This is a genomic window from Roseixanthobacter finlandensis (assembly GCF_043195105.2).
Lineage (GTDB): Bacteria > Pseudomonadota > Alphaproteobacteria > Rhizobiales > Xanthobacteraceae > NCEH01.
On record NZ_CM195536.1, the window covers coordinates 4,472,843 to 4,585,490 of the forward strand.

Sequence of the window (112,648 nt, forward strand, 5' to 3'; positions counted from 1 at the left end):
GGCCGCCAAGGGGCTGATCGCCACCACCGCCTATTATTGGGACCGCAACGACGCCAGCCGCGCCTTCGGCGCGCGCTATATGAAGAAGACCGGCCGCATGCCGGACATGATCCAGGCCGGCGTCTATTCGTCCGTCCTGCATTATCTCAAGGCCATGCAGGCGGCCAATTCCGATGACGGCAAGGTGGTCGCCGAGAAGATGCGCGAGATGCCGGTGAACGATTTCTTCGTCACCAACGGCAAGGTCCGCGCCGACGGCCGCATGGAGCACGACATGTATCTGATCCAGGTGAAGGATCCGAGCGAGTCCAAATATCCCTGGGATTATTACAAGATCCTGCGCACCATTCCCGCCGCCGAGGCCACCATGCCGCTGTCGGAGAGCAAGTGCCCGCTGGTCAAGAAGTGAGCCGGAACGGCCATAGAGGGAGTTGAAATGCCAAACGTCACCTTCATCGGGCTCGGCAATATGGGCCGGCCCATGAGCGCCAACCTCATCAAGGCCGGCCATGCGGTCACCGGCTTCGATCTCTCGCAAGCCGCCCGCGACGCCCTGGTGGCGGCGGGCGGGCGGGCCGCCAGCAGCATCGCGGAAGCGGTCGCCGGCGCCGATGCGATCGTCACCATGGTGCCCACGGGCAAGCATGTGCGCACGGTCTACGAGGGGCCGGGCGGCATCCTCGCCACCGCCCCCAAGGGGGCGATCCTGATCGACAGCTCCACCATCGACGTGGACAGCGCGCGGGCGGTCGGCGCGGCGGCGGCCGCCGCAGGCTTCGAGATGGTGGACGCTCCGGTCTCCGGCGCGGTGCCGGCGGCGGAGGCCGGCCGGCTCACCTTCATGGTGGGCGGCACCAAGGCGGCCTATGCGCGCGCCCTGCCGATCCTGGAAGGCATGGGCGCCAATTTCTTCCATGTGGGCGATAGCGGCCTCGGCCAGGCGCTGAAGATCTGCAACAACATGATGGCCGGCATGAGCATGGTGGCCATCAGCGAGGTCTTCACGCTGGCGGAAAAGCTCGGGCTCGATAATCAGACCGTCTATGACGTGATGACCAAGTCCTCGGGCAATTGCTGGGCGCTGCAATCCTATTGCCCGGTGCCCGGCCCGGTCCCGACCTCGCCGGCCAATCGCGATTATGACCCCGGCTTCACGGTGGCCATGATGCTGAAGGACATGCGGCTGTCGCAGCAGGAAGCAGGCGCGGGGGGCGCCGCGACGCCTTTGGCGGGCGCCGCCGCCGCGCTCTATCAGACCCTGGTCGCCGCCGGCCATGGGGATCGCGACTTCTCTTATGTGTTCACCCTGCTTTCGGGCCGCATGACGGGGCCGCAGAAGAGCTGACCGGACCCGCCGCATCCCGTGCGGATGCGGCGTTTCCATTGCGAACCGGAGCAAGGCGAGATGAACAAGGCGATCCGCGTCCATGAGGCCGGCGGCCCCGACGTGCTGAGGCTGGAAGATGTGGAGATTGCCGCGCCCGGCGCCGGGGAGGTGCTGCTGAAACACACCGCCATCGGCGTCAATCTGGTGGACACCTACCACCGCTCCGTCACCTCCGGCCAATATGCCATTCCCCGGCCCGCCATCCTGGGCGTGGAGGCGGCGGGCATCGTCGAAGAGGTGGGGCCGGACGTCACCGCGCTGAAGGTCGGCGACCGCATCGCCTATTGGAACGTGCTCGGCGCCTATGCGGAGCGGCGCATCCTGCCCGCCTGGCGAGCCCTGAAGATCCCCGACGGGATCGACGACAAAACCGCCGCGGCGGCCCTGCTGAAGGGCGCGACCGCTTTCTATCTCATCCACCGCATCTATCCCGTGAAGGCCGGCGACACGATCCTGGTGCATGCGGCCGCCGGCGGGGTGGGGCGCATCCTGTGCCAATGGGCGGCCCATCTCGGCGCGAAGGTCATCGGCACCGTCGGGTCCGCCGCAAAGGCCGAGATCGCTCGCGCCTCCGGCTGCGCCCATGTGGTGGTGACCGGCGAACAGGATTTCGTCGCCGAAGCGCGCGCCTTCACCCATGGCGCGGGGGTGGATGCGGTATTCGATTCCATCGGCCGCGATACGTTCGACCGCTCGCTCGATACGCTGCGGCCGCTCGGCATGATGGTGAATTTCGGCCAGGCGAGCGGCCCCGTGCCGCCGCTCGATATCAGCGTGCTCGCGCAGAAGGGCTCGCTGTTTCTCGCCAAGCCGACGCTCGCCACCTTCGTGAAGGATCGCGAAAGCATCCTTGCCTTGGCGCAGGGCGTGTTCGGGGCCTTGCTGTCGGGTGCGATCAAGGTGGAGATCGGGTTGAGCGCGCCGCTGGCGGAGGCTGCGCACGTGCATCGCGAACTGGAGGCGCGACGCACCACCGGCTCCATCGTGCTCGTGCCGTGAGCGCCGGAATGTCCATGAATCTCCATGATTTCCTCTTTCCCCCCGCGCTCCCCGGCACGGCGACCGCGCTGACCATCCGCGCAGGCGATGTCTGGAGCCGCGCGCGCCTCGCGGATTTAGCCGGGCGCATTGCGGCGGTGCTGCGCGCGGCCGGCGTTTCCCCCGGCGACCGGGTGGCCGCGCAGGTGGAAAAAAGCGCGCCGGCGGTGGCGCTCTATCTCGCGTGCCTGAAGGCGGGGGCGATCTATCTGCCGCTTAACACCGCCTATACGCCGCACGAGATGGCGGCCTTCCTCGGCGATGCCGAACCGGCGGCGTTCGTTGGCCAGCCCCAGGCCATGGCGGCGCTCGCGCCCCACCTGCCGGTGGAATGTGCCCGCTTCACGCTCGATGCGGCAGGCGGCGGCAGCCTGAGCGACGCGGCGGAAGCGCAATTTCCCCTGGTGGAAAGCGTGCCGTGCGGACGCGAGGATCTCGCCGCCATCCTCTACACCTCCGGCACCACGGGCCGCGCCAAGGGCGCCATGATTACCCATGGCAATCTCATCCATGCCGCCGAAGCACTGAATGGCTTATGGGGCATCACGGGCGACGACGTGCTGCTGCATGCGCTGCCGGTGTTCCATGCCCACGGCCTGTTCATCGCCATCAATTGCGCGCTCTCCGCCGGCGCGCCCATGTGGTTCCTGCCGAAATTCGCGGTGGACCCGGTGATCGAGCTTTTGCCGCGTTCCACCCTCTTCATGGGCGTGCCGACGCTCTACACGCGCCTGCTGGGCGATCCTCGGCTGACACGCGATCTGTGCGGGCACATGCGCCTGTTCACCAGCGGCTCGGCCCCGCTCTCCGGCGCCACATTCGATGCGTTCCGCGACCGCACCGGCCATGCGATCCTGGAGCGCTACGGCACCACCGAGACCGCGATCATCGCCTCCAACCCGCTGGTCGGCGCGCGCATCCAGGGCACGGTCGGCTTTGCCGTTCCGGGCGTGGACGTGCGCATCTTCGGCGAATTAGGCCAAGAGATGCCGCGCGGCGACGTGGGCGAAGTGGTGCTGCGCGGACCCAATGTGTTCGCCGGCTATTGGCGCATGCCGGAACAAAGCGAGGAGGCCTTCACCCCGGACGGCTTCTTCCGCACCGGCGATCTCGCCCGCATGGACGAAGACGGCCGCATCACCATCGTCGGACGGGCGAAGGATCTCATCATCTCCGGCGGCTACAATGTCTATCCGCGCGAGGTGGAAGCCGCCCTCGCCCGGCTCGACGGGGTGGAGGATTGCGCGGTGATCGGCGTGCCTCATCCCGATTTCGGCGAGGGCGTGATCGCCATCGTGGAGCGCACGCCCGGCCGCCCGGCGCCCGACCCGGCGGTGCTGCTTTCGGGCCTGTCCGCCGAGCTTGCGCGCTATAAACTGCCCAAGCACGTGATCGTGCAGGACACCTTGCCCCGCAACGCCATGGGCAAGGTGCAGAAGACCGAGCTGCGCCGGATCCATGCCGATATCTTCCAAGGCGGCGGCGCCGCAGGCTGATCCTGCCCGTTCTGCGCCCGGCCTGACCGGTGCCTCACGCGTGCTTTTTCTTTCATGGCCGGGCTCGTCCCGGCCATCCACGCCGGGCCGACCGCGCGGACCTTGAAAAGCCGGAGCCAGCGGTGCCGCGTGGATGCACGGGACAAGCCCGTGCATGACGGCGCTGTGATGGAATCGCGCCGGACCAGGAATGGCGATGGCGCTCGCGCTTTCGCCCAGGCGCCGCAAGGCTCTACCCCTCGCTGGCGTAGCGGCGGATGAGGTGGGACTTGAAGACCGCGGCATCCAGCGGCCGGCCGGTGGCACGGGTCAGCAATTCGTCGGTCTCATAAAGCGAGCCCTGGCTGTGGATGTTGGCCCGCAGCCATGCCACCAGCGGCGCGAAATCGCCGGTGGCGATGCCGGGCAGGATGTCCCCATCGGCCTTGCAGGCGGCGTCGAACACCTGCGCCGCCGTCATGGCGCCCAGCGTATAGGTGGGGAAATAGCCCCAGCCGCCGCTCGGCCAATGGATATCCTGCAGGCAACCCAGGCGATCGTCCGGCGGGGTCACGCCAAGCAGCTCCTGCATGCCCGCATTCCAGGCGGCGGGCAGCTCGGACAAGGGCATGGTGTCGGCGATCAGCGCCTTTTCCAGGCGATAGCGCAGGATGACATGGGCGGGATAGGTCACCTCGTCCGCATCGACGCGGATGAAGCCGCGCTCCACGCGGGTATAGCGCCGCCACAGGGCATCCGCCTCCCAGGCCGGCCCGCTGCCGCCGAAGGCCGCGCGCAGGATGGGCGCGGCATAGCCGATGAACTCGCGCGAGCGGCAGGCCTGCATCTCCATCAGCAAAGACTGGCTCTCGTGCACGCTCATGCCGCGCGCCATGGACACCGGCTGGCTGAGATAGGCCTGCGGGCGGCCCTGCTCATAGAGCGCATGGCCGGTCTCGTGCATTACGCCCATGAGGGCGCTGGCGAAATCGGCCTCGTTGTAGCGGGTGGTGATGCGCACATCATTGTCGGCGCCGCCGCAAAAGGGATGGGTGGAGACATCAAGCCGCCCGCGTTCGAAATCAAACCCCACGACCGCCATCATCTTGAGGCCCAGCGCCCGCTGCGCCTCCACCGGGAACGGGCCTTCCAGCGCCCGGTCGGCGGGGCGGCGCGCCTGGATCGCCAGAACATCGTCGGTGAAGGCGGGCAGGAAATCGGCGAGATCGTCGAACAGCGCGTCGATGCGGCTGGAATGCCCACCGGGCTCGTAATCGTTCAAGAGCGCGTCATAGGCGGACAGGCCGAGCCTTTCGCCCTTGGCGCGGCCGACCTCGCGCTGGAGCTTCAGCACCTCTGCGAGGTAAGGCAGAAGCGCCTTGAAATCGGCATCGGCGCGGGCCTGGCGCCACGCCATCTCGCAGGCCGAGACCGCCTTGCTGGAAGCTTCCACTAGATCCGGCGGCAGCGCGGTTTCCACGGTCCAGATGCGGCGGATCTCGCGCAGATTGGCCCGCTCCCAGGCGCCGAGCGCGTTGTCGGCTTCGGCACCGTCCAGCCAGTCGCCGATGCGCGCGTCGGTCACCATGCCGTGGCGCAGCACCTGGAGCAGCGCCATGCTCTCGGACCTCGTGGCGGAGGCGCCCTTCGGCATCATGGCCGAGGTATCCCATTGCAGGATGCCGACGGCGTTGGACAAAGCGCTGATTCGGTCGAAATGGGCGGAGAGATCGGAATAAGCGGTCATCACACGGTCCTCAGCCGCGCAGTTCCATGCGCGTCGCATCCTGATAACCCACTTTCGCGCCAATCTCGACCGGCGCCGTACTCGCCGGGTCTCCTGCCAGAGCTCGGCGGGCGAGCGACGCATTGATTTTTTCATCGCCCTTGTGTTTTCCCGCCGAGGGTCTATATTCAGCTGGTCGATAGACAGCCAGATGACTTGGCTTTGCGCCGATTAAATTCCGCGCCGAACTAAAACTCTTCTTGCCTGAAAATGCGATTTCGACAGCACGCGACCTTTGGCGCGGGCCAGCAACACTATGTTTATGAAGAGGGATTCCCATGTCTACGGGAACCGTGAAGTGGTTTAACGCTCAAAAGGGCTTCGGATTCATCGCGCCCGACGATGGCGGCAGCGATGCCTTCGTGCATATCAGCGCCGTCGAGCGCTCGGGTCTCGGCGACCTTCAGGAAGGCCAGAAGGTCGGCTTCGAGCTCGTCCCCGACCGCAAGAGCGGCAAGATGTCCGCCGACAAGCTCACGATTCTGGACTGATTGCAGCGTGGCTCGGCGCGGTTCTGCCCGCCGACCGACGTTTCGCGGATGAGAAGACGCCGACCACGGATGTACTGGCGGCTCTTCGTTTCCTCCGCGACCGCATGATGCCTGAAAAGGCGCTCCGCGCCTTACGGCCCCGCACCTTATCCAAGGTCGCGGGGCTTTTTTCGCTCCGACACGCGTTTGAAAACGCAGGAGACCCCCATGGCCAAGTCCCAGAAACGCAGCAGCCGGGAAGTCCGCAAGCCCAAGGCCGTGAAAGTCGCCGCCCCGGCCGCGACCGGCAGCCTGATGACGAAGGGCCTGCTGACCCCCGTCACCATGCCGAAGAAGAAGGGCTGACGCCGCTCCGTCTTGACGCCCGCGCCGCGCGGGCGCTCTCACGCCGCCGGCGTCACTTCGAACAGGCAGAATGCGTGCCCCTCGGCGACGCATTGCACCTCGCGCGCTGCGAGCATGCGGGGCGCGCCCTGTTGCGCGCACACGAATTCCAGCGCCCCCGCCAGCCAGGGCGCGAACATGTAGCAGAGCTTGCGCCCCGCCCCGCGCGTCTCGTCCGTGACGAACGAGGAATGGTCGAGCCGGATGCTCGCCGTGCCCGCCGCGGGGTCGATGGCGAGGATGGAGAACCGTCCCCATCCGCGCTGCGACAGGCGCTTCATGTAATGGGCGAACACGTCCACCCCTTCCAGGCCATAGACCTCGCTCTGCTTTTTGCACCACACATAGGCCGAGGTGTGCCCGGCCGGCGCCAAGGCGGCGTCGAACGCCTCCTCCCCCAGCGCCGCCTCGATGGCGAAATGGTTGTTATTGTAGAAATGCTGGGGCACCAGGATCATGGGCATCTGGTCCACGAACCAGCGCCCGGTGTCCGGGTCCACCTCGATTTCGATGTCCGGCTTGGCCATATCTCGTCTCATTCGGTTCGCGGCGGGAGGGTGCGGCGCGGGGCTCATTTGCCCCACACATCCTTCAGCAATTGCAGCCAGTTGCGGCCCATCACCTTCTCGATGCGCGACGTGCTCCAGCCGCGCTGCTCCATGGCGGCGGTGAGGTTCGGAAAATCGCCGATCTCGCGGAAGCCTTCCGGATTGATCACGGCGCCGAAGTCGGTGAGCTTGCGGCCGAACCCCTTGTCGTGGGTGATCCAGTCGAAGAACGGCTTGCCATAGCCCTGGGTGAAATCGGTGCCCACGCCCACGATATCCTCGCCGGCGATGTTGATGATGTATTCCATCGCCTCCACATAATCGCCCACGCTCGCCTCCGGCCCCTTCTTCAGGAAGGGCGGGAACATGGTGACGCCGATGAAGCCGCCCTTGTCCGCAATGAAGCGCAATTGTGCGTCGCTCTTGTTGCGCTTGTGTTCCTTCAGGCCCGACGGCAGGCAATGGGAATAGGCAACGCGCTGCTTGGACGCGAGAATCACGTCTTCCGAGGTCTTTGGCCCCACATGGGAGAGATCGCACAGGATGCCGAGCCGGTTCATCTCGGCCACCACGTCATGGCCGAAATCGGAAAGGCCGCTGTCGGTGCCCTCATAGCAGCCGGAACCCACCCAGTTCTGGGTGTTGTACGTCATCTGGATGATGCGCACGCCGAGTTCCTGAAACAGCTCCAGATACTCGATATGGTCCTCGATGCCGGAGGTGTTCTGCCAGCCGAGGATGATGCCGGTCTTGTTCTCGGCCTTGGCGCGCAGGATATCGTCCGTGGTATAGACCTGGGTGATGATGTCGGCGTTCGCGCGGAAGCTTTGCTTCCATTTCGCGATATTGCGCATGGTCTCGGTGAAATTTTCCCACACGCAACAGGTGCAATTGGCGGCCGTCAGCCCGCCTTTGCGCATGTCCTCGAACACCGGCCGGTCGAAATCGGAGATGATGAGCCCGTCGATGACGACGAGCGAGTCGTGAAGCTGGGACACGATGGGCTTCCTTGTGGGCTTATGCGCTGAAACGAAACGGGAATGTTCGTGGGGTCTAAAGCGGCACCAGGACGCCCGCCTCGGGGCGCCAGGACATCTGCACCCGCTCCCCGGCTGCGAGCGGCGCGGGGCCGCCCACCGCGGGCGAGGGGCGGCGGGCGATCACAATGAGGCCGCTCGCGGTCTTCAGCCGGTAGTCGATGACAAGGCCGCGATAGGTGGCAAGGTCCACCTGCGCGAACAAGGCGTTGCGGGCGAGCGGATCGCCGGCGTTGAGGCTCACGCTTTCCGGCCGCACGGCGATGGCGAAATCGCCTGCGGCCGGGCTTGCGGCGGGCACCGCCACCACCTCGCCAGTGGCGAGGCGGAACCGGTCCGAACCTTCGCTCCGGCCCTGGAGCAGATTGGTCACGCCCATGAATTCGGCGACGAAATGGGAGCGCGGATGGGCGAACACCTCGTCCGGCGTGCCCTGCTGCTCGATGCGGCCGGCGCGCATCACCACCACCCGGTCGGCCACCGAGAGCGCCTCGTCCTGGTCGTGGGTGACGAAGATGGTGGTGATGCCAAGCGAATGCTGGATCTCGCGGATTTCCAGCTTCATATCGTTGCGCAATTGGGCGTCGAGATTGGAGAGCGGCTCGTCCAGCAGCAGAACGTCCGGCTCGATCACCAAAGCGCGCGCCAGCGCCACGCGCTGCTGCTGGCCACCGGACAATTGCTTGGGCAGGCGCTCGGAAAGATGGCCGAGGCGCACCCGCTCCAGCGCCACCTTCACCTTGCCGGCGATATCCGCCTTCGGCAGCTTGCGCATCTCCAGCCCGAAGGCGACGTTCTGCGCCACCGTCATGTGCGGGAACAGGGCGTAATTCTGGAACCCGAACCCCATGTTGCGCTTGGCCGGCGGCAGGCGGGTGAGATCGCGCCCGCCCACCGTGATGCGCCCTTCGCTCACCGGCACGAAGCCCGCGATCATGCGCAGGATCGTGGTCTTGCCGCAGCCGGAGGGGCCGAGCAGCGCCACCAGCTCACCCTGGCGAATGGTCAGCGAAACATTGTCCACGGCGAGCATGCTCTCGTAGCGCTTGACGATGGAGTGGAGGACGACGTCGGACATGGCTCACCCGTTTCGTTCGCGGCGCTCTTCAGAAGGCGCGGGCCAAGCGTGCGTAGCGGTCGCTGACCAGCAGCAGCGCGCCGATGATGAGGATTTGCACCGCGGCAACCGCGGCAACCGTGGAATCGAGATTCCATTCCAGATAGGAGACCAGCGCGATCTGAAGCGTCGTGCGGCCCGGCCCGACGAGAAAGATCGACTTCTCCAGATCGATGAAGGAAATCACGAAGGAGAACAGCGCCGCCGCCACCAGCGCCGGCTTGATCAGCGGCAGCGTCACGCGGAAGAACACGGTGAGCGGCCCCGCGCCGAGGGACGCCGCCGCCTCCTCGAACGAACGGTTCGTACCGGCGAGCGAGGCCGTGACCAGCCGCACCGTCCACGGCAAGGCGATCAGCCCGTGGGCCACCAGAAGCCCGGGCAAGGTGCCGGCAACTTCCACGTCGAACAGGACTTCCAGCTCGATGAAGGCCATGAACAGCGCCGCGCCGCCGACGATGCCCGGCACGATCATGGGCGCGAGCAAGAGCGTCTGGATCGCATCCCGCCCCGGAAAGCGGTAGCGCACCAAGGCGAGGCTCGCCGGCACGCCGAGGACGAGCGAGATCACGACGGCGCACAGCGCGGTCTGAACGCTGGTGATGAAGCCGTCGCGGAACGCATCCTGCGCCCAGGCGCGGGCATACCAGGAGAGCGTGTAGCCGGTGGGCGGAAAGGAGAGGATCTTGTTGGCGAAGAAGCTCACCCACACGATCGCCACCAGCGGCAGCACCACGAAGGCCAGCACCAGCGCGGAGAGCGCGGCATAGATGCGGTTGACGGCGATCGGTCCCATGTCGGTTTTCTCCGCTCACTCGCTCCAGCGGCGATAATGCCGCTGCACCAGCATGTTGGCGGCGGTGGTCAGCACCAGCGTCACGGCCATGAGCACGAATGCCAGCGCCGCGCCGAACGGCCAGTTCATGGCTTTGGCCACCTGCTGGTAGACGGTCGGCGCCATCATGTGAAAGCTCGGCCCGCCGATCAGCACCGGCGTCGCATAAGCGTTCATGGAGAGGATGAAGCACAGCATGGTGCCCGCCAGCAGCCCCGGCAAGGCGAGCGGCAGCACCACCCGCTTGAGGATCGTCAGATGCCCGGCGCCGAGACTCGCGGCGGCGGATTCCAGATTCTCGTCGATGCCTTCCAGCACGCTCTGCAAAGTCACGATCATGAACGGCAGCATCACCGAGACCAGGCCGATGATGACCGCCAGCGGCGTATACATCAGCTTCACCGGTGCAAGGCCGAGCGTGCCGATGGCGGCATTGAACATCCCCTTGTCGCCGAGGATCACCATCCACGCCGCCGTGCGCACCGCATTGCCCATGAGCAAGGGCAGGATGATGAGCAGCAAGAGCCGCCCCTTCCACTTCGCGCTGGCCTGCCGCACCAGGAAATAGGCGACGGGAAAGCCGGCCAGCAGGCACAGGATCGTGGAGACGGCGGAGACCCACAGCGTGGTGAAGAGCACGTCCTGATAGAAGCTGTCGGCGAAGAATTTCTGGTAGTTCGCCAGCGTCAGCGCCTCCACCATCATCTGCCCCGGCACGAAGCGGTTCAGGCTGTAGCGGAACATGAGGGCGAGCGGGCCGAGCAGCGCCAGCACGACGAACAGCGTCGCAGGCGCCGCCAGCCCGAAGGCAGGCGAGCGGCGCCTGACGTCCCGCGCAGGGGACGCGGGAAGGGGCATGGTCGCGGTGGAGGAAGTCATCGCGGCCTCGTTCAGCTCGCGATATTCTTGTTCCACCATTCCAGCCATTCCGCCGTATTCTTCGCCACGTGCTGATAATCGGGGAATTTCAATGCGGCAGCTTCCGCCGCGGTGAAATCCACCTTCGCCTTCAGCTCGGGCGAAAGCTCCGCCTTGCCGTTGGCGGGCGCATAGAAGCTGGCGCCGGCAAGACCCGCCATGGCTTTGCGATCCAGCATGGCGTTGAAATAGATGGCGGAAAGGTCCGGGCTCGGCGCGCGCGTGGGCAAGGAGGCGCCAAACATGACGGCGATCGCGCCTTCGGACGGATATTGGATCGCGAGCGGGGCGCCATCATTGGCCCATTGCAGGCCGCGTGCCTTGTAGTTCACCGCGATGTCGACTTCGCCATTCACGAGACCGGCGCCGAGTTGCTGGTGGGCGGCATAGATGCGCGGCTGGGTCAGCGCCTTCAACTCGATCAGCCGCTTCTTGCCGTCCTCCGTATTGGTGACGTTGCCACCTTTGATCAGGCCCGCCATCATGATGTAGTTGAAATAAAGCTGGTTGGTGAGGCCGAGCTTTCCGGCCCATTTCTTGTCCCACAGCTCTTCGTAGGATTTCGGCGGGTTCGGCACCTTGTCCTTATTGTAGATGATCGACACGCCACTATAGAGCCACGGCACGAAGAACGGCTTGGACTTCAACGCCGGGACCACGTCGGCATAATTCGGCACCTTGGTGAAATCGATGTTCGAGATCACCTCCTGGCCGAACAATTCGACGCTGTCGCCCTCATTGATGTGGATGACGTCGATGCTGCCGCGCTTCAGGCGCTTCTCGGCGATCAGTTTCGCCTTGCGCTCCGGCTCCATGCCGAGATCGCGGACGATCTTGATGCCCTGGCTTTCCACCAGCGGCGCCTCGACGAACTTGATGGTGCGCTCGTTCCAGTCGCCGCCCCAATTGGAGACCACCAGCGTCCCCTCCGCCGCGCGCGAGATGCGCGGGGCGGCAAGGGCGACTGCGCCGGCACCGAGCCCGGCGAGGACGGCGCGGCGCGAGGGCGAGCTGAGCAAGGTTTCGAAAGTTTTCGTCATGTCCGCCTCTGGATTTTTATTGGGGAGCGGGGTGCGAATACGGGTCAAGCCGCGGCGCGGGTGCCGACGTCGTCGAGATAGGCGATGCAGCGCGAGAGCGGCTCCACATCGGCGAACTTGGCGTCGATATCGAACAGGTTCCACGCCACCGCGCCGGGCACGCGGTCGCCGATGCATTCCTTCACCGCGATGGTGCGGAAGCCTTCGGCGAGGCCGTCGCACAGCGTGGTGCGCACGCAGGCCGAGGCGGTGACGCCGGTGACCAGGATGGTGTCCACATTGTTCGCCCGCAGGAAGCCCGCGAGATAGGTGCCGTGAAAGGCGGAGGCGCGCTTCTTGATCAGCACCTGTTCGCCCGCCACCGGCTCGATGCGGCTGTCGATGGCCCACAATTCGGGCTTGGCCTGGTCCACCACCTCGATGGGAATCTTCTTGTGCCACAAGCCCATGTCGGTGGCGTCGCTGTGGGTGTCGGTGACCTGGTAGCAGGTGGTGACATGCACCACCGGATGGCCGTTGCGCCGGCAGGCCGCGAGCAGGGCCTGGACGCCGGGGATGATCTCCTCGTCGATCTTCTCGCAGGTGAAGGGATTGCCTGGGCGGGTCCAGGCATTGGCGAGATCCACATTGATCAGCGCCGGGCGGCGCCCGAAGCCGACGCGGCGCTGGAAGCCGCGGCCCTGATAGAGGGAGGTCGCCTGAGTGAAGGCAGCCGCGAGGGCTGCCTCGAGATCGCTCTCGATGGCCATGCCGAAATTCCCTGTGCTGGTGCGCCCCTCTGCGGCGGCGGCTGAAGACAGGTTGCGCACGGGGATTGGAAATGAGAAATTCTTATTTTGCCCCGTTTAATACCGCATATGGTATGAATTCCCCATGCGTTTCGATCTCCGCCACCTGCGCTGCTTCCTGCTTCTGGCGGAGGAACTGCATTTCAGCCGCGCCGCGAAGCGGGCTCACATGACCCAGCCGGGCATGAGCCGCCTCATCGGCGAACTGGAGCAGGACGTGGGCGTCCCGCTGCTGCGGCGCACCACCCGCACGGTGGAATTGACCGAGGCCGGCAAGGCCTTCCTCGCCGAGGTGCGGCTTTCGCTGGAGCGGCTGGAGCGCGCGGTTTCGGTGGCCCGCCGCACCGCGAGCGGGGAAACCGGCGTGCTGCGCATCGGCTACATGGATTTCGCCATCAACGGCCGGTTGCCGGAATTCCTGCGCGCCTTCAGCCGGTTCCGGCCCGAGATCCGGCTCGAGCTCTCCTTCTACGCCACCATGAAGCAGCAGGAAGCCCTGCTCGCCGATCGCATCGACATCGGCTTCATGATCGGCCCGTTCGATCAGCCGCGCATGGCGAGCTACACCTTCGACGACAATCGCTATGTGGCGCTCCTGCCGATCACCCATCCGCTCTCCAACGTGCGCGCGCTGCGCCTGTCGGATCTGGCGCGCGAACCGTTCGTGCTCGGCTCGGGCGACAATTGGGGGGCCTATCGCGCCAGCCTGTTCTCGCTCTGCCACCGCGCCGGCTTCAGTCCGAACATCGTGCAGGAAGCCTCGTCCTCGGAAGGCATTTTCGGCCTCGTGGCGGCGGGCGCCGGGGTCAGCGTCTATGCCAGCTGCGTGCGCAACGTGCAGCGCCGCGGCATCGTCATCCGCGATCTCGACGACATACCGGAGAAGCTCTACACCTGCGCGGTCTGGGCCACCCCGGTGCAATCGCCCAGCATCGCCGTGTTTACAGAATTTCTCTCCACCATTTGGGGCGGCAACTGAACGACATCTTGTCCCGCGCAGGGGAGCACTGTGCCGGACAGCCTTGTCATCTTCCTTAAAATGGACGATGAACCCGGCCCTGACGGCCGAACGGGCCGGCCCCGCAGCAGGCGAGCACCCCATGCCCTTGACCCCTGACGACGTGCTGGACTTCCTCGCGCGCAACCGGATCGACGCGGTTACCTTCAGCCATCCGCCGGTGCACACGGTGGCGGAATCCCAGGCCCTGCGCGGCGATATTCCCGGCGCCCACACCAAGAACCTGTTCCTGCGCGACGGCAAGAAGAGCTATTTCCTGGTCTCCATTGAGGAGAACACGCCGGTCGACCTGAAGGGCTTGCGCGGCAAGATCGGCGCGCGCGGTGGGCTCTCCTTCGGCTCGGCGGAAGCGCTCTACGAACATCTCGGCGTGTTGCCCGGCGCGGTCTCGCTGCTGGCGGCGCTGAACGACACGCAGGGGCAGGTGACGGTGGCGCTCGACGCGGCGCTGCTCGCGGCGCCGTTCGTCAATTGCCATCCCCTCACCAATGAGAAGACCACGTCCCTGACCCCCGAGCGGCTGCTCGCGTTTCTGGCGCTGACCGGGCATGAGCCGCTGCGTATTTCCATGGGTGCGGAAACCGCCGAGGGCTAAATTTCACTCAAACACCCGGCGGTCGGCATTCTCACCCGTGCCGTGTGCAGGGGGGACCCCCGCCTTCGCTGCCTTGCGGAACGCCGCCGGCGTGGCGCCGAACCGCGCCTTGAACGCACGGCCGAAATGCGAGCCGTCGGCAAAGCCCAGCTCCGCCGCGATCTGGCCGGCGGAGAAGGGCGTGTTGGCCAGCATCCAGCGGCCGTGCTTGAGGCGGAGCGCCAGATAGCTTTCCTGCGGCGTCTCGCCCAGGCGCTCGGCGAACAGCCGTTCCAACTGGCGCACGCTCACATGCAGCGCCGCGGCCAGCGCCGAGACCGGCAGCGGCTCGGCAAGATTCTGCTCCATCAGCAGCAGCGCCCGCGAGACCCGCGCATCATCGCTCGCCCCTTCCGAAAGGCGCGGCGCCGGCTGGGCGCTTTCCGCCGAACGCGGACGGTCGATCAGCAGGATGTTCAGCGCCTTCTGCGCCGTCGCTGGGCCGAGGTGATCGGCCACCAGCTTCGCGGCGAGATCCGCCACCCCCGCCCCGCCGGAGCAGGTGATGCGGTCGCGGTCGATCACGAACAGCCGGTCCGCCACCGGCACAAGCGCCGGAAATTCCTCCAGGAAATCGCGGTAATGATACCAGCTCACGCAGCATTTGCGCTGGCTCATCAGGCCGAGCCGGCACAGCACGAACGAGCCGGTGCACACGCCGATCAGCGTCACCCCGGCCTTGGCGGCCGCCTGGAGATAGGTGGCGATCGCCGCCGGCAAGGGCGGCATGCCGTGCAGCAGGCCGCCGACCACGACGATATAATCGAAGCCCGCCGGATCCAGCAGGTCGGCCGTGGGCTGGATCTCGATCCCGCAGGACGAGCGCGCCGGCCGGCGGTTCGGGCTCATAAGGTGCCAGGAACAATCAATGGGCCGCGAGCGGTCGCCCTTGTCGCCGGCGAGGCGCAGCACGTCCACGAAGCTGGAAAAGGCCGTGAGGGTGAAATTGTGCATCAGCACGAACCCCACCCGCAGCTTCGCCGCCGGCGCCGCGGGACGACGGGCGGCGGGGGAAACGCCCGGCCGCGCGCGGGGCGCACTCGCCATCGACATCACCGGGCCCGCCCGGTTTCAGCACGCGCACAGGCCCCGCAGGTGGCACGGCGAAGGGGATGCGCGGGTTGGTCGCTTGCATGTCGCATTTGTTCCAGATGCTAGTCGTACCGGGCCGAGATGCAAGACGCGCGTTCGGGCAAGGTCGATCCTGCCGGCACGAGACCGGCCGAAACGCCACCGGGGAGGGCGGACAAGCAATGATCAGCGTATTCGACCTCTTCAAGATCGGCATCGGCCCGTCCTCGTCCCATACGGTCGGCCCCATGGTCGCGGCCCGGCGGTTTCGCGACACGCTGCCGGCGGATGCACGCCGCGTAAGCGCGGAAGTGTTCGGCTCGCTGGCCTGGACCGGCAAGGGCCATGCCTCCGACCAAGCCATCTGCCTCGGCCTCATGGGCGCCGTGCCCGCCGCCCTGGACCCGGACGACGTGCCGGCCCTGGTGGCGCGCCTCGCCATCGAGAAGGCGATCTCGACCAATGCCGGCCGGCGCGTGGCGTTCGATCCCGACGCCGACCTGATCTTCGATTTTGAAACGCTCTTGCCCTTACATTCCAACGCCATGCGCTTCCGCGCCTTCGATGCGGATGGCGCGGTGGTGAGTGAAAAGGTGTTTTATTCCATCGGCGGTGGCTTCGTCGTTGAGGAAGGCGAGAACCTCGCGGCGGACGAGCACGCCGTCCCCTACCCGTTCGACAGCGCGGCGGATCTGCTGACCGCCTGCGCCCGCAGCGGCCTTGCCATGGCCGAAGTGCAGATGGCGAACGAATGCGCGTCCCGCTCCCGCGCCGAGGTGGAAGCGGGGCTCGATGCCATCGCCGAAGCCATGTTCGCCTGCATCGACCGAGGCCTGAGCGTCGACGGCAGCTTGCCCGGGCGGCTGCGGGTGAAGCGCCGCGCCAAGGCGATCCGCGAGAAGCTGGAGGCCGACCATTTGCGCAACCAGCGTCCGCCGCACGAAATCATGGACTGGGTCTCGGTGTTCGCCATCGCGGTGAATGAGGAGAATGCCGCCGGCGGCCGCGTGGTGACGGCGCCGACAAATGGCGCGGCCGGCATCGTGCCGGCGGTGCTGCGCTATGCCCGCGATTTCTGCCCCGGCGTGACGCGCGAGCATCTGCGCGCCTTCCTGCTGACGGCGGCGGCGGTGGGCGCGCTGATCAAGCGCAACGCCTCCATCTCCGGCGCCGAAGTGGGCTGCCAGGGCGAAGTGGGCTCCGCCGCCTCCATGGCCGCGGCCGGGCTCGCCTGCGTGCTGGGCGCCACCCCGGAGCAGATCGAGAATGCCGCCGAGATCGCCATGGAACACCATCTCGGCATGACCTGCGACCCCATCGGCGGGCTGGTGCAGATCCCCTGCATCGAGCGCAACGCCTTCGGCGCCAACAAGGCCATCGCCGCCGCCTCGCTGGCGCTGCGGGGCGACGGCATTCACCACGTCTCGCTCGACCAGGTGATCGAAACCATGCGCCAGACCGGCGCCGACATGCAGTCCAAATACAAGGAGACCTCCCAGGGAGGCCTCGCGGTGAACGTACCCGAATGCTGAGGCGCCGCCCCGCCTGAGGGGCTTCGTCTGCGCTCAAGAACGGCCCGGCTCAGCCGCGCGCCGAACGATGTCCTATTGCCCGACGTCCAGAGGAAAACCAGATGAACATCCAGGTGAAAACCGCCGCCGCCCCGTTCGCCGACACCGCCGTGTTCGCCGCCATCGGCGCCGAACTCACCCGCCAGCAGGACCAGATCGAGCTGATCGCGTCCGAGAACATCGTCTCGCCGGCCGTGCTCGCGGCCCAGGGCTCGGTGCTGACCAACAAATACGCCGAGGGACTGCCCGGCAAGCGCTATTACGGCGGCTGCGAGCATGTGGACGTGGTGGAGGAAATCGCCATCGACCGGGCCAAGGCGCTGTTCGGCTGCGGGTTCGCGAACGTCCAGCCCCATTCGGGCGCCCAGGCCAATGCGGCCGTGATGATGGCCCTGCTGCAACCCGGCGACACCATCCTCGGCATGTCGCTCGCGGCCGGCGGCCACCTCACCCACGGCGCGCCGCCCACCCTCTCCGGCAAATGGTTCAAGGCCATCGGCTATGGCGTGAAGCCGGACACGGCGCTGATCGATTATGACGAGGTGGAGCGCCTGGCCCTGGAGCACAAGCCCAAGCTGATCATCGCCGGCGGCTCCTCCTATCCCCGCATCATCGATTTCGCGCGCTTCCGGGCCATTGCGGACATGGTGGGCGCGCATCTGCTGGTGGATGCGGCCCATTATGCCGGGCTGATTGTGGCGGGCGCCTATCCCTCGCCCTTCCCGCATGCCCATGTCGTCACCACCACCACCCATAAGACCCTGCGCGGCCCGCGCGGCGGCATGATCCTCACCAATGACGAGGCGCTGGCGAAGAAGCTGAATTCGGCGGTCTTCCCCGGCCTCCAGGGCGGCCCGCTGATGCATGTGATCGCTGCCAAGGCGGTCGCGTTCGGCGAGGCGCTGGAAGAGGATTTCCGCACCTATGCGCTGCAAGTGGTCTCCAATGCGCGGGCGCTGGCGGCGCGGCTTTCCGAGCGGGGCGCCGCCATCGTCTCGGGCGGCACCGACAGCCATATGGTGCTGGTGGATTTGCGGCCGTTCAACGTCACCGGCAAGGCGGCGGAAGCGGCGCTGGAGCGGGCCGGGCTGACCTGCAATAAGAACGGCATTCCGTTCGATCCGCAGAAGCCGGCCGTCACCTCCGGCATCCGCCTCGGCACCCCGGCGGGCACCACGCGCGGCTTCGGCATCGTGGAGTTCGAACAGGTGGGCGACCTGATCGCCGACGTGCTCCAGGGCCTCGCGCAGAGCGGGGACGAGGGCAACAGCCTCACCGAAAGCCGCGTGCGGGGGGAAGTCGCCGCCTTGTGCGCGCGCTTTCCGATCTATCCTGGGCTGTGAATAGAAAAGGGCGCCCGGAGCAATTCGGGCGCTCTTTCCTTCCCCTCCTGAAGCAAATTCAGGTCCCGCGCCGCAACAGGCCGCGATAAATCTCGTCATCGTCGCACAGGCCGGCGAGGCGGCCGAGCTGGTCCACCAGCAGAATCGGATGGTCGGTCTGGCATTTGAGCGCGATCGCCGCCTTCAGCTTCAGATCCACCGGCGCGACGATCACATCCGCATAAGGCGCGACCGCCCCGCTCTCCGGGTCCGCCGCCACAAGCCGGCCCTCGCGCCCATTCAAGGTGACGGAGACCGGCCGCCCTTCCCCGTCCATGGTCACGCGCACCTGCCCTTCCTTGCCGAGCAGGATCACCCCATCGTCGCGTTTGAGCGCGCTCGCCGGGGTCATCACCGCATTGCCGCGCAGAACATTCAGCGGGTTCATGTGCTTGACGAATTCGGCCACGTAATCGTTCGCCGGCCGCAGCAGAATGTCTTCCGCCGTGCCGGCCTGGACGATCCGCCCGCCTTCCATGATGGCGATGGTATTGCCGATCTTCAGCGCTTCATCAAGATCATGACTGACGAACACGATGGTCTTCTGGATGCGCTTTTGCAGATCCAGCAATTCGTCCTGCAATTTGTCGCGGATCAGCGGATCGAGCGCGGAAAAGGGCTCGTCCATGAGCAGGATATCGGCATCGGTGGCGAAGGCGCGGGCGAGACCCACGCGCTGCTGCATGCCGCCGGAGAGTTCATTGGCATATTTGTCCGCCCACATGGACAGCCCCACCATGGCGAGCTTCTCGTCCACTAGGCGATTGCGCTCGGCGAGCGGCGTGCCGCGCAATTCCAGGCCGAAGCCCACATTCTCGCGCACCGTGCGCCAGGGCAGAAGGCCGAACTGCTGAAACACCATGGAAACCGTGTGCATGCGGATCTCCCGCAGCATGTGCGCATCGCAGCGCGCGACATCCACGAGCGTGCCCTCGTGGCGCACGAACACTTCGCCGCGCGCCACCTTATTGAGGCGATTGACGGCGCGCAGGATGGTGCTCTTGCCCGAGCCCGAAAGGCCCATGAGCACGCAGATTTCCCCGCGCCCGATCTTGAGATTGACCCCGGCGGCGCCCAGCACACATCCCGTCGCCTCCAGGATGGTGTCGCGCGTCGCCCCCGCGTCGATCATGGCGAGCGCGCGCTGGCGCTGGCGGCCGAACACGATGTCCACATTGCGGAATTCCACCGAGACCGAGGCGGGCGCCACCTCGGGTTCCGGCGCGGAGAGGCTCACGGGAAGCGCGGTCATGGCTCAAGCCTTCCTGGAACGGCGCGCACGCTGCTCGGGGCGTTTGCACACCCGGTCGAGCACGATTGCGAGGATGACGATGGCCATGCCGGATTCAAACCCCATGGCGACATTCACGGTGTTGAGCGCCCGCACCACCGGCTTGCCGAGCCCGTCCGAGCCCACGAGGGCGGCGATCACCACCATGGAGAGGCTGAGCATGATGCATTGGGTGATACCGGCCATGATGGTGGGCAGGGCATAGGGCAATTCCACCTTGAACAGCAATTGCCGCTTGGTGGCGCCAAAGGCTTCCCCCGCCTCCACCAGCGCCGACGGCACGGAGGAAATGCCGAGATGGGTGAGGCGGATCGGCGCCGGCAGGGCGAAGATGACCGTGGAGATGAGCCCCGGCACCACGCCGAGGCCGAACAAGACCAGGGTCGGGATGAGATAGACGAAGGTGGGGATCGTCTGCATCAGGTCCAGGATCGGCCGGATGGCGGTGTAGAGCCAGGGCCGGTGCGCCGCCGCGATCCCCACCGGCACGCCGATGACGACGCACACGAAGGTGGCGCACAGCACCAGCGACAAGGTCTCGATGGTGGCGTCCCAATAGCCAAGATTCGCCACCAGCAGCAGCGCCGCCAGGATGAACACGGAAAGCCCAATGGAGCGATGCACCAGGTACGCGCCGACCGCGCAGAGCGCGATCAGCAGCAGCGGCGGCACGAACAGCAGCAGGTCGGTCAGCCCGCCGATCATCGCGCCGAGCACCAGCGAGATGAGATCGAACACCGCCTGGGCATGGGTGCTCAGGAAATCGACCACCGCCTTGAGCCACTGGCCGAGCGGGATCTTATGTTCGGTGAGCCAGTCGTACATGGGCCAATCCCCGCCTGCGCTGCGATGATGACGATGGTCGATTTCCACGGGCGCCCCGGCCCGCGGAGGACAGCCGCGGCCCGCAGGCCACGGCCCGTTCTCAGATCTTCAAGGAGGCCTTCACGGCTTCCAGGCCCGGCTTGCCGTCGAGGGTGGTGACACCCTTCAGCCAGGGCTCCCACACCTTGGGATTGGCCTTCAGCCACTTCTCGGCGGCCTTGTCGGCTTCCATGCTGTCGAACAGAATATAGCCCATCACGACGTTTTCCAGCGGCAGCGAGAACTTGAGATTCTTGATCAAGGTGCCGGCGTTCGGGCATTCGGCGAGCCAGCCGGCGCGCACATTGGTATAGATGGTGGCGCCGCCCAGATCCGGGCCGAACACGTCGTCGCCGCCTTCCAGATACTTGATGGAGAATTTTGTGTTCATCGGATGGGGTTCCCAGCCGAGGAAGACGATGGGCTCCTTGCGCTTGGTGGCGCGCTCCACCTGCGAGAGCATGCCCTGTTCGCTGGATTCGACGATCTCGAACTTTCCGAGGCCGAATTTGTCGTCCTTGATCATGCCGATGATCAGGCGGTTGCCGTCGTTGCCCGGCTCGATGCCGTAGATCTTGCCCTTCAGCTTGTCCTTGAACTTGGCGATGTCGGCGAAGGTCTTCAGGCCCGCATCATAGAGATAGGTGGGCACGGCAAGGGTGTATTTGGCGCCTTCCAGATTGGCGTTCAGAACCTCGACCGATTTGTCGTCCACATAGGGCTTGCGATCGGCTTCCATGGTCGGCATCCAATTGCCGAGGAAGACGTCGATGTCCTTGTTCTTCATGGAAGTATAGGTCACCGGAACGGCGAGTACCTGCACCTTCGGGGCATAGCCAAGACCCTTCAGGATGGTGGAGGTGATGGCGGTGGTCGCGGCGATGTCGGTCCAGCCCACATCGGCGAAGCGCACCGTTTTACAGGAGGGCGCATCGGCCGCCTGCGCAGGCGCGCCGCCGAAGGCAAACAGCGCCGCGCCCAGGGCGAGCGCTGCGGTCAATGTCTTGAACACGCGAAAGCCAGTCATGTCTTTTCCCCTGCGAAAAGGCCCGGGGCCGGCCATGCGCGCGGCCCCTCACTCCGAAAGAAGGTGGCGGCCGCTTTGCCGGGCCGTCTTGTTCCGAGGGTCCCTTTGGAAGGACTCCATTGAATGGCCATTCAACACATGAAACCGCGACTTGTCACGCCCATTATTTGCGCGTTCAACGCACCAAAGATAGGCAATACATGGTGCGGTGCAAGATAACTGATGAAACCGAGGATTGAGGGCGCTGCCTCACATTTGCGCTGGGCATATGATTGATTGAACGTATAATCAACGTACCAGTCACAGGTGGAGGCAAGCATGGCAGAGGCAGCGCACGCCCGGTTCGAAGCAGAGGATGCGCGGCGCCAGCAATTGATCGACGCCACCATCGCCTGCCTCGCGGATATCGGCTTCGTTGCCACCACTTTGGTGCAGATCGCCCGGCGCGCGAACGTCTCCCCTGGCCTTGTGGCGCATTATTTCGGCGACAAGAACGGCCTTCTGGAAGCCACCTTGCGCCATCTCGCGCGGCGCCTCGCCAGCGGCACCGCGAGCCGCCTCGCCGCCGCCCGCACCCCGCGCGAGCGGGTTCAGGCGGTCATTGAAGCCAACCTCGCCCCGGCGGAATTCGACCGCCGCACCTCCTCGGTCTGGCTCGCCTTCTGGGGCCAGGTGATCCACGAGAAGCGCTTCGCGCGGGTGCAGAACGTCTATCAGCGCCGCATGATCTCCGACCTCGTGCACGCCTTGAAAAAGCTGGTGCCGGCCAGCGATGCGCAGCGCATCGCGGTGTCCATCGCGGCCGTGATCGACGGCCTGTGGCTGCGCGCCACCCTCTCCAGCGACGGCGAGCCGGACAGCGCCGCCGCCCGCGCCATCGCCACCGCGTTTGCCGATTCCCAACTCGCCGCAGCGCTCGCCTTGAGCGCCGTTCCCCCCGAGACCAAAGCCATGACCGGCGCGCCTGCACCGATCCGCAACCAGATCGGCGGCGGCCCCGTGGGCACGCGCGACAAAACCACCTTCACCACCGAAAATCCCGCCACCGGCGAGATCCTCGCCGAGATCGAGATCGCCGGCGCCGCCGAGATCGAGCGCGCGGTCGCCGCCGCGACGGCGGGGCAGAAGACGTGGGGCGCCATGACCGGCACCGAGCGCGGCCGCATCCTGCGCCGCGTCGCCGACATCCTGCGCGCCCGCAACGGCGAACTCGCCCATCTGGAGACCCTGGACACCGGCAAGCCGATCCAGGAAACCAGCGTCGTCGATATTCTTTCCGGCGCCGATTGCCTGGAATATTTCGCGGGCGTCGCCCCGACCATTACTGGAGACCATCTCGACCTCGGCCCCGAAGCCTTTGGCTATACACGCCGTGAGCCCCTCGGCGTGGTGGCGGGGATCGGGGCCTGGAATTATCCGCTCCAGATCGCCTGCTGGAAGGCCGCGCCCGCGCTCGCCTGTGGCAACGCCATGATTTTCAAGCCCGCGGAGCTGACCCCGCTCACCGCTGTGAAGCTGGCGGAAATCATGGCCGAGGCCGGCGTCCCCGACGGCGTGTTCAACGTGGTGCAGGGCTTCGCCGACACCGGGCGCCTGCTGACCCGCCACCCCGGCATCGCCAAGGTCTCTCTCACCGGGGAAGCCGGCACCGGCAAGAAAGTGATGGCGGACGCCGCCGGCACGCTCAAGCAAGTGACGCTGGAACTCGGCGGGAAATCCCCGCTGATCATCTTCGAGGATGCCAATATCGAGGATGCGGTTTCCGCCGCCATGCTGGGGAATTTCTATTCGGGCGGAGAAATCTGCTCCAACGGCACACGCGTCTTCGTGCACACCTCCATTCGCAAGGCGTTTCTGGAACAGCTGGCGGCGCGCACGCAGAAGATGATCGTGGGCGATCCGCAAGATCCCAAGACCCATGTGGGTGCGCTCATCTCCCGCGCCCATATGGAAAAGGTGCTCGGCCATATCGAGGCGGCGAAAGCCGCTGGCGCCAAGCTGATCGCGGGCGGCCATCGCATCGAGACGGGCGCGTTGAAGAAGGGTTATTTCGTCGCCCCCACTATCTTCGATGGCTGCACCGACGACATGCCGAACGTGCGCGAGGAAATCTTCGGCCCGGTCGTGTCGGTGCTGGAATTCTCCAGCGAGGACGAGGTGATAGATCGCGCCAACGACACCGTCTTCGGCCTCGCCGCTGGTGTCTTCACCCGCGACCTCGCCCGCGCCCACCGGGTGATCGCGCAGATCGAGGCCGGCACCTGCTGGATCAACCAATATAACATCACGCCCGTGGAAATGCCGTTCGGCGGATACAAGCAATCCGGCATCGGCCGAGAGAACAGCCGGGCGGCGATCGAGCATTACACCCAGGTCAAGAGCGTCTACGTCAATCTCGGACGCGTGGCCTCGCCCTATTGATGGAGCACATCGTGCCGTCTTCGCAAGATTCCGCACAGGACTTCGACTATGTCATCGTCGGCTCGGGTTCGGCCGGCGCGGTGCTGGCGGACCGCCTGTCGGCCGACGGCAAAAATACGGTTCTGGTGCTGGAATATGGCGGTTCCGACCGCTCGGTGCTGATCCAGATGCCGGCGGCGCTGTCCATGCCCATGAACATGCCGAAATACAATTGGGGCTTCGAGACCGAGCCGGAGCCCGGCCTCGGCGGCCGGCGCCTGGTGTGCCCGCGCGGCAAGGTCATCGGCGGCTCGTCGTCCGTTAACGGCATGGTCTATGTGCGTGGCAATCCTCACGATTTCGACCGCTGGGAAGAAGAGGGCGCGCACGGCTGGGGCTATCGCGACGTGCTGCCCTATTTCCAGCGCGCGGAGGGGCGGCAGGAAGGCGGCGATGAATATCGCGGCGCCTCCGGCCAGCTCGCGACCAGTTACGGGCCAATTGAAAACCCACTGTATAAAGTCTTCGTGGATGCCGCCCAGCAAGCCGGCTATCCCGCGACCTCCGACATCAATGGCGCCCAGCAGGAAGGCTTCGGGCGCATGGACATGACGGTGAAAAACGGCGTGCGCTGGTCCACCGCCAACGCCTATCTCAAGCCCGCCCTGAAGCGCCCCAACCTCAGCCTTGTCACCCATGCCTTAGCCTCGCAAATCCTGTTCGAGGGCCGCCGCGCGGTGGGGGTTCGCTACGAGCGTGGGGGCACGGAGCAGGTGGCGCGGGCGCGGCGTGAGGTGATCGTCTCAAGTGGTCCGATCAATTCGCCGAAGCTGCTGAAGCTTTCCGGCATTGGAGCTGCGGGGGAACTGGCTGACCTTGGCATTGAGGTCGTGGCGGATCGGCCGGGGGTGGGGGAAAACCTCCAGGATCACCTGGAGTTTTACTTCCAGGTTGCGTGCACCCAGCCCATCACTTTGTATTCCAATACTGGTTTCATCCCGCGCACGCTGGTAGGGGCGCAATGGTTGCTGACGAAGAGCGGCCTCGGCGCCACCAATCATTTCGAAACCTGCGGCTTCATCCGCTCGCGGCCGGGCATTCGCTATCCCGACATCCAGTATCATTTCATCCCTTTGGCCGTGACCTATGACGGCAAAGGTCTTGCGAGCGAACATGGCTTCCAGGCCCATGTCGGGCCCATGCGCACCAAGAGTAGGGGCTGGGTGCGGCTGAATTCGCGTGATCCGAAAGACCATCCGCGCATAATGTTCAACTATCTCAGCCATGATGATGACATGGTGGAGATGCGTGCTTGCGTGCGATTGACCCGCGAGATCTTTGCCCAGAAGGCATTCGACCCCTATCGCGGACGCGAAATACAGCCCGGCGCCGACGTCACCAGCGATGCGGACATCGACGCCTTCGTGCGCGCCCATGTGGAGAGCGCCTATCACCCCTCCTGCAGTTGCAAGATGGGGCGCGCCGACGATCCCATGGCGGTGGTGACAGCGGACACAAAAGTGATTGGCGTCGAGGGGTTACGGGTGGTGGACAGTTCCATCATGCCGTCCGTGACGACGGGAAATCTCAATGCGCCGACCATCATGATCGGGGAAAAGGCGGCCGACATCATCCTCGGCAAGCCGGCGCTCGCGGCCTCCAACGCGCCTTATTACACCGCGGAAAACTGGCGCACCGCCCAGCGCTGAGAAAAATGTTTCATGTGAAACATCAGCTTGGCGGAGTCGAAGAGCGGTTTAGGGGCGGATGACGGTGGCTCTCCCGCGCTCCAAACCGTGCTTTCGGCCAAACGTTCAGCGCGCGGATTTCGGCACGCCGATCTGGCGCAGAAAGGCGAGGATTTCGCGCGCCGCCTCCTCCGGCGTCGGGCCGACCAGCACGCGCCCGCCCGCCGGTGATCCACCGGTCGCGGCGGCGAGGCGCTCCGCCGCCGTGCCGCCAGCCGGGCGCGCCGCGAGTTTCGGCCGCCTGCGATAGGGCCGCTCCTCGCCTTCGGGAAGAAAAGCGATCCCCTCGGCCGCACGCACGTCCACATCCGCCCGCCGGGCCTTGGCGAAGGCGAAGGGCAGAGGTGCGGGAGCGCCGGCATGCACCGTGACGAGCACCGGCAGGTGCACGGTGACGCGCCGCCGCGCGCCCCGGGGCAGCGCCTGTTCGACGACGACCGTGCCCGCCTCGGCTCCCGGCACGAGCGCCACCGCATCGGGGATCAGCGGCCAGCCGAGGCGATGGGCCAGCGCATAGGGCACCAGCCCGGTATCCTCGCCGCCCTGGCCGCGCGGACCGGCGAACACGACATCGGGCGCCGCCTCTCGGATCGCTTCGGCCAGGGCCGGCACCGGGTCGGCATCTCCCGCCATCCTCAGGTGCGTGAGGCCCGAAAGCCCGCGCCCGAGCGCATCGCGCAGGGCGCCGAGGGCCGGGCCGGCATGCAGGCCATGGGGCGCGGCATCGAGGGTGGCGGCGAGCCGCGCGGCCTGGGCCTCGTTGCGCAGCAGGCACGCCTTGCCCGAGACCGGATGGCGCCCCTCCGAGAGCAGGACCAGGGCCTTCATGCGCCCGCCTCCTCATGCAGGGCCTTCAGCAGCGCCGGCATGACCAATTGCGCATCCTGCACGATGGCGAGCCCGGCGCGCGCGACCATGGCCGCGTGCAAATCAATATTCACTGCAAGCACATGCTCGCATCCCGCGATGCCTTGCAGATGCTGCGGGGCGCCGGCGATGCCGAGGGCGAAATAGCAGCGCGCCGCCAGCACGGTGCCGGAGGCGCCCACCTGCGCGGCGCGGGGCATGAGGCCGGCATCGCACACCATACGGCTCGCCCCCGGCGTCGCCCGCAGCGCCACGGCAAGGGCGCGGAAGGCCTCGAAATCGCTCACCCCATGGCCGGCAGAGAGCACGAAATCCGCTTCGCCGAGCGCCACGGTCGTGGGGTCGGCCGGCACCTCCTCCACGGCGAGAATAAAGCTGTCGCGCGGGGCCGGGCGGGGAAGCTCCATCGGCCGCGCCTCGTGCGCCACCCGCCCGTGGGGCGCGGCCGCGCCATCCGCAAGCGTGATGAGGCGCGGCGGGGCGCTTCGCCGCTCCACCGTGCCGCCGCGCGCCGGGCGGGCGATGCTTTTCGCGCTAATCTGCTCGGCGCCGCAGAACAAGGGTTCGCCCAGCCGCACCGCCACGCGCCGGGCCAGATCGCCGCCGGTGGAGGTCTCCGCAAACAGCACATGGCGCGGGGCAAGGGCCAGGACGGCGGCCGCGAGCGCATCGGCGCGGCCGTCGGCATCGTCCCCACAGAGCCCGGCCACGCGATCAGCGCCGGCCGCGCCGGAATCTTCCGGCATAAGGGACGCCAGCAGCAGCACCGCGCCGCCGCCGGCATCGGCCAGCAGGCGTGCGGCGCCCAGCAATTGGCGATCCTGCGCGGAAAGATGCCCACCCGGCGCATCGGCCAGTGCCAAGACCAGGAAGGCGGGATCGTCGATGATCCGAACCTGCGGCGCCTGCGGCGCGAGTTCGGGCGCGGCCGCCTGAGCGTCGAGCGCGCGCGCCTGGATCAACAGACCCTGCCCCAGCAGGTTTTGCCCCAGCAGGCTGAGGTCGAACCTCGGGCGCGCACCGCCCCGCGTCATGGCGGCGGCCCAGTGCGCGCGGGGATCGCGCCGCACGGCGAAGGACTTGGCGTTTGACACAGCGTTCCGCACGGCGCCGGGCTGCGGCGCGCCGAACAGCTCGAAGCGCGGGCGCGCATGGTCCCCCGGCCCGGCACCTTGCACGCCAACCACCTGCCGCCCGGCCCACTCGGCGCGCGGATCGCGGCGCGGGCGGTTCATGGCTGAAGCTCCAGGGCGCGGCGGCGGGGCGCGGGCGCGCCCTGCCCGGCTTCGAAGGCGGCGAGCACCAATTCGGCCACGTCGCGCACCTCGGGCCGGGTGCCGCTCACGCCTTCCAGCATGGCGGTGCAAGTGGGGCAGGCCACCGCCACCAATGCGGCGCCGGTTTCCCGTGCCTGGTCCATGCGCAGGTCGGGAATACGGCGCTCGCCTTCGATATCGCTCAAGGGCGCGCCGCCCCCGCCGCCGCAGCACAGGGAGCGGGTGCCGTGCCGCGCCATTTCGCTGCGGGCGAGGCCGAGCGCATCCAGCAGCCGGCGCGGCGCTTCCACCTCGCCATTATAGCGGCCGAGATAGCAGGGGTCGTGATAGGTCACGGCAAGACCGGCGAGCGTGCCCAGCGGCAGGCGGCCCTGCACCACCAGCGCATCGAGAAAGGCCGTGTGGTGCCACACCTCATAATGGCCGCCGAAGGCCGGATAATCGTTGCGCAAGGCGTTCAGCGCATGGGGATCGGCAGTGAGGATGCGGGCAAAGCGCAGCGTGGTGAGGGTGGCGATATTCTCCCGCGCCAGCCGCGCGAAGGTCGCTTCATCGCCGAGGCGGCGGGCGAGGTCGCCGCAATCGCGCTCGGCGGCGCCGAGAATGGCGAAATCCACCTTTGCTTCCCGCAGCAGCCGCACCAGCGCCCGCAGCGTGCGTCCATAGCGCAGATCGTACGCCCCCTCGCCGAGCCACAGCAGCACGTCCACCGCCATGCCCGGCCGCGCGACCGGCAGGTCCAGCCCGGCGGCGAAATCGGTGCGGGCGGAAAGGGCGCGCCCACCCGCCTCGTCGGTGTCGCGCAGATCGTCGAGCGCGGCGGCGGCCTTTTCCGGCACCGCGCCCAGCATCAAGGTCTGGTGGTGGCGCAGGTCGATGATGGCATCCACATGCTCGATCATCATCGGGCATTCCTCCACGCACGCCCGGCAGGTGGTGCAGGACCAGAGCGTATCGGGGTGGATCCTGGCGCCGGCACCGAGAAGGGGTGCATCCGCGCCGCCGATGCCGGCGACCGGCCGGGCATGGGGATAAGGGCTGCCGGCGTAGTCGCTCGTGCCGCCCTCCATGGCGCCCACCAGATCCTGGATCAGCGCCTTGGGATTGAGCGGCTGGCCAGCGGCGAACGCCGGGCACGCCGCCTCGCAGCGCCCGCATTGCACGCAGGCATCAAAGCCCAAGAGGCGGTTCCAGGCGAAATCCGCCGGCGTCTCCACGCCGAGCCGCTCCGCCTCAAGATCCACGGGTGCCAGCGCCACGTCGCGGACGCCGGAAAAGCGCGCCGGCCGGGGATGCGCGGCAAGATGCAGCGCACCAGCCAGGGCATGGCGCATGGGACCGCGCGCGGTCTGCCAGGCGAGCGCAAGGCCGGCGGCGGCGGTGAAAGCGAGCGCCACGAGGCCGCCGGAAGCGCCAAGCGCCGCGAGTGCTGCAACCAGCAGGGCGCCGGTGGCATATCCCATCAGCAGCCAAGGCAAGATCTGGAACCGCCCGCCCGAGAGCCGGTGCGGGCGCTTCGGATAGCGGCGCAAGCCGACCACGCAGGCGCCGGTGAGCATGAGCGCGAAAGCGAGCGCGGTGAGCGCCCAATAGGCGCGCGATCCGCCCAAAGCCGGAACGATCCCGAGCGCCGCCAGCCCCGATCCCGCCAGCAGCCCGCCCGCCACCAGCATATGCATGCGCGCGGCGCATACATCGCGCTCGACGATGTGATGCACATCCACGAGATAACGCCTCGGCACGGCCAGGAGGCCCGCCACCCAATCCACCCGCGCCGCGCGGCCCCGCCGCCACAGCATGACGCGCGTGGCGATGCCGGCGAGCGCGACCAGGGCCATCAGCCACACGAGCAGGGACAGGCCAAAGGCGGCGGAAAAGCCGGCGTTCATGGCTCAGATATCCTTGCAGAGGCGCAAGGCGTCATAGATGGCGGCATGGATGTTCCGCCCCGCCAGCGCATCGCCCACCCGGTAGAGCGCGAAGCCCTTGGCGAGATCGAACGGCTGCGGCGTGCCGGCGACGATGGCGTCGAGGTCGATCTGGCCGGCATTCACCGAACCGGCCTTCAGCGCGCGATAGATTCCATCCACCGGCAAGGTGCCGTATTCGACCACGACGTGATCGACGATCCGCTCCTCCTCCGCATCGGTGAAGGTGTTGCGCAGCGCCGCCACCAGGCGGTTGCCCTCGGGATAGATCTCGATCAAATCGAGATTAGGCGAGAACACGACGCCGAGCTTGTAGAGTTCGCGATAATGGATCGGCTGGTTGGTGGTGCCCACCTCCTGCGCCAGGAGGCGATCGGACGTGACGAATTCCACCAGGCAGCCGCGCTGCGCCAGCATTTCGGCGGTGGAGGCCGCATTGTGCTGGCCCATCTCGTCGAACAGCAGCACCGAGCCGGACACTTCCACCTTGCCGGTGAGCACATCGCTGGTTGAAACCGCGCGCTCGGCGCCCTTGGCGTGGCCGAGGCTCGGCGCGCCGCCGGTGGCGAGGATCACCACGTCCGGCGCCTCGGCGAGGATGGCTTCTTCGCTCGCCTCGGTGCCGAGGCGCAGGTCCACGCCCAGCTTCACCACCTGCCCCAAAAGCCAGCGCGGAATGCCCGAGAGCGCCTCGCGCCAACCGGCTTTCGCGGCAATGTTGATCTGCCCGCCGGCGACCGCGTTCTTCTCGAACAGCACCACCTGATGGCCGCGCGCGGCGCACACCCGCGCCGCCTCCAGCCCGCCCGGCCCGGCGCCGACGATCACCACCTTGCGCCGCACATCGGCCTTAGGGATGACGTGGGGCATGGTGGCCTCGCGGCCGGTGGCGGCGTTCTGGATGCACAAGGCATCGCCGCCCACATAGATGCGGTCGATGCAATATCCGGCGCCGACGCACTGGCGAATATCGTCCTCGCGCCCCTCGCTGAGCTTCTTCACCAGATGCGGATCGGCGATATGGGCGCGGGTCATGGCGACCATGTCCACATGCCCTTCCGCCACCGCGCGGGCGGCGGTGGCAAGGTCGGTCACGCGCTGGGCATGGAACACGGGAACCTCCACCTCGCGCTTGATGGCGCTCGGCAAATGCAGGAATGGCGCGACGGGGAACGACATATTGGGCAGGGAAATGGCGTGGGCCATGTCGTCCCGCGCCTGGCCGCCGAGCACATTGATGAAATCCACCAGCCCGTCGCGGGCATAGGTGGCGGCAATCTCCACGCACTCCTCGTGCGACAGGCCGTCGGCGATCATCTCGTCGCCCGACATGCGGATGCCGATGACATAATCATCCCCTGCCGCGCGGCGCATGGCTTCCAGAACCTCGCGGCCGAAGCGCATGCGGTTTTCCAGGCTGCCGCCATAGCGGTCGGTGCGATGGTTCACGGCCGGCGACCAGAATTGATCGATGAGATGGCCGTGGGCGGCGGAGACCTCGCAGCCGTCGAGCCCGCCGTCCTTGCAGCGCCGCGCCGCCTGGGCGAAATCGCGGATGATGCGGGCGATCTCCTCCGCTTCCAGCTCCTTGGGAATGGTGCGGGAAGCCGGCTCGCGGCGGGGCGATGAGGAGACGGTTGGAAACCAATTCTCCGTATCCCATTTGGTGCGCCGGCCCATGTGGGTCAGCTGGATCATCAGCCGCGCGCCGTGCCGGTGGATGCGGTCGGAAAAGCTCTGGAAAAAGGGGATGACGCTGTCGTCCGCGACCGACACCTGGTTCCAGGGCGCGGCCGGGCTATCGAGCGCCACCGAGGAGGAGCCGCCGAACATGGTCAGCCCGATGCCGCCCTTGGCCTTTTCCTCGTGATAAAGCTGATAGCGCTCCTGCGGCTTGCCGTCCTTGCCATAGCCCGGCGCATGGGACGTGCTCATCACCCGGTTGCGGATGGTGAGGCCCTTGATGCTCAAGGGTTTGAGAAGCGCGTCGGCATTCGCGATCATAAGCGGGCTCCGGCCGCGCGGGCGCAGGCATAAGGGAAGATCATGCGGCGCGCTCCGCCTTCGGGGAATGGCCGTAGCGCCGCCCGTAGGCGACCGAGAAATGCGCCGCCGACTGGAAGCCGCAGGCGAAAGCCACATCGGTCACCGGCAAGGGTGAGAGGCGCAGCAATTCGCGCGCCCGGTTGAGCCGCAGCCCGAGGTAAAACACCGCCGGCGACTGGGAAAGATGATGCCGGAACAGCCGCTCCAGCTGGCGCTGGGAGAGCGCGACGGCGGCCGCGACATCGGCCACCGACATGGGCTTTTCCACGTGGCGGGCCATCAGCTCCACCGCCTTGGCAAGGGCCGGCTGGCGCGCAGCGACTTCGGGGGAGAGATGGGCCTTGCGTCCTTCCGGGGCGCCGGTGCGCCGCACGATGAACTGGTCCGCCACCGCGCCCGCCGTGCGCGGGCCGAGCGCGGCGGCGATCATCACCAGCATCATCTCCAGCGGGGCGACGCCGCCGGTGCAGGTGAGGCGGTCGCGATCGATGACGAAGGCATCCTCCTGGAAGGCAACGTCGGGAAATTCCTCGCGGATCGCGGCCAGATTCTCCCAATGGATGGCGCAGCGATAGCCGTTCAAAAGCCCGGCCTCGGCCAAGGCAAACGTGCCGGTGCAGAGCGCGCCGAGCGCTACCCCCTTGCGCGCCGCGCGGCGCAGCGCATCGCGGGTGCCGCGCGCCACCGCCTGGCGCACGTCGATGCCGCCGCACACGATCAGCAAATCCAGCGGACCTGCCTCCGCGAGGCGCACGGTGGGGCTGAGGCTGAGCCCGTTGCTGGCGGGGCACGCCGCGCCGTCCACGGTCAGCACCTGCCAGGAATAGGCCGCGCCGCCGCTGACATAATTGGCCATGCGGCAGGCTTCGAGCGCGTTGGAAAGCGCGATCATGGAATAATTGGGCAAGGTGAGAAAGCCGATGCGCCGCAGCCGGGCCATCGGCGCGTCCGGCGCATCCCGCGCGGCGGAGGGAGGAGCGGATTTCAGGGCGCCGTGCATGTCACCGCTCGATCACGAGGTCGCTGGTGGGCTTGGAACAGCAGATCAGCACCATGCCGGCGTCGATCTCCCGCTGGCGGATGCCGCCGCCGTGTTTCATCTCCACCGTGCCGTCCACCATCTTGCTCTTGCAGGTGCCGCACAGGCCCTTGGTGCAGGAGGAGGGCAGCCGCAGGCCGGCGCGGCGCGCGGCTTCCAAAACGTGCATGTCCGCCGGGCATTCAATCGTGCGGCCGCTCTTGCGGAATTCGACGCTGTAGGTCTTCACCACCGGCGCCGCGTCGATCCCCGCCTCGGCGGCGATCACTGCGTCCGCGACCTGCGGCTCGGCCTGCGCGAGGGCCGAAAAATCGAAGCTTTCCTCATGGTGGCGCGCCATGTCGAAGCCGGCGCCGCGCAGCAGCTCGCGCACCGCCGCCATGTAAGGCGCGGGGCCGCAGACGAAGATTTCCCGTTCGCGGAAATCGGGCGCGGCAATATCGAGGTGCGACGGGCGCAGCCGCCCCATGAAGCCGTGCCAGGGGTGAAATTCGCTCTCCGTTTCACAGATGGCGGCGAAGCGGAAGGACGGCTGGTTGCGCGCCATCAGCTCCAATTCGGCGCGGAAGATGATGTCGTCCGGCGTGCGGGCGCTGTGCACGAACACGATGTCCGCGCCGCTCGCGAGATCATGATGGGCGCGCGCCATGGACATGAGCGGGGTGATGCCGCTGCCGCCGGAGAGAAACAGATATTTCTCCGCCTTATGGCGCGCGCAGGTGAAATCCCCCATGGGCCCAACCGCGCGCAAGACGCTGCCTTCCCGCACATGGTCGTGCAAATAGTTGGACACCGGCCCGCCCGGCACGCGCTTTACAGTAATCGAGACCGTATCCGGCCGCGTTGGCGTGGAGGAGAGCGTATAGCAGCGGTTGACGCGCTCCCCCGCAATCTCGAGATCGAGCGTGATGAACTGGCCCGGCTCATAGGCGAAACGGGCCGGGGTCGCCGGGGCGAGGATGAAGGTTTTCACGTCCGCCGTCTCGGCGCGCACCTGCCGCACGATCAAGGCGTCGTCGCGCTCGCAATCCCAGAGCGGGCGTGCGCCCGCGAGGGTCGCCAGCAGCGGGTCGGGGCGCAGGGCTTGTGCGTCCATCGCTCAGCGCGCGCCATGGGCGCGCATGCGGCCCACGTACCAATTGCAGAATTTCTCCACCAGCATTTCGGTGTGGGGCGAATAGGGGCCGGGCTCATAGGCGGGGCTTTGCGCGCCCTGCTGGCAGAAGCCCACCAATTCGCTGTCCTGGGCGTTGGTCGCCTCCCACACGGCGGTGAGGTTGGCGATATCGTAGTCGACGCCTTCCACCGCATCCTTGTGCACCAGCCATTTGGTGCGCACGAGCGTGCGTTCGGCATCCAGCGGAATGGCCGAGAAGGTCACCACATGGTCGCTCATGAAATGGTGCCAACTGTTGGGCTGGGTCCAGAAATGCAGCGCCCCGTGCTTGGGATCATTGATGGCGCCGAGCAGTTTCTTGCACGCCGCCTTGGTATCGCCGGTGTGGCTCTCGCCCGCCCCGTCCAGCGGCAGGCGCTCGGTGCGATAGCCGGTCACCCGGTCGTCGAGATGCTCGATCATCTGCGAGGGGAAGCCGCAGCTTTCCCAGGCGCCGTGGCTTTGCGTGATGAGATCGGCATAGCGCTGCGCCTCGGCCCGTCCCATCTCGTCCAATTCTTCGGGCGCGAAGCCGAAGCCATAGGCGAACAAAGGCACCGTCAGCTCGGGATGATTGCCTGCGCAATGATAGCATTCGCGGTTGTTCTCCATGGTGAGCTTCCAATTGCCGGGCTCGATCAGCTCGCTCTCGAAAGCAACCTTGGCGTTGCGCAGGTCGTGCGGGGCGAGATACGGCGCCATGCGCTGCGCCATCTCCTCGAAATCCTCCGGCGGGTTGTCGGCGAGGCAGATGAACAGCAGCCCTTCCAGCGAACGCAGATGCACCGGCTTCAGGCCATGGCAGGCGGCGTCGAAGTCCTTGCCCATATGTTCGGCGAACAGCAGCTTGCCGTCGAGATCATAAGTCCAGGCATGGTAGCGGCAGACGAGATTGCCGACCGTGGTCTTGTAGTCGTGCAGCAGGCGCGCGCCGCGATGGCGGCAGACATTGTGGAACGCGCGGACCGCGCCATCGTCATTGCGCACGATGATGATCGAGGTTTTGCCGATATCCACCGCCATGGCGTCGCCCGCTTCCGGAACGTCCGGTTCGACGCCCACGTAGATCCAGTGGCGGCAGAAGATGATGTCCATGTCGGCGGCGAAGATGGCGGGGCTGGTATAGAACGGCGCTTCCAGGCTGTAGCCCGGCCGGCGGCGGCGCAGAAGCGCTTGCAGGTCGGTGTCGGTGGTATCCAGCATGTCGCTCTCCCCGCGCGGCCCAAGGCTCAAATGCCCGCGCGCCGATGTCTGGAAGTGTTCGACTTAAAATCGCCGCTCGCTTTTCTGATCGCGACATAAATTATCGCAAAAGCGTCGTCACGGCGAGTCCGCTGCCATTTGGAAAAATTGCCCCCGGAATGTCGGATTTGTTCCAGAACGGGGTCGCAAGCCGACGAGATAAGCGCAGCCCGCTGGTGCACCTTGGCGCCAGGAACCAGGGGACCGAGGCCCATGCGCCGTTTTTCCTTACCATCGCTGCTGTCGGAAGCGCTGAACGCCCACCAGGGCTGGCAGCGCCAATGGCGCGACCCCGCGCCCAAGGCGAGCTATGACGCCATCATCATCGGCGGCGGCGGCCACGGCCTCGGGGCGGCCTATTATCTCGCCAAGGAACACGGCCTCACCAATATCGCGGTGCTGGAAAAAGGCTGGATCGGCGGCGGCAATGCCGGGCGCAACACCACCATCATCCGCTCCAATTATCTTTATGACGAAAGCGCCGCGCTCTATGAGCATGCGGTGAAGCTGTGGGAAGGCCTCTCGCAGGAGCTGAACTACAATGTCATGTTCTCCCAGCGCGGCGTCTTGATGCTGGCGCACAATGTTCATGACGTCCAAAGCTTCAAGCGCCACGTCTATTCCAACCGCCTCAACGGCATCGACAATGAATGGATGACGCCGCAGGAGGCGAAGGACTTCTGCCCGCCGCTGAATATTTCCCCGGACATTCGCTATCCCGTCATGGGCGCGGCGCTCCAGCGGCGCGGCGGCACCGCGCGCCATGACGCGGTGGTGTGGGGTTATGCCCGCGCCGCCGACGCGCTGGGCGTCGACATCCTGCAGAATTGCGAGGTCACCGGCATCAATCGCGGCCCGGACGGGGCGGTGACCGGGGTGGAGACCACGCGCGGCACCATCAAGGCGAAGAAGATCGGCGTTTCCGCCGCCGGCCACACCAGCGTGGTGATGGGCATGGCGGGCGTGCGCATGCCGCTGGAGAGCTTTCCCCTTCAGGCTTTGGTCTCGGAGCCGGTGAAGCCGTGCTTTCCCTGCGTCCTCATGTCGAACGCCGTGCACGCCTATATCTCCCAGTCCGACAAGGGCGAACTCGTGATCGGCGCGGGCACGGACCAATATGTCTCCTACAGCCAGCAGGGCGGGCTGCACATCACCACCCATACGCTGGACGCCATCTGCGAATTGTTCCCCCAATTCACCCGCATGCGCATGCTGCGCTCCTGGGGCGGCATCGTGGACGTGACGCCGGACCGTTCCCCCATCATCGGCAAGACGCCGGTGAAGGGGCTCTATGTGAATTGCGGCTGGGGCACCGGCGGCTTCAAGGCGACGCCGGGCTCGGCGAACGTCTTCGCTCACACCATCGCCCGCGACGAACCCCATCCCATCAACGCCCCGTTCACCCTCGACCGCTTCCGCACCGGCCGCCTCATCGATGAAGCGGCGGCGGCGGCGGTCGCGCACTGAAGGCCCGCGTCATGCTCCTCATCCCCTGTCCCTATTGCGGCGCGCGGCCGGAAATCGAATTCCACTGCGGCGGCGAAGCCCATATCGCCCGGCCGGAAAATCCCGCCGCGCTCTCGGATGCCGAATGGGCGGAGTATCTCTTCATCCGCAAAAGCCCGAAGGGCGTGCATGCGGAACGCTGGCTGCATTCCCACGGCTGCGGCCGCTGGTTCAATGCGGTGCGCAACACCGTGAGCGACGCCATCCTTGCCACCTACAAGATGGGCGAGAAGCGGCCCGATATCGCGGCGGCGGAACCCGCGCTGGGAGGCAAGTGATGGTCCAGTCTCATCGCCTTCCCAAGGGCGGCCGGGTGGATCGCGCCCGCCCCCTCACCTTCACCTTCAACGGCCGCACGGTGCAGGGCTATGCCGGCGATACAATCGCCTCGGCGCTGCTTGCCAATGGCATCACGCTCGTGGGCCGCTCGTTCAAATATCACCGCCCGCGCGGCATCCTCACCCATGGCGCGGACGAGCCCAACGCTTTGCTCAGCGTCGATCGCGGCACCGGGCGCGTGGACCCGAACAATCGCGCCACCGTCGTGGAAGCCACCGCCGGCCTGAAGCTCGCCTCGCAGAACCATTGGCCCTCGCTGGAGCATGATATCGGCGCGGTGAACGACCTCGTCTCGCCGGTGCTGGTGGCGGGCTTCTATTATAAAACCTTCATGTGGCCGCGTTCGTTCTGGGACAAGGTCTATGAGCCGCGAATCCGCGCCGCCGCCGGCCTCGGCGTCGCGCCCGATCTGCCGGACGCGGACCGCTACGTCCACCGCAACGCCCATTGCGACGTGCTGGTGGTGGGCGCGGGACCCGCCGGCCTTGCCGCCGCGCTAGCCGCGAGCGAAAGCGGCGCGCGGGTGATCCTCGCCGACGAACAGGCCGAGATGGGCGGCAGCCTGCTGCACGAGACGACCGCCACCATCGACGGGATTTCCGCCGCCGAATGGGTGGCGCAGGCGCGCACCGCGCTGGCCGCCCGGCCCAATGTCACGCTGCTGCCGCGCACCACCACGTTCGGCTATTACAACCACAATCACATCGTGCTCACCGAGCGCGTCACCGACCATCTCGCGCAGCCCGATCCCAAGCTGCCGCGCGAGCGGCTCTGGCAGGTGCGCGCCAAGCAGGTGGTGATCGCCACCGGCGCCCACGAGCGCCCCCTCACCTTCGCCGATAATGACCGCCCCGGCATCATGCTGGCGGAGAGCGTGCGGGTGTTTATCAACCGCTACGGCGTCGCGCCGGGCCGGCGGATCGTATTCGCCACCAATGGCGCCAGCGCCTATCGCGCGGCGGCGGATGCCAAGGCGGCGGGGCTCGACGTGACGCTGGTGGATATCCGGCGCGAGGCGGAGATCGGCCCCGAGCGTGCGCTCGTCGCCGGCATTCCCCTGCTGTCGGGCCACACCATCGTCGGCGCCATGGGCGGGAAGGCGCTCACCGGGCTGATCGTCGCGCCGGTGGATGCGGCGGGCAAGGTCGGCGCACGCCGCACCTTGCCGTGCGACTGCGCAGGTGTCTCCGGTGGCTGGACGCCGAGCGTCCATCTGTTCTCCCAATCGCGCGGCAAGCTCGCCTTCCGCGACGAAATTGACGCCTTCGTTCCCGGCACATCGGTGCAGGCGGAACGCTCGGCCGGGGCCTGCAAAGGCACCTATGATCTGGCCGAAATCCTCGCCGAGGGTTGGGCGGCAGGCCGCGCCGCATCGGGCGCATCCGACACCCGCGTTTTCGCCGCGACGCCCGCCACCGCCACCGGCTTCAAGCCGGCCCGCGTGCTGCCGACAGACGCCGACCCGAAGAAGGTGCGCGCCTTCCTGGATTTCCAGAACGACGTCACCGCCAAGGACATCGGCCTTGCGGTGCGCGAGGGGTTCCAAAGCGTCGAGCATGTGAAGCGCTACACCACCAACGGCATGGCGACCGACCAGGGCAAGACCTCCAACATGGCGGCGCTCGGCATTCTCTCCGACCTGCTGGGCAAGCCGATCCCGCAAGTGGGCACCACCACCTTCCGCCCGCCTTATACCCCGGTCACCTTCGGCGCGATCATCGGCTCGGCGCGGGGCGAATTGTTCGACCCCATCCGCAAGGCGCCGCTGCATGATTGGGCGGCCGAGCACGGGGCGAAGTTCGAGAATGTCGCGCTGTGGCGCCGCGCCTGGTATTTCCCCAAGGCGGGGGAGGACATGCACGCGGCGGTGAACCGCGAATGCAAGGCGGTGCGCGAAAGCGTCGGCATTTTCGATGCCTCCACCCTCGGCAAGATCGAGGTGGTGGGGCCGGACGCGGCGGAATTCCTCAATCGCATCTATCCCAACGCCTGGCTGAAGCTGGAACCCGGCAAGTGCCGCTACGGCCTGATGCTGAAGGAAGACGGCTTCGTGTTCGACGACGGCGTGGTCGCCCGCCTCGCGCCGGATCGCTTCCATGTGACCACCACCACCGGCGGCGCGCCGCGCGTGCTGGCGCATATGGAAGATTATCTCCAGACCGAGTGGCCGGACCTGAAGGTGTTCGCCACCTCCACCACCGAGGAATGGGCGGTGATCGCGCTCCAGGGACCGAAGGCGCGCGATGTGCTGGCGCCCTTCGTCTCCGATATCGACCTCTCCCCTGAAGCATTCCCGCACATGGCGATCCGCACCGGCCATATCCTGGGCGTGCCGACCCGCCTGTTCCGCGTCTCCTTCACCGGCGAGATGGGCTATGAAATCAACGTGCCGGCGGATTATGCCCGCGCGGTGTGGGAGGCGCTGTACGACTATGGCCAGCGTTTCGGCATCACGCCCTATGGCACGGAAGCCATGCACGTGCTGCGTGCGGAACGCGGCTTCGTCATCGTCGGCCAGGAAACCGACGGCACCGTGACCCCGGACGATCTCGGCCTCGGCGGCATGGTCTCCAAGCTGAAGCCGGATTTCGTCGGCAAGCGCTCACTGGCGCGGCCCGACATGAGCGTGCCGGACCGCAAGCAATTGGTCGGCCTCGCCAGCCTCGACGGCACCAGCGTGCTCGACGAGGGCGCGCAGGTGGTGGCCGACATCGCCCAGCCGGTGCCCATGAAGATGCTCGGCCATGTCACCTCCTCCTATTGGAGCGGAGCGTGCGGGCATCCCATCGCCATGGCCTTGGTGGAAGGCGGACGCGCCCGCATGGGCGCAACCCTGCACGTCACCACGCCCGCCGGTTTCACGGCGGTGAAGGTCTCGGCGCCGGTGTTCTTCGATGCGGACGGCAAGCGCGTGAACGGCGCTGTGAATGGAGAGAGCACCCATGGCTGACACCCAGACCCTCGCCCGCCGCACCCCGGTGCTGACCCCCGCCGCCAGCGCTCGGGCGACGCAGGTGACGCCGCTTGCCCCCGCCGCCCGGTTCTCCCTGCGCATCTGGCAAGCTGAGTCTCAACCGGCAGGCGTCCTCGCCGGCTTCGATTTCTCCGGCGCGATCAACACCTGTTCAGGCACCGCCGCGCGCTTCGCCGCCCGTCTTGGACCGGACGAATGGCTGATCGTTGTGCCGGAGGGCGAGGGTGCGCAGATCCGCGCGGATCTGGAACAGGGCCTTATCGGCCGGTTCTTCTCGCTGGTGGACGTGGGCAGCCGCAATTGCGGCATTCGCGTCGCCGGCCCGCAGGCCCGCGACGTGCTCAATGCCGGGATCGCGCTCGACCTCGCCGACAGCGCCTTTTCGGCCGGGAGCGCCACGCGCACCCTGCTCGGCAAGGCGGACGTGGTGCTGGTGCGCGCCACGCAGGAGGAGAGCTTCCAGGTGGAATGCTGGCGCTCGTTCGCGCCTTATGTCTTCGCCTTCCTGAGCGAGGTGGCGCAGGAGTTCGACTGAACTCTCGCGCCACGCTCTCAGGTCTCAGAAGAACGCCTGGATGCCGGTGATCGCCCGGCCGAGGATGAGGGCGTGCACGTCGTGCGTGCCCTCATAAGTGTTCACGGTCTCCAAATTCTGCGCGTGGCGCATCACGTGGTAGTCCTGCTGGATGCCGTTGCCGCCGTGCATGTCGCGGGCGACACGGGCGATGTCCAACGCCTTGCCGCAATTGTTGCGCTTCATGATGGAAATCATGTCCGGCGCCATCTTGCCTTCGTCGAACAACCGGCCCACCCGCAGCGAGCCCTGAAGGCCGAGCGCGATCTCGGTCATCATGTCCGCCAGCTTCTTCTGCACCAATTGAGTGGCCGCCAGCGGCCGGCCGAACTGCTTGCGGTCGAGCGTATATTGCCGCGCCCGCGCCAGGCAGTCCTCCGCCGCCCCGAGCACGCCCCATGAAATGCCGTAGCGCGCCCGGTTGAGGCAGCCGAACGGTCCCTTCAGGCCGGACACGTTGGGCAGAAGCGCGTCCTCGCCCACCTCGACGCCGTCCATGACGATCTCGCCGGTGATGGAGGCGCGCAGCGAGAGCTTGCCGCCGATCTTCGGCGCGGAGAGCCCCTTCATGCCCTTCTCCAGAACGAAGCCGCGAATCTCATTGCCGTGCGCCTCGGATTTCGCCCACACCACGAACACGTCGGCGATGGGGGCGTTGGAAATCCAGGTCTTGGTGCCCGACAGGCGATAGCCGCCGTCGATCTTCACCGCCTTGGTCTTCATGCCGGCGGGGTCGGAGCCGGCGTCCGGCTCGGTCAGGCCGAAGCAGCCGACATAATCGCCCGAGGCGAGCTTCGGCAGGTATTTGCGCCGCTGCGCCTCGTCGCCATAGGCCTGGATCGGATACATGACGAGCGAGGATTGCACGCTCATCATGGAACGATAGCCGCTGTCCACCCGCTCCACTTCCCGCGCCACCAGGCCATAGGCCACATAGGACGCGCCCGCGCCGCCGTACTCCTCCGGCACCGTCACGCCCAGCAGGCCGAGTTCGCCCATCTCGTTGAAAATGGCGCGGTCGGTCTTCTCGGTGGCATAGGCCTCGATCACGCGAGGCGCCAGCTTGTCCTGGGCATAGGCATTGGCGGCATCGCGAATCAGCCGCTCATCCTCGGAAAGCTGATCGTCCAGCAGGAACGGGTCCGACCAATCGAAGGCCGGGGCCTTGGCATGGGCCACGGGGTTCACCTTCGACGCATGTGACATGACAACCTCCCAGATGCGGCCCTGCGGGCCAGCGGCTCGTTCCCTGGATCATCGCGCGGGTTTCAGGCCCGCGCCATGATGGCCATGGCCTGGCGCGCCACATCCAGCACGCGCAGACTCAATTCATCCTGCCGCGCGGCGATCTCGTCCAGATCGAACCAGCGCGTATCCAGTGCATCGTCGGCGGCCCGCGCCTCGCCGTTGCGCCAATGGCACAGCACCGCCACCAGCACGTAATGATGCAGCACCTCGCCTTGCGCGCCCCGGTCGAGCGCGTCGAGCGCGCAGAACGGCGCGCCGGCCAGCGCCTCGACGCCGGTTTCCTCGCGCAGCTCGCGCACCGCCGCCTCAGCGGCAGTCTCGCCCCATTCGATGCGCCCGCCGGGAAAGCCCCACAGGCCCTGGTCCGGTGGATTGGCCCGCTGCACCAGCAGCACCTGGCCCGCCCGCACCACCACCGCGAGCGCGCCGCAGCCGGGCCGGCGTGCCGCCCCGTCCATCACAGCCGCTCCGTGGCGAAGTCCGGCGCGGCCACCACGCGGTTGCGGCCCTGGCGCTTGGCCTCGTAGAGCGCGGCATCCACCGCCGCAAGCAGGCTGTCCGGGGAGCCAGGGAAGCGCGGCACGGTCGCCGCCGCGCCAAAGCTCGCCGTGAGCCGGTGCGAGGGCACGCCGGGATGCTCGATGCCCAGGGCGGCGACCAGCCGGCGCACGTCCTCGGCGAATTCCACCGCCCCGGCGAGATCCGTATCGGGCAGCAGCACCACGAATTCCTCCCCGCCATAACGGGCCGCCAGATAGGCCGTGCCAGCGGTCGCCGCCGAGAGCATGCGCGCCACGCTGCGCAGCGCATCGTCGCCCGCGAGATGGCCCCGACCGTCGTTGAACAGCTTGAAATGATCCACGTCGGCCATCACCAGCGCGAGCGGCCGCCGCAGGTCGCCGGCGCGCACCCAATCTTCCGACAATTGCACGTCGAACGTGCGGCGGTTGGCAAGCCCGGTCAGCCCGTCCATGCGCGCCAGCGCGGCGAGGCGGCCATTTTGGCTGCGCAATTCCTCGGTGCGCTCCGACAGGCGCTGGTTCATCTCGTCGAAGGCGGCAACAAGCGGCTGGAATTCCTCCACCCGCACCTGGCTGATGGTATCGGCCTCTTCCCGCCCGACCGCGCCAATATCAAACGCAAGCTGCTGCACCGGATCCACCACCAGCTTCTCGGCCGCATACCAGGCAAGAACGATCAGCAGCACCACGCCGCCGAGTAGGGCGAAGAAAATCGTGAGGATGCGCTGATCGATATCGGCGATCATCAGCGAGGAATCGCTCCCCACCAGGACCCGCAGCTCGGTTCCGGCGAGGCGGGCGAAGGCGAAATAACGCTCCTGGCCATCGAGTCCCACCGCCTTCAACTGTCCCTCGGTGCCGGCAAGGACCCGTTGGATCAGCGGATGATCGCGGAAATTGGCGCCCACGAGGCCCGACTCAACCGGATAGCGCACCAGGACCGTGCCGGTGCCATCGATGATGCAGACCGTAACTCCGTCCTCGACCCCCGATTGGGCGGCGATGCGCGACATCCATTGCAGATCCACGCCCACCGCCGCGAGCGCGATGGGATCGCCCTGCGGGTCCCGTTCCGCCTCGGCAATGGCGATCACGGTGCGGCCGGTGTTGCGGGCCGTGATCAGATGGCTGATGACCGCCTGCGGTGTCGCGAGGGCGTCCCGCACATATTCGCGGTCGGAGAGATCGAGGCCAATGAGCGCGCGCGTGCTGGCGCACACCACGCGGCCGTCGGCGCCCGCGATCAACGCCCCCTGGACCCCGACCGCCTCGTTGTTGAGGCGGCGCAGAAATTGTTCGCATCCCGCCGGATCCTGCATCAGCGCCGAGGCTTGGCGGCTCAGCGTCTGCACGACCGCCTGCGCGGCGCCGATCGTCTCGCGCTGGGCGAGCGCGGCGGATTCGGCGATATCGCGCAACTGCTCATAGGTGCGGCCGATCTGCTCATCGCGCGAGGCGAGCAGCGCATAGATCCGCTCGGCGGAGATCGGCAGGGCCACGAGCAGGATCAGATAGGCAAGCCGCCGCCTGATGCTGACATTCCGCCGCCGACGCCGGCCCCAAAGTCCCTGAGCTTGATCGGCCATGTATGTCCAGCGTCTCCCGCCCGCCTGCCATGCGGACACCCCCTATCTTTCTTCTACCGCGAACTTTCGACAAAAGGGAGCCACAATGCCACGCGCCCTGCGGGGCGCACGAAGGATCATCGCCCATGCCCGATCTGGATCACGAAGGACCCGCGGAGCGCCTCGCCCGGGTGCGCGCCGAACTGGAGCTCGCCTGCCGCGAAGCCGGCCGCCCCGCCGGCGCGGTGGAGCTGATCGCGGTATCCAAGACCTTCCCGGCGCCGGACATCCTGCCCGTCATCGCCGCCGGCCAGCGGGTGTTCGGCGAGAACCGGGTGCAGGAAGCGCGCGAGAAATGGCCCGCGCTCCAGGCCGCGACCCCCGGCCTGGTGCTGCATCTCATCGGGCCGCTGCAATCCAACAAGACCCGCGAGGCGGTCGAGACCTTCGACGTGATCCACACCGTCGACCGGCCGAAGATCGCCCGCGCCCTGGCCGAGGAAATGGCCCGCCAGGGCCGCCACTTGCCGGTGTTCGTGCAGGTGAACACCGGGGCGGAGCCGCAGAAGGCGGGCGTTCTGCCGCAGGAGGCGGACGCCTTCATCGCCGAATGCCGCGAGGCCTGCGGCCTCACCGTGGCGGGGTTGATGTGCATTCCCCCCGTGGACGACGTGCCGGCGCCGCACTTCGCGCTTCTGGCACAGATCGCCGCGCGCAACGGCTTGCCGGGCTTGTCCATGGGCATGAGCGCGGACTTCGGCGTGGCGATTCACCAGGGCGCGACCCATGTGCGCATCGGCAGCGCCATCTTCGGCCACCGCCCGCGCCCCCTGCCCTGACCGGCCTTGGGCCTTGGGCCTTGGGCCTTGGGCCTTGGGCCTTCAAAAACCTCACCGGCGCGATCGGTGGCGCAAGCCGCCGGCGCCTCGTGCGGGCCCGAGGCGGTGCCCGCCCCGGGCAGACTTGGCCTCTATTTCGGGAAGAACCCGGCATCTGCCCCAGGAAAACCTGCCGCCTGCTTTGGGGATGAGATCGAAAGCCCACAAGGAAGGGCTTGCTGACCGCTCGGTTCGCGGTTATACGGAGCCCCTTCCGCGCAGCTCCCATCGTCTAGCGGTCTAGGACGTCGCCCTCTCACGGCGAAAACAGGGGTTCGATTCCCCTTGGGAGCGCCAGCGTTTTCAAGCGCTTGGCCTGAGATTTGGCGCTCGAACGCGATCCGTACGGAAAAAAATACGGAAATGCCGTGGGCATTCATGAGCGTCCATAGGCGTTGAATCGATCTGCCGCGCGCTGGTAGGCGATCATGTCGATCGGGGTGAAGACCGGCTGCTCGACTCATGTGAACTACTCCCCAAAAATTGGGTCGTGATGGACGCCACGTTTTGACGTCATCTAATCTCCCGTTAGGAGGAGATCAGGACATGCGCAAACGCAGGAACCATGATGCGAGTTTCAAGGCTCGCGTGGGCCTTCCGCGCAGCAGCCTCCACGCCAAGATCGAGCAGTACCGGATGGGGTGAGACCGAAAGAGCTGCTGCCCCTCCGCAGGTCGGCGCAGCGCCCACGCGCCTCAACCGCCTGACCGGGTCGGTAAGCTTGATCCATACCGAAGCGTGCTCGCTGGATTTTTCCAACAGCGAACGGCCCGATCGACGCCGACGGCGGCGAGCCCCCCTGCCTCGGCATTTTCCATCTTCGCCACCACTACCGTCTAAATAAAATACTGGCGACTCCTCCCAGCATGAGGCTGCCCATGGCGACGGCGAGACCGTAAAGCAGCCCGTTGCGCTGTGAGAATTCCGCGATCGACTGCTCGACGCCGGTCTTCTGCACGTCGAAGGAGGTGGTTGCGGAGGCGACCGGCCGGCCGCCGCGCAGCAGCTGCACTTCCACCTGATAGCGCCCCAGCGGGGCGGTGCCGGGAATGGCCACCTCGGCGCGGAACACGTGGGGAGCGATGAAGGTCACCCCGCACGTGTTCTCCCGGTACAGACCCTGGGCCTGCTGGATGCGCAGGAAGGCGGCGCGGAACGGGTCGGCCGACACCACGTCCGCATGATCGTCGCCGATCCGCTGCTTCAAGAGGATGCGCCCCAAGCCAATCTGACCCAGCCGCAGAGAATCGGCCTCGGCCATCTCCTCCGGCGGGCGGCTGGTGAGGATGTCGAGGAAGGACGGCACATCGAGGAAGGTGCGGCTGTCCGCATTCATCCACAGCCCCAGCACCCGCGTCTTGCGCCATGTGGTGAAGGTCTGCCCCGGTCCGCGCACCGTCACCACCACGTCGGGGCTCCCGCCGGCGGCGTCCTGCGGATCCATGACCCCGAACACCACAAGGTCCGCCCCCGTGAAGCCCGAGGTGATGTGCACCTGCGCCTGTGACACCGACACCACCAGCCCATCGGCCCGCGCCATCCCGCAGCCACCCAGCAGGGCCAGAATGAGGACGGCTGCGCGCACCATCATCGCAGCTTCTCCATGGTGGTCACGACGAAGGTGTCTGCCGGACGGGTGACGAACTCCCCCGCCACCCGCACCGCCACCCCCAGCACCAGCAGGCCCAGCAGCAGGCGCAGGTGCTCGGCCCGCAGCGACTGGCCGGTGCGGGCCCCGAACTGGGCGCCCATGGTGCCGCCCACCATCAGTACCAGGGCCAGCACCACGTCCACGGTGCCATTGGCCTGGGCGTGGAGCACCGTCGCCGCCGCCATGGTGACGAAGGTGAGCACCAGCGAGGTGCCCACCGCGGTCTGGGTCGGCGCCTTGAGCAGATAGATGAGCGCCGGCACGAGGATAAACCCGCCGCCCACGCCCAGCACCGCGCCGACGAGGCCGATGGCGAAGCCGATAGCCACCACCGGCAGAGCCGACACGTAGATACGCGAGCGGCGGAAACGCATCTTCAGCGGCAGGCGCATGAACCAGGCTCTTGTGCCCGGCCGGCGCACCACCGCCGGTCGCCCCTTGGCGGTGCGGCGGATGGCGCGCACGCTTTCCACCAGCATGAGGGTGCCAAGGGTGCCGAGCAGCGCCGTGTAGGAGATGCGGATGAACAGGTCGACTTGGCCGATCACCCGCAGGAACAGGAACAGCATCACCCCGGCGAGCGTGCCCAGCAGGCCTCCAGAGAGCAGTGCGCCAGCCAAATGCATGTCCACCATGCCCTTGCGCCAGTAGGACAAGGCGCCGGAGAAGGAGGAAGCGGCCATGTAGGGCGACACGCTGGCCACCGCCACCGCAGGCGGCACACCGGTGAAGATCAACAGCGGCGTCATCAGGAAGCCGCCGCCCACACCGAACATACCCGAGATGAACCCCACCGCGAGGCCCATCGCGAAGATGGTGAAGATGGCGACGGGCAGTTCGGCGATGGGAAGGTAGATGGTCACGCGGGGGCTTTCCGGGACGGTTTGGTGAGGCCTCGATGAGTCAGGATGCGAACAGGTTGACCGCGAGGCCGCTTTGCCCGGTTTCCCTGTATTTGGACTGCATGCCGGCACTCTTTTGCCGCATGGTCTCGATCACCTGGTCCAGGGAGACATGATGGGTGACGTCGCCGCGCCGGGCGAGGGAACCGAAAAGCTCCCCCCGAACCCGTCTGATCCGCACGGGCTTGGTCTTCAGGAAACGCCTTGCGGCGACCACGGGACCCACCGTGGGGGGCGAGGACGGCCCGATACCGATCCTGAACAGCTCGAACACGCTGATCACGCCGCCCCCCATTCCTGCGCCGCATTCAGCAGGAAAGCCTGGACATAAGGGGCAAGGGACCGCGCGCACTCGACACGAAACCCCTCGCTGCCCCGCACCAGCACGATCTCGGCCTTGGCGAGCACGGTGCGGGTGGCGCTCCCCGGCGGAAATGCGCTCCCGTGGAGGTCGAGGGGGACCCCCGCATTCAAGATCATCGGCGCGGCGGCGCCGCCGACGGTGATCGCCGCCTGGCGGTGGCCGATGTCCACCAGGGAATGAAAATGCCCGGCAAGATCCGCCGCGATGGCGCTCGCCGCTCCATCCCCATCCGGCGCCACCAGCAGCCATTCGTCGGGGCCGAGGCGCGCGGCGAAGCGATCCGCCGTGCCCCGCGCGGAATTGACGGGGCCGGACAGATCGAACATCCCCGCCTGTCCCACCGCCGCCGCGGCTCCGGGCGGGAGGCGCAGCACGTGGCGGCTTGCCGGGCCGAGGGGGACGATGGCCGCCGCTGGCGTGATGGAGGCCGGCGCGGTGAACGGCGAGCGATATGTGGCACGCTCAGACATGGACGTTGCTTCCATGGACGCGTTCTCCCGTGGGATCGAAGAAGACCGGGGGCACCACGCGCACGGCGGTGAAGCCGGTACGGGTCGTCGCATGGAGGACCTCCTCCATCCGCCCCCGCCCGCCCGAGACGAGGGCCAAAGCGATGGATCGCCCGCAGGTGTCGCTCCAATAGCTCGACGTGACATGCCCGAGCATGGGCACCGGCACCGCGGCCATCCGATCGGCCACGATCTGCGCGCCCTCATCCACCACGAGGCCTTCCGCTTCGGTCAGGAGGCCGACCAGTTGCCGGCGGTCCGCCTTCAGCATGTCCGGCCGGTATAGCGAGCGCTTGCCGACGAAATCCGGCTTGGTGCCGGACACCGCCCAGGACAGGCCGGCATCGTCCGGCGTCACGGTGCCATCGGTGTCATGGCCGGCGAGCAGGAAGCCCCGCTCGGCACGCAGCACATGGGTGGCCTCGGTGCCGTAGGCGGCCATGCCGAAGCCTTGCCCGCGCTCCCACAGGACGTCCCACACATCCCGCGCGAAGCCGGAGGGCACGTTGATCTCGTAGCCCAACTCGCCGGTGAAGGAGAGCCGGAACAGCCGGAGAGGGACCCCGCATAGGGTTCCGCTACGCACCGCCATGGGCGGGAAAGCCAGGGGCGAGAGATCGATGCCCTCGACCAGCGGCGCGATCACCTCGGTTGCCCTGGGCCCCTGCACGGCGATAACGCCCCATTGCTCCGTCGTGGAGGTGAGATGCACCTTCAGCTGGCTCCATTCGGTTTGGAGATAGTCCTCCATGTGGGCGAACACGCGCGCCGCGCCGCCGCTGGAGGTGGTGACGTGGAAAAGGTCCGGCCCCAGGCGGGCGACGATGCCGTCATCGAAGATGAAGCCGCTCTCGCCCAGCATCAGGGCGTAGCCGCACATGCCGGGTTCAAGTGCGCTCAGGTCGCCCGCATAAATGCGATCGAGAAACTCCAGGGCGTCTGGTCCCGTCACCTCGATCTTGCCCAGCGTCGAGGCATCGAACAGGCCCACCGCCTGGCGCACCGTTCGGCATTCCCGCGCCACGGCGGCGCGCATGTCCTCTCCGGCCCGGGGGAAATAGCGGGCGCGCTGCCACAGGCCGACCGGCTCGAAGACCGCGCCGCGCGCGCGCGCCCAGCCGTCGATGGGCGTGGTGCGGATAGGGTCGAACAGGGTATCGCGCGCCGCGCCCACAAGGGCGCCGAACGAGACCGGCGAGTAGGGCGCGCGGAAGGTGGTGGTGCCCACCTGCGGAATGGGCCGCTCCACCGCTTCGGCGATGAGGCCGAGAGCGGCCATGTTGGAGGTCTTGCCCTGGTCGGTGGCCATGCCGTTGGTGGTGTAGCGCTTAACGTGCTCGACGCTCTCGAACCCCTCGCGCACCGCCAGCCGGATGTCCTTGGCTGTGACGTCGTTCTGGAAATCCACGAACGCGCGCGCGCGGCCTGGATCGGCGTCCGTCGGCAGCACCCGAGCCGGGGTGAAGCCGGTGGCGGAGGGAGGGACAACGGCGAAGGTCCGCGCGCTCCCGCCCCTCGCTGCCTGACCGCCCGCCTGCCAGCCTTCCGCGAGAATGGCGGACAGCTCGTAGGTGCCGTTGCAGGCGCCCGCCGAGCGCGCCCGCTGCGCCGCCGCGCCGGGAACGAAGGCGTCGATATCTTCCCGGAAGGCCAGCTTGCCGCGCGACTGGGAGTGAAGATGCACGGCGGGCGTCCATCCGCCGGAGAGGCCGACGGCATCGCACGCAAGAACGCGGCGCGGCCCGACGCTCCCGGACGGGCCGACCGGCGCGACGACGAGCCCCCTCACCCGGCTGCGACCGAGGGAGCCGACCAACGTGTGTCCCGTCAGCACCTCGATGCCGGCATCGCGGATCCCGGCCAGTTCCGGCCCGCAGGCCTCCTGCGGGCGCGTGTCCACCACCGTCACGGCAAGGCCTGCGGCCCGCGCCTCCGCAGCGGCCTGGTAGGCAGATGCTCCGTTGGTCGCGAAAACGAGGGACCGCCCGACGGCGACCGCATAGCGCTGCAGGTAGACGCGGATGCTCTCCGCCAGCAGGATGCCCGGCCGGTCATTTCCAGCAAAGGCCAGGGGACGCTCGTGGGCACCGGTGGCGAGGACCACCTCGCGGGCCCGTATCTGCCACAGCCGCTCCCGCGGCTGACCCGCAGGGGCGACCGCGAGATGGTCGGTGCAGCGCTCCACCAACGCGACATGATTGTGGTTGTAATAGCCGAAGGCGGTGGTCCGCGTCAGGACGGTGACGTTGTCCCGCCGCTGAAGCTCGGCCAACGCCTTGTCGCGCCAGGCAACAGCCTGCTCGCCCTCGATGGTCGAGACTGCGTCGTGGAGCAGGCTGCCGCCGGGCTCCGGCTGCTCATCGGCGAGGATCACCCGCTGTCCGTGTTCCGCGGCGGCGAGCGCGGCGGCAAGGCCGGCAGGCCCCGCCCCCACCACCAGCACGTCGCAATAGGCGTGGCGATGCCCATAGCGCTCGGCGTCCGGCGCGCGCGGAGCCACGCCGAGCCCGGCCGCGGCGCGGATCACCGGCTCATAGACCTTGTGCCAGAAACTTCGGGGCCATTTGAATGTTTTGTAGTAAAATCCGGCGACGAAGATCGGCGCGAGAAGATCATTCACCTCACCGATATCGTATTCCAGCGACGGCCAATGGTTCTGGGTGCGCGTGACGAGGCCGTCGCAGGCTTCCACGATGGTGGCGCGGTTGTTCGGGTCGCGCCGGCCGGCGCCGCGATCGATGTCCAGCAGCGCATTGGGCTCGTCCGCGCCGTGGCTGAGGATGCCGCGCGGACGGTGATACTTGAACGAGCGCCCCACAAGGTGGATGCCGTTCGCCAGCAGGGTCGAAGCCACCGTGTCGCCGGCGAGGCCGGTAAGTCCACGTCCGTTGAAGGTGAGGCGGAGGGGCTGGGTGCGGTCGACGCGCCCGCCGGCGGGCAGGCGGAAGGGTTGGGGATGGGCCATCATGCGCCTCCTTCTGGCCGTGGCGTCCCCATGGGATAGCTCGCCACGAACGCATCGCTGGCGGTGTCGCGCAGCGCATTGAACCAGCGCCCGCAGCCGTGCGCATGAAGCCAGCGCTCCGCGTGGCCGCCCTTCGGATTGGAGCGGAAGTAGAGGAAGCCCGCCCAGGCCGTGTCGTCGTACGCTTCGGGATGCTCCGGACGGGAGATGTGGGCTTCGCCGCCGCACCGGAACTCGATCTCGGGCCGGGCGCCGCAATGGGGACAATGGAGGAGGAGCATAATGGAACTCAGTGTGCGACCGCCGCCGCGGCCGCCTCGTCGATGAGGCGGCCAGTGCGGAAACGGTCGAGGGTGAAAGGCGCGCTGATGGGGTGCGGGGCACCGGTGGCAAGCATGTGGGCAAACAGGTCGGCCGCGCCCGGTGTCGCCTTGAAGCCACCCGTGCCCCAGCCGCAATTGACGTAAAGCCCTTCCACCGACGTCCGGTCGATGATCGGCGAACGGTCCGGCGTGACATCCACGATGCCACCCCAGGAGCGCATCATCTTCATGCGCCGAAACTGCGGGAACAGCTCGCAAATGGCCTCCAGCGTATGGGAGGTGACGTGCAGCCCGCCCTGCTGGGAATAGGAGATGTACTGGTCGGTGCCGGCGCCGATCACCAGTTCGCCCTTGTCCGACTGGGACAGGTAGGCATGGACAGCGTTCGACATGACGACGCAGGGCACCACCGGCTTCACCGGCTCGGAGACCAGCGCCTGCAGCGGGAAGCTTTCCAGCGGCATGCGCAGCCCGGCTCGCGCCATCACGACGCTGGTGTGCCCGGCTGCCGCGACGCCCACCCTGCGGGCGCGGATCGGCCCGCGGGTGGTCTCCACGCCGGCGATCGCGCCGCCGGACTGGCGGATGAATCCGGTTACCTCGCAATTCTCGATGATGTCGACGCCGAGGGCATCGGCGGCCCGCGCATAGCCCCACACCACCGCATCATGGCGGGCCGTGCCGCCGCGCCGCTGGAGCGCGGCGCCCAGGACCGGGTAGCGAGCGCCGGGGGAAATATCGAGCCCCGGGCAGAAGGCGCGCGCCTCCTCCGCGGTCAGCCATTCATTGTCGATGCCGTTCAGGCGGTTGGCATAGATATGCCGCATGAAGATCTGCATGTCATGCTGGGTGTGGGCCAACATCATGACCCCGCGCGGCGAATACATGACATTGTACTGCAATTCTTGTGCGAGGCCGCCCCACATCTTCAACGCACGCTCGTAGATGGCCGCACTTTCATCGTAGAGATAATTGGAGCGGATGATGGTGGTATTTCGACCGGAATTGCCGCCGCCGATCCAGCCCTTCTCGATCACGGCGACATTGGTGATGCCGTGCTTGCGCGCGAGATAATAAGCGGTACCCAGCCCATGCCCGCCGCCGCCGACAACAACAACGTCGTAGGCGCGCTTGGGCTCGGGCTTACGCCATTGCAGCCCCCAACCCTTGTGCGCATTGAAGGCTTCGAACAGAAGCGATGAGAGCGAAAAGTGCGGCATCCAAATCACCTGCAGCGGCAGCGTGGTCCTGCCAATTTGTGCAGCGATTGTGCCCGAGGATAATGCTTGAATCTTGCAGAAAGACGACTACACAATAGTAGGAATGAGACATTCGCGCACGGTACGACCGAAGCTGAAAGTCGGCTTTTTGCTGCTGCACAATTTCACCCTTACTGCATTTTCCACTTTCGTGGATGTGCTGCGCCTCGCCGGCGACGAAGGGGATCGCTCGCGGCCCATCGCCTGTGACTGGCAGGTGATGAGCCCGAGCCGGCGGCCGGTGCGCTCCTCCTGCGGGATCGAGGTGCAACCCACCGCAGGCCTTATGGACCCGGCGGGCTTCGATTATGTGGTGGTGGTGGGCGGATTGCTGCACGACGTACCGCCGCTGCCTTCCGAGACCGCAGCCTATCTTCACAAGGCGGCTGAGGCCGGCGTGCCGCTCGTGGGCGTGTGCACGGCCAGCTTCGTGCTATGCCGGCTCGGCCTCATGGAGCACCGCAAGTGCTGCGTGAGCTGGTACCACTACCGGGATTTCATGGAGGAATTTCCGAACCTTATCCTGGTCGCCGACTTGCTGTTCGTGATCGACGGGGACCGAATCACCTGCTCGGGCGGGACCGGTGTGGCGGACTTGGCTGCACACCTCGTGGCGCTGCACTTGGGCCAGGCACGGGCGCAGAAGGCGATGCACATGCTGCTGGTGACCCGGCCGCGGGACGAGGCAAGCCCCCAGCCCGTGCCGCAGCCGAATCCCCACGCCTGCGCGGACCGACGCGTCCAACGCGCGCTGCTGATGATGGAGCAGAATCTGGCCAATCCGCTGACCACCCCGCAGATCGCGTCTCGGCTCGACCTCGGAACCCGGCAGTTCGAACGGCTGTTCCAAGAGCAACTTGGAACGAGCCCGCACCAGGCCTATCTCGACTTGCGGCTGAAGCACGGCCAATGGATGCTTCGGAATACTTCAACCACCACGGCACAGATCGCGGCCGATCTTGGCTTCGTGGATTCCTCCCACTTCGGCCGCGCCCTCAAGGCCCGGCTGGGCATGACCCCGGCCGCGTTCCGCAACGGGTGCCGGGCCGAGCGGGTGGGAACCGTCCACCCGCAGGAGAATGCGGATCGACGCGTCTACGAGTGAGCCTTACGCGGACCGGGGCGCCTGACTGTCTATGCGCATGAAGAACTGCGTGCGCGGGATGAAGATCCGCTGAAACGAGCCATGATTGGCCGGACTTGCCGAGCTGAAGATCTCCACCACCATCCCGATCGTCTTGGACGCCACCCCGATCTTGGAACAAATGTCCCGCGGAAGAGGCTCAATGCGGATATCGTAGGTCATGCGCTGGACATTGAGGTTAAGCTCACGCCGCAGGTTAATGCCCTCGAGGGGCATCGTCTTGTCCTTGCGCGCCTGGTCATAGACGCGCGCATCAATAATGAACTGGCTGTAGACTAGTAATTCGTGGCCGATGTCGACGATGCGGTCGATCTCTACCACTTCGTCTTCCACCCATTGCAGGTGCATGCTCCAGGAGCCGCGGTTGCTGTGCCGGTGGACACGGTCCACCTGGGGGAAGACCGGGAAAAAGTTCTCGCGCCGCTCGTCGCTGAACAGAAAGTGCCAGACCGTATCCACTTGGCGCGGCTCGCGATTGACAAAGCTTCCGGCCCGCCCCTGACGACGATCCACTGCCCCGTCCTGCACCAGCTCGCGATAAGCCTTCTGCACCGTGCCGAGGCTGAGTCCGGTGGCCAAGGCCAGATCCTTTTCGGGCGGGAGGCGATCGCCAAGGCTCCAGAATCCCTCGCGAATCCCGGCCAGCACTGCATCCCTCAGCTGGAGGTATTTCGGGGACTGGCCGGGGTCCTTCGGCGCAAAGCGGCGCCAGAAGTCGTATCCCGCCTGGGACGCCGGAGCCCTGATCACGGCATCTGCCTTATCGCGCGTCGCACGCGGAACCTGAGGCTTTGTCATGGGAGATTCCGAACGCAGGTGAGAGGGCGGTGGTACCGACATTCCCCCGAGGAGGCAAGGCGCCGACACACTGGCGTGCGCGGTGCCCGCCATGAGCGGTCAGTCGCCGGGCAGATCATGGACGTTGCTGAAGAAAACGTCTTTCCAGGAGGCAGGTGAGTTCTTCAGAAGGCCGGTCTTGTGCATGTATTCCGCGAAAAGCATCACTTTCCGGGGTGTCGGCGAGAAGGTCATCATATTTGAATCATTGAGGATCGCGACAATCTCCGCCACCGACAGCTTCGAGGTGTCGAACCGCTTGAACGCCTGCGCCGCCGCGGTCTTGTCGGCGGCGATGAGGCCCATCGCCTCGGTCAGCGCCGCATAGGTGGCGTCATAGAGCTTGGGATTGTCCGCCCGCCACTTGTCATTGGCGTAAGCAGTGATCAACGTGTTGGGGCCGCCGGTGACTTCATAGGAGCTGAGGATGGTGCGCACGTTCGGATTGGCAAGTTCCATCTGGATGAAGGGCACTGTGGTCACGTGCGTCTTGGCGCCTGCCCCGCCCGAAAGCAGCGCAGCGACTCCGTCGGGATGGGACATTGTAATGGCCAGCGTGTCGAACTTGCTGCGCTGGTCGAAGCCGAAAGCCTGGGCGGTGGCCATCTCCAGGATCAGCGCATGCTGCGTTCCCTTGCCGGAGGCCATGGCGATCCGGTCACTCGGCTTGAAGTCCTTGATGGACGTGATTGCGGGGTCGATGGTGTTGAAATAGATCGGGGAATCGCAGATCGCCATCATCCCCTTCACGGGGGCGAACTTCACCGTCTTGTCCCACAGATTCAGCATCACCGACGTGCCGGCCATGGCAATGTCGGCATTGCCGGAGATCAGCGCATCTGTGATGGCCGGGCCACTGGTCAGCCGCGTGTAGGTGACCTTGACGTCGGGTACGCCGAGGGCGGCCGCATGCTTTTCTATCAGCCTGCTTTCCTTGGCGATGATCATGGGCAGGTAGCATAGGCCGAGGCCGCTCACGACGCGCACTTCGGCCGCCTCGGCAAGGTGCGGACCGAAGACGGCGGCAAGAGCGACGGCCAATCCGGCCAGTCGGGCAAGGTATTTCATATGTATCCCCTTGTTGTCTGGAAGGTTCTGCGCCGTTTCGGCGTCTCGTTTTGCGATCGATGAAACGCGACGCCGGCGGGCCGGGAATCGCGTTTGCTTCTTAGTGCATCAGATTCGACGGGTGATCGCCGAATCGCGTCAGAGCAGGCGGTCGTTCTGCGGTCCCTTGAGCGGGATCTCCATGAGATCCTCGCCGAAGAAGATGTTGCCGCCGTAGATGCGCGAAATGTCGGCGACCACCCGTTCCCTGAGGCCGGGCCGGTCGAACTGCTCGGTGATGTGGGTGAGAACGAGATTCTTCACCTTGGCGTCGCGCGCCAGCTCCGCCAACTCCATGTGGCCCATGCAGCTGTGGGAGAAATCCGGGCTGTAGTTCGTTCCCGAAAGATAATGGCACATGTGCACGAGCACGTCGCAGTCCTTGGCCAGCACATGCATGCTTTCCGCCGGCCCGCTGTCGCCGGAATAGACGAAGACGCCCTCGGGCGTCGTCAGGCGGAAGCCGAGGGTGACTAGGAAGGGCTGGAAGTGGTTCACCTGGGTCGTCTCCAGCGTCCAGCCGTCGCCCTGGATGATGTCGCCGGGCGCAAGCGTGGTGACTTCAGGGACGGGCCGCGGCCGGGGGAGCGTGCCACCGCGGGCCTTGAACAGGTCGAGGCTCGAGCCGTGGGAGGTGCGTGCCACAAGGTCCGCGTTGTAGACGCCATCCAGCCCGAACAGGCGCTCGGTGATCTCGGCGATGGGGGAGGGCCCGAAGACTTTCAGCTCCGGGATGCGGTCGGCGCCCTGGTCCCAGCGGGTCAGGAGCAAGCGGCCATAATCGCCGCAATGGTCATAGTGCAGATGGGAGAAGAAGAGGTGGGTAACCCGGGTCGCGGGAATGCCCAGCTCCAGCAGGCGATGGTGGGCGCCGAAGCCGTGGTCCATGACGATCACGTCGTTGCCGGTCTCGATCACATAGCCGGAGGACATGCGGCGCAGGGAGGGCGTGGGCGTGCCGGTGCCGAGTAGGCGAATACGCATGGGACTGCTCGTTTCCTTAGGTTGTGCGTGCAGGGTGAGGTCAGCCGCGGCTCATGCCCCAGCGGCGGATGGTACGGGCCTCGATGGTGCGGAAGATCAATCCTTCCACCAGAAGGCCGATGATGATGACGCAGGTGAGCCCGGCGAAGACCTGATCGGTTTCCAGCTGGTTGCGCTTTTCGAACAGGAACCAGCCGAGGCCGCCGGATCGGGAGGACACGCCGAACACCAGCTCCGCCGCGATCAGCGTCCGCCAGGCGAAGGCCCAGCCGATCTTCAGCCCCGAGAGGATGGAGGGGAAGGCGGCGGGGATCAGGATCAGCGCCACGTAGCGCACGCCACGCAGGCCATAATTCTGGCCGGCCAGCCTCTGGGTCTCGGATACGCCGAGGAAGCCGGTCAGTGTGTTGAGGGCCACCGCCCAGAGCACTGAATGCACGATGACGAAGACGAGGCTGGGCACGCCGAGCCCGAACCACAACAGCGCCAGCGGCAGGAGGGCGATGGCCGGCAGCGGGTTGAACATGGCGGTGAGGGTCGCGAGCAGGTCGGCACCCAGCCGCGAAGAGACGGCGAAGGTCGTCAGCATCGCCGCGAGGGCGATGCCGATCGCATAGCCGGTCATAAGCACCTGGAGCGTCGCCCCGATGCGCTGGAGCAGGACGCCGTGGACGAGACTGTCCCACAAGGCGCGCAGCGTGTCCGTCAGCGTGGGGAACATCAGCGGGTTGGCGAGCCATACGGCGTAGGCCTGCCAGGCCACCATCAGCACGACGACGATCGCCCCGCGCCGGACCCCCTCCATGTTGGTGAGGTGCTCCCAGAGCGAGAGCGGGCGCTCGATCTCGCCCGCATCGCTCACGCGCGGCGCCGTGCGCTCGAATTCCGGACGGATGGGGGGAGACAGCCGGGCGGCCTGCGGGGGGGACATCTCAGCCATGGTGACCCTCGGCGAAAAGCATGATGTTGATCTTTTGGGCCAGGGCCATGAAATCGCTCCCGCCCAGGTGGTCGTGCCGGTACTGGTGAGCGTTCAGTTCCGCCTTCACCTGGCCGGGGTGAGGCGAAAGCAGCAGGATTCGCGAGCCGACCACGATCGCTTCCTCGATGGAGTGGGTGACGAAGAGGACGGTGAAGCGGATGTCGTCCCACAGCTGCAGCAGTTCGTCCTGCATCTGGCGACGCGTCAGGGCATCGAGGGCGGCGAAGGGCTCGTCCATCAGGAGGATGGCAGGCTCCATAGCCATGGCGCGCGCGATGGCCACGCGCTGCTTCATGCCGCCGGAAAGCATGTGCGGATAGGCGTCCGCGAACTTGCCGAGCTTGACTTTCGAAATACTGGCCATGGCCCGCTCACGGGCCTCGGCGCGCGGAAAGCGCCGACTTACCAGGATGGGGAACATCACATTCTCCACCACGGTCTTCCACGGCATCAGCTGGTCGAAATCCTGGAACACCATCATGCGGTCGGGCCCGGCGCCGGCGATCATCTGGCCGTTCAGCCGCATGAAGCCCGCCACCGGTTTCAGGAAGCCGGCGACACCTTTCAGCAGGCTGGATTTGCCGCAACCGGACGGGCCGAGCAGCACGAAACGATCGGCCGGATAGACTTCGAAGCTGACGTCGCGGGTGGCCGTGACCAGCAGATCGCGGGTCTTGTACTGGAGCGTGACCCCGGACACCTCCAGCAATGGCCCGGCTTGCGGGGGCGAATAGGTCTGGTCTTGCGGATGCGTGGCAGCAGCGCTCATCGGCCCCTCATTGTTCCGGCTCTGGCTTCGCCTTCAACGACGCCCGAAGGGGACGAATGCGCGGCGAATTGCACTATTTTTAAGATGCAGCATAATCTGAACACTATATAGCTTATTGTCAAGCAGACGCCGACCGCGGCGGAACGTCGTGGAACGGCCGCGGTGCGCAGCAGAGGTGTTCACCCCTGCGGCAACGCCGATTTTTTCAACGCAATCGGCGCGTCGCGGTACATCGCGAACAACCCTACTGGGCGAAGATGCTTTCAACATAATCGGCAAACGCGCGCGCCTTGGCGCTGGCGAGGCGCCCGGTGGGGAACACGGCCCACAGATCGACCGGCGGAAGCTCCCAGTCTTCCAACACGCGCCGCACCGCGCCGCTCTCAAGCTCGGGGGCGAACATCCAGTCGGAATTGACCGTCAGCCCCATGTCGGCGAGCACGGCCGCGCGGATGCCTTCCGCCGCGCTCAGGCGCACCCGGCCCTTAACCGCGACGGACGCCTGCGCGCCATTCCGGCGGAAGGTCCAGCTGGCGCCGAGCTGGCTGTAGACGATCGCCTCGTGGGTCGCGAGATCGGCCGGCGCCAGGGGCGTGCCGGCGCGCGCGAGATAGGCGGGCGTGGCGAGCACCGAGCGCTGGCCACGGGCGATCCGGCGGGCGATGGCGGTGGAATCGATCAATTCCCCCATCCGCAAGGCCAGATCGACGCCTTCGGAGACGAGATCAATGACCCGGTCATCGAGCAGCACGTCGATTTCGATGTCGGGATGGCGCGCCAGGAATTCCGGCAGGCGCGGAACGATGAGCAGGCGCGCGAAGGTCGTGGCCGCCGAGATGCGCAGGCGCCCCGACAGGCCCGCGCCGGCGCCGCGCGCCTCCAATTCGGCTTCCTCCGCCTCACGGATCGCAGCGCGCGCCCGTTCGTAGAAGCGCAGGCCCGCATCCGTCGGCGCGAGACTGTGCGTCGAGCGCGCGAGCAGGCGCACCTGAAGGCGCTCCTCAAGCTGGGCGATCGTCTTGGAGATGGCGGGCTGTCCCACGCCGATCTGCCGCGCCGCAGCCGAGAATGAGCCCGCTTCCACCACAGTCACGAAAGCCTGCATGGCCTGAAAGCGATCCATGTTCATTCCCCTTTGGAATGAGCGTTATCGCTTCATCCTGCCTGCCGCAACTTTCTAGGAATGATCATAACAGGCTCACGAACGCGCCGAGACGCGGTTCGCGGAGCTGAACATGATCGAAGTCTATGCATTCGCCACGCCCAACAGCGTCAAGATCCCGATCGCGCTGGAGGAAATGGGCCTCACCTATGATCTGAAGCCGGTGAACGTCCGCACCGGCGAGCAGAAGGCCGCCGCCTTCCTGGCCCTGAACCCCAACGGCAAGGTGCCGGTGCTGGTCGAGCGCGACGGCGATACCGCATTCGTTCTGAGCGAGAGCGCGGCGATCCTGGTTCATCTCGCGGAAAAAACCGGCATGCTGCTGCCGGCGGACGCAGACCGACGCGCCCGCGTGTTCGAACACTTGTTCTTCCACGCCTCCGCCCTGAGCCCGGCCTTCGGCAATGCCGGCTTCTTCAAGCGTTCGTCGCCGGAGCCCCAGCCCATTGCCGAAGCCCGCTTCTCGGCCGAGGCGGACCGCATCCTCGATCTTCTCGAAGCCACGCTGGCGACCCAGCGCTTCGCCGCCGGCGACGATTTCACCATCGCCGACATCGCCCATTTCGGCTGGCTTTGGCGGCGCGCCTTTCCCGGCGTGACGCTGGACGCCCGCCCCAACCTCTCCCGCTGGTACGACGCCATCGCCGCGCGGCCCGCCGTGCAGCGCGCCATCGCCCGCGTCGAGGCCCTCGTCCCGGCGGCCTGATTTTCCCCGATCCATTTCCCTGCGAACGCACGAAGGAGCCATCTCATGTCCCGCTTCAGCACCTACAAGGACGCTTTCCCCAACGCCCAGCTCACCTGCTCGGACAGCGGCGTGCTGGAAGTCCGCCTCCATACCGACGGCGGCAAGCTGGTCTTCAACGGCCATACCCATGAGCAGTTCGTCGAGCTGTTCCACCAGATCGGCGCGGACCCGGACAACCGGGTGGTCATCCTGACCGGATCGGGCGACGCCTTCATGGATGCGATCAGCCCCGAGGGCTTCGATTTCTTCTCGCCGCGCGGCTACGACAAGATCTATCGCGAAGGCAAGAAGGTGCTCATGAACATCCTCGATATCGAGGTGCCGATGATCACCGCCCTCAACGGCCCCGTCTTGCTGCACAGCGAATATGCTTTGCTGACCGACATCATCCTCGCCACGCCGGAAACCGTGTTCCAGGACAAGCCGCATTTCGACTTCGGCATCGTTCCGGGCGACGGTGTCAACCTGCTCTGGCCGGAAGTGATCGGAAGTATTCGCGGTCGCTATTTCATCCTCACCCGGCAGGTGCTCGACGCGGCGACGGCGAAGGCGTGGGGCGTGGTCAATGAGATCGTCCCCACCGACAGGCTACTCGCCCGCGCCCATGAGATCGCCGAGGGGATCGCCGCCTTGCCGCCGCTCACCAGCAGCTACACCCGCATCGCGCTGACGCAGAAGCTGCGCCGGATCATCGACGAGGGGGCCGGCTATGGCCTGGCGCTCGAAGGCATCAGCGCCGCCGAGGTCGCCCGCACGATGGCGGCCGGCTGACCGCCATTTCCCCCCTGCGCCACACGCCATTCCACCCGACACGGAGCAACCCCATGTCCCTCCAGGCGAAACTCGACGCCTTCAAGGCCGATTTTGAAGCGGGCAAACCGCCCTACAACGTACCGTCCGCGGTGATCGAGACCATGCGACGCGCCACCGCCGAACTCATCGCCTCCGGCGCGGCGCGCCACGCGCTCAAGGCCGGCGAGACGATTCCCGCCTTCACCCTTGCAGACCCCGAGGGAAATGCCGTGTCCTCGGTCGATCTTCTCGCCAGGGGGCCACTGGTCATCGCCTTCTATCGCGGCGTCTGGTGCCCCTATTGCAACATGGAATTGCGAGCGCTTCAGGAGACGCTTGCGCAGGTCCAGGCGCTGGGTGCGAGCCTGATTGCGATCTCGCCCCAGAACCCGGTCAACAGCCGCAAGTCGGTCCGCCAGAACAATCTGTCGTTCCCGATCCTGTCGGACCCTCGTAACGAGGTCGCCGCGGCGTTCGGTCTGCGGTTCGCGCTGCCGGATTATCTGATCGAGCTCTACGCGGCGTTGAAGAACGATCTGCCGTCCTTCAACGGCGACCCGAGCTGGACCCTGCCCATGCCGGCCCGCTTCGTGGTCGGCCGGGACGGCACCATCCTCTATGCCGAGGTCAATCCCGACTATACCCGCCGGCCCGAACCGACGGACATGCTGCCCGCCCTTCGCCGGGCCGTGGGTGCCACCGCCGCCTGATCCACCTGGATATGCCCCGTCCCATGCGGGCGGGGGGAGACCGCCCTATGCAACGAACCTTCCTCATCACTGGTGCCAGCAAGGGCATCGGTCTTGCACTCTCCCTGCGCCTCGCGGCGCAGGGTCATCGCCTCATCGGCATTGCGCGACACCGGAGTGAGGGCTTTCCCGGAGAGCTCCACACGCTCGATCTCAGCACCAAGGATGCGGGCGAGCAGCTGGCGCAGATCGTCCGTGCCGATCCGGTCGACGGCATCGTCAACAATGTCGGGCTGGTGCGCGCCGAGCCGCTCGGGGCGATCGAGGCCGCCACCCTCGACGAGGTGCTGCGGACCAATCTCCATCCCGCGCTTGCCGCCGTCCAGGCGGCCTTGCCGGGCATGAAGGCGCGCGGCTGGGGCCGCATCGTCAACATCTCCAGCCTCACCATCCTCGGTGCCCTGGAACGCACGTCCTACGCCGCGGCCAAGGCGGCGCTGGTGAGCTTTACCCGCAGCTGGGCCCTGGAGCTTGCGACCTCGGGCATCACGGTCAATGCCGTTGCCCCCGGGCCGACCGAGACCGAATTGTTCCGCGCCAACAATGCGCCGGGCAGCGCGGGCGAGGCGCGCTACCTGTCCGGCGTGCCGATGAAGCGGTTCGGAACGCCGCAGGAAATCGCCGCCGCCATCGCCTTCCTTCTGTCCGACGATGCGGCCTTCATCACCGGACAGACTTTGCATGTGGATGGAGGCGCCTCGATCGGAAAAGCATCACTTTGACCTCCGGCCATATTCCGGATCGGAAGGGCGCTCCCAAAGTCCGCATCTGGCACGGAGGCATCGCTCCCAGGGTTGGCCAGGGAAGTCCGCGATCTCAAAAGGTGAAGGCAGGCTCGCCATACACCGGAACATTGCCGCTGTTTGCCGGTCCTAAACCACCAGCGGGACATGGTCGGCGCAGTCCATCCGGAGGCGCGATGTGGAAACGTCCCTTTATGAGCCCGTCAAACGCTTCCTTGAGCAGCTCGGCTACACCGTAAAGGGCGAGGTCGGGCACTGCGACATGGTCGGCTTGCGGGATGATGATCCGGCGGTGGTGGTGATCGGCGAACTGAAGCTGGCGTTCAACCTCGAACTCATTCTTCAAGGTGTCGACCGGGCCACCTGCGGCGATGAGATCTGGCTGGCGGCGCGCCTTTCCGCCAAGGGCAAGGGGCGGGAAAGCGACCCACGCTATCGCAATCTCTGCCGTCGCCTCGGCTTCGGCTTGCTGGGCGTTTCGGCATTGGGGCATGTCGACGTCCTCGTTTCCCCGGCCGCACCAATGCCGCGGAACAACGCCCGCCGACGATCGAGACTGGTGGAGGAGCATAAGCGACGCCAGGGTGACCCCGTTGCAGGCGGCGGCACACGCAAGCCCATCATGACAGCGTATCGGCAGCAGGCCCTCGCCTGCGCCGCAGCGATGGCCTCCGCGCCGCAGCGTCCGCGCGACCTGAAACACGCATGCCCTGATGCCCAGAAAATTCTTCGCCGCAACGTGTACGGGTGGTTTGAGCGTTCGGAGCGCGGCGTCTACGCGCTGACCGATCTCGGGCGGAGCGCATTGGCGTCGTGGCACGCCGCCGCCGTCCCATGAATGCGACATGGGCAATGGTATGCGGGAGGCAGCGCCCCAGTCCGAGCGCGCCGGAGGAGCCTGCCGCCTTCGCGGGCGATCAGGATGCTGCCGATCCGCCGATGGTGCCCAGCACGTCCATGGCGGCGTCGGGGATATCGAGGCGGGACGCCGCGAGGTTCTCGGCGAGGTGGGCGGTCGAGGAAGTGCCTGGAATGAGCAGGATGTTGGGCGAGCGGCGCAGCAGCCAGGCCAGGGCGACCTGCATGGGAGTGGCACCGAGCGCACTCGCAACCTTAGTCAACGCCTGGGACTGGAGCGGAGAGAAGCCCCCCAAGGGGAAGAAGGGCACGTAGGCGACGCCCTCGGCCGCCAGTTGGTCGATGAAGCTGTCGTCGCTTCTGTGGGCCAGATTGTACTGGTTTTGCACGCCGGCGATGGGAACGATGGCGGCGCCCTGCGCGTATTGCGTGGGCGTGACGTTGCTGAGGCCGATGTGTCTGATCTGGCCTTTTTGCTGAAGTTCGGCGAGCGCCGTCAAGGGCGCTTCGATCGATCCTTCGGCCGGGCCGTGGACGTCGAACATCACGCGCAGGTTGACCACATCCAGGACATCCACGCCCAGGTTCTTCAGATTATCGGTGACGGCCGCTGCCAGGGCTTGGGGTGAGAAGGCCGGCATCCACTCGGCGTTCGGGCCGCGAGCAGCGCCGACCTTGGTCACGATGAGCAGATCCGACGGGTAAGGATGAAGCGCCTCCCGGATCAGCTGGTTGGTGATGTGTGGACCGTAGAAGTCGCTGGTGTCGATGTGATTGACACCGGCGTCGCGCGCGGCGCGCAGGACGGCGAGGGCTTCGTCGCGATCTTTGGGAGGGCCGAACACCCCGGGGCCGGCCAATTGCATGGCACCGTAGCCCAGACGGTTCACGGTGCGGCCGGCGAAGGAATAGGTCGGGGTTGTCATGGTCGTTCTCCTAGAGGACGCAAGACATCTAGACCTTGCCACAGTGCGCGATAATCGCCCACAATCAGAACGCCCTGTACGAGATAGCGAACAATGGCTCACGATCTCGCGGACCTGCACGCCTTCATCGCGGTTGCGCGTGCGCGGGGGTTCCGCAACGCGGCCCGGATCGAGGGCGCGAGCGCCTCGGCTCTCAGTGATGCGGTAAGACGCCTCGAAGGGCAACTTGGCGCGCGCCTCCTGCATCGGACGACGCGCAGCATCAGCCTGACCGAAGCGGGCGCTCGGCTGATGGCCCGGCTGGAACCGGCCCTCAGCGAGGTGGACGCGGCCTTGTCGGGGGTCGGGCGGCTTGGCGACGCGCCTGCCGGGACCTTGCGGCTGAACGTGCCGGTGAGCGCCGCGCGCCTCGTCTTGCCGGATCTCGTGCCGGCGTTCCTGGCGGCCTATCCGCAAATCCGGCTGGAGATCACGGCGGAGGACGGTTTCGTGGACGTACTGGCTGCGGGAGCCGACGCAGGCATCCGGTATGACGAGCGGCTTGAACAGGACATGATCGCCGTGCCAATCGGCCCGCGTATCCAGCGGTTCGCATGCGCCGCCGCGCCCGCCTACCTGGACGCTCGAACGCGGCCCCGCCATCCGAGTGACCTGCTGAACCACACTTGCCTTCGTGGGCGCTTCTCAAGTGGCGTGACCCCCGCCTGGGAGTTCGAGCGGCAGGGAGAGACGGTGATGATCGAGGGCGACGGCCCGCTGCTCGTCAGCATTGGACCGGCGATCGATCTCGCGGTCGAGGCGGCGATCTCGGGCGTGGGGATCATCTATCTCTTCGAAGCCTGGATCGCGCCGTTGCTGAAAAGCGGCGCGCTGGAGCCGGTTCTTGCGGACTGGTGGCCGAGTTTCCCCGGGCCTTTCCTCTACTATCCGGGTCGGCGGCTTGTGCCTCCGCCGCTTCGCGCGTTCATCGACTTCATTCGGGCGCGATAGTCATTGTGAGGCGAAAACGAGCAACGACGCATGTCTGCTTCCGCGCCAGAAGCGCACCCTCGCTCATGACGCATCCTGCAGGTTCAAGGGGATGACTCGTCAAAGGCGACCGAATGAGCAGGACGGTCGCGCACATGCTGCCCGCTCACGGCTTTCCGGCTGTTCCCTGCAGGTTGAGGTGGTATCGCGTGTATCGGCGTTCCCCGGTTCGCGTCAGGGCGCCTTTCTCCACCAGATCGTGCAGGTCGCGCGTGGCGGTGGGGCGTGAGGTGCCGGTGATGGCGAGGTAGTTCTCCGCGCTCAGGCCTCCCGTGAAGCCGCCGGGGCCCTCACGGAAGAGACGGGCGATCACCTTTTCCTGCCGTTCGTTCAACTTGTCGCGGAAGCGATCGTAAAAATGTGCCTTGGCGATGTAGAAGGCGACGCGATCGAGCGTTGTCTGCTGGGCCGCGATGATTGTTTCGGCGAAATAGACCAGCCAGCCCGTGACATCGAGCGTCCGCTGGTGGACCTCGAGCTGATCGTAATAGGCCTTGCGGTGCTGCTCGATGGTATGGGCGAGCGCGATCAGGGTCGGTTGCCCGATGTTCTGGGCGAGGGATTTTTCAGCCAGGGTTCGGCCGATGCGTCCGTTGCCGTCCTCGAAGGGATGGATGCTCTCGAAATAAAGATGCCCGATCCCGGCCCGGGTGAGTGCTGGCAAAGGCATTTCGCCGTCGGGGGCCGAACCATTGAACCAGGCGAGATAGGCGGCCATCTCTTCCGGAACCCGGGAGGATGGCGGCGCCTCGAAATGCACGGTCGGCCGATCCTGGCGGCCGGACACAATCTGCATTGCCTCTTCATGGCGGCGATAGCCGCCGATCATCTCCAGATGCCGGCTGTCCGCCATCAGCATGCGGTGCCAGCGGAACAGCGTGTCGGCATCGAGGGGGGCCGCCCAGCTCCGATAGAGATCGACCATCATCTCCGCGATGCCCCGCTCCTTCGGCTTCACGTTGCGATGGTCGGTGTCGAGGCCGAGCTGACGGCGCAGGGAGGATTGCACGCTGAGGCGATCCAGTGCCTCCCCTTCGATCGCGCTGGTCTTGACCGCCTCGTCGCTGAGGAGTTCGATCCGCAGCAGGTCCCGCTCGCCTTCGCTGACATGCCGGACCGCACCGATCACCTCGCCGGTGAGCAGCAGGAACCGCCGCTCCAGCGGTTCGAGGGCAACCGGATCATAGGCAAAATGCGGCCAGCCGTGCTGCGTCCAGTTCCACACCATGAGCGATAGGGTCTCCCGCTATAGCTCACATAATAGCGGATATGTGATTGATAGATAGCCGTCCTATCGCTCATGGCAGTGCGAAGGAGAACTGAGAGCGTGATACCGGGTCGATAACGTGACGCGCGCGACCAAGGGGTGAATGGTTCCAGCTGCTGCCGAACGATACCCAATGTGCGCTACGATCGAATGGGGATCAGGGATGGCACATGGGATTCGGCGTCTTCATTCACCGCTCGGACTCGATCTATGACGACAGCCCGGCTGAGCGGTATCAGTTCCCGCGCCCATATCTGGGACGCGTCGAGGCCTGCGTCGGCGACTGGATCGTTTATTACGAACCCCGGAAAGTGGCGGAGACCCGGGGCTATTTCGCGATCGCCAGGGTCGAGCGCGTCGTTCCCGATCCCACCGCTCCGGGCATGTATCTCGCTCTCATCGAACCAGGCAGCTATCTCGATTTTGCCAGCCCGGTGCCTTTCACCGATGCGGATGGCGTGGTCGAGCGCGGTGTGCTGAACGCGGACGGGCGCATCTCGGGGCGTGCGCAAGCCGCCGTGCGTCCGCTCTCGCCGGACGATTTCAACCGGATCGTCACTCTCGGGCTGAATGACAGCGAGCCGCTGCTGCCCCGCGTCGACGAGGGAGCGTCCCTCTCAGGCTTTGAAGAAGAACAGGCGCCATTCGCATTCGAGCAGACCCGCGAGCGCGTCGACACTCTGTCCTCTCGCATCGTCCGCGACCGCATCTTCCGGCGCGTCGTGCTGCGCGCCTATGACGAGCGCTGCGCCATCAGCGGGCTCAAGCTGATCAATGGCGGCGGGCGTGCCGAGGTGGCCGCGGCGCATATCCGCCCGGTGGAAGCGAACGGCCCCGACATCGTCAGCAACGGGCTGGCGCTGTCAGGCACGGCGCATTGGATGTTCGATCGCGGGCTGATCAGCCTCTCGGATGATCTGGACATCCTCATTTCCCGACAGACCAACGATCCCGACGGCGTGCGCGCCTTCATCAACAGGGGCGGCCGCGCCATCGCGCCCCGCAGGCTGATCGAGCGCCCCCATCCGCATTTCCTGCGATGGCACAGGGAGCACTGTTTCAAGCCATGAAGCGGAGGCTCCCTATGCCTCGCGGACATTGTGCCGCCCGGTGCGATGATCGGCGAGGCTCAACCGACCGAAACGGGCATCCGTTCGAGGTCGGCGAGCAGGCCGGGGCCGGTCGGAGTCCATCCGAGTTGTTCCCGCGTTTGAGCGCTTGAGGCCGGAGCGTCGTGCTTCACGAACGAGGCGAGCCAGCCGAAATAAGCTTCGACCTCGTCCGCAGTAATGGATTTGACCGGCAGATCGAGGCGCCGGCCAATGACTTCGGCGATGTCGCGGAAGGCCACGCCCTCTTCGGCGACAGCATGATATTTGGCGCCCGGCTTGGCCTTCTCGATCGCCAGCCGGTAGAGGCGCGCGACGTCGAGAACATGAGCCGCCGGCCAGCGGTTGCTGCCATCACCCGCATAGCCGCACACGCCCATTTTCCGGAACATCGCGATCGCATAGGTGACGAGCCCCTGCCTCTGGGTATCGTGAACCTGCGGAAGCCGCATCACCGACACGTTGACCCCCGACGCAGCGAGAGCGGCAGCCGCTTCTTCCGAAGCCGCGCGCGGGATCACATCGGAACCGATCACCGCTCCGTCTTCCCTGGCCGGCTGACCGGGAACGGTATTGGCCATGCTGGTGCCGGAGGTTACGATAAAAGGCCGGTCGGAGCCTGCGAGAGCCGACCCGAGGGCCGCGATGACGCGCCGATCATCCTCGCAATTTGCGACGAACTTCGAGAAATCGTGGTTGAAGGCCAGATGGATCACACCATCCGATCGGGCCGCCGCGCGCGTCAGGCTGTCCAGGTCCTCGAGCGATCCGCGATGCACCTCGGCGCCGGTGGTCGCCAGGGCCGCCGCCTTTTCATCCGAACGCGCGAGGCCGAGCACCTGGTGGCCACCCGAGATCAGATCCTTGACGACGGCCGAGCCGATGAACCCCGTCGCGCCAGTCACAAAAACACGCATGCGCACGTCTCCTCAGGTTTGCTGGAGACCTATGTCTGCGACCAGGATATCCTGGTAAAGTAGTGACCTTATCAGGGTATGATACCTAACAGCATGGACATCCGCGGCGCCAACGACAATCCACTCGGATCCTATCTCAAGGACCGACGGTCGAAGCTCGATCCCTTGGCGCTTGGCTTCTCCCCGGCACGCCGGCGCACGCCCGGCCTGCGCCGCGAGGAGGTCGCGCAGCGGGCCAATATCAGCGCGACCTGGTACACATGGCTTGAGCAAGGCCGCGGCGGCGCTCCCTCCGCCGACGTGCTCGACCGGATCGCGCGCGCCCTGATGCTGACCGACGTGGAGCGCGAGCATCTGTTCCTGCTCGGCCTCGGGCGCACGCCCGACGTGCGCTATCGCAAGAACGAAGGCGTCACGCCACGCCTTCAGCGCGTGCTGGATGCCCTGAACCCGAGCCCCGCCTTTATCCGGACCGCGACCTGGGACATCCTCGCCTGGAACACGGCCGCGACGGTGATCCTGACCGATTATGGAAAGCTGCCGCCCGAGCAGCGCAACGTCCTGCGCTTCATCTTCCTCGATCCGCGCGTCCGCGCCGCCCAGTATGATTGGGAGAGCGTGGCAAGGTTTGTGGTCGGCGCGTTCCGCGCGGACGCCGCACGGGCGGGCGCCGCCGCGGAAGTGAAGCCGCTGGTGGACGAATTGTGCCGCCTCAGCCCCGAGTTTGCGGCCATGTGGCGCGATAACGATGTCCACGGCCATGGCGAGGGCATCAAGCACTTGCGACACCCAATTCTCGGCCCGGTCTCGTTTGAATATTCCGCATTCGCGGTGGATGGCCGTCCGGACCTTGGCATGGTGGTCTACAATCCTGCGACCCCTGCCGACGCCGAAAAGATCCGGTCGGTGCTCGGATCGGCGCCGAAGTGCGATTGAGCCGTGAATCCCGGGTGCGATCCGGCAACGGACGGTATCCGCATCGCCGCGGCTTCTTGCGCGGGCATCGAGGAACGGGAGCTCTTGCCTTGATTGGATGCGTTAGAAGTCGTAACTCAATAAGTGTCGGGTACTCAGAGAACACAATCCCAGACTTTCCGGGCACCTGAGTAGGAACTGCGGAAGTGTTCGACGCCTTCCCGCTTTCGATGCCTCACTCCTTGATTTCTGATGCGTGTGTCGCCCCAGTTGGTCTGCGATGACGCGCATCGAAACGCCATTCATCGTGAATTGACTCGCATGTGCGTGCCGCAAGACATGGGAAGTAATGGCTGGCTCGATCCTGGTTCGCTCTGATGCCAATTCTATAGGCCGTTGCTGATGCGAAGCACCCCACCGCTCCTCATCCGCACGCAAAAATATCGGGGCCGCGCTGGACCTGCCAATTGTGTGGAGCGGAACAGCTCCTGCGCCTCACCCGTGAGGACAACGTGTCGGGGCCGCCCTTGGAGCCCTTATTCTCCCGATAAGCAAGACCTTGATCCAAAGAAAACATCGGTTTGGCCAACAGCTTGCGTCGACCCGGTGCGACACATGCACGTGCTACATGGGCCGCATTCCGACGGCGTTCATGACGGACCAGATCCGACGTGGCCCGACGTGGCATTTCCGCTTCCGGCTGCCCGATGACGTCTGCGGCCAGGAAGCCCGACCCGCGTATCGGGCGACCTCGCCAAGCAGGAGAACCGCAAGACGGGCCGCTTCAAACACGAGCGGACCGAATCACTGTGGAGGTCGGGCAATTCCATCCTCCGCTCCCGCGCCAGGGACGCCCTCGGCTAGGCTTGTCCCAGCCGCGGAGCGTTGGACCTGCGCCATCCAGTCGACGGTCTTCGCAAGGCCGCCGAGGGGGAACAGGTGAAAGCCGCGGAACAGGCTGTCCGGATCATTCGCGAGCGCTGCGGCGAGGGCCTGCGCGAGCGCGTCGGGCGTGCGAATTTGGGCGAATTGCAGGATACCGCCGCTGCCATGCGCGGAAAGCGCCTTGACGGAAGCGCCAATCCCGCACGCGAGCGCGTGCTTGAGCAAGCTGGGCACGCCCGTCACCCCGTGAAGCCCGGGGTCGATGGGCAGCCGGTTGCCACGCTCCCGCAGCCGCCTCTCCCAGGCGATTACCGGCGTCGCATCAAAGAAAAACTGGGTGACCAGGGCGCAAGACAGGCCAGTGCGTGCTGCGAATTCGTTCTTCACGTCGATCGCGCGTTGAAGCTCATCCGCATCCGCGACGGGGTGCCCCTCCGGATGACCGGCGAAGCTCACGGCCCGCAGTCCCGATCCTTCGATGACACCGCTCGCGAGGGTATCCGCCGTCTCGCCGAACGCCCCGAGCGGGCGCTCCTGTGAACCGGCGATCAGCAGGATCTCCTCGACCCCGGCGTCACGGACAAAGAACCGAAGCCACCGCTCCAGCGTGCCGGCGTCCGGCACGGTGCGGACCGCGACGTGGGGAACCGGTTGCAAGCCAGCCTGCCTGAGCGCGACCGCGGCCGCGCGCGTGTCCTCGAAGCTGCCCCTGGGAAGGCGCGTGATGAAGGTGCGCGTTCCCGCCGGCACGCCCAGTGCGTGGCCGCTGTGCAGGACCTCCTTCGGCGACACCTCGATGGACAATCGCTCCACCAGCATGGCCAGCGCCTTCGCATCCGACCGAGCCGCGGGCGCAACTTCGTGACGCGGGTCCTCGCGCCGCTCGGCATCGAACTGCATGGCCCGTATCCTCCCAGGGATCAGATGTGTGTCCTTATTTCTAACGTGAAGGTCTGATTTATAGGTGTCAAGGACCTCTCGCATATCTCGCCGCCTCTTTGAAAGTGAGGACATTGAGGTCGGAAGCCGAACGCGATAGGTTTGAAAAAAGCGAAATGACGGTTGGATTTTAATGGACGTCAAGGCAGCCCGGCTCAGCGGCCTCAAGAAAGTCGGCGAGGTCGCCGACATTTTCGGCACGACGCCGCGCACCCTGCTCTACTATGAGGAGCAGGGCATCATCTCCCCGATGAAGACGGCGCGAGGAACGCGGATGTATTCCGATGCCGACATCAAGCGGTTCGAGGTGGCGTACAAATTATCGTGTCTTGGCGTCCCGCTGAAGACGATCCGCGATCTCGCGACGATCCGCCCGAATGCGGCAACCGGCGACGAATCCGGCCGGAAGCTGTGCAGCATTGTCGACGGCCTGATCGAAGACATTGCCCGGCAGGTCCGCCATCTCGAATTCATGAAACAGGATCTCGAGCGGGGACGCTTGATGATCCGCATGTGCTGGAATTGCCCAAATCAGCCCAGCCGGCGCACATGCCCCAACTGCCCCTGCGAGGTGCAGATGGACCAGTCGCAGCTGATGTGGCTGACATGGGACCCGGATCGCGGCACGTTTCCTCCCTCCAATCCGGGCGAACCGCCGACCAAGTGCATGGAGGCGAGTTTCCCGGAGGCGTCCGAGGCCTTGGCCGCGGCGGATTCCGAGACCGCGGAACCGCGGCCGAAGCGACCGGCCGGCCGGCAAAGCATGCGCGATCGGCAGCGCAAGATAGCCGGCACCACAAACACGTCGGATTAAGCCGCCCTGCCCCTTCGCGCGCCAGGGTTCGTCTCGATACGATCAGGCGGGACACTCGGGGAATCGCCGGCATCACCGGCAACGGCGCAAATCCGATGCTTGACGAGCCAAAAAATCTGACGTTAACGTTTTAAATAAGAGCCAGATACTGGCCAGCAGCGGGAGGATCGCATGGCGCGGCACAGCCTCATGGTCGTCGACAAAATCCGTGAAGCGGACGACACCTGTTCGCTGCGGCTTCAATTGCCCCCGGATGCGCCCGACGCTTTTTGCTACCGGCCCGCCCAGTTCGTGCATGTGCGCGGCATGGTCGACGGGCAGCCGGTGGAGCGCAGCTATTCCCTGAGTTCGGCGCCGGGCGTGGATAGTCACTTTCAGCTCACCGTCAAGAAAGTCGAGGGGGGCGCCCTGTCTCCCTTCCTCGTCGAGCGGGTCCAGAACGGAGACTGGCTGGAGATCACGGAGCCCCAGGGCCGGTTTTTCGACGAAAATCAAGCTCAGCCCTGGCACTACCTGCTGTTTGGCGCAGGCAGCGGCATCTCTCCCCTGTTCTCCATTCTCAAATGGTTGCTGGCCAAAGATCGCGGCGACATCGTCACGCTCGTCTATGCGAGCCGGTGCGAGACCGGGATCATCTTCCGGTCCGAGCTCGACGCCCTTGCCGTCTCCCACCCCGGGCGTCTGCGCCTCATCCACGTCCTTTCGCGCCCGTCCGGAAACTGGACCGGCGAAGCCGGACGGCTGGACGCGGAGCGCATCGGCCGGTTGCTGGGCGAGCGTAATGTCGCCGCGCTTCCAGAGATCGCCTATCTGTGCGGTCCCGACGCCTTCATGTCGCTGGTCGCGGAGACCCTGGAGCAGCGCGGCCTCGATCCGCGCGACATCCGGCACGAGAGCTTCGTCATGGCGGACGCGGTGTCCGGTGACAGCCTCGACGACGAGACGACCGTCCGCATCGTGCCGGCCGGCACGCCGGCGGACGTGTCGGTTCCGCATGCACCGCAGACCGAACTCACCGTGGAGATCGACGGGGAGGAGCGCGTGATCCTGCCGCGCGCCGGCGAGACGATCCTCGCCGCCCTCCAGCGCGAAGAGATCGACGCCCCCTTCTCCTGCCAGGAAGGCACCTGCCTGTCCTGCATGTGCCGTGTGGAGGAAGGCGCTGTGCGCATGCGCCGGCATGATCTGATCGGATTGACCCGCGAGGATCTCGGCGAGGGCATCGCCCTTGCTTGCCTCAGCAGGGTGGAGGGCGTGCGGGCGCGGGTTTCCTTCGAGGACGTCTGACCATTTCTTGGAGTCGGGCAATCGAACGACGCCCCTCTCGCTGCGCCTGCTCGATCGATTGCCACGCTGGGAGACTGCGCCGGAGGCAGGTGAGGCGGCCGCCGCTCCCCTGTGCGGAATGGCAATGTTCGTCGCCGCCAAGACGTGAAGCAAATTGGGAAGTATCGAAGCTTCCGGGCACGTTCCTCAGCTTGACACCTGACACTAACTATCTTCATCATACGTATGAAAATTAATATCACCAAGCAAGGTGAAATGGCTCAGCCTTCCGGGCGGGCCGGAGGAAACGAAATGCCGGCTCGCGACGACAGCATCGGACAAAAGCAACCGGGCGCACAACGTCGAGCGTGGCCATCGGACGCGCGTCCCGTTTTGCAGGACACGCCCGCTGTCGCGACGTGGCGGTGAACCGCAGATCGACGGAGCCCACGCAATGAAAGCTGTCCCATCCCAAGGCGCGATGAGCGATCCATTTACCAATGGGCTGGGGGTTGAGATCGGATGCACGACAGGTACCGGCCTGCGCGCGGACGGTACGGTTTTGTCATCAAATGCAGCGGCATATATCGATCCCGTCGAACGGATCCTGCCGCTCAGCCCGGATGTCGCACGACTTCACGGCAGCCATTTCTGCCGCTGGGGCGTCCTCAAGACCATGCCGATTGAAGCAAACGGTCGCTTTCGCGACGATCTGGGCGTGACATGGGCCACGACCGCGCAGGGGTGCTTTCCCGTCGACCATCCGTTCGCCGAGGCAAGTACCCTGGAGATCGCCCGCCACCCGTTCCCGCCTCTGCCTTCCGTCCTGCAAGTCGCTGCCGGCCCGAACCTGTGCGCTCTTCTCGACGCGCCCATCCCCGGCATCGTCGGCACCGCCCTGGCACTTACAGGCGCTTGGCGATTTCTTGAAATCTTCACGGAAGATCCCACGCTCACATCTGCTCTGCTCGACTGGACCTTGAGCTGTACGTGTCAGTATTACGCCGATCTGCTTCTCCGGTTGCCGCGCCAACCCGACCTCGTCTTCATCCAGGACGTATTCGGCACGGACCAGGCTGCATTCTTCTCGGAGGCCGAATTTCGTCGGTTCGTTCTGCCGCGCCTTTCGGCATTGATCGCCTCCATCCGCACGTGCACCGAGGCGCCGCTCTGCCTGCAGGTGCGAGGTGCCGCGCTCCCGCTTCTGCCGCTTGTCGCCGATCTTGGGATCGAGGTCCTCGGCATTGATCATCGCGCACGCGGCATGATCGCGACGCGGGTGCGCAACGCGGTTGGAAGCCGCATCATTCTCCACGGCACCGCCGACCTTGTCGCATTGGGTCGTTGCATAACGACGAACGACCTAAGAGGGACCGCCCTGCTCCTTTGCGAACTGGCCGAGGCGATGCCGGCGATCGCCGCGCCTGCGGAGCCCATGAGCGCGGAGGACCTGGCATGCGCCGCGCGTGGGGCGGCTTGCCTCGCCGCACTCGATTCCGATGAATTGCGCGACCTGCGACGGCTCGGCCCCGTACGGTCAACGATCGAGCGGGCCTCCCGGCACGCCCGGGAAACGATGCCGCCCCACTTGCCCGTCGCCCCGTCATCCGCTCTTGCACTGGCCCCGTCGAGCGATCCCGCGCTTCTGGTGGGCACTTCGGCATGAGTCCCGATGATCCGAGCGCGGCCCGGCCGCCACGGTCCCGACCTTTGCGCGCCCGGCCGCGCGCGCTTCGAAAAGACATAAAATACATAACAGGAGGAATGCGTTATGGCTGGTGCAAAGGCGAGCATGACGAGCCGCGAGCGGATATTCGCGGCCGTAACGATGACGGATCTTCCCGACCAGGTGCCTGTGGTGCCGCTCCTCATGGCGCGCGGCATCCGGGAAGGTGGCATCACCGTCGACCAGGCGCTGCGTGACGGCGAGGCCTCGGCCCATGCCAAGGCGAAGGCGCTCGCCAAGTTCGGCGGCGATGTGATCATCGCCGGCACCGATCTGTTCACGCCGGTCGAATGCGTCGAAGGGTGCGAGCTCGACTATCTTCCCTATGCCCAGCCTTCGCTGGTCAAGCATCCCACGCCGACGCGGGACGCCTTCTACCGCTTCAAGGAAAAGTACGAGAAGAACGGTTTCCAGCCCTCCGCCCGGGTGCTCGAAATCCAAAAGGAAGCGCGCACGATGGTGAAGCTTGGCTTCAAGGACACCCACGCGATTCCCACGCCCGTCGGCGGGCCCATAACCACAGCCCAGCTGATGACCGGCTCCTCCGAGTTCCTGCAGTATCTCAGCGACGATCCCGACTATGCGCTGGAAGTGACCGAGCTCGCGCTCGACATCGTCAAGAACGTCTGCCGCATGATGTTCGAGGCAGGCATCGACGTATGCAACATCCTCGATCCGTTCAACTCGTCGGACATCCTGCCGCCGGACGTCTATCGCAAGCACGGCCTGCCGTTCCAGAAGCGTCTCTTCGCCTATATCCAGGAGATTGGCGGAATCGGCTTCACGCACACCTGCACCTTCACGCAGCCGATCTGGCGCGACATCTCCGAGAACGGCTGCCTCAACTTCAACGGCGACATGTATCCGGGCATGGACCACGCCAAGCGCGTGATCGGCGGCCAGATTTCGTTGATGGGCACGCTCTCTCCCTTCTCCACGCTGATGCATGGCTCGACCGAAGAAGTGCGCAACGAGGTGAAGAAGCTGGCGGCCGAGGTCGGCTACAATGGCGGCTTCATCTGCATGCCGGGCTGCGATATCGACTGGACGATCCCGGACGAAAATCTCCACGCGATGATCCAGCAATGCGCCGAGATCAAATATCCGATGGACATCGCCGCGCTCGGCGATCTTTCCAACGTCTATATCGCCGGCCACCCCAAGCACATCGGCAAGCGGGCCTCCTCGGTGGCCGGCGACGAAAAGGTCGAGGCCGCCAAAGAACATAAGGGTGAGCAGACGCCGGAAGGCGAGGTCTATGAGAAGCTGGTCGAGGCGATCATGGACTACGACGCCGAGAAGGCAAAGGAGTGGGTGCAGATCGGAATCGACCGCGGAATTTCCGCGCAGAAGATCGTCTTCGACGGCCTGTCTCTTGGCATGAAAATCGTCGGCGACATGTATGAGCGCAACGAACGCTTCGTCACCGACATGCTGAAGGCCGCCAAGACCATGGATGCGGCAATGCCACTGCTCACGCCACTGCTGGAAGCCTCGGGCGGCGGGGGTGGCCCCACCGGCACGGTCGTTGTCGGTCTCGTGCGTGGCAACACCCAGGACATCGGCAAGAACCTCGTCTGCCTGATGCTGAAGGCGAACGGCTACAAGGTCATCGACCTCGGCAAGAATGTGAAGCCGGAGCAGTTCATCGATACCGCCGAACGCGAGAGCGCCGTGGCGATCGGCATGTCGGTGATGACGAATTCCTCGACCGTCTATGTCGAGAAGGTCGTCGAAATGCTGAAGTCCCAGGGGAAGGACGAGAAATATCTGCTGATGATGGGAGGCGCCGCCAATCGCGGCATCGCCGAGAAATTCGGCGTGCGCTACGGCCTCGATGCCAATGCCGCGGTCTCCCTCGTCAAGACCTATCTGGAAACCCGCGCCGCCGCGTGACCCCTTCCCCGCCGCGGCCCGTCGGATCGAGCAGCGGCGGGGATGCCACCGTACCCCATCCTCGCCTGCCGAGGGAGATGACGCGCCATGCCCTCTTATAGTTTCCAGTGCCGCGACTGCGACGCCGAGCGGCAGGTGATGGTCGACCATGCGCGCTCGCGCACGCTTGAGCTCATCTGCGTCACCTGCGGCGGCACGATGCGTGTCGCACCGGTGCTGTCCCTGCGCCTCGGCAATTTCGCCGCAACGCCCGTCGAGCCCGGCGCAGCCACGGCCCGGCGCGCGTGCGAGCACGATTATGCCTGTCGCTGCAAGGCGATTCGACTTACAAAGCCCAATCCGCTCATTGTCCGATCTCCCACCGAATAGCCAAGGCCGTGCCGATCGAAGCCGCCGCCCGCCGGGACACTGCCTTCTTTCCGGAAATCACCCATGGGGGCGACCTTGCGGCCGCGCGGCTGCGCTTCCCGGATGCGCCGGAGCCGTGGGTCGATCTGTCCACGGGCATAAATCCGCGGCCCTATCCGCTGGCCGCAGTGGAACTGCCGTCCACCGCCTGGACGCGTCTGCCCGAGCCGGCGCAGAACGCCAGGCTTCACGCGGTCGCCGCCGGTGCCTACGGGCTCGCAGACGCCGGTTGCATCGTCGCGGCGAGCGGGACGCAGCCGCTTCTGCGCATCCTGCCGCATATCCTCCCGGCGCGAAGGGTCGCCATTCTCGGCTTCGGCTACCAGGAGCATCCCGCCTGCTGGCGCGCGGCGGGCGCCGATGTCCGCATCGTCGAGACGGTCAAGGAACTCCACGCGCCCGACATCGACGTGGCGGTGGTGATCAACCCGAACAATCCGGACGGCCGGTTGACCCCGGCCGGCGTGCTCGCCGAGCTGGCCGGTCGGCTCGCGGCACGCGGAGGACGGCTGGTGGTGGACGAGGCGTTCATGGAGGTGGTCCGCCCCTCGCAGAGCCTGGTGCCGAGCCTGCCGCAAGGCGCCATCGTCCTGCGCTCCTTCGGCAAGGCCTATGGGCTGGCGGGGGTGCGCCTGAGCTTTGCCATCGCCGATGCGCCGACGATCGAGGAATTGCGCCACCGGCTTGGCCCTTGGCCCGTGTCGGGTCCGGCGCTGGCGGTCGGGACGCAGGCGCTCGCGGATCGCCAGTGGCTTGACGAGGCCGTGGCGCGGCTGGAGGAGGACGCCGCACGGCTCGACCGCTATCTGGCGGGCGCCGGACTTCAGGTGCGGGGCGGCACACCGCTGTTCCGACTGGCCGTCACGCCGCAAGCGGCAATGTGGGTCGAGCGGCTCGGTCGAGCGGGGATCCACGTGCGCGCCTTCACCCAACATCCGGAATGGCTGCGCTTCGGCCTGCCCGGGCCGGCGGAGGAGTGGGGCCGGCTCGAAAGGGCGCTGGCGCGGTAGTGGATCAGCCGCAACGGATGGTATCCATCCGTTTCGACAAGTTGATCCACCAGATCAAAGAGTTGTGGTTCGCCGCGCGCCTGACGGTCAGAGAGCCGGAAGGGCGGCGGCGTCCGTCGCCGCGTCGATCGCACCCATGACATCGCCGGCCAGCAGGCGGGAAAGGTCCAGCGCGTCGAGGAACGCCGTGGCCGCACGAATGTCGCCCACGCGACATTCGGCGGGCAGGTTGTCGCGCGGGGCGGCGATCATCGGCCAGCCGGCGCGGATGTCGTCGAGCACCCGCACGAGCCCGGAGCGATCGTCCTCGCGCAGGGCGCGTGCGATGGCCGGGAAATCCAGCAGGCCGTGGAACACCACGTCCGGCCCCGCCGCCGCGCGGACCGCGGCAATGCCCATGCCGGCCGCCGTCGGATCGAAATTGAGGACCCGCACGCCCAGCATGAGGATGTGGTGGAGGATCGGCGCGATCGCCCCGCAGGAATGGAATAGCAGGGGCGCACGGGTGTGCGAGCGGATCACCGAGAAGATGCGCGCCATGCGCGGGCGCAGCAGGACGGCGAACCGCTCCTCGGACAGATAGAGCCCGGTCCGGTAGGCGAGGTCGTCGCCATAGACCACGAGGTCGGGCGCGCCGGGGAGCGCCCCGAGCATCGTGCGATAGTCCTGCGCGATCAAATCGGCGGCGCGGTCGAGCAGAGCGTTCGCCGCCGGCAGGCGATGCGCGGTGTCGTCGAGCAGTTCGTAATAGCCGCGCAAGCGGAAGGCGGTGTCGATCAGGCCGGCCGAGGGCACGTCCGTCACCACGACGGCGGCGCGCCCCGCATCCGCCAGCGCGCCGGCGCCGGCAAGCGCAGGCAGTGGCGCCCGCGCGGCGCGCGAGATCGCGCCAATGTCCGCCTCGGCTAGCGGATGGTGCAGCGGCGCCGGCTCCCCCTCGGCCCAGATCCAGGTCACGCCGTCGCGATCGATGAAGCTGTCCTCGCCGACCTCGATGGCGGCGCCGGGAAAGGCCGGCCCGCAACGGCGTGTCTGACTGCCGAGCGCGCCCAGCTCCGCGTCGGTGAGGACCGGCAGATGCATGACCGGATCGCCATAGGTCCGGCCCTCGCCCGAGCACGGGCGCGCGCGCGGGCGCTGCGCCGTCAGGGTCGAGGTGCCGACATCCACCAGCAACCGGTCGAGCGGCCGTCCGGCCAGCAGGGCGGCCAGCCGCTCCCGTGGGGTCATTCGGCCGCCGCCGCCGGCGCCGCGCTCGGCGGCGCAAGCTTGAACATGGACAGCAACGGGTGCGGCTTCGGCAGCTTCTGCCCGTCGAGTTCCTGGGCGGCAAAGCCGAGGAAGACTTCCCCGCTCGCCACGGCGTGCGCCGCCGGCACGGTGCGCTCGATCAGGCCGTAATGCAGGAAGTCGCCGCCATGGAAGCGGATGGAGAGCAGGCTGGCCCCGAGCGACAGATTGACGAAATCCTTGCCCAATGCCTTGAGCCCGGTCCATTGCGGAAAGCAGTTCGACACGGCACCGCCGGCGGGATAGCCGAAGGTTTCCCGCACCAGCTTGATGGCGCGGTTGGTGATGCCGATCGAGGGAGGGTCCATCACCCCGCAGTCGACGATGGGGGCCTCGACGCCGATCTCGTCGAGCCAGGGCCGGAAGGTTTTTTCGATCATGTTCACCGTGCCTTCCGGCGTCGGATCGCCGACGTCATAGGCAAGGATCATGACCGCGCCGGGACGGTACCTCTTCAGGGCATCGAGCTCGAACGGCTCGGTATCCTCGTTGAGCGAGGCGAAGATGCAGCGGTCGAGGCAGCCGATCTCGGCGGCGGTCTTCAGGCCCTGAACCCGCGCCTCGCCCTCGGTGGCATTGATCATCATCGGCAGGTCGGTGCGGGCGGCGACGAAGCGCAGGAACTTGTCCATCGCCTGCTCCGAGGCGGCGATGACGTCGAACGCCATCTGCATGCCATAGGCCCGATGCGTGTCGTTCACGCGCTGGATGAGGCGGGCGGCGCGCGCCTCGTCGAATGTGCCGGCGAAGGCATCGGTGACGATGGAATGCTTGTCGTAGAAGATCGAGCCGACCAGCATTCCGGTGCGTCCCCCGAGCGGGCCGCCGATCGTCACCTTTCCCAGACTGATTTCGTGGAAATCGGCCATCTGTTCCTCCTGCGCGCCTGCCACGCTCCCGATCCTCGATGCGCCCGATGCCGGGCGATCGGGCCCGGTGATCGAAGCCAGTTAGGTCGGCGGGGAGCGTTGCGTTTTCCGTCCCATGACCGGACTGCTCGTCCGGATATTATGACGTTCACGTTAGATTATTCGTCGCACCCGTCAACTGGCGCGTCGATGAAGCCCATTACATTTGCTTGAGAGAAGGCACTCTATGGCGAGAGATTGGACGGCCTTGACAAAGCTGGCAATCACAAATCATACGTTAACGTCATAAAATGAATGGCGCCACGCGATGGATGCCCGCCTGGAGGACGCCCCTTGGAGAAGCCTGCCTACGTGCTGAAACTGGCCTGCCCGGATCGCCCGGGCATCGTCGCCGCCGTCTCCCATTTTCTTCTGCTGTCGCATGCGAACATCATGGAGGCGCAGCAGTTCGAGGATCGGCTGGCGCAGCGCTTCTACATGCGCGTCGTTTTCGCCGGAGCCGATCGCGACATCGTCCTCGCAGAGCTTCGCACAACCTTCCGGCCGGTGGCCGGCGAATTCGGCATGGAGTGGAGCCTGACCGGCCAGGGCACCCCCAGGAAAGTGATGATCCTGGTCTCCAAGTTCGACCATTGCCTGGTCGATCTTCTCTACCGCATGCGCATCGGCGAACTGCCGATAGAGGTGACCGCCGTCGCCAGCAATCACGGCCCCGAGCACTTTCGCCACATCGATTTCGGCGATCTCGCCTTCCATCATTTCCCGGTGACGAAGGACACGAAGCCAGAGCAGGAGGCCCGCATCCTCCGCCTCGTCGAGGACACCGGGACGGAGCTCGTCGTCCTAGCCCGCTACATGCAGGTGCTCTCGCGCGCGCTGTCGGCCAGCCTGGCGCGGCGCTGCATCAACATCCATCATTCCTTCCTGCCGGGCTTCAAAGGCGCCAAACCCTATCATCAGGCCCATGAGCGCGGCGTGAAGCTCATCGGCGCAACCGCCCACTACGTCACCGACGATCTCGACGAGGGGCCGATCATCGAGCAGGACGTCGAGCGCATCAGCCACTTCGACTCGCCTGAAAATCTCGTTCGCAAAGGGCGCGACATCGAACGACGCGTGCTGGCGCGCGCGGTTCGCTACCACGTCACCGACCGCGTGCTGCTCAACGGGCACCGGACCGTGGTCTTCCCCGATTGATCCCACCCGCCGGACGGCACGAGGGCTAAAGACATGACCACCAGGATCATCGACGGGCGTGCGGAAGCAACGCGTCTCGTGGAAAAGGTGAAGGAACAGGCGTCGGCTTTCACCCGGCGTGTCGGGCGGAAGCCGGGGCTGGCCGTCGTTCTGATCGGCGAGGATCCGGCCAGCGCGGTCTATGTCGGGGCGAAAACCCGCCGCGCGGCCGAGGCGGGACTGGCCTCCTTCAAGCACCCGTTGCCGGCCTCGATTACCGAGGCCGCCGTGCTGCGGCTGCTGGACCAGCTCAATGAAGACCCCGAGGTGGACGGCATCCTCGTTCAACTGCCGCTGCCGCCGCATATCTCGACGGCGCGGGTGCTGGACCGCATCCATCCGGCCAAGGATGTCGATGGCTTCCACCCCCTCAATGCCGGCCTGCTGGCCACCGGCCAGTCGACCGGACTGGTGCCGTGCACGCCGCTGGGCTGCCTGCGGCTGATCGAGACGGTGCGCCCGGACCTGACCGGGCTCGATGCCGTGGTGATCGGCCGATCGACCATCGTCGGGCGCCCCGCAGCGCAGGTCCTGCTGAACGCCGGTTGCTCGGTGACCATCGTCCACAGGGACAGCCGCGACATACCCGGTCACTGCCGCGCGGCGGACATATTGCTCGTCGCCGTCGGCCGTGCCGGCCTGGTGCGCCGCGATTGGGTGAAGCCGGGGGCGATCGTCATCGATGTCGGCATCAACCGCGTGGCGACCGCGACCGGTTCCGTGATCGTCGGCGATGTGGCGTTCGACGAAGTGGCGCCGGTGGCCGGCGCGATCACGCCCGTTCCCGGCGGGGTGGGGCCGATGACCGTCGCGGCACTGATGGAGAACACCGTACGCTGCGCCGAGGCGCTCGCGGGTCCCGCGGAGATTTCCGCGGCGCTCTCCGCCTGACATGGCAAGGCAGCCATCATGCATGTCGACGCCGGATTTTCCGCGCTGAGCGATCCGCAGGTCGCCGCGTGCGCGCGAACCAGCGCGCCGGATATCTCGATCCTGCTGGAGCACCTTGCGCATCCGCATCCAAAGGCGATCGACTCTTCGCTGGAGCGCATGGACCGGCTGCTCGCCGATCTCGGGCGACCTTCGAGCCCGACGGCGCGGACGCCCGTCCGGGGCGAGGCGCGGGCGCGTGATGTGGTCCTGATCTTGCTTAGGTGCGGGAGATGGCGCGCCGGAGGTTGAAGGCGGCCATCCGCGCGCAGGGCACGCCTGCGCGCCCTGGATGCCCACACGAAAGTCCTCATAAGCAAGGAGGCCCTCTCCCATGGCGCAGTTCGACACCGTCATACGCGGCGGCACGGTGATCACGGCGGGCGACCGCATCGCATGCGACGTCGCCATCAGCGGCGGGCGCGTGGTCGCGCTCGGCCAGGGATTCGCGGACGCGGCCGAAATCATCGATGCCACCGGCAAATGGGTGCTGCCCGGCGGGGTCGATGCCCATGTGCATTTTTCCCAGCCCTCGGGCGAGGGAATCGTGATGGCGGATGATTTCGAGACCGGCACAAGATCCGCCGCGCTCGGCGGCACCACCACCGTCATGCCCTTCTGCCTGCAGGAGAAAGGCCAATCCCTGCGGGCCGCGCTGAGCGCCTATCATGCCAAGGCGGACGGCGCCTGCCATGTGGACGTTTCGTTCCACCTCATCATATCGGACCCTACCGACCAGGTGCTGGGCCAGGAACTGCCGGCCCTGGTTGAGGACGGCTACACCTCGTTCAAGATCTTCATGACCTATGAGGGGCTGGCGCTGAACGACCGCGAGATCCTCGACGTCATGGCGGTGGCGCGCGCGACTGGCGCGCTGGTGATGGTGCACGCCGAGAATTACGACGCCATCCGTTTCATGACCGAGCAATTGGAGAAGGCGGGGCGGACCGCGCCGCGCTTCCACGCCACCTCGCGGCCGATCGCGGTGGAGCGCGAGGCCACCCACCGCGCTATCTCGCTGGCGGAACTGGTCGATGTGCCGGTGATGATCGTCCACGTGTCCAACCGGGAATCCATGGAGCAGATCCGCTGGGCGCAGCAGAAGGGGCTGACCGTGCTGGGCGAGACCTGCCCCCAATATCTGGTGCTCACCGAACGGGATCTCGACGGGCTCGGCATGGAGGGGGCGAAATATGTCTGCTCGCCGCCGCCGCGTGACGTGGCGAGCCAGGAAGCATGCTGGGAGGGGTTGCGCACGGGCGTGTTCAACATCTTTTCCTCGGACCATTGCGCCTTCCGCTACGATGATCCGCAGGGCAAGCTCACCCCCAAGGGCCGCACCAGTTTCCGCTGGGTGCCCAACGGCATACCCGGCGTCGGCGCGCGCCTGCCGATCCTGTTCTCGGAGGGCGTGATGACCGGGCGGATCGATATCGAGCGGTTCGTCGCGCTCACCGCCGCAAATCCCGCCAAGACCTATGGCCTCTATCCCCGCAAGGGCACCATCGCGGTCGGATCCGATGCGGACATCGCCATCTGGGACCCGGCGCGGAAGCTGACGCTCACCCACGATCTGGTGCGGGATGGCGCCGATTACACGCCCTATGAGGGCCGGCAGATCACCGGCTGGCCTGTGCTCACCATGGTGCGCGGCCGCACCGTCGTGCGCGAGGGCGAATTGGTGGGGGAGAAGGGGCATGGGCTCCACCTCGCCCGCGCGCGCTCGCCCTATGCGAAGGCGCCGGCCTGAGGGCCGGAAGCCGCGCAGCCCGTTCAGGTGGCATCGCCATCTGAACGGAAAGTGCTCTAAGCTTGCTGTTTCGCCAGCAGATCCAGGGCCGCGAGCACCGCCTTGCGCGTGCGGCGGGTGTGATCGGCGATGGCGGCGGCGAAACGCTCCGCATCGCGGCTGCGCAGAAGCGTCATGAAGCCCTCGTGCTCCTGGAGCGACTCGTCCCACCGGCCGGCCTCGTAATTGGCCTGGGCGCGGGCGCGGTAGATCTTTGCCGCGAGCGCGGTCCAGGTGGCCAACAGCACCGGATTGCCGGCGAGGCGGGCGATCTCGGCATGGATCTGCTGGTTCTGCCGAAAGTATTCCGCGCGTGCGCCGGCGTGGTGATGCGCCACGAGCCGTGCATGCATCGCGTCCAGAGTAGCGATTTCCGCCGCCGTGGCCCTGGCGCAGGTGAGGCCGGCGGCCAGATGGTCGAGCGCCAGCACCACCTCGAACACCGCCGCGATATCGTCCCGGTCGAGCGGCATCACCATGGGCGTGCGGTGCGGCCGCAGCTCGATGAGACCCTCCGAAGCCAGCACCTTGAACGCTTCGCGCAGCGGCGTGCGGGAAACGCCGAAGGTCTCGCACAGCATGCGCTCGGGCAGCGGACTGCCAGGCCGCAATTCGCCGTCGAGCACCATCTCGCGCAGCCGCATCACCAATTGGTCGTGCAGGGAAGCGGTGTTCAGCGGCTGCTTGGCATCGCTCGCCGAAAGCTTCAGCCGCGACGGCTTGAAGCGGGTGCGTGCCGCAGCGCGCGGACGGGCCTTGCCGGCGCCGGGCTTTTCGAAAGGTGCCTCCGATTCTGTCATTTCTTTGCGCTTCCTGCCTACAAAATCGGCTTTAAAGCCAATCGCATTATGACTTATAACCATGATTATACGAATAAAAAACAATATTGCATACCGAATGCTTCTAGCACCCAGCGAAAGGCGATCGGCTCGAATGGTCTTCCAGAGGAGCAAGGTCATGAAGAGATTTTTGTCCCGCATCGCCCTTGCGCTGGCGCTTGCGGCCGGTGTGGTATCGGCGGCGGCAGCCCAATCCGAGCCCATTATCAAGCTCGGTTTCGCCAAGTGCGCCCATTGCACCCCGCTCACCCTCACCCCGGACTATGCCAAGGGCATCAAGCTGGATGTGATCGGCTTCAACACCGGCAATGACGTGCTCACGGCGCTGATTTCCAAGAGCATCGACGTGGCGCAGGTGACCTACCTTCATTATGCGACCGCCCTCGACAAGGGCTTCGACGTGGTCGCCATCTCCGGCCAGGTGAACGGCGGTTCGGCCTGCGTCATTCAAAACGACCTGCCGCTCGCCGCGGACGATTGGGCCGGGCTCAAGAAGCTGATCGCGGACTATAAGGCGCAGGGCAAGCCGTTCCGCATCGCGGCCTCGCGCGGCAATGCGCAAGACATCCACATGCGCGGCGCTTTCGCCAAGCAGGGCATCGACGTCAACAAGGACGTTCAGTTCATCAATATCCCCAACCCCTCCGACCATATCCAGGCGCTGCGCCGGAGCGAGGTTGAGCTGATCTGCACCACCGAGCCGTTCGCGACCCAGATCCTCCAGGCCAAGGCCGCGAAATTCTTCACCTTTCCCTATGACCAAGCGGCCGGAAAGCTGACCAATCTCATCGTCACGCGGTCCGACGTGATCGCGGCGAACCCCAAGGCGGTTGAAGAGACCGTGCGCGCCATCGTCAAGGTCGACGACAAGATCGAAGGCGACAAGCAATTGTGGGTGGATGTCATCAGCAAGGTGACCGGCCTCGACAAGGCGATCGCCGAAGGCGCCGTGGGCAATCTTTATCCCGACTATAAGATGTATCGGTCCTCGGCGGTCGCCATTGCGACGATGATGCGGGAGCTCAAATACATCAATACCGACGTCACGGCGGCGGTGGAGAAGAACATGGACTATCGCTTCCTTGAGGCGGTGACCGGCAAGCCCAAGACCGAACTCGGTTATTGAGGGCGGGTGGATGCATGCCATTCTCAGACGGGGCCGGCCGGAACGTTTCATCGTTCCGGTCCTGATCCTCGCCGGATGGGAAGCCTTTTCCCGCTCCGGCGCCCTGCCCCCGGCGCTGCTGCCGGCCCCCTCGGCGGTGGCCTGGGCCTGGCTGGACTGGATCTTCGGCATCGACGGCAACACGCAGAGCTATAGCGGCCGCTGGATTTTCGACGTGATGGCGAGCTTCTGGCGCGTCGCCGCCGGGTTCGCCATCGCCACCGCCATGGGCGTGGTGCTCGGGGTCGCCATCGGCTGGTCCCGCCTGATCGAGGTGCTGATCGAACCGACGCTCCAGACCCTGCGCCCGATCCCGCCGGTGTCTTGGATTCCGCTCGCCATCATCTGGTTCGGCATCGCCGACAAGCCGGCGATATTCCTGGTGTTCCTCGGCGCCTTCTTTCCAATTCTGCTCAACACCATCCATGGCGTGAAGACCTGCGACCGCAATCTGATCCGCGCCGGCGCCATGGTCGGCGGCGGCCAACACCAATTGCTGCGCTTCATCGTCGTGCCGGCGGCGCTGCCATCCATCTTCGCCGGCCTGCGCATTGGCGTCGGCTCGGCCTGGATGCTCACGGTCACCGCCGAAATGGTCGCGGTGAAGAGCGGGGTCGGCTACGTGCTCTGGGATTCCTATTATTTCCTGCGCTACGACATCGTCATCGCCGCCATGGCCTCGATCGGCCTGCTCGGCTTCCTGAGCGATCTCATGATTCAGGCGGTGGCCCGGCACATGCTGCGCTGGCAGCAGGGCACGACCCTCCAGGGCGTGGAGGGATGAGCATGGCCACCATCGAAATCTCCGGCGTATCCAAGGTCTTCAAGGACGCCAAGCGCAAGGCCGACGTCACCGCGCTCAGCGACGTCAGCTTCTCGGTCAAGCGCAACGAATTGCTGTGCCTGCTGGGTCCGAGCGGCTGCGGCAAGTCCACCCTGCTCAACATGATCGCCGGCTTCGACAAGCCAACGACCGGCACCGTGAAGGTGGACGGCCAGATCATCGCCGCGCCCGGGGCCGACCGGGGCGTGGTGTTCCAGCAGCCGAACCTCATGCCCTGGCTTCCGGTGTGGGAGAACGTGGCGTTCCACCTCAAGCTGCGCGGCGCCCAGAAGGCCCAGCGGCGCCACGAGGCGCAGCGCTATATCGACCTCGTGGGGCTGACCGGGTTCGAGAACCATTTCCCCGCCGAGCTCTCCGGCGGCATGAACCAGCGCGTCGGCATCGCCCGCGCGCTGCTGATGAACCCGGCCGTGATCCTGATGGATGAGCCGTTCGGCGCGCTGGACGAGCAGACCCGCATGGACATGCAGAACGAGCTGATCTCCATCTGGGAGCGCCACAAGGGCACGATCGTGTTCGTCACCCACGGCATCGACGAGGCGCTCACGCTCGGCACCCATGTGGCCGTCATGTCGGCCCGCCCGGGCCGCATCGCCGAGATCATCCCGCTCGATCTGCCGCGTCCGCGCGACATCACCAGCCCGCGCTTCAACGACGTGAAGCGCCACATCCTCGATCTGCTGCGGCCCGAGCCGGCGGCGGCGCCCTCTCTCCTCCAGACTGCGGACCCATCATGAGTGAACGCGTTCTCCTCGGCATGCTCACCCCCTCGTCCAACACGGTGCTGGAACCGGTGACGCAGGCCATGGTGGCGGGCCTGCCCGAGGTCTCTGCCCATTTCGGGCGGTTCAAGGTCACCGAGATCGCGCTCTCCGACCGGGCGCTGGCCCAGTTCGACGATGGCGAGATCCTGCGCGCCGCGGAGCTTCTGGCCCACGCCAAGGTGGAGGTGATCGCCTGGAACGGCACCTCCTCCGGCTGGCTCGGCTTCGAGGCCGACGCGCGATTGTGCGAACGCATCACCGCCGCCACCGGCATCAAGGCCACCACCTCCATGCTGGCGCTGAATGAAATCCTGGAGCGCAAGGGCGTGCGTGAACTCGGCTTCGTCACGCCCTATCTCGACGAAGTGCAGGGGCGGATCCTCACCAATTACGCGGCCCTCGGCCATGCCTGCAAAGGCGAGCGGCATCTTGGGCTGCAGGACAATTTTTCGTTCTCCACCGTCACCGGCGGCCAGATTTCCGGCATGATCCGCGAGGTGGCCGCGCAGGGGCCGCAGGCGATCACAATCATCTGCACCAATCTGCGCGCCGCCCCCTTGGTGGAAGGACTGGAACGCGAGCTCGGCATCCCGATCTACGACACCATCGCCACCGTGGTCTGGAAGAGCCTGCGCATGGCCGGCGTCGATACCAGCCGGGTGACCGGATGGGGCTCGCTGTTCCGCGACCTGGCCTGAGCCGGATGAGCGTATTCGTCACCGGCAGTTCGGGCTTCATCGGCCTCACGGTGTGCGAAGCGCTGCTGGCGCGCGGCGAAAGCGTGGTGGGCTACGATCTCGCGGCGCCGCCACCCATCGCCGATGCGCTGTTCCGGCGTCTGCCGGGCCGGTTCCAATGGATCGCCGGCGATGCGCGAGACGAGGCCGCCCTGACAGCGGCGCTCGGCGCGAGTGGCGCGAACAGATTGCTCATATTGGCGGCGGTGACCGCGGATGCGCAGCGCGAACGCAGCGCGTCCCGCGCCGTCATCGACGTGAACATGGGCGGCGTCGCCTCGGCGATGGCGGCAGCGGCCGCCACCGGCATCAGGCGCATCGTCTATCTCGGGTCCGGCTCGGCCTATGGCGCGAGCGGCCGGGACGGCGCGCCGCTGGACGAGGCGACGACATCGCTTCAGCCCGAAGGTCTCTACGGCATCAGCAAGCAGGCCGGAGAAGCGGTTGCGCTGCGGCTTGCCGATCTCTGCGGCCTCGATCTCGTGGTCGGGCGCCTCGGGACTTGTTTTGGACCGTGGGAATATGCGACCTCGGCGCGGGACACGCCGAGCGCGCCATTCCAGGTGCTGCGCCGCGCCGCGCTGGGCGAAGAGGTGATCTTGCCGCGCCCTCATCCGCGCGACTGGTTCTACGGGCGCGATGCCGCCGCCGCGATCCTCGCCCTGATGGACGCGCCGCGCCTGCCGCATGCCGTCTATAATCTTTCCGCCGGGTTCATATGGTCGCTTGCGGATTTCTGCCGCGCCCTGGCCCTGCGCCGCCCGAATTTGAGATGGCGCTTCGCCGCGCCGGACGAGGCCGGGAACGTGGACCTCTACATGCCTTACGACCGCGCGCCCATGGCCAATGCCCGGCTGCGCGCGGACACCGGATTTGCGCCGCGTCACGATCTGCCCGCCGCCCTCGACGATTATCTGGCGTGGTGGGAGGCGACCGGCGCCCCTTGGCTCACCCGCGAGACCGCGCCATGACCGCACCCACAGAAATCCCGCCTGTCGAGACGCCGCGCCTTGCGGGACGCGTCTGCATCGTCACCGGCGGCGCATCCGGCATCGGCCGCGCCATCGCCCGCCTGTTCGCCCGCCACGGGGCGCATGTGGTGATCGCCGACGTCACGCAGGACGTGATCGAGGGCGGCGTCCCCACCGCCGCGCTGATCGCGCAGGACGGCGGCAGCGGCCTGTTCCACCGCACCGATGTCTCCAGCGCCGATGAGGTGGAGGCGCTGGTGGAGGCCGCCGTCGCCCGCTTCGGCCGCCTCGACGTGATGGTGAACAACGCCTGCATCCGCCATCCGCGTCGCCTGACGGATCTGGCCGAAGAGGACTGGAACCGCATGCTCGCGGTCAATCTCACCGGCGTGTTCCTGTGCTGCCGCGCCGCCGTGCGGCAGATGCTGGCGCAGGATACGCGTGAGGATACGAACGGGCAGGACACGCACGGAGACGTGCGCGGGCGCATCGTCAACCTCTCCTCCCAGCACGGCATGATCGCGGCGCCAGAGGACCTGGCGTATGGCGTCACCAAGGCCGGCATCGCCTATCTGACCCGCCAAGTGGCGGCCGATTACGCCGAAGACGGCATCGTCTGCAATGCGGTGGCGCCGGGCAAGATCGTCACCGGCCAAGGCGGACGCTTGCAGGACCCGCAGGTTCTGGACCGCGCCCGCAGCCGCACGCCCTGGCCGCGATTCGGCGTGCCGGACGATGTCGCCCACGCGGCCCTTTATCTCGCCAGCGACGATGCCCGCTTCGTCACCGGCATCAATCTGATGGTAGACGGCGGCTGGATGGCCGCCTGAAGCGTCCGACTGGCACCCGCGGCACGGCGCTTGATCGCAGAAGATCAAGACCTCCGGCGAACATCCCAAATCCTGAAATGCACGGGGAAGGACCTCCCATGGACAAGTCTCAAGGGGTCCGTTAGACGAAGGTTGCAAACTGTCGCCAATGTTGGAAAGCCTGAATTCATGACAGGCTTATCCCTGGTGCCGCGCTGTTTCGCATGTTGCGTTTACATGGCGCCGCTTGGTACCGAGGCAGGTCACCTTTTATCGCGCGGAGCATTCGCAACATGGCCAAAACTGAGGACGCCCTGTCGGCCATCGCGCAGCGCCGCACCCAATCGCTCACGGACATCGTGCGCAAGGAGCTGGAGCGGATGATCCTGAGCGGCGAAATCCGCGCGGGGGAACGCATCAACGAGCAAACCCTCGCGACCCAGCTCGGCGTCAGCCGGGGGCCGATCCGGGAAGCGACACGAGCGCTGGAACGTGCCGGGCTGGTGACGTCCGTGGTCAACCACGGCAGCTTCGTGCGCGCCATCGAGGCGGACGAGGCGGCGGAAATCTACGATCTGCGGGCGGTGCTGTTCGGTTTCGCGTGCAGCCGGCTCGCGGCCCATATGTCGGCCGAACAGGAAGCCGTGCTGGAAGATTTGCTCGCGCAGATGGATCTTGCGGTCAAGAAGAGCAAGGCCACCTTGTACTATCAGCTGAACCTGCGCTTCCACGAGCAAGTCATGAATTTCTGCGGCCACCGCCGGCTGAAGGAAACTTACGAATCGTTGTTGAAGGAAATGCATCTCGTGCGCCAGAGATCCTTGATGTCTGCGGCGAGCATGCGCGAATCCAATGCTGAGCATGCCGCCCTGCTCGCCGCCATGGCCGCCGGAGACGTGGCGCGCGCACGCCGGCTGGGCGAGGCCCATGCCCAGGGCGGCAAACGCCGCTCGTTCGCGGCCGGCACCTGACCGTCCCTCATCCATGGTCCGCTGCCCAACCTGCCGGCCGTCGCTTGATTAGTGTATACTGTTGACAGTTTTTGATCCCACGTCGTATCGAGAAGGGAAAGGCGCCGCCTGGGACGAGGGTCGAGGTTACACGTATGGACAGGCGCAGACGCTGGATGAAGGTGGCGGCCACATTCGCTGCCGCCGCGCTCGGCGGCGCGGGCATGGCGGCGCTGGGAGCGCCACTTGCCTGGCTGCTCGGGGCCCTGCTCGTGGTTGCCGCCCTCGGCCTTCTCGGCGCGCCCATCGAGGTTCCGCCCTGGTCACGGCAAGGCGGGCAGGTGATCGCGGGGGTGGCCATCGGCCTCTATTTCACGCCGACCCTGATGGACCATCTCCTGTTCAATATCGGCTACATGCTGTTCGCTGCCGGAATCTCGATTTTCGCCGGCGGCCTGCTCTCACTGCTGCTCGCGCGCTCGGCGAAGGTCGACAATACCACCGCCTATTTCGCCAGCCTGCCCGGCGGCGTGGCCGAGATGTCGGTATTGGCGGAGCGCTTCGGCGGCGATACCGCGCTGGTCGCGCTGTCCCAATCGCTGCGCATCGTGGTGGTGGTGCTGACGATCCCCGTCTCCATCGCGTTTTTCGGCGTCCACGGCGCGGAAAGCTATCTGCCGCCTTCGCTGCCGTTTAAGCCGGTGGAAATGGTCGGCATGCTCCTCGCGGGCTTCGCCTGTGCCTATCTGCTCGGCCGGATCCGCATGGTGAACAACTGGCTGCTGGGCGGCCTCGTGGTCGGCGCGACGGTGGCGCTACTGCAACTCCCCCTGTCGGGCATTCCAACGCCGGTGGTGGATGTCAGCCAGGTCCTGATCGGCGCTGCCCTCGGCGCCCGCTTCCGGCGCCACATGATCCAGCGGCTGCGGAATTTCGTGCCGGCGGCGGTCACCAACACCTTGCTGCTGATCGCGTTCAACGTCGCCATGGCTGCCGTGATCGGATGGCATGCGGGCCTCGACCTCGCCACCATGGTGCTCGCCAATGCGCCCGGCGGTGTCGCCGAAACCAGCATCACCGCCAAGACACTGCATCTCGGCGTGGCGGAGGTGACGGCGTTTCACCTCGTGCGAATTCTCTGCATCATCCTGCTGAGTGCGCCCGCCTACCGGCTCGCCCGCTTCGCCGTGCTGCAAGTGCGCGGCAGTTCCAGCGGCTGAATGCCCTGGTTTATTCCGGCTCGTCGAGCAGGCTCACATGGGCGGCGACGATCTGCCAGCCTTCGGGAAACCGGATCCAGGTCTGCATCTGCCGCCCCACCTTGCCGGGCAGGCTGTCGCGCCGGAACAGGGTGGAGGCGGTCGCGGCATCGCGCCCATAGGTCGTGATGACCGTGCGCGAAAGCGTCCGCATGAGATTAGAGCTGGAGCGCGCGGCGCGGAACGCGCTGATCTCGGCATGACCGTAGAGGTTTTCGCCCATCCCGTAGCGGATCGTCAACGGATCGTTCCGGAACAGGGCGCCGAGCGCGTCCACGTCATTGGAGAGCACGGCGACTTCATAACTTGAAAAAGCCGCTTCGACCTCGGCCAACACATCAGGGAGATTGATCTCCATGCCCTCACCTCTTTTCAAAATCCTGCAGATCACTCGAACTCTTCGCTGCCGGGAATGATGCCCTTGGGAAGGCCGGCGACATAACGGGCGAGTTCGCCGGGCCGCGTGATCCACAATTTGTCGCGCTGCTCCAGCATGTGCGCGAACGCTTCCCGCAGGGCCCGCAACCGGAACGGCTGACCGACGATGAAGGGATGCAGCACCACGCTGCAAACCAGCGGATATTTGCGCGATTGGATCAGCATTTCATCGAACTGATCGACGATCATCTGCGCGAAGTCACGCCCGGTATGCTGTCGAAATACCATGGCGGGACTGTCGTTGAGCTCGATCGAATAGGGAATGGAGAGCAACGGCCCGGAGCGCGTGCGCATCCAGAACGGCTGGTCGTCCGCCGCCCAATCCATCACATAGCTGAAGCCCTCCTCCTTCAGGAGGTCGAGCGTGCAGGCGCTTTCCGCGATATAGGGGCCGAGCCAGCCCTTCGGAGCCGTGCCGGCATGGCGCAGAATTGCGTCGCGGCTCTCGGCGATAAGGCGGCGCTCGTCATCTTCCCACCACCCGTCCTGGCGCTCGGAATTGGTGCGCCCGTGGCCGACGAACTCGTCCCCGCGCGCCAGCAGGGCCGGGGCGATTTCCGGGCACGCATCCAAAACCGCCGCATTCACGTTGTGGGCGCAAGGCAGGCCGAATTCATTCAGCAGATCAAGAAGATACCAGAGCCCGACGCGGTTCCCATAATCGCGCCAAGCATAATTGCGCTGGTTCTGCGCCGCCCCCAGCTGGGCGCTGTCGCTGCCGAGGCCGGCGCGAAACGCGAAATGCTCGATATTGTTGCTGACCACGAGCGCGAGATTGGCGCCGTTGGGCCAAGTATAGCCGGGGCGCTGCGGCAGGGCGCTATGGGCATATCGGCCGTGCTGGGGAAGCTTCATGAGGGATTGCCTTTGTGCGGGCCGGCGCCGGCGAGGAGGCGCCGGGCGCGCCCTCGTTCGCCCACCGTGTCACTCGAAGATCGCCACCGCCCGGATGGGACTTGCGGTGCCCCCGCGGATCTTGAGCGGGAAGCCGACGAAGCGGAACCGGCCGCGCCCCACCAGCTTGTCCAGATTGGCGAGACATTCCATGTGGGTGATGCCGCGCTCGGCGCACGCCAGATGGGCCTGGAAATTCAGCTCGCCCTCCGGCGCCGGGCTCACGGCTTCCACGCCGAACATGCCGATGCCCTTGTCGGCGAGCCAATGCACGCTCTCCAGCGCGAGGCCGGGAAACTCGTGGGGATAGCCGGGTTTGCCGAGCAGGCGGTCGTTGGTCGCCATGTAGAGCAGCACGGTATCGCCGGGGCGGATTTCCTCTCCGGAGGTCGCCAGCGCCGCCTCCATCTCGGCCACCGTCACGGCGTGGCGCAGCGCGACATGCGAGAGGTCGAGACAGATGGCGGAGGTGTAGAATTTCTCCAGCGGCATCTGGTCGATCGACTGCGCCTCGGGGCGGGAATCGAAGTGAACGGGGGCATCCACATGGGTGCCCGCATGATCACTGAAGGCGATGGACAATGCCTTGGATGTAAAATCCGTATTCCCCGCCCGCTTCTTCTCGGAATGATCATACCACACCGATATCACCACCGGCGGGTGCGAGGGATGCACCTGTGTGCGATGGAAAATCTCGCGGCTCAGATCAATGAGTTCCACATGCGTCTCCTCAATTGCGTTTCGTCTCAATTGCGCGTCGTCTCAATTGCGCTTTGTCATGGCGACAGCGTCCCCGGGCAGGATCGGCGAAAGCACATCCTCCGGCCGCAGTGCGCCCTTCGGCAGGCGCGCTGGGCGCAGCGTGAAGCCGAGCATGCGGCGAGCAACCCCAAGCGGGGTCCGCGTCAGCAGCCCGTCCGGACGCCACAGCATGACGCCGACGATGATCACCCCGTAGACGATCAGCCGATATTCGTTCGCGAAGCGCAAAGCCTCCGGCAAGGCGGTCAGGACGACGGCGCCGAGGATCGGGCCGGCCAAGGTCTGCACACCGCCGAACAGCAGAAAGATCACATAATTGAGCGAGACGAAGAAGCCGAGCTGGGACGGCGTGATCACCAGCAGATAATGGGCCTGCACGGCGCCCGCCATGCCGATCAGCGCACTGCCCAGCGCGAAGGTGATGATGCGCACTTGAGCGACCGAAACCCCCATGGAGGCGGCCGCCAGCGGGTCATCGCGCACCGCCCGCGCGGCATAGCCGAGGCGCGATCCATCGAACCGCCACGCGACGTAGAATGCGATCAGTGCGACCACCACGCAGGTGAAGAGCCCGGTATGCGGCTCAAGCCCGGTGAAGCTGTTCGCCCCGCCGATATAATCCCAGTTAAACGCCAGCACAGAGAGCGCTTCGCCCGCCGCGAGCGTGGTCAGTTTCAGGATAAAATCCCGCATCCTCAGGGTCAGCAGCGCCAGGATGCAGCCGAGCGCGCCGCCCATGAACGCCCCCGCTGCGACCGCTGGCACGAACGGGACGCCGAACTTCACCGTCAGGATTCCCGAGGCATAGCCGCCGACGCCCGCGATCGCCGCCGTGGCCATGGACAGTTGCCCGGACAGGGCGGTGACATAAAGCCCGATCGTCATCGCCACGTTCAGCAAGGTGAAGATCAGGATCGGCTCGAAGAAGGCAAGATTGGGCATGATGCCTCCAGCTCAAGTGGCGTAGGAACCGAACAAGCCGTTCGGCCGCAGATAGAGCACGCCGATCAGCACGAAGAAGGCCACCGCATCGCGCAGCGATGAGGAGACATAGCCGGTCACCAGAGCCTCGAGCACGCCGAGCGCGAGACCGACCGCGATCACCGCCTCGAAATAGCGATTGCCTGCCACGAGCATGCAGATGAACGCCTTCAACCCGTACAAAAGCCCCACGAAGGCGGAGGCCGAGCCATACAGCGATCCCACCGCCACGGCGGCGAGACCGGCCATGGTCGAGGCGAGCCAGAAGGTGATCTGGCACACGCGCCGCACGTCCACGCCGAAAGCTGCGGCAACGTCGGGACGCTCGGCGATCGCCCGCGTCGCCCGTCCAATGTGGGTGCGCCGCACATACAGGCTCGCCAGCACCAGCAGCACCGCGCATAGGCCGAGGCAGAACATCTGGCGCAGGGTGAGCAGCACTGGGCCGATTTCGTAGAACCGCGCCGGCAGCAGGCGCGGATAGGGGATCGGATCGGGACCGACGATCACCGCCATGCCGTTCTGGAGGATGACGGAAACCCCCAGAGTCGCGATCAGGGTCGTCAGCACGTCCCGCCCGCGCAAGGGGGCGACCACCGTGCGCTCGATGATCGCGCCGATGGCGGTGGACCCCACCGCGCCGCCGAGCAGGGCGACCGCCAGCCCGCCGCCGGGCACGAGCCCCGCCGCCACCATGCCCGTGAACATGCCGATCATGAACACGTCGGGATGGGCAAACTGGATCACGCGCAGCACCGTGAAGGCGAGCGCGAAACCCACCGCGACGACGGCATAAGTACTGCCGATCACCAGGCCGTTGCTGAGCTGTTGCAGGAAAAGATCCATCTCGACGCCGTCCTATGCGCTGCCGCCCAGGAACACGTCCTGTACGCTTTTCTTGCCGGCGATCTCCGCCGCCGGCCCGGCTTCCACCACGCGCCCGAGCTCCAGCAGATAGGCGAAGTGGGCGACCTTCAGCGACTGGCGCGCGTTCTGTTCCACCATCAGCACCGCGATGCCCATGGTGTTGATCTCCCGCGCCAGCGCGAACACGTCCCGCACCACGATGGGGGCGAGGCCGAGCGAGGGCTCATCCATCAGGAGCAGGCGCGGACTGGACACCAGGGCGCGGGCGATGGCCACCATCTGCTGCTCGCCGCCGCTGAGGGAGCCCGCCAGTTGGTGGCGCCGCTCGGCGAGGCGGGGAAACCGCTCGAACATTTCGCCGATGCGGCGCTCGACCGCGGCTTGGTCGCGAACCTCGAACGCTCCCATGCGCAAATTATCGAGCACCGTCATGGTGTTCCACAATTGTCGCGCCTCGGGGACCCAGGCGATCCCGAGCTGGTGGATCTGGTGCGGCCGCAAGCGCAGCAGGTCGTTTTCGCCATCGAAACGGATGCTGCCGCCGCGCGGCTTCAGCAGCCCCATGATGGTCTTGATGATGGTGGTCTTGCCGGCGCCGTTCGCGCCCAGGATGACCCGCAGTTCGCCCGGCTCGATCTCCAGCGATACGCCATCGACCGCCGGGACGGAGCCGTAGGAGACGGCAAGCCCTTCGATTTTCAGGAGCGCGCTCAATCCTCCACTCCCAGATAGGCTTCGATCACCTTGGGATCGGCGCGGATCTCGGCGGGCAGGCCTTCGGCGATCTTCTGGCCGAAGCTGATCACCACGATGCGGTCGGAGGCGGACATGACGACGTTCATGTTGTGCTCGATCAGCAGCAGCGCGATGCCGCGTTCGCGCAGGCGGTCGATCATCTCGATCACCGCGTGCGCCTCCCGCGCCACCATGCCGGCGGTGGGTTCGTCGAGGATCAGCAACCGCGGCTGAAGCCCCAGCGCCCGGGCGATTTCCACCCGCCGCTGATCGCCATAGGGCAGCTCGCCGGGCATGCGGAACCGGTTCGCACCGACCCCGACCCAATCCAGCAACGCCTCCGCGCGCTCGACCATCTCCCGCCGGTCCGTGCGATCGCGTGACGTACCGGCGAGCGCGTCGAACACGCCGGACCGCCCGCTGGCCACCTGGCCGATCATCACGTTTTCCAGTGCATTCAGATGCCCGAACAGGCGAATGTTCTGGAAGGTGCGCGCGATGCCCATGGCCGCCAGCCGATGCGGCGCGGCCCCGGTGATGTCCTTGCCATCGAGCACCACCGAACCGAAGTCCGGCTTGAGCACCCCGGTGATCAGGTTGAACAAGGTGGTCTTTCCGGCGCCGTTGGGGCCGACCACGGAGACCACCTCGCCGGCCCCCACCGAGAACGTCACGTCATTGACGGCGACCAGGCCGCCGAAGCGCCGCGTAAGCTGGCTGATCTGGAGCACGGGTCAGATCGCGGTATAGGTGCCGCGGCCGGTGATCTCGATCGCGACCACGTTTGGCGTATTGTTATTGCCGCTGGGCGGATTGTGGAACGTTATATGGGTGCCCAGCGGGGTCACGAAATCCAGCTCCGCGAGCGCCTCTTGCAGCTTCGCCCGCGTGGGGGAACCGGCCTTCTTCAGCGCTTCCGCAATGGTGGAAAGCGCGTCGGCGCCATAGGTGGAGAAGGACGTCGCTTCCTGCGAAAACTTCGCCTTATACCGGTCGATGAAGGTCTTCACCGAGGGCGTGGGCGAGGCGAGATCCTGCGCGAGCCACGTATAGCAGCCCTTGATCTCGCCGTGGGTGCCGTCCCAATAAACCGGATCCTGGAACGAGCCGAAGCCCGTCATCAGGGGCACGGTGAAGCCCGCTTCCCGGATCTGGGACGTCACCTTCACCCCGTCGCCGGTGGCGGCGGCGACGAACATGGCGTCGGGCTTTTTGCTGCGGATGGTGGCGAGCTGGGCCGAGAAATCCTGGTCGCCGGCGCGGAACGCCTCGAACGCCACCACCTCATAGCCGAGTTCCTGCGCCAAGCTCTTGCAGGCCTGGGCATCGCCGGCTTGGCCGTCCTGTGTCTGGTCGTAGATCACGCCGAGGCGCTTGAATCCCACCTTCGCATGCACCTTGCGCAGCAGCACCGGGATCGCCGTCTCGGAAACCGGATTTACCCGGTAGGACCAGATGTTCCATTGCTTGACCGGCGCGCCCGAACCGGCGCCCACGAGCGGAATCTGCAACTGACCGGCAGCCGGGACCGACGGCACATAGCCGACCGAATTGGATGGGCCGATCACCGCCAGCACGTCCGCGTTGGAGGCCGCCTGACGCAGCAGCGTGATCGCCTGCTGTGGATCGTTGGCCATGTCTTCGGTGGCGATCTGGATGCGATATGTCGTGCCCCCGAGGGTCAGGCCGGCGGCATTGATATCGTCGGCGGCGAGCTGCGCCCCGTCGCGCACGCGCCAGCCATAAGGCGAAGACGGCCCGGTGATCGCCTGAATGCTGCTGACCCGCAGGACGGCGGGCTCGGCCCGCCCGATCGTCGGCGGCATGGCCAGCCCGAGGACGGTGCCGGCGGCGAGGCGGCCGAGGCCTCGCCGGCTGATGCGGAACGCAGTCTGATCGTTGGTCATGGGAATTTATAAACCTTCCGCTGCTTGCGGTTTGGCGACCTCCGGAGCGCGAATACAGTGCCGCATCTGAGCAGCTACCGGCCCCACCCGCTCGACTGATCTTATTTTGCACAGGGAACGGTGAAATCGCAGCACAAATTGTAGACAGTTTACAATGAATTTTTGTGCAGGCGGGGCGATATCGGTGCAGCGGTGAATGACAGAACCTGTCCCATTTTCGCGCGACAGCCGATGATTGCGAAGAGCAAGTGCGCCCAATATATTCGCATGCCATCACATACTGGATGCTTGCGCCCAGCTTGATGCATCCAAATTCATCACCCGACGGGAACAGGTCAGCGATGTAAACGCCCGCCGGACGCCGCATCCCGACAGAACGCCGTACGGGTCGCCGGATGGCGCCGCCTCGGCACAGTTTTGCGCATCATACCGGCCGAAATCCAGCATTGTAAATCGTCAACACTCGTCATAACGTTTTCGAGCTTTCATGGCGCAAGGGAGATCGGCGCCGCCGATCGCAGCCTTCCCGGCCGTGCAGCCGGACCTTCGCAACCACACCGCATCGACCAACCGCCCGGAACCCATCCCCAGGCGGTCGGGCCATCACTTCATCACAGACGGAAGCGGAATATGACGTCTTCTCTTCCCAGGGTCGCCGTGATCGGGACCGGCGGCACGATTTCCTCCTGGGCCCAGTCCAGCCTGGACACCATGGACTACCCGGAATTCGGCGCCAAACGGCCCATCGACGAGATCCTGGAGCACGTAAAGGAAGCCCGGCTGGTGGCCGATCCGCTGCCCGTGCCCTTCCGCTCGGTCGGCAGCACGGCGATCGGCCCGGCGGACTGGGTGGAGCTGCGCGAACTGGTGCACGCGACCGCCGCCAGTGAGCCGGATCTGGTCGGCTTCGTCATCCTGCACGGCACCGCGACGCTGGAGGAGACCGCCTTCTTCCTGAACCTGACCCTCGCCATTCCCCAGACCGTGGTGCTGGTCGGCGCCCAGCGGCCGGCGAGCGCGCTCGGCAGCGATGCCGGAATCAATCTCGTCAACGCCTTGCACGTGGCGGGATCGCCATTAGCCCGCGGACTCGGCGTGCTGGTGGTGCTGAACGACGAGATCCATGCAGCGCGCGACGTGGTGAAGACCTCCACCTATCGCCAGCACACCTTCCGCTCGCTGGATTTCGGCGCGCTCGGACACGTCGATGGCGATGGCATCCACATCTATCGCGCGCCCACCCCGGCCCATGCACCCGAGGGCGAGTTCTCGACGCTCGCGGACATCGTGCTGCCCCGCGTCGATATCCTGATGTCCTATGCTGGGGCGGACGCAACTTTCATCGACGCCGCGATCGCCGCGGGGGCGCGGGGTCTCGTCTCCGCGGGCCTCGCGCCGGGCCTCGTCACGCCGGCGGAACGCGTCGCGTACGAGCGGGCGGTCGCGTCCGGCATCGTGGTCGTTCAATGCACCCGCGCCGCGAGCGGGCGGGTGGGGCGGCGGCGCTATCTCCAGGAGGCGGGGATCATCGCGGGCGAGGATTTCAGCCCGCAGAAGGCGCGCATCCTGCTGTCCCTCGCCTTGGCGCGGACCGACGATACCGCGGACATCGCCGCCATCTTCGCCCGCTGCTGACCCCGCGCCGCGAAACGCTGCCGCGTCCCCCGAAACCGCCCTTGCCGCCGATTGGGAACTCGATGATCGATCTGATAATCCGCGCAGATACGGTGATCACGCCGCATGGCGTCGGCGCCTATGACATCGCCGTCGCCGACGGCATCATCGTCTCGCTCCATGCGCCCGACACCTTGCAAACGCCCGAGGGCACACGGGAAATCGATGCGCGGGGCAAAATCGTAATGCCGGGTGGCATCGATCCCCACGTGCATTGCGCCTGGCCCATGCCGCTGCCGGACGGGCCGCCCAGCTTCACGGAGCCGCCATCTGTGGTCAGCCGCGCGGCCCTGTTTGGCGGCACCACCACGCTCATCGATTTCGCGCGCTGGACCCATGGCACAACCATCCAGGGCACCATCGAGCGGCGCGACCAGGATTGGCGCGGCGCCTGCCATTGCGACTATGCCTATCACGTGATGGTGGAAGGCGACCTGCCGCCCGACATCCCCGGCCAGCTCGCCGAAACCATCCAGACGGGCTATCCGACGATCAAGCTCTTCACCACGGACATCACCCCCAGCCGGCGCGGCCGGATGGTGGATTTCGGCGACATCTGGGAAGTCTTCCAGGTGCTTGCGGCCCATCGCGGCCTCGGCGTCATCCATGCCGAGGACAATGACATCGTCATGCACATGTATGGCAAGCTGATCCGCGAGGGGCGCACCGGGTTCGAGAATCTGGCGGAAGTGCATAACACGCTTTCGGAGGACCTCTCGTTCCGCCGCATCATCCGCCTGGCGGAAAGCGTGCCGGGCACGGCGCTCTACATGATGCATGTTAGCGCGGCCACCGGGGTCGCGGCGGTGCGCGAGGCGCGGGCCCGGGGGCTGCCCATCTATGGCGAGACGCTACACCAATACATGCTCTACAACAGCGGTGATTATCGCCGCCCCAACGGGCAGATCTACCACACCTATCCCTCGCTCAAATCGCCGGAGGACCAGGCCGCGCTCTGGGCTGGAACGCGCGACGGCACAATCCATGCGGTGGCGACGGACGAATTGTGCTGCAGCCTCGCGACCAAGGTCCAGGGCAACCGCATCGACGACACCACCGGCGGCAATGCCGCGTGCGAGCCGCGGGTCGCGCTGATGTATACGGAAATGGTCGGCCGGCGGGGCTATGCCCTGACTCAGTTCGCCGATCTCGTCTCGACCAATGCCGCAAGGATCATGGGGCTCTACCCGCGCAAGGGCGCCATCGCCGTTGGGTCGGATGCCGATATCGTGGTGCTGGATCCGGCCCTGCGGCGGGTGATCCGCAACGAGGACCTCCACGAAACCGATTACTCGCCCTGGGAAGGGCATGCGGTGGATGCGTGGCCGAGCGTCACGATCCTGCGCGGCAAGGTGATGGTGGAGGACGGCCATTTCCATGGCGCACCCACCGACGGGCAATGGCTGCACCGGCGGATCACGGACGATATTCTCGCGGGCGCCGCCTTGTGACGCAGGCCGATCTGCGCGGCCTGATCGCCGATTGCCTGCGGCTCTGGGGGATCTGGGGGCGATGCGCGGCGCGCGGGGACGGGGTTGAGGTGCGCACGGCCTCAGGCCTCTTTCTCCATATCCGGCAAGCACATACGGCGGAGCGGCCGGCGCGCTGGATGCTGGAGACAAGGGGAGGCGCCGCGCGCCCGCCCCGGCCGGCGGCCTCCATCGTCGGCCTGCTCGGCGCCTTGCGCAAGGCGCTGGGCGGGGGAACGGCGGGGCCGGCGCTGAAGGTCGGCCGGGCGGAGCTGGGACCGCAGCCACGCCCGGACCATGCCGCGCCCGACCGGCGCTCCGCCCCCGCTCTCGCCGCGACACCGGGCACAACCCCGGTGCTGGTGGTGACCGGATTTCTGGGCAGCGGAAAAACCACCTTTATCCGCAAGCTGTTGAGCGACCCGCGGTTCGCCCGGTCGGCGGTGATCGTGAACGAGTTCGGGGAAATCGGGCTCGACCACGACATATTGGCGAGCAGCAGCGATGCCCTGATCCGCCTCTCCACCGGCTGCCTGTGCTGCGCCGTGCGAAGCGATCTGATCGACACCTTGCTGGACCTCGATGCTCGCCGGTCAGGAGGCGAGGTGGCGTTCGACCGCATCATCATCGAGACCTCCGGGCTGGCGGACCCGGTGCCGATCCTCCAGGCCCTCATGAGCGACCCGGCGGTGGCGGCCCGCTTCACCCTCGAAGGGGTCCTGACCCTGGTGGATGCGGTTCATGGACCCTCCACTTTGGCCGACCATGTGGAGGCGCGCCGACAGGTGGCGGTGGCCGATCGCCTCCTCATCACGAAGACCGACCTCGCGCCCGCCTCGGCCGGCCTGCTTAAGGATCTGAACGCCCTCAACCCTTCCGCGGACAGGGTTTTTCAACCCGAAGAGGCCGCAGCGGGGCTGCTGTGCGGCAGCGGCGCCGCCCGCGTCCGGCAGATCGCGACGGGACTTTTGGATCAGGCGGCGCGCCATTCCGGCGGGCACGACGCCATTGCCCTGACCCGCGAGGCACCCATCCCCGCCATCGCCCTGGCGCTGTTTCTCCAGGCCCTGGCGGACCAGGCCGGCGACCGGCTGCTGCGGGTCAAAGGCCTGGTTTTCGTTGCCGAAATGCCGGAGCGGCCGGCGCTGGTCCATGGCGTGCAGCATGTGTTCGCGCCGCCGGAATGGCTCGAGGGGTGGCCGGGCGGCGATCGGCGCACGCGCATGATGTTCATCGGCGCGTCTCTTCCCCCGCGCTGGCCGGGGCGGTTGCTGGAGGCGATCTGCGCGGATGTGCGCGCCGCCGCGGAAAAATCCTGATTGCGAAATTCAGGATATTTTTTGCAAAAATCCCAGGTGCGCCAGGATCAGGGGTGCCGCTTATGCTTCGCCCTGCCGCAACCCCATGTAAAACAAGGTTCGAGCAAGAAATGTTTCACGTGAAACACTTGGTGCCCACGGAGAAAGCTTCGGTTTAAAAGCTTCTCCGCGTAACCAAACACGCTCCTCCGTGAATTTCGGCAAAATGTGCGTCGCCGAAATTCAGGCCGGCCGAATTTCGCCCGCGCTCACCCGCAGGTCTCGTCGAGCCAGCGCGCCACCGCCGTCAGGCGGTAGTCGGTGTCCGCCGTGCCCATCACCTGGAGGCCGACCGGCATGGCGTCCACCGCCATCAGCGGCAGGGAGAAGGCCGGGCCGCCCACCATGGACCAGGGGCTGAGAAAGCTGCGGCTGCCGGTGGAGAGATGTGCATTCGGCCGGTCCACGGTGCCCGCCTGGTCCACCCCGTCGAACGGCGCGGGGCCAGAGGAAGCGAGGGTGATGAAGCCATCCACCTGCTGGCCCACCAGCGCCACCTGGGCGCGGATGCGGTCGCGCTTGGCGAGCGCCTGGCGATAATCGGCGGGGGTCATGGCAAGGCCGCGATCCAGCCGGGCCTTGGCGGTCGCGCTGATGGCCTCGGGGCCGCTGGCGTCGAGATAGGCCACCAGCGGCCAGCGCAGCTCGTACACGAAGATCCGGTCGGACACCTCGTCCGCTTCCAGCAGCAGGTCTTCCAGCATGGCGATCTTGTCGTCGCAATCGCGGTCCAGCAGGCCGACGCCGAGCGCCGCGAGGCGAGCGCACATCTGCGCCATGGCCTCCCGCGTCGCCTCGTCCAGCTGCGCCATGCCGAGGGTGTCCAGGCGCGCGAGGCGCAGCGGCTTCAGGGCGCGCGGCATGGCCGGCGCGCCGGAGAGGCCGGGATGGCCGTTATGGCCGCCGATGCGCGCGGAAATCTCCCAGGCGGTCAGCCAGGAATCGGCGAGGCTCGCCGCCATGGGGCCGATATGATCCTGGCTCGGGGCAATGGGATGCATGCCGCCGACATTCAGCGCCCCATGGGTGGGCTTGAAACCGTAATTGGCATTGAAGGAAGAGGGGCGGATCAGCGAGCCGCCGGTCTGGTTGCCGAGCGCGACCGGCACCATCCCCGCCCCCACCGCCGCCCCGCACCCGCTGGAGGAGCCGCCGGCGGTGCGGCGGGCATCGAAGGGGTTGCGGGTGGGCGGGGATTTGCCCATGGCGAATTCCGGCACATGGGTCTTGCCGAGCAGCACCGCGCCCGCCTGCCGCAGCGCATAAGTGCTCGCCGCATCGAACCGCACCGGCGTGTCATCATACACCGCGCTGTTCATCTTCGAGGGCATGCCGCGCACATTGATGGTGTCCTTGATGCCCATGGGACAGCCATCGAGCGGCGACAGCGGGCGGTTCTGCGCATAGCGCTGCGTGGCGGCATCGGCAGCCGCGCGGGCGCCGGGCACATCGAGAAAGCAGAACGCCTGGATGACGTTGTCGAGCCGCTCGATGCGCTCCAGGCTTTCCTCAAGCAGCATGCGCGGCGTGGAGCGCCCGGCGAGGAAAGCGGCCCGCGCCGCGACGAAGGCGGGCAGCCGGCTGTCGGGATCGTAGCCGCCAAGGGAAGCGCCCGCATTCTGGACCGCAATCTTCGCCATGCTCGCCCTCGCCTCGCCCTCGCCTCGCCCGCATCCCGGCCGCGCCACCCGCCGCATGGGTGCGCCGGCGGGTGGGTTTGGTCCATAGTATGGACAAGTGTCAACAGTAGGCAATATGATCAGACGTGGCTTTCGCCTCGGCCGGGCGCACGGCGTCCCGCGCCGCGCAGCTGTCCCCTCCCGCCCGGCGAAGCGCTCCAGAGCCCGCACCGGACCCGCCCGCATCAGGACCCGAAACCCATGGCCGCCGCATTCGATCTCGTGGTCCGCAACGGCATGGTGGTGACCGAAGCGGGCCTCTCCCGCTGCGATGTCGGCATCGCGAACGGCATCATCACGGCGCTGGGGCTGGAGCTGGAGCGCGGGGCGCGCGAGCTGGACGCGAGCGCGCGGCTCGTCCTGCCCGGCGGCATCGATGCCCATTGCCACATCGAGCAGGTCTCCTCCTACGGCCTGATGGGCGCGGACGATTTCTTCGCAGCGTCGCGCGCGGCGGCATTCGGCGGCACCACCACCATCGTGCCGTTCGCGGCCCAGCATCGCGGCCAGAACCTGCCCGACGTGTTCGACGATTATCACCGCCGGGCGCGGGAAAAATCCATCCTCGACTATTCCTTCCACGCGCTCATCAGCGATCCGACCGAGGATTTGCTGAACGATCACCTGCCGCGCCTGATCGCCGAAGGCATCACCTCGGTCAAATTGTTCACCGCCTATGATCTCATCGCGGTGAGCGACGAACAGATCCTGGATCTGCTGTGGGTGTGCCGGGAGCACGGCGCCATGGCCATGGTGCATGCCGAGAACAACGGCATGATCAAATGGATGGCCAAGAAGCTGATCGCCGGCGGCTTCACCGCGCCGAAATACCACGCCATGAGCCATCCTCGCCTCGCGGAAATCGAGGCGGTGCGGCGCTGCATCGCGCTGGCGACCCTGGCGGACGCACCGCTGCTCATCGTCCATGTCTCGACCGTGGAAGCGCTCGGTGCCATTCGCTCGGCGCGGGCCGAGGGCCGGGCCATCTTCGGCGAGACCTGCCCGCAATATCTGCTGCTGAGTGCGGCCGATCTGGATCTCCCCGGCTATGAGGGGGCGAAATTCTGCTTCAGCCCGCCGCCGCGCGGCCCGGTGGAGCAGGCGGCGCTGTGGGCGGGGCTCGCGGACGGCACGCTGCAAATCTATTCGTCCGACCATGCCCCCTATCGCATGGACGCGAGCGGCAAGTTCGCCCGCAGCGCGACCCCCACCTTCAAGGATATCGCCAACGGCATTCCCGCCATCGAGGTGCGCCTGCCGCTGCTGTTCTCGGAAGGGGTGAACGCAGGGCGGATCGACCTTGCCCGCTTCGTTGCGCTCAGCGCCACCAATGCCGCCAAGCTCTACGGCCTGTTCCCGCGCAAGGGCACGATCGCGGTCGGCTCCGACGCGGATCTCGCGCTGTGGGAGCCGGACCGGCGCGTCACCCTGCGCGCGGCGGATCTGCACGACACCGTGGGCTATACCCCGTTCGAGGGCCGGGAGGTCACGGGCTGGCCGACCACGATCATCCGGCGCGGCGAGGTGATCATCGACGACAGCGCGCTGCACGCCGCGCCCGGCTCCGGCCGTTTCATTCCCCGCGCCGCCTCCGGCCGTGCCGCCGGCACGCCGCCGCCGGTGCCGGAGACCGACCCGGCGACGAATTTCGGCGCCGCCATCTTTCCCGCACGCGCGCCGGCCGGGAGGGCCTGAAACCATGACGGATGCCGCCGCAAACCGGATCCTGGTGATCAATCCCAACAGCAATGCCGCTGTCACGGCCGAGATCGCGGCGGCGGTGCGCGACCTTGCGTCCCCGGACGGGCCGGCGATCCAATGCGTGACGCTGCATGACGGGCCGCCCGGCGTCGAAACCCAAGGCGACGTGGAGCATGCGACGCGCCTCGTGCTCGATTATGTCGGCCGCGAAGCCGCAAGCGCCTATGTGATCGCCTGCTACAGCGACCCCGGCCTGATCGCCGCGCGCGAGCGCACCGCGCGCCCGGTGCTCGGCATCGGGGAGGCCGGAACCTTCGCCGCCATGATGCGCGGCGACCGGTTCGGGGTCATCGCCATATTGGAGGCCTCGGTGCGGCGCCAGCAGCGGCAGGCGCGGATGCTGGGCGTATTTCCGCGCTATGCCGGCAGCAAGGCGATCGGCCTCGGCGTCGCGGAACTGGCGGACCATGGGCGCACGCGCGAGCGCATGATCGCGGCCGGCGCCTTCCTGCGCGATGCGCAGCAGGCGGATGTGCTCATCCTCGGCTGCGCCGGCATGGCGCGCCATCGCGCCGCGCTGGAAGACGCGCTCGGCCTCCCCGTCATCGAACCCTCGCGCGCCGCCACCGCCATGGCCCTCGCCATGGCGCGGCTGGCGGCGGAATGAGGCCGCGGCCCATGACTTCGTATCCCCAGACATCGCCCGCCCAGACGTCGCCCGTGCAGACGTCACGGGCCGCGCCATTGCCCTCCCCTGAGGCCCTCGTCGCGGCCACCGCCGCCCAGCTGGACCTCGCCACGCGCCTGTTCGAGTCCCTGCGGAACGGCAGCATCGACACGCCGGGCATCACCCGCGACACCTATGGCGCCGGCGAGAATTTCGCCCACGGCCTGATGCGCGACCATGCCCTGCGCCTCGGCCTCGATATTGCGACCGACGCCGCCGCCAACACTTATATGACCTTGCCCGGCCGCGACCGCGCGGCGCCCCGCATCCTCACCGGCTCGCACCTCGACAGCGTGCCGCACGGCGGCAATTTCGACGGCGCGGCCGGCGTGGTGGCGGGGCTGGTGGCGGTCGCGACCCTGCGGGCGCTCGGGCTCACTCCGGCCTGCGATATCACCGTGATGGGGGTGCGGGCGGAAGAGAGCGTGTGGTTCGAGGTGTCCTATCTCGGCAGCCGCGCGGCGCTCGGCACGCTGCCGCCGGGCGCGCTCGACGCGCGGCGCATCGATACCGGCCGCACGCTGGCGGACCATCTGGAAGCGTGCGGCGGCGATCCCGCGCTGCTCCGCGCGGGCCACCGGCATCTCGACCCGCGCGCGGTCCGCGCCTTCCTGGAAGTGCATATCGAACAGGCGCCGAGCCTCGTGGAGGCCGGCCTTCCGCTCGCGGTGTGCACCGCCATTCCCGGCAATTTCCGCTATCCCAATGCCTGGATCGCGGGTGAATACGCCCATGTGGGGCTTCCGCGCCGGTTTCGCCGCGATGCCGTGATGGCCGCGGCGGAATTTGCGGCGGGGATGGATCGGCTGTGGGCGGCGCACGAGGCGGAGGGGCGGCCCATGGCCGTGACGCTCGGGCGCTTCCACACCGATCCGGCCAAGCACGGCCTGACCACGGTGCCCGGCGCCTTCCATTTCAGCCTGGACGTGCGCGCCTATGACGACGCGCAACTGGCGGAGCTGGAGCGGGGCATGGGCGACATCATCGCCGACATCGAACGGCGGCGCGGCGTGAGCTTCCACATGGGGCCGCGGGCGAGCGCCGTGGTGGGCAAGATGGACGCCTCAATCCGCGCGCGGCTGGTGGAGGGCGCGCGGGCGCTGGGCATTCCGGCCATGACGCTTGGCAGCCCGGCATCGCATGACGCCGCCGCATTCGCCGCCGCCGGCATTCCCACCGCCATGCTGTTCGTGCGCAACCAGAACGGCAGCCACAATCCGCACGAAGCCATGGACATGGAGGATTTCATGCGCGCCGCCAGCCTTCTCGCCTGGTGGCTCGCCGAAAACGCCTGCGCCTGAGAACAGGTTTGGAATGAGCGCCTGTTTGCCACGAGAGCCTGTTTGCAAACCAGGCTCTCACGCTTTGGCGCTCAGTCCTTCATGCCGGTGATGGAGGCGCTCATGGCGCGCGGGTCGCGGGTCGGCCAGCGGCCGCAATCCACCTTGGTCAGGAAATCGCCGACGAGGCGGTTGTATTCGTCGGGATCCTCCAGATTGATGGTGTGCCCGCAATTGGGCATCACCGCCAAGGCGGCCGAGGGAATATGCTGCTTCATCAGCACGCCGGGCGTGAGGCAGGGCCAATCCTCGTCGCCGGTGATCACCAGCGTGGGCACGGTCAGCCGCTTCATCTCCTCCACGAGGGTGTAGAGCGAGGGACGCTCGCGCTGCACGCCCAATTGGGTGTTGGCGGAGCCCAGGGCCGAATGCTCGGCCAGCATCTGCTTGAATTCGGCAAAGCCCCGCGGGTCCTTGTTCTCGAACTGAACGCGGGTCGGCCCATAGGCATATTTCTCGGCGAAGGCGGGCATGCCAGCCGAAGTAATGAAGGCGGCGATGGTGTCGGCCTCGGCCTGGAAGCGGGGGCGCTGCTCCAGCTCGGCCCCATAGCCGCACCCGCCGACGCACAGCGACAGGGCCAGCTGCGGATGGCGCAGGCCGAAATGCAAGGTCGCGAACCCGCCCATGGACAGGCCGACCACATGGGCCTGCTTTTCCCCCGTCGCCGCGAGCACGGCGGCGATATCGTCGGCCGCGCGGGCCTGGGAATAGGAGGCGGCGCTTTCCGGCACGTCGGAGGGCAGAAAGCCGCGCGCGGCGAAGGCGACGCAGCGATAGCGCTGGCCGAAATGGCGCATCTGCGGTTCCCAGCTGCGGATATCGCCGGCGAACTCATGGACGAAGATCACCAGCCGGCCGGTGCCGGTTTCCTCATACTGCAGGCGCACTCCGTCGTCCGTCGTCGCGTAGGCCATGGTCATTCCCCGATTGGATTTGCGCACACCTTCTGCGGGATCCGCGCGCCGGCGCTGCGATGCGCGGCGGCGCCCGTCCGCTTGTCACCCCGGCGGTTCGAGCGCCCGGCGAGGGGACCGGGCAGCCGAACGGCTCCAATCTGTATACTGTTTACAATTATCTCCGGCAAGGATGGATCCCGCGCGCCCTCAGGCCGCGCGCGGGAGCCGCAACGCCCGCACCGCCCCATCCAGGGCCAGGCACAGCAGCAGTGAGGCGCCGGCGAGGGGGAAGGGAATGGCCAGCGCGATGATCAACAGAACCAGCGTCCGCAAGGTGGGCGCCGCGAGCGCGCGCGGCGCGGCGAGCCGCCCGCTCGGCCTACGGCGCCACCACATGTAAGGGCCGCTGATCGACAGGAAGAGGATGCCAAGGCACGGGATCAGCATGACGATCTGGTTCAGGCGGCCGAAATAATTCCCCATGTGGAGTTGCACGCCCAGTTCCACCGCCTTGGCGGCGATGCCGTAGTCCGCGAAGCCGACGTCGTCGAGCACGCGTCCCGAATACTGGTCCACATAGAGCGTGCGCTGGCCTTCCGGCTGGTCGGGATAGCTGAAGACAATATAGGCCGCCGTGGGATTGCGCGGCAGGTTCAGCCGGTAGGGTCCGGTCATGCCATGCGCCGCCGCCACCTGCGCCACCGCGTCGACGCCGATCGCCTGCGATCCCGCCTGCGCCGCCGGAGCCATGGCCGCGCCAAGGTGCGCATGCGGATCCGACTGGGGGGCTGCCAATTGGGGAGCGTCCGACTGGGGAGCTGGGGCATTTTCCGTGGTCCAGGGGCCGGCGCCGTCGGTCGCCTGCTTGACGGTGGTGGAAATGATGCTCGCCCCATGCCCGCGATGGCTCGAAGAATAGCCGATGCCGGCGAAATCGGTGCCGCGCCGCAGCAGATCGCCCCAGACATTCGCCCAGGGCAGGCCGGTGAGGATGAGAAACATCACCAGCACCGCCGTCCAGAGGCCGATGGCCGCGTGCCATTCCTTCCAGAACGCGCGCCCGCCGAGGCGCCAGCGCGGCACGAAGACGCCCGCAATCCCCCTCCCCGTCCTCGGCCACCAGAGATAGAGGCCGGTGACGATGAGGATGAAGCCCCAGCAGGCCGCAAGCTCCACCATGGCGTCGCCGAACGTGCCGAGCATCAGCGAGCCGTGCGCGACATCAGCAAAGCCCACCAAGGTGCGCGTATAGACATAGGAGCCGAGGACGCGCGCGGTGCTGGGATCGACGAACACCCGGCGCGGCTCGCCCTGCTGCGGCGTCACGAACACCTCGACGCTGCGCCCCTCGCCCTTCGGCGTGTCGATGCGCGTGACCGTCCCGCCCGGATGGGCGGCAAGGGCGGCGGCGGCCATTTCGCTGAGCGGCACCGCGCCTTGCACCGCAGGGACAAACCGCAGGTTCGGATAGACGAAATCATTGATCTCGTCATTAAAGAGATAGATGGCGCCAGTCACGGCAAGGATCATCAGGAACGGAGCGCAAACGAGCCCCGCATAAAAATGCCAGCGCCAGACCGCGCGATAGAGGGCGGCGGCGGACCATCGAGCATCCCGCATGGAACATCTCCCACACCCGCCGCCCGGCGCCACATGGACGCCGGGCGGCCGGGGTTCAGAATTTCACCGCATAGGACAGTTCGAAGCTGCGCGGCGGCGCGATATAGACTTGGGTTGCACTATAGCCCGACCAATCGGCATAGAATTCGTTGGTCAAATTCTTGCCGCGCAGGCGCACGG

General features: G+C 66.5%; 106 protein-coding genes and 1 tRNA gene (2 of these 107 cut by a window edge). 51 read left to right on the forward strand and 56 right to left on the reverse strand.

From position 1 onward, the window contains the following. The 4 genes in view from V5G24_RS20875 to V5G24_RS20890 are tightly spaced (at most 60 nt apart) and all read left to right on the forward strand, a layout consistent with a single transcriptional unit that may run on beyond the window. Positions 1-409: the final stretch of an ABC transporter substrate-binding protein gene (locus V5G24_RS20875; RefSeq protein ID WP_394083661.1), read on the forward strand. 794 nt of this gene lie to the left of the window's left edge; 409 of the gene's 1,203 nt are visible here — the last part of the coding sequence; its start codon lies off the left edge, out of view; the stop codon is at positions 407-409. A 27-nt stretch (positions 410-436) separates the two neighbouring features. Then, a complete protein-coding gene (gene mmsB, locus V5G24_RS20880; protein WP_394083659.1) occupies positions 437-1,345 on the forward strand; it encodes a 3-hydroxyisobutyrate dehydrogenase in 909 nt (302 codons plus the stop codon). Between the two features lie 60 nt (positions 1,346-1,405). Further along, the gene (locus V5G24_RS20885; protein WP_394083657.1) at positions 1,406-2,386 is read left to right on the forward strand and encodes a quinone oxidoreductase family protein; all 981 of its coding nucleotides are present in this window, start codon (positions 1,406-1,408) and stop codon (positions 2,384-2,386) included. Positions 2,387-2,394: 8 nt separating this feature from the next. Next, the gene (locus V5G24_RS20890; RefSeq protein WP_394083655.1) at positions 2,395-3,921 is read left to right on the forward strand and encodes an AMP-binding protein; all 1,527 of its coding nucleotides are present in this window, start codon (positions 2,395-2,397) and stop codon (positions 3,919-3,921) included. Between the two features lie 232 nt (positions 3,922-4,153). Here the strand turns inward: V5G24_RS20890 and V5G24_RS20895 are convergent, their stop codons facing one another. Together V5G24_RS20895 and V5G24_RS20900 are read right to left on the reverse strand one after the other, a co-directional pair. Further along, positions 4,154-5,647 (reverse strand): carboxypeptidase M32, encoded by a 1,494-nt coding sequence (locus V5G24_RS20895; protein ID WP_394083653.1) that lies wholly within the window; start codon positions 5,645-5,647, stop codon positions 4,154-4,156. Between the two features lie 10 nt (positions 5,648-5,657). Then, the gene (locus V5G24_RS20900) at positions 5,658-5,966 is read right to left on the reverse strand and encodes a hypothetical protein (protein ID WP_394083651.1); all 309 of its coding nucleotides are present in this window, start codon (positions 5,964-5,966) and stop codon (positions 5,658-5,660) included. Here V5G24_RS20900 and V5G24_RS20905 point away from each other — a divergent pair. Together V5G24_RS20905 and V5G24_RS20910 are read left to right on the forward strand one after the other, a co-directional pair. Next, positions 5,965-6,177 carry a cold-shock protein gene (locus tag V5G24_RS20905; protein WP_348847587.1) on the forward strand — a complete coding sequence of 71 codons (213 nt, stop codon included), beginning with the start codon at positions 5,965-5,967 and terminating at the stop codon, positions 6,175-6,177. The two genes, V5G24_RS20900 and V5G24_RS20905, sit on opposite strands and share 2 nt — an antisense overlap. A gap of 207 nt (positions 6,178-6,384) precedes the next feature. After that, positions 6,385-6,522: a hypothetical protein gene (locus V5G24_RS20910; protein WP_348847588.1), complete on the forward strand. Its 138-nt coding sequence runs from the start codon at positions 6,385-6,387 to the stop codon at positions 6,520-6,522. A gap of 38 nt (positions 6,523-6,560) precedes the next feature. Here the strand turns inward: V5G24_RS20910 and V5G24_RS20915 are convergent, their stop codons facing one another. The 7 genes from V5G24_RS20915 to V5G24_RS20945 are packed head-to-tail and all read right to left on the reverse strand — an operon-like array spanning position 6,561 to position 12,805. Then, positions 6,561-7,088 carry a DUF5943 domain-containing protein gene (locus V5G24_RS20915; RefSeq protein WP_394083649.1) on the reverse strand — a complete coding sequence of 176 codons (528 nt, stop codon included), beginning with the start codon at positions 7,086-7,088 and terminating at the stop codon, positions 6,561-6,563. Between the two features lie 44 nt (positions 7,089-7,132). Continuing rightward, positions 7,133-8,107, reverse strand: a complete 975-nt coding sequence (locus tag V5G24_RS20920; RefSeq protein WP_394083647.1) for a dipeptidase — start codon at positions 8,105-8,107, stop codon at positions 7,133-7,135. A gap of 55 nt (positions 8,108-8,162) precedes the next feature. Further along, on the reverse strand, positions 8,163-9,224 hold the full coding sequence (locus V5G24_RS20925) for an ABC transporter ATP-binding protein (RefSeq protein ID WP_394083645.1): 1,062 nt from the start codon (positions 9,222-9,224) through the stop codon (positions 8,163-8,165). Between the two features lie 28 nt (positions 9,225-9,252). Next, positions 9,253-10,059 (reverse strand): ABC transporter permease, encoded by an 807-nt coding sequence (locus V5G24_RS20930; protein WP_394083643.1) that lies wholly within the window; start codon positions 10,057-10,059, stop codon positions 9,253-9,255. Between the two features lie 15 nt (positions 10,060-10,074). Continuing rightward, the gene (locus V5G24_RS20935; RefSeq protein WP_394083641.1) at positions 10,075-11,016 is read right to left on the reverse strand and encodes an ABC transporter permease; all 942 of its coding nucleotides are present in this window, start codon (positions 11,014-11,016) and stop codon (positions 10,075-10,077) included. Further along, the gene (locus tag V5G24_RS20940) at positions 10,989-12,056 is read right to left on the reverse strand and encodes an ABC transporter substrate-binding protein (protein ID WP_394083639.1); all 1,068 of its coding nucleotides are present in this window, start codon (positions 12,054-12,056) and stop codon (positions 10,989-10,991) included. Before V5G24_RS20940 ends, V5G24_RS20935 begins: the two co-directional genes overlap by 28 nt. Positions 12,057-12,100: 44 nt before the next feature. Next, positions 12,101-12,805: an isochorismatase family protein gene (locus V5G24_RS20945; protein WP_394083637.1), complete on the reverse strand. Its 705-nt coding sequence runs from the start codon at positions 12,803-12,805 to the stop codon at positions 12,101-12,103. Positions 12,806-12,929: 124 nt separating this feature from the next. On the opposite strand from V5G24_RS20945, the gene V5G24_RS20950 reads away from it, so the two are divergent. Continuing rightward, positions 12,930-13,823 carry a LysR family transcriptional regulator gene (locus tag V5G24_RS20950; protein WP_394083636.1) on the forward strand — a complete coding sequence of 298 codons (894 nt, stop codon included), beginning with the start codon at positions 12,930-12,932 and terminating at the stop codon, positions 13,821-13,823. 121 nt (positions 13,824-13,944) lie between these two features. Then, complete coding sequence (locus tag V5G24_RS20955) at positions 13,945-14,457, forward strand: prolyl-tRNA synthetase associated domain-containing protein (protein ID WP_394083634.1); 513 nt, start codon at positions 13,945-13,947, stop codon at positions 14,455-14,457. Between the two features lie 3 nt (positions 14,458-14,460). Here the strand turns inward: V5G24_RS20955 and V5G24_RS20960 are convergent, their stop codons facing one another. Then, positions 14,461-15,543 (reverse strand): GlxA family transcriptional regulator, encoded by a 1,083-nt coding sequence (locus V5G24_RS20960; RefSeq protein ID WP_394083632.1) that lies wholly within the window; start codon positions 15,541-15,543, stop codon positions 14,461-14,463. A 206-nt stretch (positions 15,544-15,749) separates the two neighbouring features. On the opposite strand from V5G24_RS20960, the gene V5G24_RS20965 reads away from it, so the two are divergent. Then, complete coding sequence (locus tag V5G24_RS20965) at positions 15,750-17,099, forward strand: L-serine ammonia-lyase (protein ID WP_394083630.1); 1,350 nt, start codon at positions 15,750-15,752, stop codon at positions 17,097-17,099. 101 nt (positions 17,100-17,200) lie between these two features. Further along, on the forward strand, positions 17,201-18,481 hold the full coding sequence (gene glyA / locus V5G24_RS20970) for a serine hydroxymethyltransferase (protein ID WP_394083628.1): 1,281 nt from the start codon (positions 17,201-17,203) through the stop codon (positions 18,479-18,481). 58 nt (positions 18,482-18,539) lie between these two features. On the opposite strand, the gene choV is transcribed toward glyA, so the two are convergent. From choV to V5G24_RS20985, 3 genes are all read right to left on the reverse strand, one after another. Beyond that, entirely contained in the window at positions 18,540-19,772 is a 1,233-nt protein-coding gene (gene choV, locus V5G24_RS20975) for a choline ABC transporter ATP-binding protein (protein WP_394083626.1), read from the reverse strand. Positions 19,773-19,775: 3 nt separating this feature from the next. Further along, on the reverse strand, positions 19,776-20,636 hold the full coding sequence (gene choW / locus V5G24_RS20980) for a choline ABC transporter permease subunit (RefSeq protein ID WP_394083624.1): 861 nt from the start codon (positions 20,634-20,636) through the stop codon (positions 19,776-19,778). A gap of 100 nt (positions 20,637-20,736) precedes the next feature. Then, positions 20,737-21,702: a choline ABC transporter substrate-binding protein gene (locus V5G24_RS20985; RefSeq protein WP_394083622.1), complete on the reverse strand. Its 966-nt coding sequence runs from the start codon at positions 21,700-21,702 to the stop codon at positions 20,737-20,739. Positions 21,703-22,020: 318 nt separating this feature from the next. Here V5G24_RS20985 and betB point away from each other — a divergent pair, with 318 nt between their 5' ends. Further along, positions 22,021-24,123: a betaine-aldehyde dehydrogenase gene (gene betB / locus V5G24_RS20990; protein WP_394083620.1), complete on the forward strand. Its 2,103-nt coding sequence runs from the start codon at positions 22,021-22,023 to the stop codon at positions 24,121-24,123. An 11-nt stretch (positions 24,124-24,134) separates the two neighbouring features. Then, a complete protein-coding gene (gene betA, locus V5G24_RS20995) occupies positions 24,135-25,811 on the forward strand; it encodes a choline dehydrogenase (RefSeq protein ID WP_445322301.1) in 1,677 nt (558 codons plus the stop codon). A gap of 105 nt (positions 25,812-25,916) precedes the next feature. Here betA and V5G24_RS21000 read toward each other — a convergent pair whose 3' ends face one another. The 7 genes from V5G24_RS21000 to V5G24_RS21030 are packed head-to-tail and all read right to left on the reverse strand — an operon-like array spanning position 25,917 to position 35,366. Next, positions 25,917-26,678 carry an electron transfer flavoprotein subunit beta gene (locus V5G24_RS21000; RefSeq protein ID WP_394083616.1) on the reverse strand — a complete coding sequence of 254 codons (762 nt, stop codon included), beginning with the start codon at positions 26,676-26,678 and terminating at the stop codon, positions 25,917-25,919. Further along, positions 26,675-27,952 carry an electron transfer flavoprotein subunit alpha/FixB family protein gene (locus V5G24_RS21005; protein WP_394083614.1) on the reverse strand — a complete coding sequence of 426 codons (1,278 nt, stop codon included), beginning with the start codon at positions 27,950-27,952 and terminating at the stop codon, positions 26,675-26,677. Before V5G24_RS21005 ends, V5G24_RS21000 begins: the two co-directional genes overlap by 4 nt. Beyond that, a complete protein-coding gene (locus V5G24_RS21010; RefSeq protein ID WP_394083613.1) occupies positions 27,949-29,883 on the reverse strand; it encodes a DUF3483 domain-containing protein in 1,935 nt (644 codons plus the stop codon). Before V5G24_RS21010 ends, V5G24_RS21005 begins: the two co-directional genes overlap by 4 nt. A 3-nt stretch (positions 29,884-29,886) precedes the next feature. Further along, positions 29,887-31,926, reverse strand: coding sequence for an oxidoreductase (locus tag V5G24_RS21015; RefSeq protein WP_394083611.1), 2,040 nt, complete (start codon positions 31,924-31,926; stop codon positions 29,887-29,889). Positions 31,927-31,966: 40 nt separating this feature from the next. Next, the gene (locus tag V5G24_RS21020; RefSeq protein ID WP_394083609.1) at positions 31,967-32,968 is read right to left on the reverse strand and encodes a GlxA family transcriptional regulator; all 1,002 of its coding nucleotides are present in this window, start codon (positions 32,966-32,968) and stop codon (positions 31,967-31,969) included. A 1-nt stretch (position 32,969) separates the two neighbouring features. Then, a complete protein-coding gene (locus tag V5G24_RS21025) occupies positions 32,970-34,103 on the reverse strand; it encodes an FAD-binding oxidoreductase (protein ID WP_394083607.1) in 1,134 nt (377 codons plus the stop codon). A 3-nt stretch (positions 34,104-34,106) separates the two neighbouring features. Continuing rightward, positions 34,107-35,366, reverse strand: coding sequence for an aromatic ring-hydroxylating oxygenase subunit alpha (locus V5G24_RS21030; RefSeq protein ID WP_394083605.1), 1,260 nt, complete (start codon positions 35,364-35,366; stop codon positions 34,107-34,109). Positions 35,367-35,618: 252 nt separating this feature from the next. Between V5G24_RS21030 and V5G24_RS21035 the strand changes: the two genes are divergently transcribed. From V5G24_RS21035 to V5G24_RS21050, 4 genes are read left to right on the forward strand one after another with little or no spacing between them, the layout of a single operon-like run. Further along, positions 35,619-36,872, forward strand: a complete 1,254-nt coding sequence (locus V5G24_RS21035; protein WP_394083603.1) for a sarcosine oxidase subunit beta family protein — start codon at positions 35,619-35,621, stop codon at positions 36,870-36,872. A gap of 11 nt (positions 36,873-36,883) precedes the next feature. Next, a complete protein-coding gene (locus V5G24_RS21040; RefSeq protein WP_394083601.1) occupies positions 36,884-37,189 on the forward strand; it encodes a sarcosine oxidase subunit delta in 306 nt (101 codons plus the stop codon). Further along, positions 37,189-40,200, forward strand: a complete 3,012-nt coding sequence (locus V5G24_RS21045; RefSeq protein WP_394083599.1) for a sarcosine oxidase subunit alpha family protein — start codon at positions 37,189-37,191, stop codon at positions 40,198-40,200. The genes V5G24_RS21040 and V5G24_RS21045 overlap by 1 nt, the downstream gene beginning before the upstream one ends. Further along, positions 40,193-40,759, forward strand: coding sequence for a sarcosine oxidase subunit gamma (locus V5G24_RS21050; protein WP_394083597.1), 567 nt, complete (start codon positions 40,193-40,195; stop codon positions 40,757-40,759). Before V5G24_RS21045 ends, V5G24_RS21050 begins: the two co-directional genes overlap by 8 nt. A 24-nt stretch (positions 40,760-40,783) precedes the next feature. Here V5G24_RS21050 and V5G24_RS21055 read toward each other — a convergent pair whose 3' ends face one another. From V5G24_RS21055 to V5G24_RS21065, 3 genes are all read right to left on the reverse strand, one after another. Then, positions 40,784-42,004 (reverse strand): acyl-CoA dehydrogenase, encoded by a 1,221-nt coding sequence (locus V5G24_RS21055; RefSeq protein WP_394083595.1) that lies wholly within the window; start codon positions 42,002-42,004, stop codon positions 40,784-40,786. A 62-nt stretch (positions 42,005-42,066) separates the two neighbouring features. Beyond that, positions 42,067-42,504: an NUDIX hydrolase gene (locus tag V5G24_RS21060; protein ID WP_394083593.1), complete on the reverse strand. Its 438-nt coding sequence runs from the start codon at positions 42,502-42,504 to the stop codon at positions 42,067-42,069. Then, positions 42,504-44,153 (reverse strand): sensor domain-containing diguanylate cyclase, encoded by a 1,650-nt coding sequence (locus V5G24_RS21065; RefSeq protein ID WP_394083591.1) that lies wholly within the window; start codon positions 44,151-44,153, stop codon positions 42,504-42,506. The genes V5G24_RS21060 and V5G24_RS21065 overlap by 1 nt, the downstream gene beginning before the upstream one ends. A gap of 125 nt (positions 44,154-44,278) precedes the next feature. Here V5G24_RS21065 and V5G24_RS21070 point away from each other — a divergent pair, with 125 nt between their 5' ends. Both V5G24_RS21070 and V5G24_RS21075 read left to right on the forward strand, forming a co-directional pair. Then, positions 44,279-44,971, forward strand: coding sequence for a YggS family pyridoxal phosphate-dependent enzyme (locus V5G24_RS21070; protein ID WP_394083589.1), 693 nt, complete (start codon positions 44,279-44,281; stop codon positions 44,969-44,971). Positions 44,972-45,231: 260 nt separating this feature from the next. Then, a tRNA-Glu gene (locus tag V5G24_RS21075) sits at positions 45,232-45,307 on the forward strand. Positions 45,308-45,839: 532 nt separating this feature from the next. Here V5G24_RS21075 and V5G24_RS21080 read toward each other — a convergent pair. Genes V5G24_RS21080 through V5G24_RS21110 form a run of 7 tightly spaced genes read right to left on the reverse strand, consistent with a single transcriptional unit; the run spans position 45,840 to position 52,944 of the window. Further along, entirely contained in the window at positions 45,840-46,601 is a 762-nt protein-coding gene (locus V5G24_RS21080; RefSeq protein ID WP_394083587.1) for a TIGR02186 family protein, read from the reverse strand. Further along, positions 46,598-47,524: a sulfite exporter TauE/SafE family protein gene (locus tag V5G24_RS21085; protein ID WP_394083585.1), complete on the reverse strand. Its 927-nt coding sequence runs from the start codon at positions 47,522-47,524 to the stop codon at positions 46,598-46,600. Before V5G24_RS21085 ends, V5G24_RS21080 begins: the two co-directional genes overlap by 4 nt. A gap of 40 nt (positions 47,525-47,564) precedes the next feature. Then, on the reverse strand, positions 47,565-47,846 hold the full coding sequence (locus V5G24_RS21090) for a serine dehydratase beta chain (RefSeq protein WP_394083583.1): 282 nt from the start codon (positions 47,844-47,846) through the stop codon (positions 47,565-47,567). Beyond that, positions 47,843-48,397 (reverse strand): sarcosine oxidase subunit gamma, encoded by a 555-nt coding sequence (locus tag V5G24_RS21095; protein WP_394083581.1) that lies wholly within the window; start codon positions 48,395-48,397, stop codon positions 47,843-47,845. The genes V5G24_RS21090 and V5G24_RS21095 overlap by 4 nt, the downstream gene beginning before the upstream one ends. Next, the gene (locus V5G24_RS21100; RefSeq protein WP_394083579.1) at positions 48,390-51,404 is read right to left on the reverse strand and encodes a sarcosine oxidase subunit alpha family protein; all 3,015 of its coding nucleotides are present in this window, start codon (positions 51,402-51,404) and stop codon (positions 48,390-48,392) included. The genes V5G24_RS21095 and V5G24_RS21100 overlap by 8 nt, the downstream gene beginning before the upstream one ends. Further along, positions 51,401-51,682 (reverse strand): sarcosine oxidase subunit delta, encoded by a 282-nt coding sequence (locus tag V5G24_RS21105; protein WP_394083577.1) that lies wholly within the window; start codon positions 51,680-51,682, stop codon positions 51,401-51,403. Before V5G24_RS21105 ends, V5G24_RS21100 begins: the two co-directional genes overlap by 4 nt. A gap of 8 nt (positions 51,683-51,690) precedes the next feature. Continuing rightward, positions 51,691-52,944 carry a sarcosine oxidase subunit beta family protein gene (locus V5G24_RS21110; RefSeq protein ID WP_394083575.1) on the reverse strand — a complete coding sequence of 418 codons (1,254 nt, stop codon included), beginning with the start codon at positions 52,942-52,944 and terminating at the stop codon, positions 51,691-51,693. A 103-nt stretch (positions 52,945-53,047) separates the two neighbouring features. Here V5G24_RS21110 and V5G24_RS21115 point away from each other — a divergent pair, with 103 nt between their 5' ends. Further along, the gene (locus V5G24_RS21115) at positions 53,048-54,088 is read left to right on the forward strand and encodes a GlxA family transcriptional regulator (RefSeq protein ID WP_394083573.1); all 1,041 of its coding nucleotides are present in this window, start codon (positions 53,048-53,050) and stop codon (positions 54,086-54,088) included. A gap of 3 nt (positions 54,089-54,091) precedes the next feature. On the opposite strand, the gene V5G24_RS21120 is transcribed toward V5G24_RS21115, so the two are convergent. The 6 genes from V5G24_RS21120 to V5G24_RS21145 all read right to left on the reverse strand — a co-directional run bounded on the left by V5G24_RS21120 (position 54,092) and on the right by V5G24_RS21145 (position 59,929). Next, positions 54,092-54,925: a GntR family transcriptional regulator gene (locus V5G24_RS21120; protein ID WP_394083571.1), complete on the reverse strand. Its 834-nt coding sequence runs from the start codon at positions 54,923-54,925 to the stop codon at positions 54,092-54,094. 99 nt (positions 54,926-55,024) lie between these two features. Beyond that, positions 55,025-56,032, reverse strand: a complete 1,008-nt coding sequence (locus V5G24_RS21125) for an ABC transporter substrate-binding protein (RefSeq protein WP_394083569.1) — start codon at positions 56,030-56,032, stop codon at positions 55,025-55,027. 138 nt (positions 56,033-56,170) lie between these two features. Continuing rightward, positions 56,171-57,055, reverse strand: coding sequence for an MBL fold metallo-hydrolase (locus V5G24_RS21130; protein ID WP_394083567.1), 885 nt, complete (start codon positions 57,053-57,055; stop codon positions 56,171-56,173). A gap of 40 nt (positions 57,056-57,095) precedes the next feature. Then, positions 57,096-57,995, reverse strand: a complete 900-nt coding sequence (locus tag V5G24_RS21135; RefSeq protein ID WP_394083565.1) for an ABC transporter permease — start codon at positions 57,993-57,995, stop codon at positions 57,096-57,098. After that, entirely contained in the window at positions 57,988-58,806 is an 819-nt protein-coding gene (locus V5G24_RS21140; protein WP_394083563.1) for an ABC transporter ATP-binding protein, read from the reverse strand. Before V5G24_RS21140 ends, V5G24_RS21135 begins: the two co-directional genes overlap by 8 nt. 244 nt (positions 58,807-59,050) lie before the next feature. Then, positions 59,051-59,929 carry a LysR family transcriptional regulator gene (locus V5G24_RS21145; RefSeq protein ID WP_394083561.1) on the reverse strand — a complete coding sequence of 293 codons (879 nt, stop codon included), beginning with the start codon at positions 59,927-59,929 and terminating at the stop codon, positions 59,051-59,053. Positions 59,930-60,041: 112 nt separating this feature from the next. On the opposite strand from V5G24_RS21145, the gene V5G24_RS21150 reads away from it, so the two are divergent. From V5G24_RS21150 to V5G24_RS21170, 5 genes are all read left to right on the forward strand, one after another. Beyond that, complete coding sequence (locus V5G24_RS21150; RefSeq protein WP_394083559.1) at positions 60,042-60,674, forward strand: glutathione S-transferase family protein; 633 nt, start codon at positions 60,042-60,044, stop codon at positions 60,672-60,674. Between the two features lie 45 nt (positions 60,675-60,719). Beyond that, positions 60,720-61,487, forward strand: a complete 768-nt coding sequence (locus tag V5G24_RS21155; RefSeq protein ID WP_394083558.1) for an enoyl-CoA hydratase/isomerase family protein — start codon at positions 60,720-60,722, stop codon at positions 61,485-61,487. Between the two features lie 53 nt (positions 61,488-61,540). After that, positions 61,541-62,218, forward strand: coding sequence for a peroxiredoxin-like family protein (locus V5G24_RS21160; RefSeq protein WP_394083556.1), 678 nt, complete (start codon positions 61,541-61,543; stop codon positions 62,216-62,218). A 47-nt stretch (positions 62,219-62,265) separates the two neighbouring features. Beyond that, entirely contained in the window at positions 62,266-62,979 is a 714-nt protein-coding gene (locus tag V5G24_RS21165) for an SDR family oxidoreductase (RefSeq protein ID WP_394083554.1), read from the forward strand. A gap of 199 nt (positions 62,980-63,178) precedes the next feature. Then, positions 63,179-63,838, forward strand: a complete 660-nt coding sequence (locus V5G24_RS21170; protein ID WP_394083552.1) for a DUF2161 domain-containing phosphodiesterase — start codon at positions 63,179-63,181, stop codon at positions 63,836-63,838. A gap of 79 nt (positions 63,839-63,917) precedes the next feature. Here V5G24_RS21170 and V5G24_RS21175 read toward each other — a convergent pair whose 3' ends face one another. Beyond that, entirely contained in the window at positions 63,918-64,784 is an 867-nt protein-coding gene (locus tag V5G24_RS21175) for an aldo/keto reductase family oxidoreductase (protein ID WP_394083550.1), read from the reverse strand. A gap of 93 nt (positions 64,785-64,877) precedes the next feature. Between V5G24_RS21175 and V5G24_RS21180 the strand changes: the two genes are divergently transcribed. Further along, positions 64,878-65,774, forward strand: coding sequence for a LysR family transcriptional regulator (locus V5G24_RS21180; protein WP_394083548.1), 897 nt, complete (start codon positions 64,878-64,880; stop codon positions 65,772-65,774). A gap of 145 nt (positions 65,775-65,919) precedes the next feature. Here V5G24_RS21180 and V5G24_RS21185 read toward each other — a convergent pair whose 3' ends face one another. Next, the gene (locus V5G24_RS21185) at positions 65,920-67,041 is read right to left on the reverse strand and encodes a Fic family protein (RefSeq protein WP_394083546.1); all 1,122 of its coding nucleotides are present in this window, start codon (positions 67,039-67,041) and stop codon (positions 65,920-65,922) included. A 209-nt stretch (positions 67,042-67,250) separates the two neighbouring features. Between V5G24_RS21185 and V5G24_RS21190 the strand changes: the two genes are divergently transcribed. Next, positions 67,251-68,150 (forward strand): HNH endonuclease, encoded by a 900-nt coding sequence (locus tag V5G24_RS21190; RefSeq protein ID WP_394083544.1) that lies wholly within the window; start codon positions 67,251-67,253, stop codon positions 68,148-68,150. Positions 68,151-68,209: 59 nt separating this feature from the next. Here the strand turns inward: V5G24_RS21190 and V5G24_RS21195 are convergent, their stop codons facing one another. Further along, positions 68,210-69,106, reverse strand: coding sequence for an SDR family oxidoreductase (locus tag V5G24_RS21195; RefSeq protein ID WP_394083863.1), 897 nt, complete (start codon positions 69,104-69,106; stop codon positions 68,210-68,212). Positions 69,107-69,199: 93 nt separating this feature from the next. On the opposite strand from V5G24_RS21195, the gene V5G24_RS21200 reads away from it, so the two are divergent. Then, positions 69,200-70,042 carry a helix-turn-helix transcriptional regulator gene (locus tag V5G24_RS21200; protein ID WP_394083542.1) on the forward strand — a complete coding sequence of 281 codons (843 nt, stop codon included), beginning with the start codon at positions 69,200-69,202 and terminating at the stop codon, positions 70,040-70,042. A 102-nt stretch (positions 70,043-70,144) separates the two neighbouring features. On the opposite strand, the gene V5G24_RS21205 is transcribed toward V5G24_RS21200, so the two are convergent. Next, on the reverse strand, positions 70,145-70,459 hold the full coding sequence (locus V5G24_RS21205; protein ID WP_394083540.1) for a hypothetical protein: 315 nt from the start codon (positions 70,457-70,459) through the stop codon (positions 70,145-70,147). A gap of 366 nt (positions 70,460-70,825) precedes the next feature. Continuing rightward, on the reverse strand, positions 70,826-71,806 hold the full coding sequence (locus V5G24_RS21210; RefSeq protein ID WP_394083538.1) for a methylenetetrahydrofolate reductase: 981 nt from the start codon (positions 71,804-71,806) through the stop codon (positions 70,826-70,828). Between the two features lie 172 nt (positions 71,807-71,978). On the opposite strand from V5G24_RS21210, the gene V5G24_RS21215 reads away from it, so the two are divergent. The 6 genes from V5G24_RS21215 (at position 71,979) to cobD (ending at position 78,965) form a co-directional block, all read left to right on the forward strand. Continuing rightward, positions 71,979-72,659: a MerR family transcriptional regulator gene (locus V5G24_RS21215; RefSeq protein ID WP_394083536.1), complete on the forward strand. Its 681-nt coding sequence runs from the start codon at positions 71,979-71,981 to the stop codon at positions 72,657-72,659. A 171-nt stretch (positions 72,660-72,830) separates the two neighbouring features. After that, on the forward strand, positions 72,831-73,946 hold the full coding sequence (locus V5G24_RS21220; protein ID WP_394083534.1) for a 2Fe-2S iron-sulfur cluster-binding protein: 1,116 nt from the start codon (positions 72,831-72,833) through the stop codon (positions 73,944-73,946). A gap of 433 nt (positions 73,947-74,379) precedes the next feature. Next, the gene (locus tag V5G24_RS21225) at positions 74,380-75,591 is read left to right on the forward strand and encodes a uroporphyrinogen decarboxylase family protein (protein WP_509292264.1); all 1,212 of its coding nucleotides are present in this window, start codon (positions 74,380-74,382) and stop codon (positions 75,589-75,591) included. A gap of 162 nt (positions 75,592-75,753) precedes the next feature. After that, complete coding sequence (locus V5G24_RS21230) at positions 75,754-77,547, forward strand: MtaA/CmuA family methyltransferase (protein WP_509292265.1); 1,794 nt, start codon at positions 75,754-75,756, stop codon at positions 77,545-77,547. An 87-nt stretch (positions 77,548-77,634) separates the two neighbouring features. Then, positions 77,635-77,916, forward strand: coding sequence for an FmdB family zinc ribbon protein (locus V5G24_RS21235; RefSeq protein ID WP_394083528.1), 282 nt, complete (start codon positions 77,635-77,637; stop codon positions 77,914-77,916). A gap of 8 nt (positions 77,917-77,924) precedes the next feature. Beyond that, a complete protein-coding gene (gene cobD, locus V5G24_RS21240; protein ID WP_394083526.1) occupies positions 77,925-78,965 on the forward strand; it encodes a threonine-phosphate decarboxylase CobD in 1,041 nt (346 codons plus the stop codon). Between the two features lie 87 nt (positions 78,966-79,052). On the opposite strand, the gene V5G24_RS21245 is transcribed toward cobD, so the two are convergent. Continuing rightward, positions 79,053-80,195: a uroporphyrinogen decarboxylase family protein gene (locus tag V5G24_RS21245; protein WP_394083524.1), complete on the reverse strand. Its 1,143-nt coding sequence runs from the start codon at positions 80,193-80,195 to the stop codon at positions 79,053-79,055. Continuing rightward, positions 80,192-81,124, reverse strand: a complete 933-nt coding sequence (locus tag V5G24_RS21250) for a tetrahydromethanopterin S-methyltransferase subunit H family protein (protein WP_394083522.1) — start codon at positions 81,122-81,124, stop codon at positions 80,192-80,194. The genes V5G24_RS21245 and V5G24_RS21250 overlap by 4 nt, the downstream gene beginning before the upstream one ends. Positions 81,125-81,457: 333 nt before the next feature. On the opposite strand from V5G24_RS21250, the gene purU reads away from it, so the two are divergent. From purU to hydA (V5G24_RS21270), 4 genes are all read left to right on the forward strand, one after another. Beyond that, entirely contained in the window at positions 81,458-82,321 is an 864-nt protein-coding gene (gene purU, locus V5G24_RS21255) for a formyltetrahydrofolate deformylase (RefSeq protein ID WP_394083520.1), read from the forward strand. Between the two features lie 33 nt (positions 82,322-82,354). After that, positions 82,355-83,251: a bifunctional 5,10-methylenetetrahydrofolate dehydrogenase/5,10-methenyltetrahydrofolate cyclohydrolase gene (locus V5G24_RS21260; protein WP_394083518.1), complete on the forward strand. Its 897-nt coding sequence runs from the start codon at positions 82,355-82,357 to the stop codon at positions 83,249-83,251. A gap of 18 nt (positions 83,252-83,269) precedes the next feature. Further along, positions 83,270-83,542, forward strand: coding sequence for a hypothetical protein (locus V5G24_RS21265; RefSeq protein WP_394083516.1), 273 nt, complete (start codon positions 83,270-83,272; stop codon positions 83,540-83,542). Positions 83,543-83,624: 82 nt separating this feature from the next. Then, on the forward strand, positions 83,625-85,040 hold the full coding sequence (hydA, locus tag V5G24_RS21270) for a dihydropyrimidinase (protein ID WP_394083514.1): 1,416 nt from the start codon (positions 83,625-83,627) through the stop codon (positions 85,038-85,040). A 56-nt stretch (positions 85,041-85,096) separates the two neighbouring features. Here the strand turns inward: hydA (V5G24_RS21270) and V5G24_RS21275 are convergent, their stop codons facing one another. Then, complete coding sequence (locus tag V5G24_RS21275) at positions 85,097-86,038, reverse strand: FCD domain-containing protein (protein WP_509292266.1); 942 nt, start codon at positions 86,036-86,038, stop codon at positions 85,097-85,099. On the opposite strand from V5G24_RS21275, the gene V5G24_RS21280 reads away from it, so the two are divergent. From V5G24_RS21280 to V5G24_RS21315, 8 genes are all read left to right on the forward strand, one after another. Continuing rightward, positions 86,037-87,044, forward strand: coding sequence for an ABC transporter substrate-binding protein (locus V5G24_RS21280; protein ID WP_394083510.1), 1,008 nt, complete (start codon positions 86,037-86,039; stop codon positions 87,042-87,044). The two genes, V5G24_RS21275 and V5G24_RS21280, sit on opposite strands and share 2 nt — an antisense overlap. 10 nt (positions 87,045-87,054) lie before the next feature. Beyond that, positions 87,055-87,867 carry an ABC transporter permease gene (locus V5G24_RS21285; RefSeq protein ID WP_394083508.1) on the forward strand — a complete coding sequence of 271 codons (813 nt, stop codon included), beginning with the start codon at positions 87,055-87,057 and terminating at the stop codon, positions 87,865-87,867. Positions 87,868-87,869: 2 nt separating this feature from the next. Beyond that, positions 87,870-88,664: an ABC transporter ATP-binding protein gene (locus tag V5G24_RS21290; RefSeq protein WP_394083506.1), complete on the forward strand. Its 795-nt coding sequence runs from the start codon at positions 87,870-87,872 to the stop codon at positions 88,662-88,664. Continuing rightward, on the forward strand, positions 88,661-89,389 hold the full coding sequence (locus tag V5G24_RS21295) for a maleate cis-trans isomerase family protein (RefSeq protein WP_394083504.1): 729 nt from the start codon (positions 88,661-88,663) through the stop codon (positions 89,387-89,389). Before V5G24_RS21290 ends, V5G24_RS21295 begins: the two co-directional genes overlap by 4 nt. Positions 89,390-89,394: 5 nt before the next feature. Next, complete coding sequence (locus V5G24_RS21300; RefSeq protein ID WP_394083502.1) at positions 89,395-90,399, forward strand: NAD-dependent epimerase/dehydratase family protein; 1,005 nt, start codon at positions 89,395-89,397, stop codon at positions 90,397-90,399. Further along, complete coding sequence (locus V5G24_RS21305) at positions 90,396-91,229, forward strand: SDR family NAD(P)-dependent oxidoreductase (RefSeq protein ID WP_394083500.1); 834 nt, start codon at positions 90,396-90,398, stop codon at positions 91,227-91,229. The genes V5G24_RS21300 and V5G24_RS21305 overlap by 4 nt, the downstream gene beginning before the upstream one ends. Before the next feature lie 272 nt (positions 91,230-91,501). Further along, the gene (locus V5G24_RS21310; protein ID WP_394083498.1) at positions 91,502-92,179 is read left to right on the forward strand and encodes an FCD domain-containing protein; all 678 of its coding nucleotides are present in this window, start codon (positions 91,502-91,504) and stop codon (positions 92,177-92,179) included. A gap of 134 nt (positions 92,180-92,313) precedes the next feature. Continuing rightward, the gene (locus V5G24_RS21315) at positions 92,314-93,378 is read left to right on the forward strand and encodes an AbrB family protein (RefSeq protein WP_394083496.1); all 1,065 of its coding nucleotides are present in this window, start codon (positions 92,314-92,316) and stop codon (positions 93,376-93,378) included. Positions 93,379-93,388: 10 nt separating this feature from the next. Here the strand turns inward: V5G24_RS21315 and hpxZ are convergent, their stop codons facing one another. The 8 genes from hpxZ to V5G24_RS21355 form a co-directional block, all read right to left on the reverse strand. Next, positions 93,389-93,775 carry an oxalurate catabolism protein HpxZ gene (gene hpxZ / locus V5G24_RS21320; protein WP_394083494.1) on the reverse strand — a complete coding sequence of 129 codons (387 nt, stop codon included), beginning with the start codon at positions 93,773-93,775 and terminating at the stop codon, positions 93,389-93,391. Positions 93,776-93,804: 29 nt separating this feature from the next. Further along, entirely contained in the window at positions 93,805-94,710 is a 906-nt protein-coding gene (locus tag V5G24_RS21325) for a polysaccharide deacetylase family protein (protein ID WP_394083492.1), read from the reverse strand. 69 nt (positions 94,711-94,779) lie between these two features. Beyond that, a complete protein-coding gene (locus V5G24_RS21330) occupies positions 94,780-95,469 on the reverse strand; it encodes a cyclase family protein (protein WP_394083490.1) in 690 nt (229 codons plus the stop codon). Between the two features lie 42 nt (positions 95,470-95,511). After that, positions 95,512-96,453: a branched-chain amino acid ABC transporter permease gene (locus V5G24_RS21335; protein WP_394083488.1), complete on the reverse strand. Its 942-nt coding sequence runs from the start codon at positions 96,451-96,453 to the stop codon at positions 95,512-95,514. A 12-nt stretch (positions 96,454-96,465) separates the two neighbouring features. Then, positions 96,466-97,338, reverse strand: a complete 873-nt coding sequence (locus V5G24_RS21340; protein WP_394083486.1) for a branched-chain amino acid ABC transporter permease — start codon at positions 97,336-97,338, stop codon at positions 96,466-96,468. 12 nt (positions 97,339-97,350) lie between these two features. After that, positions 97,351-98,073, reverse strand: coding sequence for an ABC transporter ATP-binding protein (locus tag V5G24_RS21345; protein WP_394083484.1), 723 nt, complete (start codon positions 98,071-98,073; stop codon positions 97,351-97,353). After that, positions 98,070-98,825 carry an ABC transporter ATP-binding protein gene (locus tag V5G24_RS21350; RefSeq protein ID WP_394083482.1) on the reverse strand — a complete coding sequence of 252 codons (756 nt, stop codon included), beginning with the start codon at positions 98,823-98,825 and terminating at the stop codon, positions 98,070-98,072. The genes V5G24_RS21345 and V5G24_RS21350 overlap by 4 nt, the downstream gene beginning before the upstream one ends. A gap of 3 nt (positions 98,826-98,828) precedes the next feature. Beyond that, a complete protein-coding gene (locus V5G24_RS21355; protein WP_394083480.1) occupies positions 98,829-100,001 on the reverse strand; it encodes an ABC transporter substrate-binding protein in 1,173 nt (390 codons plus the stop codon). Positions 100,002-100,631: 630 nt separating this feature from the next. Between V5G24_RS21355 and V5G24_RS21360 the strand changes: the two genes are divergently transcribed. The 3 genes from V5G24_RS21360 (at position 100,632) to V5G24_RS21370 (ending at position 104,463) form a co-directional block, all read left to right on the forward strand. Beyond that, on the forward strand, positions 100,632-101,636 hold the full coding sequence (locus V5G24_RS21360) for an asparaginase (RefSeq protein ID WP_394083478.1): 1,005 nt from the start codon (positions 100,632-100,634) through the stop codon (positions 101,634-101,636). 62 nt (positions 101,637-101,698) lie between these two features. Further along, positions 101,699-103,126 (forward strand): amidohydrolase family protein, encoded by a 1,428-nt coding sequence (locus V5G24_RS21365; RefSeq protein WP_394083476.1) that lies wholly within the window; start codon positions 101,699-101,701, stop codon positions 103,124-103,126. After that, entirely contained in the window at positions 103,123-104,463 is a 1,341-nt protein-coding gene (locus tag V5G24_RS21370) for a CobW family GTP-binding protein (protein WP_394083474.1), read from the forward strand. Before V5G24_RS21365 ends, V5G24_RS21370 begins: the two co-directional genes overlap by 4 nt. Before the next feature lie 248 nt (positions 104,464-104,711). Here the strand turns inward: V5G24_RS21370 and V5G24_RS21375 are convergent, their stop codons facing one another. Continuing rightward, positions 104,712-106,142, reverse strand: a complete 1,431-nt coding sequence (locus tag V5G24_RS21375) for an amidase (protein ID WP_394083472.1) — start codon at positions 106,140-106,142, stop codon at positions 104,712-104,714. 240 nt (positions 106,143-106,382) lie between these two features. Between V5G24_RS21375 and hydA (V5G24_RS21380) the strand changes: the two genes are divergently transcribed. Genes hydA (V5G24_RS21380) through V5G24_RS21390 form a run of 3 tightly spaced genes read left to right on the forward strand, consistent with a single transcriptional unit; the run spans position 106,383 to position 109,910 of the window. After that, positions 106,383-107,876, forward strand: a complete 1,494-nt coding sequence (hydA, locus tag V5G24_RS21380) for a dihydropyrimidinase (RefSeq protein WP_394083470.1) — start codon at positions 106,383-106,385, stop codon at positions 107,874-107,876. 4 nt (positions 107,877-107,880) lie between these two features. Beyond that, a complete protein-coding gene (locus V5G24_RS21385) occupies positions 107,881-108,549 on the forward strand; it encodes an aspartate/glutamate racemase family protein (RefSeq protein WP_394083468.1) in 669 nt (222 codons plus the stop codon). Between the two features lie 11 nt (positions 108,550-108,560). Continuing rightward, a complete protein-coding gene (locus tag V5G24_RS21390; RefSeq protein WP_394083466.1) occupies positions 108,561-109,910 on the forward strand; it encodes a hydantoinase/carbamoylase family amidase in 1,350 nt (449 codons plus the stop codon). A gap of 71 nt (positions 109,911-109,981) precedes the next feature. On the opposite strand, the gene V5G24_RS21395 is transcribed toward V5G24_RS21390, so the two are convergent. From V5G24_RS21395 to V5G24_RS21405, 3 genes are all read right to left on the reverse strand, one after another. After that, complete coding sequence (locus tag V5G24_RS21395; protein WP_394083464.1) at positions 109,982-110,866, reverse strand: alpha/beta fold hydrolase; 885 nt, start codon at positions 110,864-110,866, stop codon at positions 109,982-109,984. Between the two features lie 189 nt (positions 110,867-111,055). Next, positions 111,056-112,468 carry a PepSY-associated TM helix domain-containing protein gene (locus V5G24_RS21400; RefSeq protein WP_394083462.1) on the reverse strand — a complete coding sequence of 471 codons (1,413 nt, stop codon included), beginning with the start codon at positions 112,466-112,468 and terminating at the stop codon, positions 111,056-111,058. A gap of 55 nt (positions 112,469-112,523) precedes the next feature. Beyond that, a protein-coding gene (locus V5G24_RS21405) for a TonB-dependent receptor (protein WP_394083461.1) crosses the window boundary here: on the reverse strand, positions 112,524-112,648 show its end. It continues 2,077 nt past the right edge of the window; the window shows 125 of its 2,202 coding nt (coding positions 2,078-2,202); its start codon lies beyond the right edge, outside the window — the gene reads right to left on this strand; it ends in the stop codon at positions 112,524-112,526.

Excerpts from the sequence above, each read along its gene's own strand:
- mmsB (WP_394083659.1), top strand. The coding sequence starts at position 437 with ATGCCAAACGTCACCTTCATCGGGCTCGGCAATATGGGCCGGCCCATG.
- V5G24_RS20885 (WP_394083657.1), top strand. The coding sequence starts at position 1,406 with ATGAACAAGGCGATCCGCGTCCATGAGGCCGGCGGCCCCGACGTGCTG.
- V5G24_RS20890 (WP_394083655.1), top strand. The coding sequence starts at position 2,395 with ATGTCCATGAATCTCCATGATTTCCTCTTTCCCCCCGCGCTCCCCGGC.
- V5G24_RS20895 (WP_394083653.1), bottom strand. The coding sequence starts at position 5,647 with ATGACCGCTTATTCCGATCTCTCCGCCCATTTCGACCGAATCAGCGCT.
- V5G24_RS20905 (WP_348847587.1), top strand. The coding sequence starts at position 5,965 with ATGTCTACGGGAACCGTGAAGTGGTTTAACGCTCAAAAGGGCTTCGGA.
- V5G24_RS20900 (WP_394083651.1), bottom strand. The coding sequence starts at position 5,966 with ATGGGAATCCCTCTTCATAAACATAGTGTTGCTGGCCCGCGCCAAAGG.
- V5G24_RS20910 (WP_348847588.1), top strand. The coding sequence starts at position 6,385 with ATGGCCAAGTCCCAGAAACGCAGCAGCCGGGAAGTCCGCAAGCCCAAG.
- V5G24_RS20915 (WP_394083649.1), bottom strand. The coding sequence starts at position 7,088 with ATGGCCAAGCCGGACATCGAAATCGAGGTGGACCCGGACACCGGGCGC.
- V5G24_RS20925 (WP_394083645.1), bottom strand. The coding sequence starts at position 9,224 with ATGTCCGACGTCGTCCTCCACTCCATCGTCAAGCGCTACGAGAGCATG.
- V5G24_RS20930 (WP_394083643.1), bottom strand. The coding sequence starts at position 10,059 with ATGGGACCGATCGCCGTCAACCGCATCTATGCCGCGCTCTCCGCGCTG.
- V5G24_RS20935 (WP_394083641.1), bottom strand. The coding sequence starts at position 11,016 with ATGGTGGAACAAGAATATCGCGAGCTGAACGAGGCCGCGATGACTTCC.
- V5G24_RS20940 (WP_394083639.1), bottom strand. The coding sequence starts at position 12,056 with ATGACGAAAACTTTCGAAACCTTGCTCAGCTCGCCCTCGCGCCGCGCC.
- V5G24_RS20945 (WP_394083637.1), bottom strand. The coding sequence starts at position 12,805 with ATGGCCATCGAGAGCGATCTCGAGGCAGCCCTCGCGGCTGCCTTCACT.
- V5G24_RS20950 (WP_394083636.1), top strand. The coding sequence starts at position 12,930 with ATGCGTTTCGATCTCCGCCACCTGCGCTGCTTCCTGCTTCTGGCGGAG.
- V5G24_RS20955 (WP_394083634.1), top strand. The coding sequence starts at position 13,945 with ATGCCCTTGACCCCTGACGACGTGCTGGACTTCCTCGCGCGCAACCGG.
- V5G24_RS20960 (WP_394083632.1), bottom strand. The coding sequence starts at position 15,543 with ATGGCGAGTGCGCCCCGCGCGCGGCCGGGCGTTTCCCCCGCCGCCCGT.
- V5G24_RS20965 (WP_394083630.1), top strand. The coding sequence starts at position 15,750 with ATGATCAGCGTATTCGACCTCTTCAAGATCGGCATCGGCCCGTCCTCG.
- glyA (WP_394083628.1), top strand. The coding sequence starts at position 17,201 with ATGAACATCCAGGTGAAAACCGCCGCCGCCCCGTTCGCCGACACCGCC.
- choV (WP_394083626.1), bottom strand. The coding sequence starts at position 19,772 with ATGACCGCGCTTCCCGTGAGCCTCTCCGCGCCGGAACCCGAGGTGGCG.
- choW (WP_394083624.1), bottom strand. The coding sequence starts at position 20,636 with ATGTACGACTGGCTCACCGAACATAAGATCCCGCTCGGCCAGTGGCTC.
- V5G24_RS20985 (WP_394083622.1), bottom strand. The coding sequence starts at position 21,702 with ATGACTGGCTTTCGCGTGTTCAAGACATTGACCGCAGCGCTCGCCCTG.
- betB (WP_394083620.1), top strand. The coding sequence starts at position 22,021 with ATGGCAGAGGCAGCGCACGCCCGGTTCGAAGCAGAGGATGCGCGGCGC.
- V5G24_RS21000 (WP_394083616.1), bottom strand. The coding sequence starts at position 26,678 with ATGAAGGCCCTGGTCCTGCTCTCGGAGGGGCGCCATCCGGTCTCGGGC.
- V5G24_RS21005 (WP_394083614.1), bottom strand. The coding sequence starts at position 27,952 with ATGAACCGCCCGCGCCGCGATCCGCGCGCCGAGTGGGCCGGGCGGCAG.
- V5G24_RS21010 (WP_394083613.1), bottom strand. The coding sequence starts at position 29,883 with ATGAACGCCGGCTTTTCCGCCGCCTTTGGCCTGTCCCTGCTCGTGTGG.
- V5G24_RS21015 (WP_394083611.1), bottom strand. The coding sequence starts at position 31,926 with ATGATCGCGAATGCCGACGCGCTTCTCAAACCCTTGAGCATCAAGGGC.
- V5G24_RS21020 (WP_394083609.1), bottom strand. The coding sequence starts at position 32,968 with ATGCACGGCGCCCTGAAATCCGCTCCTCCCTCCGCCGCGCGGGATGCG.
- V5G24_RS21025 (WP_394083607.1), bottom strand. The coding sequence starts at position 34,103 with ATGGACGCACAAGCCCTGCGCCCCGACCCGCTGCTGGCGACCCTCGCG.
- V5G24_RS21030 (WP_394083605.1), bottom strand. The coding sequence starts at position 35,366 with ATGCTGGATACCACCGACACCGACCTGCAAGCGCTTCTGCGCCGCCGC.
- V5G24_RS21035 (WP_394083603.1), top strand. The coding sequence starts at position 35,619 with ATGCGCCGTTTTTCCTTACCATCGCTGCTGTCGGAAGCGCTGAACGCC.
- V5G24_RS21040 (WP_394083601.1), top strand. The coding sequence starts at position 36,884 with ATGCTCCTCATCCCCTGTCCCTATTGCGGCGCGCGGCCGGAAATCGAA.
- V5G24_RS21045 (WP_394083599.1), top strand. The coding sequence starts at position 37,189 with ATGGTCCAGTCTCATCGCCTTCCCAAGGGCGGCCGGGTGGATCGCGCC.
- V5G24_RS21050 (WP_394083597.1), top strand. The coding sequence starts at position 40,193 with ATGGCTGACACCCAGACCCTCGCCCGCCGCACCCCGGTGCTGACCCCC.
- V5G24_RS21055 (WP_394083595.1), bottom strand. The coding sequence starts at position 42,004 with ATGTCACATGCGTCGAAGGTGAACCCCGTGGCCCATGCCAAGGCCCCG.
- V5G24_RS21060 (WP_394083593.1), bottom strand. The coding sequence starts at position 42,504 with ATGGACGGGGCGGCACGCCGGCCCGGCTGCGGCGCGCTCGCGGTGGTG.
- V5G24_RS21065 (WP_394083591.1), bottom strand. The coding sequence starts at position 44,153 with ATGGCCGATCAAGCTCAGGGACTTTGGGGCCGGCGTCGGCGGCGGAAT.
- V5G24_RS21070 (WP_394083589.1), top strand. The coding sequence starts at position 44,279 with ATGCCCGATCTGGATCACGAAGGACCCGCGGAGCGCCTCGCCCGGGTG.
- V5G24_RS21080 (WP_394083587.1), bottom strand. The coding sequence starts at position 46,601 with ATGATGGTGCGCGCAGCCGTCCTCATTCTGGCCCTGCTGGGTGGCTGC.
- V5G24_RS21095 (WP_394083581.1), bottom strand. The coding sequence starts at position 48,397 with ATGTCTGAGCGTGCCACATATCGCTCGCCGTTCACCGCGCCGGCCTCC.
- V5G24_RS21100 (WP_394083579.1), bottom strand. The coding sequence starts at position 51,404 with ATGATGGCCCATCCCCAACCCTTCCGCCTGCCCGCCGGCGGGCGCGTC.
- V5G24_RS21105 (WP_394083577.1), bottom strand. The coding sequence starts at position 51,682 with ATGCTCCTCCTCCATTGTCCCCATTGCGGCGCCCGGCCCGAGATCGAG.
- V5G24_RS21110 (WP_394083575.1), bottom strand. The coding sequence starts at position 52,944 with ATGCCGCACTTTTCGCTCTCATCGCTTCTGTTCGAAGCCTTCAATGCG.
- V5G24_RS21115 (WP_394083573.1), top strand. The coding sequence starts at position 53,048 with ATGAGACATTCGCGCACGGTACGACCGAAGCTGAAAGTCGGCTTTTTG.
- V5G24_RS21120 (WP_394083571.1), bottom strand. The coding sequence starts at position 54,925 with ATGACAAAGCCTCAGGTTCCGCGTGCGACGCGCGATAAGGCAGATGCC.
- V5G24_RS21125 (WP_394083569.1), bottom strand. The coding sequence starts at position 56,032 with ATGAAATACCTTGCCCGACTGGCCGGATTGGCCGTCGCTCTTGCCGCC.
- V5G24_RS21130 (WP_394083567.1), bottom strand. The coding sequence starts at position 57,055 with ATGCGTATTCGCCTACTCGGCACCGGCACGCCCACGCCCTCCCTGCGC.
- V5G24_RS21135 (WP_394083565.1), bottom strand. The coding sequence starts at position 57,995 with ATGGCTGAGATGTCCCCCCCGCAGGCCGCCCGGCTGTCTCCCCCCATC.
- V5G24_RS21140 (WP_394083563.1), bottom strand. The coding sequence starts at position 58,806 with ATGAGCGCTGCTGCCACGCATCCGCAAGACCAGACCTATTCGCCCCCG.
- V5G24_RS21145 (WP_394083561.1), bottom strand. The coding sequence starts at position 59,929 with ATGGATCGCTTTCAGGCCATGCAGGCTTTCGTGACTGTGGTGGAAGCG.
- V5G24_RS21150 (WP_394083559.1), top strand. The coding sequence starts at position 60,042 with ATGATCGAAGTCTATGCATTCGCCACGCCCAACAGCGTCAAGATCCCG.
- V5G24_RS21155 (WP_394083558.1), top strand. The coding sequence starts at position 60,720 with ATGTCCCGCTTCAGCACCTACAAGGACGCTTTCCCCAACGCCCAGCTC.
- V5G24_RS21160 (WP_394083556.1), top strand. The coding sequence starts at position 61,541 with ATGTCCCTCCAGGCGAAACTCGACGCCTTCAAGGCCGATTTTGAAGCG.
- V5G24_RS21165 (WP_394083554.1), top strand. The coding sequence starts at position 62,266 with ATGCAACGAACCTTCCTCATCACTGGTGCCAGCAAGGGCATCGGTCTT.
- V5G24_RS21175 (WP_394083550.1), bottom strand. The coding sequence starts at position 64,784 with ATGACAACCCCGACCTATTCCTTCGCCGGCCGCACCGTGAACCGTCTG.
- V5G24_RS21180 (WP_394083548.1), top strand. The coding sequence starts at position 64,878 with ATGGCTCACGATCTCGCGGACCTGCACGCCTTCATCGCGGTTGCGCGT.
- V5G24_RS21185 (WP_394083546.1), bottom strand. The coding sequence starts at position 67,041 with ATGGTGTGGAACTGGACGCAGCACGGCTGGCCGCATTTTGCCTATGAT.
- V5G24_RS21190 (WP_394083544.1), top strand. The coding sequence starts at position 67,251 with ATGGGATTCGGCGTCTTCATTCACCGCTCGGACTCGATCTATGACGAC.
- V5G24_RS21195 (WP_394083863.1), bottom strand. The coding sequence starts at position 69,106 with ATGCGTGTTTTTGTGACTGGCGCGACGGGGTTCATCGGCTCGGCCGTC.
- V5G24_RS21200 (WP_394083542.1), top strand. The coding sequence starts at position 69,200 with ATGGACATCCGCGGCGCCAACGACAATCCACTCGGATCCTATCTCAAG.
- V5G24_RS21210 (WP_394083538.1), bottom strand. The coding sequence starts at position 71,806 with ATGCAGTTCGATGCCGAGCGGCGCGAGGACCCGCGTCACGAAGTTGCG.
- V5G24_RS21215 (WP_394083536.1), top strand. The coding sequence starts at position 71,979 with ATGGACGTCAAGGCAGCCCGGCTCAGCGGCCTCAAGAAAGTCGGCGAG.
- V5G24_RS21220 (WP_394083534.1), top strand. The coding sequence starts at position 72,831 with ATGGCGCGGCACAGCCTCATGGTCGTCGACAAAATCCGTGAAGCGGAC.
- V5G24_RS21225 (WP_509292264.1), top strand. The coding sequence starts at position 74,380 with ATGAAAGCTGTCCCATCCCAAGGCGCGATGAGCGATCCATTTACCAAT.
- V5G24_RS21230 (WP_509292265.1), top strand. The coding sequence starts at position 75,754 with ATGACGGATCTTCCCGACCAGGTGCCTGTGGTGCCGCTCCTCATGGCG.
- V5G24_RS21235 (WP_394083528.1), top strand. The coding sequence starts at position 77,635 with ATGCCCTCTTATAGTTTCCAGTGCCGCGACTGCGACGCCGAGCGGCAG.
- V5G24_RS21245 (WP_394083524.1), bottom strand. The coding sequence starts at position 80,195 with ATGACCCCACGGGAGCGGCTGGCCGCCCTGCTGGCCGGACGGCCGCTC.
- V5G24_RS21250 (WP_394083522.1), bottom strand. The coding sequence starts at position 81,124 with ATGGCCGATTTCCACGAAATCAGTCTGGGAAAGGTGACGATCGGCGGC.
- V5G24_RS21260 (WP_394083518.1), top strand. The coding sequence starts at position 82,355 with ATGACCACCAGGATCATCGACGGGCGTGCGGAAGCAACGCGTCTCGTG.
- V5G24_RS21265 (WP_394083516.1), top strand. The coding sequence starts at position 83,270 with ATGCATGTCGACGCCGGATTTTCCGCGCTGAGCGATCCGCAGGTCGCC.
- hydA (WP_394083514.1), top strand. The coding sequence starts at position 83,625 with ATGGCGCAGTTCGACACCGTCATACGCGGCGGCACGGTGATCACGGCG.
- V5G24_RS21280 (WP_394083510.1), top strand. The coding sequence starts at position 86,037 with ATGAAGAGATTTTTGTCCCGCATCGCCCTTGCGCTGGCGCTTGCGGCC.
- V5G24_RS21275 (WP_509292266.1), bottom strand. The coding sequence starts at position 86,038 with ATGACCTTGCTCCTCTGGAAGACCATTCGAGCCGATCGCCTTTCGCTG.
- V5G24_RS21285 (WP_394083508.1), top strand. The coding sequence starts at position 87,055 with ATGCATGCCATTCTCAGACGGGGCCGGCCGGAACGTTTCATCGTTCCG.
- V5G24_RS21290 (WP_394083506.1), top strand. The coding sequence starts at position 87,870 with ATGGCCACCATCGAAATCTCCGGCGTATCCAAGGTCTTCAAGGACGCC.
- V5G24_RS21295 (WP_394083504.1), top strand. The coding sequence starts at position 88,661 with ATGAGTGAACGCGTTCTCCTCGGCATGCTCACCCCCTCGTCCAACACG.
- V5G24_RS21300 (WP_394083502.1), top strand. The coding sequence starts at position 89,395 with ATGAGCGTATTCGTCACCGGCAGTTCGGGCTTCATCGGCCTCACGGTG.
- V5G24_RS21305 (WP_394083500.1), top strand. The coding sequence starts at position 90,396 with ATGACCGCACCCACAGAAATCCCGCCTGTCGAGACGCCGCGCCTTGCG.
- V5G24_RS21310 (WP_394083498.1), top strand. The coding sequence starts at position 91,502 with ATGGCCAAAACTGAGGACGCCCTGTCGGCCATCGCGCAGCGCCGCACC.
- V5G24_RS21315 (WP_394083496.1), top strand. The coding sequence starts at position 92,314 with ATGGACAGGCGCAGACGCTGGATGAAGGTGGCGGCCACATTCGCTGCC.
- hpxZ (WP_394083494.1), bottom strand. The coding sequence starts at position 93,775 with ATGGAGATCAATCTCCCTGATGTGTTGGCCGAGGTCGAAGCGGCTTTT.
- V5G24_RS21325 (WP_394083492.1), bottom strand. The coding sequence starts at position 94,710 with ATGAAGCTTCCCCAGCACGGCCGATATGCCCATAGCGCCCTGCCGCAG.
- V5G24_RS21335 (WP_394083488.1), bottom strand. The coding sequence starts at position 96,453 with ATGCCCAATCTTGCCTTCTTCGAGCCGATCCTGATCTTCACCTTGCTG.
- V5G24_RS21340 (WP_394083486.1), bottom strand. The coding sequence starts at position 97,338 with ATGGATCTTTTCCTGCAACAGCTCAGCAACGGCCTGGTGATCGGCAGT.
- V5G24_RS21355 (WP_394083480.1), bottom strand. The coding sequence starts at position 100,001 with ATGACCAACGATCAGACTGCGTTCCGCATCAGCCGGCGAGGCCTCGGC.
- V5G24_RS21360 (WP_394083478.1), top strand. The coding sequence starts at position 100,632 with ATGACGTCTTCTCTTCCCAGGGTCGCCGTGATCGGGACCGGCGGCACG.
- V5G24_RS21365 (WP_394083476.1), top strand. The coding sequence starts at position 101,699 with ATGATCGATCTGATAATCCGCGCAGATACGGTGATCACGCCGCATGGC.
- V5G24_RS21375 (WP_394083472.1), bottom strand. The coding sequence starts at position 106,142 with ATGGCGAAGATTGCGGTCCAGAATGCGGGCGCTTCCCTTGGCGGCTAC.
- hydA (WP_394083470.1), top strand. The coding sequence starts at position 106,383 with ATGGCCGCCGCATTCGATCTCGTGGTCCGCAACGGCATGGTGGTGACC.
- V5G24_RS21385 (WP_394083468.1), top strand. The coding sequence starts at position 107,881 with ATGACGGATGCCGCCGCAAACCGGATCCTGGTGATCAATCCCAACAGC.
- V5G24_RS21390 (WP_394083466.1), top strand. The coding sequence starts at position 108,561 with ATGACTTCGTATCCCCAGACATCGCCCGCCCAGACGTCGCCCGTGCAG.
- V5G24_RS21395 (WP_394083464.1), bottom strand. The coding sequence starts at position 110,866 with ATGGCCTACGCGACGACGGACGACGGAGTGCGCCTGCAGTATGAGGAA.
- V5G24_RS21400 (WP_394083462.1), bottom strand. The coding sequence starts at position 112,468 with ATGCGGGATGCTCGATGGTCCGCCGCCGCCCTCTATCGCGCGGTCTGG.